The following is a 115343-nucleotide window of genomic DNA, read 5'->3' as shown; positions in this document are numbered from 1 at the left end:
GGCGGCGATAGCCGTGAAGTGACAGATCAACTTAAAGATGTCATCCAAATTGTGCCAGTTAAGGACGGCTTTGCTGCGCTGCGTAAGAATGGCACTGTGGTGTACTGGGGTAATGCGGGGAAATTGAGCCTCGACAAAGCACTACAAAACCGCATGACCAATATTACCAAGTTGTTCGCCAATCAAGAGGCCATTGCCGCTCTAGATGCCAATGGCAAAGTACACACTTGGGGTTATGGCCCGTATGGTGGTAATAGCTTACATGTGCAGGATCAGCTTATTGATGTAGTTGATATCGTTGCTGCAGGGCGAAGTTTTACGGCACTAAAAAAAGACGGTAGTACTGTGATTTGGGGAAAAATTGAAAGCTCTACCAATATGAAAAAGCTGCTACCGCAACTTAAGGATGTCGTCAGCGTCGAGTACACTCATGGTACCTTTGCTGCTTTGAAAAAGGATGGCACTGTCGTGACTTGGGGGCATAGTAGTGATGTTTATCCTATTCGCGGTGCGTTACAGGATGTGGCCAGTATTACGACAAATCGCTGTGCCTTTGCCATCTTAAGTCCTACGGGCGAGGCGCACTTTTGGGGTAATTCAACGAACTGCGGTATCGATTGGCTCAAACAAACGGGTATTAAAGGTGTGAGCAGTATTGTTAGCGTAGATACAGGTTTTTTGTTATTGCGTGACAATGCTGCACCGCAAATTATTGTCGATGATACTGACTACGCTTATCTGTATGGTTTTCATTATGCCCAAGACATTCTCAATCAATATTGGCAGGAAGGGAGCCGTATTATCAGCGGGCAAGCATCATTCGTGTTTATTCGCCCAGATGGTAAGGTCGTGCCAGTAGGCTATCGAGCTAATCTCGAAAATGTCCAGAAGTTAATAGCAAGCATTCCGCGATTAACTTGGTTAGGTGCAACAGATGATGGTTATGTCGGGCTCAGTGAAAAAGGAGAGTGGGTATCATGGTCGATGAATACCGATACGTTTGCTACATCTTCTGTAAAGGTTGCCGATTCACTCGTGATTAAGCCCCTCGATTTTTCGGCTCCAACACAATGTGAAACGCAGGAGCAGCGTCAGGACATTTTGAGTAAAGAAAGACCAAAGCCTGAAGTTAAAATGTGGTCGTTTAGCGAATAGGTGCTTGTTTGAGTTTAATGGACTTTCATCCGTATAGACGTCTATAATGCTCGCGCTTGATGTAGAGTAGATAGGTATAAAGAAATGAATGACGTTTCTTTAGCCCTATATATCAAATTTTTAGTCAACCTTCTGAGGTGCTTGCGTGCTCAAGCCGCGAGATAATCGGGAAGCCAGTGAGATTCTGGCACTGCCCCCGCAACGGTAAAAGGTGAGAGAAGACCGCGTTTGATAAGTGAGTTCAAGACAGAACCCGATAATCAGAATGTGAAAGGTCAGTCTCGCGTTAATCCAACTTTTAATGGATTAACATAGCCTAAGTCCGGAGACCGGCCCTAAAGGTGTTTTTGAGATTTCGGTGGGCAGATCTCAAAATGCGATAATCACCGTCAGTATTTACGCTTAATCAACGGTATCGTGGCGTCAATGCCCCGTTTTCCTTGTAGGAGTTAAAGGTAAAATGGGAACAAATCCAACTAAAATCGCGCTGCTGATCGGCAGCCTTTGCAGTTTTTCAATTATCGCGCCCGCTCTGGCGGCCGACGATACCCATACCGCTAGAGTCGATGAGCATCTTGTCGTGATTGGCCGTACAGACAATACCCCGCTAAACATTGCTGCCAATGTGAATGTGATTGATGCCGCTGCAATTGAAATGAGCGGTGCAACGAGTTTGACTGATGTACTACGCGGTCGAAGCGGTATTCAAATTTCGGATAATAATATTGGGACTAGCTTTGCGATGCGCGGTTTTAGCGCCAGCACTGCTGTTAACAATACACTGATTTTACTCGATGGCCGTCGTCTGAATAATATCGATATCGCTGCGCCAAGCCTCAATGCGATTCCGCTTAACCTTGTTGAACGTATTGAGATTTTATCGGGCAGTGCGGGTGTGCTTTATGGCGACCAAGCTGTCGGTGGGGTGATTAACATTGTGACTAAGTCACCCGAAAACACTAGCGGCAGTGTGCAATTATCGGGTGGCAGCTTTGATACCTATGAAGGTCGCGGTGATATATCTGGCGCCATCAATAAAGACTGGCGTTACTTTTTTACAGGTAGCTACAACCAAGGTGATAACTATCGCAAGCATAATGCCAATGAAACTGGCTCGATTTTAGGCCGTATTCAATATAAAACTAATACAGATGCTTTTTTTGTTGAAACCAGCTATTACGATGATGACCGTGAAAATCCCGGTTCACTTACCAAAGATCAATTTAAACAAAACCCTCGTCAATCTTCCAATAAAAGCGAATATGTCCATGAGATGACCACAGCGGCGCGCAGTGGTTATGAGCATCAGCTTAACCCAAATTGGGCCTTAGCGGCGGATCTGGATTATAGCGATACCTTAGTGACCTCGCTGAACTGGGGGGCAGGTAGTCATAATACCCGTTCTCTCTTAATGTTTAGTCCTAAGGCCTTAGCAAATTATACCACTCGCCAAGGTGAGCTAAATCTAGTGACAGGTTTAGATCTTAGCCGTGGTAAGGCCGACTATAACACTATGGCGCGTAGCAATGTGCAAGAAATGCAAAGTGCTTATGTACAGGCCACAGTGCCATTAAGCCACAGCTTAAGCTATGTGGTAGGTGGACGTTATGCGCGGGTAACCGACGAGTTAGTCGATGGCAATGTCTATCCAAATGGTATTGATTTAGATGAAGATGCGACCGCATTCGAGTTCGGTCTAAACTATCGCCCAAGCGCCGAGCACAGATTCTATCTACGCGGCGATGAAAACTTCCGTTTCGCTAAGGTCGATGAGCAAGCCTACACCCCGAAAGATGTCTATGGCCTAAAGCCGCAGACGGGCCGCTCCTATGAGGCGGGTTGGGATTGGACTGTTGCTAGCCAAAGCCTGCGCGTAAGCTTATACCGCCTCGATTTAGAAGATGAAATTGTCTTCGACCCCAGTGCGGAAAAACCTGTTGGTGGTAGTTTCCAAGGCGCGAACGTCAATGCCGATGCCTCACGCCGTTATGGTGCGAGCGCAGACTGGGATTGGCAGATCACTCAAGCACTGCAATTAGGGCTTGAATATAACTATATCGATGCCGAATTTACCGATGGGGTGAATGATGGTAAAGCACTGTCTTGGGTGGCAAAACATACTGGACGTGGTTATATCAGTATGGATTTCGCCGAGCATTTCCAAGTGTTTGCCGAGGCGATTTATACGGGTAATCGTTTTATTGAAGGCGATAATGCTAATGAAGGCGATAAGCTGGCAAGTTATGTGCTCGGTAATTTAGCCTTAAATTATAATCGTGATGCTTGGTTAGCGAGTCTACGCGTCGATAATTTGTTCGATAAAGAATATGTTAGCTCAGGTTATTATGGTGGTGGTTTGTGGGATAGTTATTATTCTGGCCGAGGTCGTGATATCCGTCTAACCTTAGGTTATCGCTTCTAATCACTTATAAAATATATTTAGCCACCTTTAAATCATTTTTAAGGTGGCTTTTTTACGCTTAAATGATGCACTATTACTTAAGTGCAGATTGATTGTCTATATCATCAAATAAATAGTTGAAAACAAGATTTGATTCTAATGTTTCGATTGTTTCTACCGTAGATTTTTTCATTGTTTTATAGGATGCAACGATCCCATGTTTACCCAAGGTGACTTCAGAGTTTACCTTTTTGCCAGTGCCTACTTTAGCACCATCAACATACCAATCAGCATCGACATTGCTAGTCAGTGTGACGACTGTAGACTTCAGGCCAAGTTTGTCATTGAGCATAGACTCGATTTTATTGTTATATGACGGTTTAAAAGTCATATTAACTTTATAGTGTAATTCACCATTCATATTCATACTTGCATCAATTACTTTATATGATAGAAGAACACTTTTATCGCTAAGGAAAGGATCTGAATTGATAGTATTTTTAACAGTATATTTTTCAGTGTCTTTTAAACAATCATTTATAGATTGAAACTTAGAACAGGTCATTGAGCTTTCTAAGTCAATAGATTTAACATTTTCAGCACTTGATAATTCAGTTATAATACGATTTACGATTTTCTTTTTTAATGAAGAAAGCTGTTCTATTTTCTGTAAGCGTTTACTATTGATAATGTCGTACTGTTTTAATATTCCCTGATAATTTTCTTTATTTTTAATTTCATCACTGACAGATTGTTTTTCAAGTGAGTCAATTTTTTTAACTAAGGTTTCAATTTGTTTGAAATAATTGCTAGCGTTATTATCTTTTAAAATTGCATTCGGTAACTCTAATATTGCTTTATTATAATTCTCTTTTTCATTTTTAATATTTGTAAGTAGTAATTTGTAATCATACTCATTTTGTTGATGCTCAGATAATCGATTATTTACAGATATCAACAAATTATCAATGTCAAATTCTTGCTTGATCTCATTTACAGCTTGGTTTTCAGTTGTTGTTATCAATTCTATGGCGAACGAGTTACTTACAAAAAAGCATAACAAAGCAATTGTAAATTTACTGTATCTCATCTTTCTCTCCGTTAAGTTATCTGAAACAGTCAAAACGCTTGCCATTTCTGAGTTTTGAGCAAAAAAAACACATTTTATCCATAATACTTAAGTTAATTTTTCTTTTCAAATAGATTGTTTTTGTTGATTTTAGTCACATTTGATTGTTTTTTGATATGAGTTTAGCGTGTAATTGTGATCTTTTGGTGGTTTTAAACTTATTTTCTTTGATTGTTATTCAGCATTAATTTGAATATAAGTTATTTTTTAGAAAGTTAGTGGTTATTTTTCAATGCGTTATGTTTATTGCGCTGATGTTTTTAGCTTTTGTTTTTTCAGGATAGAGTTCAGTTTAGCCGTTTATTTTGGATTAGCTTTTAGGGTTGCTGTTATCGCTGTATTTGTGTGCAGATGTTGAGCAACATGGGCTGTAACTTAACTATAACCAAGTTGGTTTTGTTGTAGAAATGGTGTTGAGGTGTTTTACTTAATTGTATGACTCATGTGGAGCGGGTATAAGTTAAAGCCTTTTAAAACAGTGGATTACAAAACATTTTTTTGTGCGGTCACTTTGAGTTACCGACGACCATATTAATTTATGGTTATCTTCATTACACAATCAATGACTAAGTGCTGAAATTCTTTGAATTTTGGGTATGATATGGGTCGTAATCGAATCATCTTAATTTTTAGTAAACAGGTGAAAAGTGTCTTATGACTGATCTTGAGCAACAGGTTTTTACTCAAGTTAGGGCGATCATCGCAAATGAAGAGCAAGTGATTGGCCGGAGAGGAATTCTCATTCCCCTTAAAAAAGCGATCCTTGCCGAAGGCGATATTCGTAATGTGATCGATATTATTTCGAGTGACCCTGCATTGGCGGCACATATGTTAATGCGTAGTAATTCTGCGCAGGCGGCCGTGGTGGCAAATCACAAATCTCGCTCATTAAAAGAAGCGTTGATCCGTTTAGGGCAGGTCAATATTTATCGTTATGCTTTCACTTTCTACCTTAAAGAACGCCTCGATGAGCTACCGCAGCCCTATAAAAAGTTAGTTCAAGGTTATTGGAAATTAACAGAAAGTATTGCGATTGATGCGGTAGACAGTTTGGTGGGTATGGAAGGCGTTGAGGTTGATCCCGATGAAGTACAAACCTTAGCGCTCTTTAGTGTTTTTGGCCAAATTATTGCGCTCACCGCATTTGCTTACCTTAATGCTAGTGCTGAGCAATCTTTCCCGTTAAGTGTAATTAAGTCATTGATTGATAAACAGCAGCAAACCTTAACCATAGAAGCGTTTGAATCATTAGATTTAGATCAAGATCTGCGTCAAGAATTTATGATTGCCCATAATCTACGGCAGACTCGAAATCCCAATTCTCCAGGGTTAATTCTGCGCCGTATCTTATCTATGCGCGGACTATTAATGAATCCGTTGTAATTTTTAGATTTGATAGCATATTAGCCCAATAAAAAGCCTGTATTTGCAGGCTTTTTATTGGGCTTACTACCTGAATCAATTAGATTTATGCTGGCGGGATAAACCTTCACTCGCCACCAGTTGTAACCAATTTTGGATCAATGCTGAGTTTGCGCTGTGGCGGCGATAGGCGCCAAATAGCGGGCGTTTTAAGCCTTCTTGGCCGAGTTTTACCGTGGCGAGACTCAGTCCATGTCCTTCATTTATCGACCAACTTGGCAGTGCGGCTATGCCGTCTTTACAGGCGATGCGTTGCAATAACATCATGGTTAAATCACAGGTTTTTTGCTCGCCTGCCTCTATGCCCGCAGGCTCTAAAAAATGGCGATAAATATCTAAACGCGTCAACGGCACCGGATAACTGATAATAGGCAAGTGTGCTAATTGCTTAGGGGTGACATAGGCTTCTTTTGCTAAGGGATGATCTTTTGCAACCACTAACTTCACTTCAAAATCAAACAAATGCTGGTAGGCGAGTGAATGCCCAGGCACAGGATCTGAGGTTAATACAATATCCAGTTCACCCATTTCTAAGGCATTGAGCGAGTCGAACAGGTGACGGCTCGACAAGTCTAACTCGGCTGCTGGATGATCTTGCCTAAATTGCTCCATCACAGGCATTAACCAGCGAAAACAGCTATGGCACTCAATGCCGACGCGCAACTGATTGGTTTCGGTTTCCAGCCCATTCTTCAAATCTGTCTCGGTTTCTAACACCTTAGGCAAAATCTCTTCGGCCAGATGCAGCAGGCGTGCACCTTCTTGGGTGAATGACAGTGGCTTACTCTTACGCACAAAAATGGGTGAGTTAATTCGTTGTTCCAACTCCTTAATCTGGTGGGAGAGGGCGGATTGAGTGACAAAACGTTTTTTGGCCGCGCCCGCCAAACTGCCGCTTTCTTTCAGGGCCATTAAGGTTCGCAGGTGTCTTAGTTCGATCATGTTCACTCCAAGTGAATTTCGCTCATGTTGTGCTTGAAATCAATTCGGTTGCTGGGATAGAGACTAACACAATAAACTTCTAGACGTCCAAACGCCCATTGTTATTTATCAAGGCTGAAATGCTGAAAAGTGCCAAGAGAAAACAATCTGGTGGGTGCAAGTGCCGAATATGGCTTATCTCAAATAAAGGAAGATATGGTATGCAATTAAATAGTCTTGGGTTTCCCCGTATCGGGCGTCGTCGTGAATTGAAATTTGCCTTAGAAAAATACTGGCGTGGTGAGAGCACTCAGGCACAATTGCGTGAAGTGGCGAGTGAACTTCGCCGCAACCATTGGCAGTGGCAAGCTGCTGCTGGCATTGAGCAAGTTCCCGTAGGTGATTTTGCCTTTTATGATCAAGTGCTGACCTTAAGCGCGACTTTAAATGCCATTCCTGAGCGTCATCGTGGTGAAGGAGCAATCGATCTCGATACTTTATTCCGTGTTGCCCGCGGCAGAGCGCCAACGGGCCAAGATGCGCCAGCCTCTGAAATGACCAAGTATTTCAATACTAACTATCACTATCTGGTACCTGAGCTCAGCCAAAACCAAGTGTTTTCGATTACCTATGAGCAATTTTTCGATGAAGTCAGCGAAGCGCAGTCCTTAGGTTATAAAGCAAAACCTGTGCTACTCGGCCCTGTTAGCTACTTGTACCTAGCTAAAACAGTGGGCCAAGAGTTTGATAAGTTAAGCTTATTACCCAATTTATTAACTGCTTATGCTGACATTTTGGCGCGTTTTGCGGCTCAGGGAGTGCAATGGGTACAGCTCGATGAGCCCATTCTCGCATTGGAATTGGATGGCGAATGGCAAACGGCGATCACTGAGGCGTATCAAGCACTCAGCACTGCGAAGGTGAAGATCTTTCTTACCAGTTATTACGGTGGTATCGCTCACCATCAGGCGCTGGTATCGGCTTTGCCTGTTGCGGGGTTGCATGTCGATTTAGTCACAGCGCCGGATCAATTGGCAGTCTTTGCCAATGCGCTTGGTCAAGATCAAATTTTGTCGGCGGGTGTGGTCAATGGTCGCAACGTGTGGGCGGCAGAGGCGGATTTGATTGCCGAACGCATAGGCGCGGTTGCCCGTGATCTAGGAGATCGCTTGTGGATTGGCACCTCTTGCTCACTCCTGCACAGTCCTGTGGATTTAGAGGTGGAAGCCACGCTTGAGCCCGCGCTGCGTCAACAACTCGCGTTTGCGAAGCAAAAATTACTCGAACTGGCCAATGTGCGCCAATTACTACTGGCACCTGAATCGGTCGCGGCAAAAGAGATTGTGCAAACCTGTTTGGCACGCCGTGAGGCGAAAGCGCAGGCCGCCGACAGTCAAGTGATTGCTCGCGTTGCTGCCTTGACATCTGCCGATTATGAGCGCGTTAGTGATTTCAGCGTACGCCAAGCTGTGCAGCAGCAGAAGTATCGTTTACCTCTGTTGCCGACCACCACCATTGGCTCCTTCCCACAAACACCAGCAATCCGTGGACTACGTAGTCGCTGGCGCAAGGGTGAGCTGAGTGATGCACAATATACCGAGCAATTACAACAAGTCACCCGCGATACTATCGACCGCCAGCTTAAACTCGGTATCGATGTACTGGTTCATGGTGAGGCCGAGCGTAACGATATGGTGGAATATTTTGGTGAACAGCTTGCGGGCGTTGGCTTTACTAAAAATGGTTGGGTGCAAAGTTATGGCTCACGCTGTGTTAAGCCGCCGTTGATCTATGGTGATGTTAGTCGTCCAAAGGCGATGACGGTTGATTGGGCCGAGTTTGCCCAAAGTCTCACCGACAAGCCTGTAAAAGGCATGTTAACTGGCCCTGTGACGATTCTGCATTGGTCATTCGCCCGTGAGGATATCGGCCGCGATGTGATTGCGACTCAGCTGGCGCTGGCTATTCGTGATGAAGTGGTGGACTTACAAAATGCCGGTATTGGCATTATACAAATCGATGAGCCCGCCTTCCGTGAAGGTCTGCCATTGAAACAAAGTGAGTGGCAAGCCTATTTAGATTGGGCGGTCAATGCCTTTAAACTCAGCGCTGCTGGCGTGATTGATGAGACTCAAATCCACACCCACATGTGTTACAGCGAGTTTAACGATACGATTGCCGCGATTGCCGCCATGGATGCCGATGTGATTACTATCGAGACTTCGCGCTCACGGATGGAGTTACTCAACGCCTTCGAAGATTTTGAGTATCCAAATGAAATTGGCCCAGGTGTGTATGACATTCATTCGCCAAACACCCCAAGTGTGGAGGCCATGGTACACTTAATCGAGAAAGCGGCGCAAAAAGTGCCCGTACGTCAACTGTGGGTCAACCCAGATTGTGGTCTAAAAACCCGCACTTGGGATGAAGTCGAACCCGCCTTAAAAAACATGGTCGATGCCACACGGGAACTGCGTCGCCGACTAGGTTAATTGTTAACTTATTTATTATCAATAATATCAATACGATAGAAGGCGGATGTTTATGCATCCGCTTTAATCCTTGAGTTATCGACTTGCCATGTTTCGCCTGTTTGAGGAATATAGACCCCGATAATCTACAACCCGACGATTCGGTATCACACTAAATTGGCATTACAGCCTAAGCATCACTCAACCGTGTTTGCCTTGTAACTATCTACACAGATATTTGCAAATCTTTACCTGTTAACGACATTTCCTTCGTCTACTGTCTTTTATTAACTCTATATACTACCTACATAATTTAATCTTTCTACGTGAGCAATATGCTTGCGGCTTTTTAGTTTATTGGATGTGAATATACCGATGAAAAAATCCTCAAAGCGTAAACTGCTGATTGTGATTAGCGGCCTTATTATCATTGGTGGGGGAGCATTTTCCCTGTGGTATAAACCAGAAACACCGCCAGCCTATGTTACAGAAGCGGTATATATCGGTGATATTGAAAGTACAGTGCTTGCAAATGGTACGTTACAGGCATTAAAGCAAGTCAGTGTTGGTGCACAGGTGTCGGGGCAGATTGACAGTTTGTTTGTACAGTCAGGTGATGAGGTTAAGCAAGGCGATTTAATTGCTCAAATCGACAGCTTGGCACAACAGAATACGATCAAAGAAGCTTTAGCCTCACTGAAAATTATCAATGCTCAATATCGTGCAAAGCAAGCACAAATACAGCAAGCCAAACTTGAGTTTGTTCGTCAACAACAAATGCTAGCAGATAATGCTAGTTCTCGAGCGTCTTATGAAGCGGCAGAAGCAACTTTGACTGTTTATCAAGCTGAAATAGAACAATTAGAGGCTCAAAAACAACAGGCTGAAATTAAAGTTGATAGTGCCAAGATTGATTTAGGTTATACCAAAATTACCGCGCCTATGGATGGCACCGTTGTATATTCTGCTGTCGAAGTTGGGCAAACCGTTAACGCGAATCAAACGACACCAACCATAGTTGAAATGGCACAGCTTGATACTATGACCGTCAAGGCTGAAATATCGGAGGCTGATATTATCAACGTTAAACCTGGCCAAGCTGTTTATTTTACGATTCTTGGACAACCTAATCGTCCCTATCACGCGACCATTAGGGCAATTGAGCCAGGACCGACTTCAATGGAGAGCAGTAGTAGTTCAAGTTCAAGCTCAAGCACGACAGAAGCTATTTACTACTACGGTTTATTTGATGTGAAAAATCCAGATCGTACTTTACGTATTGGAATGACAACCCAGATTTCAATTGTGCTTGCTAAAGCAGAGAACGCATTACTCGTGCCTTCACAAATCTTACGGATTAAGCCAAGGGATAAGCAAACTGCACCGCTGCTAGATAAAGACAAAGATACGCAGTCTAGCGAACCTAAGCGTCATCGTGGGCCTCAGTATCAAGTACCTGTATTAGTGAATAATCAAGTGCAATACGTGGATGTCACCGTAGGTATTAACAACAAAATTAATGCCGAAATTACCTCAGGTTTAAATGAAGGCGACTTAGTTGTGCTGGGTATGCCTTCATCGGAAGAGAGCAGCAAACTGCGCCGCCCACCTAGTGTGAGGTTTTAATTGTGAGTGCCACATTACTTGAAATTTCAGGTTGCTATCGCACTTTTCAGGCGGGAGAACAGCAGCTTACCGTACTAAAAGATGTGAACTTAACGATTGAACGTGGCGAGATGGTTGCCATTGTCGGCGCCTCTGGTTCGGGCAAATCGACCCTAATGAATATTCTTGGCTGCTTAGATAAACCGTCGAAGGGGGCGTACTTTATCAATGGACAAGATACCTCCACCATGGATGCCGATGAGCTAGCTCAATTACGGCGTGAACATTTTGGTTTTATTTTTCAGCGTTATCATTTACTTAGCGATCTTACTGCGATAGGTAACGTGGAAGTTCCTGCGGTTTATGCAGGTAAAGAACGAAGTGCCAGAAAAGACAGAGCCGAACATTTATTAACTCGCTTAGGATTAGGTGATCGACTCGATCATAAACCTAATCAGCTCAGTGGTGGTCAGCAGCAGCGGGTCAGTGTGGCGCGTGCGTTGATGAATGGCGGTGATGTGATCCTTGCTGACGAGCCAACGGGGGCGTTGGATAGCCACAGCGGTGAAGAAATGATGCAGTTGTTGCAGGAGCTTCACAGCGATGGTCATACCATTATTATCGTGACCCACGATATGAATGTGGCCCAATATGCCGACCGGATTATTGAAATTAAAGACGGCATTATTATCAGTGACGAACGTAAAACTAAGGCACCAAAGCAAGTCGATACGGTTGTCACTAAGATAAATAGCCGTATTCGAGTGGCCTCGTGGGATAGATATGTTGAAGCGTTCAAAATGGCGCTACTTGCCATGTCGACTCACAGATTACGCACCTTTCTCACTATGCTTGGCATTATTATTGGTATTGCCTCGGTTGTTTCCGTCGTTGCATTAGGAGAAGGTTCCCAGCGAGAAATTCTTAATAGCATTAGCTCAATGGGGACTAATACGATTGATATTCGCCCAGGCTTTGGGTTTGGTGATCGCCGTTCAGGAAAAGTGAAAACCTTAATTGTTAAAGATGCCGATGCATTGAAACACTTACCTTACGTTGACAGTGTTACACCAACCGTTGATTCAAGTATGACGTTGCGTTATGGCAATAAAGCGGTTACCACGGTCGTGAATGGTGTTGGCCCAGAGTTCTTCAGGGTACGAGGTTATGAGCTGGCTATGGGGCAGTTCTGGGATGAAGATAGTGTTTCATCGCTTGCTCAAGATGCTGTGATTGACGATAAGGTTCGTAAAGAGTTATTCCCTCGTAATTCACCTATTGGTGAGGTGATTTTTATCGGGAATCTACCCGTGCGGATTATTGGTGTGACTGAACCTAAAGACAGCGTATTTGGTAAAAGTGATTCACTGAATGTGTGGCTACCTTATACAACGCTATCGGGACGTATTGTCGGGAAAAACTACCTGAATGGTATCACCGTAAGACTCAATGAATCGGTGCCGAGTAATGCCGCTGAACAGGGCATTATAACTTTGCTGAAAATGCGCCATGGAATAGAGGATTTTTTCACTATTAATACGGATGCAATTAGACAGAATATTGAAAAAACGACGGCAACGATGACCTTGCTTATCTCGGCAATTGCGGTGATATCCCTGATTGTGGGCGGGATTGGGGTGATGAATATCATGTTGGTTTCGGTAACCGAACGTACTCGTGAAATTGGTGTACGTATGGCAGTCGGGGCGCGTCAGAGTGATATTTTGCGTCAGTTCCTGATTGAAGCTGTGTTGGTCTGTTTATGTGGTGGCACTTTAGGTATCGCCTTGGCCTATTTAATTGGCGTGGTGTTTGCTCAAACGGGAGGTAGTTTCCAAATGATTTATTCCACTACCTCGATTGTCGCTGCTTTTGCCTGTTCGACGTTAATCGGTGTGCTATTTGGCTTTTTACCCGCCCGCAACGCGGCGCGATTAGATCCCGTTGACGCCTTAGCAAGAGAGTAATAACACCATGAATAATCTAATATTAAATCGTAAAATTATGTTACGTACTTGCGCCATCGCTGTAGGTGTTGCATTACTCGGCGGCTGCGGTAGTTTTATGCGCTCAGACTTTGAGCCCCCCGCGTTGACGATACCAAGTCATTGGCAGCATACACAGGTCAACGAACAGGTGAGAGTTGATCCTTGGTGGCAGCAGTTTCAGCAGCCAGATCTTAATAAGTTAGTAAGCCAAGTCCTAAGCAGTAACAATGACTTAGCCCTTGCAACCTTGACACTACGTAAGGCGCGTTTACAGGCAGGGCTTGCTCAAGATGCACTTTACCCGCAGTTATCCTCAAACCTTTCTGCATCGCGCAGTAACCCCCTAGATGGTGGCGAATCAACCAAGAGCTATCAGGCCAAGCTTTCAGTCAGTTATGAAGTCGATTTATGGGGAAAAGTCTCGGCAGAGATGGATCAAGCTCAGTGGTTGGCATTAGCGAGTGCGGAGGATAGAGAAAGTACCACTCAAAGTTTAGTGGCAACTACAGCATCGCTTTATTGGAAGATGGGCTATTTAAATCAAAGGATTGCTTTAAGCAGCCGTAGTATTGACCACAGTCGACAAACACTGGCATTAACCCAGCGTCAGTATGATTCTGGTGCGGTGACTCAAGTCAATGTGTTAGAGGCCAAGCGTAGCCTAGCGGGACAAGAGGCATCCCATAGTCAACTTATTCAACAGTTAACGGAGGCGGGAAATGCGCTTGCCATTTTACTGAATCAAGCACCAGGAGAGGCTTTCGTTGAGATTAACGCCTTACCTGATGTTGCAGTGCCGGAGATTGCCGTGGGGATGCCAGCGGATCTATTGGTGAGACGCCCTGATGTGAAGGCATCTTTATATCAATTACGTTCAGCACTCGCCAGTAAAGATGCGACTTATACCCGTTACTTTCCGAGTTTGAGTTTAACCGGCAGTGTGGGGGAGTCGACCTCAGAGTTAAAAGAATTATTGCGCAATCCAGTTGGTAGTTTAGGTGCAGGCTTAGTGTTGCCATTTTTACAGTGGAATCAAATGCAAATTAATAACGACATTGCTGAAATTGATTATCAAACTGCAGTCGTAAATTACCGTAAGACACTGTATTCCGCCTTTGAGGATGTTGATAATGCCATCTCGGCTAAGCAGCAATTTGCTTATCAAGGAGACAAATTACAGCAACAGTATAATGCTGCGGTAGCGGTCGAGGCCATTTATGAAAGCCAGTATCGCCATGGTGCGATAGGTATTCAAGATTGGATTAATGCCCAAGAAAATCGACGCGCAGCGGAGGCGTCTTTACTCGAAAACCGCTATAACCAACTGACGGCCCAAGCAACGCTCTACCAAGCCCTTGGTGGGAGCGATATCGCCCCAGAGATTGCTCAGATTTCTAACTAATTTTGTTTTTATATATAAAGCCGCAGCAACTCTTGTTGCTGCGGCTTTATATTATTGATTGGTCAGTGAGGTTATTAACGAATATGGTTTCATCTGATTTGCCAAACACTTGCTACTATATAATGTAGAGGTAAATTACAATCAGTTGGGTGCTAGTATGCAGAGCTTGATTACAACGACTGGAGCAAAAGATGACGAGCTTAGTGCCCATTCTGCTGCGGCATCCCAAGAAGCACTGCAACTACTCAATGGTATTAGGCCATTTTCTATTACCATAAATGGCATTTTTGCCATCCTGTTTGTATTTTTATCCGTATGGCCTTTAGCATTTATTTATACCTTAGGGTTAAGCTATCACCTTTGGTTAAGCTACTGTGCTCACTCTCACCCTAAACAATTACCACCAATTATTCAGTGGTCTTGGGTGGTGGTATTTAGTCAATCTCTATCGTCAGTACTCATTTTAGGTGCTGATGCTGGATTTCAATATTATCTTCTTGCGACTATACCACCATCATTTGCAAGTATTTTTAAGCCATTATTTTATAAACTAATACAAGCTTTGATCATCATAGTCTTCTTTCTTATTTGTGATATTTGGTTTATTGATTACGAGCCTTATTATCTTTATTCCGATGAAATGATTAGTTTATTTCGCCATATCAATGTGCTCGGTGCGTGTGCTTTGCTCGCCGGTGTATCCTATGCGTATTCACAAATTGTAATGTCAGCCATTACTGCGCTACGTAATGTGGCTAATACAGATGAGTTAACAGGGCTGATTAACCGCCGGAGCTTAACTGCACTTATTGATCGAGAAGCGGCAAGAACATTACGTACGCACGCATCGATGAGCTTAGTTTTATGTGATATTGATTATTTTAAACGTATTAATGATAGCTATGGTCATGCTGCTGGCGATCATGTGTTGGTTAATGTCGCTAATTTATTACAGGGAGTGTTGAGGGAATATGATGTAGTTGCACGTTGGGGAGGAGAGGAGTTTTTATTGCTGCTACCCAATACGGATATAATAGAAGCGATGAAAGTCGCTGAGCGATTACGCGAAATTGTTGCTTGTAGCCACCTCAGCTTTGAAGAGCAAACTATACCTGTGACGATGACACTCGGTGTTGCCGTTTTAGGGGATGAAAATTGGCACAGCACGTTAGCACGTGCTGATGAAGCGCTTTATCGTGGTAAAAGACAAGGTCGAAATTGTGTTGTGCAGGCATCAGCCCCGTGACCACACGGGGCGGTGCAGATATTAGCTTTGCAGTATCTTAAGTGGCAGGCTAAGCATATCGTCACCTGTTCCAGCTAAGTGCCAGATAATACCTACTAAGGCGCCGACAGTCAGTAAATACCAGATAGTTGAGAAGATTTGCCCATATCTATCGAGAGGTAGTAAATGGCTTTGATGGCGAGTTCGCCATTCAAAGATAATTTCCAAACTGCCTATTAACAGTAAAAAACCGAGTAATGCTAAACTAAAGGTGTAGCTAACATAAACGCCAAAAGCGGCTCCTACCGCACAGGCGATAAGCCCCATTACACTGTTCATTGAAAAGCTAATACTTTTTAAAATATGGCCGCCATCTAATGGCAAAATAGGCAATAAATTAAACAAATTAAGTAGAGCATTAAAGGCTGCAAGCCCCGCAAAAAACACATTGCCCGTAGCGTGGTAGGCAATCAATGAGCCTATAGACATGAATAAGCCAAAAGTGGGCCCCATGATGGATATCACGACATCTTGCCAACGTGTATTAATTTTTTCATCGGAAAGAGCGAGCCCACCCATAAAAGGGATCAGGTAAATTCCCTTGGTTTTCATCCCAAAATACTTCATCGCGCGGATATGGCCGTATTCGTGAAATACTAAACAGGCGATCAATGCCAGTGCAAACTGAAACGAAAATAGCCAAGAATAGGCAGCAACACTGGCTCCGGCTAGTGCCACTTTAATTACTTTGGCACTTTTTAATAATTTAAATCCAAGGGATGCCAGCCCAACAATGCTTAACTTTTGTTGTTTAACGATAGGGATTTCAGGATGTTGTCTTTCGATATCTTTTTCGGTACGTGTTCCTTGGGCTATGACTTCATCATCCTGTAGCAGGCGATAATCGAAGCGAAATGGCTGCCAGACTAAATCGGTTTCAAGACGAATGATGATTTTAGCTTCGAGGGAACTTTGTTCTCCGCCTTCGGTAACCAGTGGGCTGTTAAATTGGCTGAGTTCAAATTCATGTATTCTGAGTCCGCCATTATCAATAGAGGCAGATTTTTGTGAGACTAAGTTGTTGTCCCAGAATAGTTGCTGCCATCCTGCGAGGGAGCCTTCTAAACGCAGTTGTTTGCCTAAGCAGTCAATCTTAAGTAGTTCCAATTTGGGTTCCATTTGTTCGTGTATCTGAGGGTGGTTTTTACCTAAGGCAATCCGTTACTGTAATTCGTATTGCTGGACCAGAAAACATGGCGTGTGCGCCGTTAATGCGATTTCGGTTCTGACAAATTATGCCTGTGAATTTATAGCGAGGATATTAGCTTTTAAGATCCAAGCGTTTTTTAGCGCAAAAAACTAGCATATATCCCATGACGTCAAAATCCCAAAGCATGAACAGATAGCTAAGATGATTAATATCAATCTATTCATCTAGAGTGCGTACGATTTCTATTCCTTGGCTAATCGTGGTGAAGGCAAGTTTAGCTACGCAGCAGTGTCCTAAGGCTTTGGCATGGTTTTGCACCCATTTGATAAATTCTGTTAATGGTAGCAGTTGCTCCTGTTGGAGTAATGTGGGGAGTTCACCGATAGGATCTTCATAAACAGTGCGGGAATTTGCATTGATATAGTAGCGGTGGCCTTTACTATCAAGCAATTGATCTTTATCAGTAAAGTGATGCTGGTAAAGGCAGGCTAGCTCTAACCAATCCCGTTGGTGGGCAAGATAAAGCAGTTCATCATTTTGAATGAGCTTAACTACGGCGGGCCATTCAATGTCCGACATCTTGACGCTGGTCATTATTGCTCCTGTGATGAAAATCCAAGCCCTAAAGTGTGAGGCCATGGCTGAGTCGCATGACAATATTGGGATCGAATAAAACAATAGGAGTCATGCCATTGCTAGGCAGTATGCCATGCTTAGATTGGATTAATATAGACGTAAGCGCACTTACGTCTATATTGGCTATTAGCTTGGTGTGGGAGTCTTGGCTTTGGCGTTATAGTCGAAATTAATTTCTTGGTTAATATTAGCTATGCAACAAGTTCCATGTTCCCTTGTTGTACGATGATTGGCAGGTCCTATATGAAACTCCACATTAAGGAATACGTGCTTAAGAGCCTCAACACGGTATTTTTCATAATAGCCTTCGACTTCTTGTTTAAGTGTATCGAACTCAAGTTCTTCCCGAGACCGCTCATTTAAAATGCGATTTTTCTCATCGAGCATCATCTTTATCTGCTCAACCATCACGGGATCATCTTGCCATTCTGATTTGGGTGGTAGCTTATTGAGGCGAGCTTCGATATCTAAACTGGCGACCACCATCGCTTGAACACCTTCTTCAAGCAATTTCAGATTTTGTTTTAGCTCAGCTTGTTCCATTGCACAATAAAGTTCTGTTTTTGTGCCTGCGGTCGCACCTATGACAACAGCTTTAATACCTTTTTCGGCTTGGGCTACACCACCCACCAGATCGCCACGGCGTCCACTGGCATCGCTTACTGTTAAGCTGGCGGCAGTTTTAGTATTACTGTGTAATAACTGTTTGGTAATGAGGATATTACCTTTAGCAATCAGTTGAGAATACTGAACAAATTGTGCACTGATTTGCCCTTGGGCATTGATCTTCGTTGAAAATTCATTTGCTTTAATCTGTCTGCCGATAATGCCTTTGCTTACAGTAACATCACCTTCTGCATCTAAGGTGGCAGAATCCACAAATCCCATTACGGTAATATCACCAGAGCTTTTGACAAGCATACCCTCATGCACATCACCCGTAATTAAAATACTCCCCTTAAAGGTGACATGGCCTGTACTGATATCCACATCTTTGAGCTGCAGTACATCATCCACATTCATACCCGTTCGGGTTTCTACGGGTTGGCCTGCAACTGTCGCGATAAGTTTATTGGGATCTTTGGGGTGAAAATCAGTTCCTGTCCCAGCTTGCAATACATTATCTTTGCCCGGCTTTTGTTTGAGCACTTCGCCTTTAATATTGTAACCAGGAGTGCCTTCTGTCGCGGGATGTTTGACCATCAATATATCATTGGGTTTTACCATGATCATTGAGCCAAGATTACGCATATCTACGGTACCATCAGCGCGCTCTTGTGGTTGTAGTAAGCGTTCCCGAGCGAGGGCCACCTTACGTTCTAATATGGCATTTTTCCCATTAATGGGGATCTTACCTTGTGCAATCTCCCCTTGACAGCTTTCACCTGGCTTGAGCTTACTGAGTTTTTGCATTAATGCTTGGATCTTGAGTTTACTCAATCCCATACATACATTGTGTTTTTTGAGTTGAGTGAGGATTTCAGGTAAATCAACGGCTTTACCACCCCAAGCGGCTGTAAGCGTCATGCTGGCGTGCATTTTATCTGGGCTGATGTCAATCGTAACACTGCCGTTACGCCGTTCTGCTATTTCAGCAAATAGTTCAAATTTACCATCCTCTTGATGGCATAGAGCATTAATCTGAGTGATAGTTTTATTGATGGAAGGCTCTAGTGGAAACAGGGATGAGAATTCTGGTAAGGACAAGAGTTGCATGATGTCTTCACGGGTAACAGGGCCGTGGTTATTTGGGATAACACGCAATTCCGCCTTTGTTTTATCACTGCTTAACTCAAGAAGTTCAGGTGGCAACATAGAGAGCTTCCTACCAGTTTGTTTTATTATTGTTGGAAATACTGTTTCGAGTATAACAGTAGAGACTTTGTGCAAAGAAGCCTTTTTGACGCTAAAAACAGCAAATGTTGTTTTATTGTTTTTTTAGTCTATGTGCTGGTTTTTAAATAGTTTTTTATACGATATGTTTGACGTTATGCAGTGTAATCTCTGGCGGTTTATCTTAAATGAACACATTTTTCGAGGGTTATGCTTATTTTTAACTTAACAAATATTTTATATTTCAATAGTTAAAAACCTATGTTAGGTGCGATAAAACAGCATCAATGCTGCATTAGTTGTAGCAAATCGATGGGTGAGCCGTTTCACAAATCAGTGCGAATGTTTTTATGTTGAATCCACTCTGAATATACTCACAACCTAAATTTATGGCAGGAAGTGCAAATGTTTTTAAGCGACAGAAGATGCTGCAACGTGTCTCTTTCGGTCGCTTAGGTAGAGACTTATTGTTGCTGAAAGTAATACAGCTTGTATTTATTGTTTTCGGCGGGGACTGTTAACTGGCCAAATTCTGCTGCAATGATATCAGAGTAAGGTAAGTGGCGATTGGCAACAATTTGCCAAATACCGTTATGCTGTAATTGCTTTGCACTGTCTGTAACGAAATTTTTCGCTATATTAGTTGTGCTAGTTAGACCATCGTGAAACGGTGGGTTAGAAATAATACCGTTAAATTTTCCTGTGGTTTGAGCGAGTCCATCAGAGGGGTAAACTTTAGCTGTCATACCATTGGCTGCAAGCGTGAGTTCACAAGATGCTAACGCCATGGCATTAATATCAATGCATTCCAAGGATAGATGCGGTTGTGCCTTGAGTAAGGCGGCGGCAATCACACCAGCACCGCAACCAAAATCGAGCACTCGACCTGAGAGTGTGGGCAGGTGTGATAGCAATAATTCTGTGCCGAGATCTAACCGTTTTTCACTAAATACCCCCACTAAGTTACAGATACTGATCTCACCCTGTGGTGTGCTGAGTTGATACTGGCTGACCCAGTCGCTGAGTTTCATTGCCGGGGCGCGGCCCTCTAAATTGCTACCAAATAGCAGGCAGTGGCGGGCGTTATCGAGCTTCATCCCCGTCGCAAAATACTCAGGCAAGAGTTTAACTAAAGACTTAATGCCGCCTTTGTTTTCCCCAACCACTAACAGTTGGCCGTTAGGCACAAGATAGCTGGCGGCGAGGTTAAACAGATAAGGTGCGAGGGGTTTAGCCTTGGGGAAGTAAACGATAACCGTATCGTACTTTTCTGGTTTAATTGGGTCTTGATGTGGCAATTCGTGGCCGAAGTAGCAACGCAGTTTTGAATTCGCGTGCGGCGCTAAGTGTAAATAATGGTGATAATCCAAGGCGAGGGCATCGACCGAGGCCGCGACATCGAGCAGGGCTTTGGGCAGTAGATCGGCTTCATGGTTGAGCACTAACACTTTATGTTGGTTTAGGCTGTCTTGATTGCGAATGATAACTTGCGATGGATTGGTTAACACAGTGACTCACACCAATAGATTGAAGTGTGGGCATTATACCCGTTATTCGTCATTCAGCCAGTTTGCATCCAAGAGTTTCAGCAAAGGGTGATAAAAAAGGCAACGCTATTATGCAGTTGCCTTTAGTGTCAGGTGTTGAAGGGCCAAAAGCTTAACTTTTGGATTTCTTCGGTTTTGGCAATAAACTTAAGATCTTATTGGCAATATCCGTATTGTCCTGATGGCCGTTAAACAGCTCTGATGCAGGACCTGCAGCAAAGACTTGTACATCTGTACCTGTGTGGCCGTCAGTTGTCCATCCTGTATCTGTACGTTTATCGATAACATGGCGAATCGCGATGGCCATGGTTTCTAACCCCTGCATTCTGGCAACATTTAATTTGGTCACTTCTTCTTCGCTAAGCTCAAATCCTAAACCACGGGCGAGATCAGCTTGCCATTCATCTCCGCTAATGGCGGCTAAAGCTAAGGTGTCTGAACTGGCAGAAATATTTCGCAGAATTTCGGGATTCCAGTTGTAGTTACCATTGGCACCAATCGATAGACCTCCAGTATTGTGGTCGGCGGTAATGACCATTAGCGTGTCTGGATTTTGGCGAACAAATTGTTCAACTACTTCAATGGCATTAGAGAACTCATCCATTTCCCCCATCACAGTCGCTATGTCATTATTATGGCCCGCCCAGTCGATTAAACTCCCTTCAACTAAGAGTACAAACCCTTGTTCATTTTGTGAGAGTAAACTAAGGGCTTTCTGGGTTAAGGTGCTGAGTTTTTTAGCTTCTTTTTCATCAATGGCCCAAGGCAATTGCACCTCGGCAAACAGACCTAACACTTTAGGTTGGGTAATAGTGGCGAGATCATCAAAACGGGTGATGTGTTGATAGCCTTTGGCTGTAAATTGCGCTAGCAGCTCGGGTGAGAAATACTTTTGACCGCCACCTAAAAATACATCAGCATTAGTTTCTAAATAACTGAGTGCTATCGCATCGTAGTTTTTACGGCTTTCATTATGGGCCAAAAATGCCGCTGGCGTGGCATGGTTGATTTGTGATGTAACAGCTACGCCTGTGCTTAAGCCAAGGGATTTGGCTTTTTCGAGTATGGTCGGTAGTGGTTGCTTTTGAGTATCAACTGAAATCGCCCCATTATACGATTTAACGCCTGTGGCGAGCGCGGTTGCGGCGGCCGCAGAGTCGGTAACATAGCCACTGACACTGGCGGGATAGGTACTCGCCATACCCACCAGTAAACGGTCAAATACGGTTTGTTCGACTTCTTCGGTATCTGGATTATCTTTGTAGTAACGATAGGCGCTCGTATAAGCAGGCCCCATACCATCACCTATCATAATGACGATATTTTTCGGGCGAGATGGTGCTTTTGTTGGGCCTGTTTCGATGTTTGCCCAAGTCGAAGTCGATAGCAATAAGCCTATGCCGAGCAACAAGAGTGGCGCTTTGGTGAAACTCATATCACATCCCTAGAAAGTGGCTTGGCGCTAGCTAATTCATAGCGCCTTAGAACAACAAACTCTTATAAGTTAACATATTAGTTCAATCAAGCTGAGGCTTTAACGCGCGCCTCAATAGCATCCATTAACATACCTGTGATGTCGACATCAAATGCCGCTTGGATTTCACGGATACAGGTTGGGCTTGTCACGTTTATCTCAGTCAGCTTGTCACCAATGACATCTAGCCCGACAAAAATCAGTCCACGTTTTTTAAGCTCAGGACCAATGGCACGGGCAATCGCCCAATCGCTGTCGGATAAAGGCTGGGCTACACCGCTACCGCCAGCAGCTAAGTTACCACGGGTTTCGCCTTTCATTGGGATACGCGCCAAGGCGTAAGGCACTGGCTCACCATCGACCACTAAAATGCGTTTATCGCCTTGGGTTATCTCAGGGATAAAGGCTTGCGCCATCGCATATTGTTGACCATAACTGGTCAAGGTTTCGATGATGACACCAAGGTTTGGGTCATCCTGCTTCACGCGGAAAATCGAGGTGCCACCCATGCCATCTAAAGGCTTAAGAATAATATCGCCCTTCGCTTGGTGGAAAGCGCGGATACGTTTGGCATCACGGGTTACGATCGTTTCTGGAGTGAATTCGCTAAACCATGCGGTAAACAGTTTTTCGTTAGCATCACGCAAACTTTGTGGCTTGTTAACGATCAATACGCCTTGTTCTTCGGCGCGTTCAAGCATATAAGTGGCGTAGATAAACTCAGTATCGAATGGTGGGTCCTTACGCATTAGGATCACGTCGAGTTCGCTCATCGGCGTGTCTGTAGCTTCGCCGAGTTCAAACCATTTGCTCGCATCATTGAAAACAGTTAACTGGCGCATATTGGCCATAGCCACACCGTTGACCATGGCAAGATCGGCCATTTCCATATAAAACAGCTGATAACCTCTTTCCTGCGCGGCCATTAACATGGCAAAACTGGAGTCTTTCTTAATGTTGATCTCACTGATGGGGTCCATCACTATGCCGAGTTTTATCATTAATCTGTTCCTTATTTGTCGCCGTTCGCAGGCAAAAAAGTATTAATTAGGTGTTGCTTGTCGATCAGCCTAAATCACCGAATCTAAGTTGCAGTGCTGTAATGGCGGTGAGCGAGGCGGTTTCGGTGCGTAGCACTCTGGGGCCAAGCAACACATCGGTAAACTGATAGGTTTCTGTCATGGCGATTTCTTCCGCCGACAAACCGCCTTCTGGGCCAATTAATAAACGCACGCGGGTATGGGCTAAATCTAAGCCATTGATACCGTGTGCGGCACGTGGATGCAGATTGAGTTTAAGTGCCGAGGTCGGCTCACTGCACCAATCGTGTAAGTCCATCGCTGGGCGAACCACGGGCACTTGACTGCGTCCCGATTGCTCACAGGCGCTCACGACGATCTTCTGCCATTGTTGAATTTTTTTCTCTAGGCGTTCACCGTTGAGTTTCACGCCGCAGCGATCAGAAAACAGCGGCGTAATCGTATTCACGCCAAGCTCGACGGATTTTTGAATGGTGAACTCCATTCTATCGCCACGGGAAATCACTTGGCCTAAGTGCAAGTTGAGTGGCGATTCTGATAAATTTGCCTCACAGGAGAGCAATTTTACTGTGACATGCTTTTTACCTGCATCAACAATTTCAGCAAGATAATCATTGCCATCGCCATTGAATAGACTGATATTTTCACCGTTGCCCATGCGTAACACTTTGCCGATATGGGCCGCGCCATCTTCGTCTAAGTTCAGCAGTTGATTGATAGCTAATGGCTGAGGTTGATAAATTCTTGGGACTCTCATTGTCGACCTTACTCGGCTAATTGTTGACGCTGTGGTGGCGCATTACAGGCATTCTGCACAAAGGGGTTATGGTTGCCTTGAACCTGCGCTATGGCGTTATCGCGTTGGCACTCAATAGTATCAACTGGATAGGTTTTATCCCATGCCTTAAACAATTTTAATTGGCTAGAGGCAATTTTAAGACCATAGGTCTGCTGCATATACAGGTAGGTTCTGGCTATCTTACCGCGGGTATTCGCGGGTGGCTGTACCTGACGATTCTTAAAGTCGACAACTATAGCACATTGACCATATTGATTGGCTTTACCGTTCCATTCGCTAAAGCGGAAATTACTGCGATCACCATTCACTTCACCTATGGCGGGCACTAAGTTGTGCATGTCTGCCTCCATCTTATTAAATTCATTGCTGTTATCGGCGCAGTTTTTACGACCACCCTTTTGCCAGCATTGGAGTTGATGGCCAAATTCCCAGGCGGGCACTATATGCTCCCACTCGATACGGTTAGCACGAGTTTCCTGTTTACGGACTTGGTAACCACAACTGGTGAGATCGGGTTTCCACGATTTGCCTTTAATCTGAATGTCACAGCCGCAATAAAAGCTGACTGCGGGCAGCATACCTTGACGATTGCCAGCATAAAGCGTCTGCGACTTAGTTTTCGCTTGGCTGAAACTATTGGGGTGTGATGGTGATGCACTTGTGGGGACAGATAGGGTCACCGACCAAGTGATGAGGCACAGCAAAAGTCGCCGTGAATAAACGGTTAAAGAGGCTTTGTTCAACATTTATCCCAAAATAACAAATACAACGCGAGCCTCTGGCTCGTCTTTTATGGCGTGATGGTAAGGGAAAGACGGTCGCTTATGCAAATTGAGTCGTACTTAGGGGTGTTTAAGCTAAAAGTGGTTAGGCCAAGATTTAATTAGATAGCAGTTAAATGGGTCTTACAGCGTTTACAGATATAACGACTTTCACCGCGCAGAACCTTGTTATGGCGGCGAATACTGAGTCGAATCGGTCCGCAGGCACAGCGATATTCAACCTCTTTGCTTGCAACTGAGGTGGTGTTGAAATTGTGGGTAGTCTTTGGATTGACCTTAAATACCGTTAGCATCAAAGATTGCCATTCTTTACCGTGGGGTTTGGTTTTACCAAAAAGCTGAAAACACAGTAGATGACAAATTTCGTGAGGCACGACCTCTGTCAGAAAAGCTTCGCTGTTTTCCCGCAGTAATACGGGATTGAATCTTAATCTGTTCTGCTGTAAATGGGCTGTGCCTGCACTTTTGCCCCTGAGCGTAAATTGCGTTATTGGGCGAGGGAATGCACGTTTAAGCGTCATTTCGGCCGTTTGATAACAGGTTTCAATTCGCTCTAGTACTTGAATTTGTAGTGATGAGAGTGGACGTGATGAACCGGTGAAAATATGTGCCTGAGTTGGATTGGGTGCTGGTGGACTCATTATCACCTGGAACTTATCTTGGCTTTGGCCTAAGGCTGAATACGTCGATTTTGTCAGCGGGGCAAGTGCTTCACTGCTGCGACGGCGTAAGGCATTGAGTAAGTCAGCGGGTTTCAGCATAGGGTTAGCGTTGGATCTCGTCGGTTAAAGATAAAATTGAGTGCTTAAAACTTATCGGTGATTAAGCCTGCCTAAGCGTTCACATCAGAAGCGTTCGCATCATAGCGAACGCTATCTAACAATGCCAGTTTCAGTCAGTTTCAGTCAGTTTCAGTCAGTTTCAGTCAGTTTCAGTCAGTGTGGCTTTGTTATAAACTCGCCGTCGCTTGCATCACCATAGTGCGTACTTGTTCGACTATGGCTTGCTCAGTATCTGCGTCATAGCCTTTGACTCTTGGTGTGTGAATGTGGCCGACCTTGGCATGGCTATTAAACTTTTGCTGCAAGACTATGGCACGATAGGAGATTTCATTAGAAAGATAACCGCCGCCAGAGCCTTCGACTGAGGTTTCGTTTTGCAGTTCGTTTAATGATGTCGCGCTAAATTCACCGCGGGTAAGGGTTGTGACAGTATGGTTATCATTGACTTTCCATTGGCCATCTTTGACTTGCATGGCTGCGACGGGCAGTGAAAATTCCACAAATTCGGGGCCGATAAAATCTTTGCCATTGAGCTTAGGGGCAACGGGCGCGGTTTTCGTGCCGCCAGTGAGGACGTTTTGGTTATCGGGTGCCGCTGCGCTGCGATTGCGAGCAGGGAAGCGTTCGATATCAAAGTCGGTTCGGCCCATGCTAACGGTGAACACAAATTGGGTTTTAGGATCACGATAAATCGGGCTCAATAGCGATTCGATAAGACCTTGGTCAAAATCTTCAAAACGTACAGGGATCATAGCGGTTTCGATTTGCGCCGTTTTCCCATTAATTTCAAAGCGAAAACCATCCAAGGCGAGGGCAACTAGACCGGAAGGGTTACTCTGGGTGATATCTTTGTCGAGGAAGAAAGGATCGAAACCCGTGAGGAATATTTTGATTTGGACATCATCACCATATTGAATATCGCTAAAACCCCGTGAGGCTTTTTCAACTGCACTCATTAATATGTCTTGTTGCCAATCGGCCATTTTAAAGTTGGCGCTGGTGGTTTTTAGACTATTAAGCATAGCAAGGCGAGCCCAGTATAAAGGTCGGTCGTCAAAATGCCCTGACTGTACATCGCGGACAGCTTGTTGCCACAATCTGTGCCCTTGGCGCGCTGCTAAGTGGGTGGCGTCAACTTCGTTTTTCTTTGAGCTCAGTTGAGCCAGACCATCGTCAAGTGCTTGATAGCGAGTGACTACGTCGCCTATGGTTTTTTCGGCTGTGGGTAGGCGGGAAACTTCAACGTCACCAAATAACTGCACGGCACTGGCTGTAGTCATTAAGCTGGTGGTGAGGATGAGTGTTAACACTGGCTTCAACATGTTTGGCTTCCCTGTAGTGATTAGACGTTATTCATTGGAAATAATGATTATTTTTTCGTGTAGATAGGCTCTTATGCCAAAAAGTATGCACTACAAGCTGAGGGTAATAAAGTTAAGCCCAGTGATCTTTGTGATCTTATACCAATATCTTCTATCACAAATCATGTGGATCTGGCATTAATCCATCTGCAACAGTGCAATAGGGTCTAGTTTGCCTCTTTTTTGCCACAATTGGTCAGCAGTTTGCTAGGGCATGTCGTAGTGCTAAGTGATAGCCTTAATCACTTTTTTAGTTTGTTGGATTGTTTGTTTTTTCAAGGAGATTTTATGCGTTTGTTCGTCATCTCGGCGGTATTGGTGATGTCCTCCATCTCAGCTTCCCCTGTTTTTGCTGCTAGCTCGCCCCAAAAAGAGTGGCAAGAAACCCGCAGTTGGGATGCCAGTTTTACTCAGCACCAAGCTAAAGGCGTGGTGGTGTTATGGAATGAAAATAAACAACAGGGATTCACTAATAATCTTAAACGCGCCAATCAAGGTTTTTTACCTGCATCGACGTTTAAAATTCCCAACAGTTTGATTGCTCTCGATTTAGGGATGGTGAAAGATGAGCACCAAGTTTTTAAGTGGGATGGTAAAAATCGTGATATTGCCGCCTGGAATCGTGACCATAATTTGATTAGCGCCATGAAGTATTCGGTTGTGCCCATCTACCAAGAGTTTGCTCGCCAAATAGGTGATGCTCGCATGGGGAAGATGATCGCTGTTTTTGATTATGGCAATGAGGATATCTCAGGCAATTTAGACAGTTTTTGGTTAGATGGAGGCATTCGGATCTCAGCCAAAGAGCAAATCGATTTCCTACGTCGGCTTTATCATAACAAGTTGCATGTTTCCGAGAGAAGTCAGCGTATTGTTAAGCAAGCCATGCTGACTGAAGCCAATAGTGACTATATTATCCGCGCAAAAACGGGTTATGCCGTAAGGGCCGAACCGAGCATTGGTTGGTGGGTCGGTTGGGTAGAACTCGATGATAATGTATGGTTTTTTGCAATGAATATGGATATGCCATCAGCGGATGGTTTGGCACTGCGCCAAGCCATTACAAAAGAAGTACTCAGGCAGGAAAAGATTATCCCCTAATCAACTGTGTTATGGGTGACAGATGAAAACAAAAAGCCTAGTGGGATAATCTAGGCTTTTTGTTATTAATGGGTAAACCCTTAGCCCATTAACGATTGCAGGCTTTCTTGGCTGCTAAAGCGTTTTACAAAGAAGTCCAAAAACACGCTGATATTGGTTGCCAGTTGGCGTCGACTCGAATAAACCCCATAAACCTTAAAAGGTTCAATCGGCCATTCCTGTAAGATTGGCACTAGCTGTCCATTGGCGAGTTCTGTCTTACAAGCAGAATTAGATAGCATGGCAATGCCAAAATCATCCATGGCTAACTGCTTTACCATGATAGGGCTATTGACTCGCACCTTACGTTGGAAGTTCACCATAGTTTTTCGTGGGCCTTTGCCGAGGGGCCAGATAGGTGCTGAGCGTGAAGTCCCTAATAAAATGCCACTGTGCTGACTGAGTTCCTGTGGTGTTGCGGGTGTTCCCCTGAGTTTTAGATAACTCGGACTTGCGACTAAAATGGGCTGGCGTTCAAACAATAATCTTGCCACTAAGTCAGATGATTGCAGTGGACCATATTTGATAGCGATGTCATATCCTTCTCCGACTAAACCTATATCATTGTCAGTAAACTGGACATCTAATTCCACATTGGGATATAAACGCATAAATCCGCTACAGAGGTTAGCGATTAATTCTTGGCTAAATGATACCGGGATTGCAATTCGTAATGATCCTGACACATCATCGTGAGTATTCTCGATAACTGCCTTGGCCGCTTCTACCTCATTGCGAATGGAATCACAGTGTTGATAAAAGAGTGCCCCGACTTGGGTCAAACTCAGGTTACGGGTGTCGCGCTGTAATAATCGTACGCCAAGTTGTTCTTCAAGCTGCGCGATTTTGCGACTAATGGTGGATTTTGGGTGGCCGGTTTCACGTGCAGCTTGGGAGAATCCCTTTGCTCTAACTACGGCTGCAAATAGCATCATACCGTTTAAATCTGGCATGTTTTTCCCACTGTCTCATATATGGAACATAGCGTCTTATGCAGTTTAATGGCATTTGGCGGGATAACAAAGTTATATTTATTGGCTAAAAATTTTCAGAGGCTAAGCAGAGGATCTTTTGATGACCAGCAAAAATCAGCCCACACACATGACTCAAGCCCAAACGCCCGACCCGCTTTTTTTACAAGCCGAGCATTTGGCAAAGGATTTTTCTCTGTTTCCAAAACACAGCAAACAGAGTTTAACGGAAGAAATTAAAGGTCTTTTAAGTGAAGATGCCATTCAGGCAAACTTAAAAGATTTGGCATCATTAGATGTTGATGGTTACGTTGCTAAGGTGATCCTGCCGACTCAAGATAAAGGTCGCCCAGGGGCTAAGCGTATCATCGCCGATCTTAAAGGCCGATTGATCACTGAAACTCACTTAGGCTCTTTTTACAGTGCCGAAATTGAGCTTAATTTCGGTTCTCGTACTCGCCGTGTTGGTTTTATCGCTCAAGAGCGCACCACAGCGAACGGTGCTTGGATGCCTGAGCATCACTACGCTGCCTGTAAAGCAATTCGTCATTTTGCCGAATTGTCTATGCCAATTATCTATTTAATTGATACCCCAGGAGCGGATGCTGGCGAAATTGCTAACAGCCAAAACCAAGCTCATTCTATTTCTAAGGCGATTGCCGAGAGTGCTAACGTTGACGTGCCTACAGTCGGTATCGTTATCGGTGCAGGTTATTCAGGTGGCGCAATTCCATTAGCGGCGGCGAACATTCTGTTATCGCTGCGCGATGGTATTTTCAACACGATTCAGCCACAGGGTCTGCAAAGTATTGCCCGTAAGTACAATTTATCTTGGCAAGAATGCGCAAAATCTGTTGGTGTATCGCCAGAAGAGCTTTATACCTCCGGCTGTATTGATGGCATTATCGATTTTTCACCGAGCGATCGTGATGAGCGTCAGCATAACTTGCGCCGCGCTATTATCAGTAGTATCGAAACTGTTGAACGTGCCGCAATGAATTTTGTGCGTGAATCTAAGGATTTACGTGAGCATTATGACCGTAGTTTAATGCGTTTCCTTAATCCATCTAAAAACCTGATGGCATTAGAATTGAACGCAGAATTGGCGGTAGCAACCAGCCCAACCAATCACCATAACCTGTTCGGTAGTGCCTATCGTTATCTGCGTTATCTTACGTTACGCAGTCGTATTCATTCTATTTCTCAGGAACAATATGGCCGCTTGTCGCGGGTCAGTGTGCCTGAAGGCGACTTGTTAACGCGCATCCAGCAAGAGCAGGATCGGGTATTCCAAGCTTGGTTGTCTAGCCCCGATAAATTGGTTTATGACGAAGATTTAAACAAGCTTTGGGCTAACTTTGTTGCTAAGCGTGATGAAGTATCGACCGAACGTAATATGTTGACCCGTTTAATTTTGGGTGAACCAAAAGAAAACTATAAAAAAGCCCGTAAGGCGCTGTTATTTAACATCGGTTGGTCCTTATATCACCGTTGGAAGAGCAATGCGGCCAATAACTTTAAAGGGCTTATTCAGCATTTAGAAAATCTACCTAAGTCAGTCACTCAAGCTAAATGGCCTGAGTTGAACCAGTTGACTGTGCTGGATGTGGTGGTAAACGAAGAACTGCGTGAAGATTTTATATGGCAATGCCATAACATCCTGATCTTTAACTCACTTTACGACAACGTGGTGGGCAGCTTAGCGTCAATCGCTAAAGAAGCTATGATGTCTAAGAGTTTGTCACGTAACTCAGTGAACAATCTGCTGCATAAATCAATTGACCATGCACTGTCGACGCAGGACACCGCTAACGATAAAGCCAAATTTTACAAGTGGCTTAAGTACTTTATGGGGCAATCTAACCGTGCCGACTTGTTGGTACGTGTAGAGCAGTGGAAGAGTGTGGGTTTCCCACAGCTCAATGACAGTTTGTTCGTGGTGCTGACTTACTTCTTCGAGCGCCTACTACCAGAATATTTTGATAGCGAAAGTGATACTAGCAAATACACTGGTGCAATAAACCCTGTGCGTATCGGTCGCCGTAAAGACTTCTGGAACCGCTTGACCATGGGTTATCAGGATCTATTGATCCAAAAAGTACTGCGGGACGAAAAGCGTAAAGGCAATATGACATGGGAAAATGTCATCAAGCAATTCTTTACCCGTTTTGATGAGATTAACGGCAACAAAATGTCGGCTAACTTATTGAACTTCCCAGGTTTCCGTTTATCGATTGAAGATGCTTTAGATAAAGGAATACGTCCTTGTGGTCTAATCACTGGTATTGCGGATTTTAAAGAGAAAGGCCAAAAAGTCCGTGTGGGCGTGGCTGTCTCTAACACCGCATTCCAAGCGGGTGCCTTCGATATGGCGAGCGCCGAGAAATTCTCTGCGCTGCTGATTGAGTGTGCTAAGCGTAAGTTACCTGTTGTGTGCTTTATTAGCTCTGGCGGTATGCAGACGAAAGAAGGCGCGGCAGCACTTTTCTCTATGGCGGTAGTCAACGACCGTATTACCCGTTTTATTCGTGATAACGAATTGCCAGTATTGATGTTTGGTTTTGGTGATTGTACTGGTGGTGCACAGGCGAGTTTTGTGACTCACCCATTGGTACAAACTTATTACCTATCTGGCACGAATATGCCGTTTGCAGGGCAAATGGTGGTTCCTGCTTACCTGCCATCGACGGCAACGCTGTCTAACTATCTGTCTAAAGTTCCTGGTGCAATGGCGGGCTTAGTCCATAACCCATTTAGTGACACGTTAGACAGCCAGTTAGCAAGTATCGATCCTTTGATGCCGATGCCAACTGCAAACATTAACGATGTGATTATTAATGCACTCTCGACACTGGTGGTTGAAACACCCGTTGAAGAAGATGTTATCGTACAAAGCGATCCTCGTAAGTTAATGAAGCCAATCAATAAAGTATTGGTTCATGCCCGTGGTTGTACGGCGGTTAAACTGATCCGTAAAGCGCACGATAATAATATCAATGTGGTCTTAGTCGCCTCAGATCCTGATATGACATCAGTGCCAGCAGACATGCTTAAAGACACCGACAAGTTAGTTTGCCTCGGTGGTAACACCTCGGATGAAAGTTACTTGAATGCCTACTCAGTGCTGAAAGTTGCTGAGTATGAGCAAGTCGATGCACTGCACCCTGGTATCGGTTTCTTATCTGAAAGTCCGCAGTTTGCTGCATTGTGTGTGAATAACGGCGTTAACTTTGTTGGCCCTAGCGTGCATTCAATGACCACTATGGGTAATAAGTCGAACGCGATTAAAACGTCTCAAGCGCAAAATGTACCAGTCGTGCCAGGTTCTCACGGTATTCTGACCAATGCTGAGCAAGCGGTTAACGTGGCGAGTGAAATTGGTTATCCAGTACTGCTGAAAGCCGTACAAGGCGGTGGTGGTAAAGGTATTCAGGTTGTTAAACGCCCTGAGGATATGATTGGCCTATTCCAAAAGACAGCGACCGAAGCGGCTGCAGCTTTTGGTAATGGCGACTTATACTTAGAAAAATATGTGACCTCACTGCGTCATATCGAAGTGCAGTTATTGCGTGACAAGTTCGGCAACGCCAAAGTGTTAGGTCTGCGTGATTGTTCGGTACAACGTAACAACCAAAAAGTCGTCGAAGAATCTGGCTCAACCATGTTGCCGGATGAGCTTAAAAAACAGGTGTTGGATTACACCCGTGCTTTAGGTGATGCGACTGATTATATGGGTGCTGGTACTGTTGAGTTCATCTATAACTTAGATGCAAACGAAGTGTACTTCATGGAAATGAACACCCGTCTACAGGTAGAGCATCCAGTAACGGAAGCCACTTCTGGTATCGATATTGTGAGTGCACAGTTTGATATCGCAGCGGGCCGTTCAATCGAGCATTTAGAGCCGAAGGAAATTGGCTATGCGATGGAAGTACGTGTGACTGCTGAAAAAGCGGCGCTCGATAGCCATGGCATACTGCAGCTTATTCCAAACCCAGGCAAGATCACTGAGTGTGTATTCCCAGAGCATCCTGATGTGGAAATCATCTCAATTGCTGCGCCAGGCAAAGAAGTCTCGCCATACTATGATAGCTTGATTGCGCAAATCATTATGCGCGGTGAAAACCGTGAAGATGTGATTGCCAAGCTGCATGCTTATCTGGATAGCGTAGTGCTGAAAGGTATCGCAACTAACATTCCGTTACTTAAGCTAATCTTAAATGACGGTACCTTCAAAGAAGGCGTATACGACACTAACTATCTACCACGCTTTATGGCTGAACTTGATATTCCTGCGCTTATCGCAGAAATGGAAGCGGCAGCTGAAACAGTGGGTGTTGATACTGAGTCTTTACGTGTGGGCGAAAGTAACGAATTGAAAGTATTAGCCCAAGGCGCGGGTATCTTCTATACCTCTCCTGCACCGGGTGAGCCTGATTTCGTGAAAGAAGGTGATATTGTTACCGTTGAGCAAACCTTAGCGTTAACTGAAGCGATGAAGATGTTCTCGCAGGTCAACTTGGCCGGCTTTAACCGTCAAGGCGCCATACTTTATCCTGAGGATCAGAAGTATCGCATCGAACGCATTCTGAACAGCAATGGTCAACAAGTGTCTCAAGGTGATTTACTCTTTGTGGTATCGCCCGTCGACGCTTAAACGCTAAATAAAATCTGATACTCCGAATACCCGCCTTTGGCGGGTATTTTTTATCTCATTTAACCAGTATTACCATAAAGACTTGATGGTCACTCGGTATTAGTGTTGGGTTTTATACTGACCAAATCTTGGGGGGATGCCCTATTTTGCTTCAAAGGATGTGCTGTCGATAAAATGCCTACCTCATTGTTTTAGGTAATGCGTCATATGATGAGCATTCTTGCTAAGTCTTAAGCCGTTCGAGGTCATATTTTTAGGCGATTTAGCTTATATACAAGGCATAAAAAACCGGAAAAACATCAATATCATTTGCAAAGCTATATTTTTAGGTATTTTTATTGATTGTCTAAAATTTAGGCTAAATTGTTTTACTTGGTTGTTTTTGTTTGTATTTGTGCAAATTTTTTTAAAATTTACCACGACTTTATCGTGAAAAATTGCAAGAGTCATTTGCGCAGAACTGGGTTCCAATTTACAATATGCGCCTAAAATAATCTGATGTGCGGTGTGTCGGTGGTTTGTCGCATACTCCGTCTACTTCTTAAACTAATCATTAAAGTTGAATCATGACCGAATTATCCAAATACAGAAACATTGGTATCTTCGCTCACGTTGACGCGGGTAAAACCACGACCACCGAGCGTATTCTTAAGCTAACTGGTAGAATTCACAAAGCTGGTGAAACACACGATGGTGAATCTACAACAGACTTCATGGTTCAGGAAGCTGAGCGCGGTATTACCATTCAATCAGCAGCAGTAAGCTGTTTCTGGAAAGAACACCGTTTCAACGTTATTGATACCCCAGGGCACGTTGACTTCACCGTTGAAGTTTACCGTTCTCTGAAAGTACTCGACGGCGGTATCGGTGTATTCTGTGGTAGCGGCGGTGTTGAGCCTCAATCAGAAACTAACTGGCGCTATGCTAACGAATCTGAAGTTGCTCGTATCATCTTCGTAAACAAGTTAGACCGTATGGGTGCTGACTTCCTGCGTGTTGTTAAGCAGACTAGAGATGTTTTAGCGGCTAACCCACTGGTTATGGTTCTGCCTATCGGTATCGAAGACGAGTTTAAAGGTGTTGTTGACCTATTAACCCGTAAAGCCTACATATGGGATGATTCAGGTTTACCAGAAAACTTCAGTGTGACAGACGTTCCAGCTGACATGGTTGATCAAGTTGAAGAATACCGTGAAATGCTGATCGAATCTGCTGTTGAGCAAGATGACGATCTGATGGAAGCCTACATGGAAGGCGAAGAACCATCGATTGAAGACCTGAAACGTTGTATCCGTAAGGGTACTCGTACAATGGCTTTATTCCCAACATACTGTGGTTCTGCGTTCAAGAACAAGGGTATGCAACTGGTTCTAGACGCTGTTGTTGATTACTTACCAGCGCCAAACGAAGTTGATCCACAGCCTTTAACTGACGAAGAAGGTAACGAAACTGGCGAACACGCTATCGTTTCTGCCGATGAGCCATTGAAAGCGTTAGCGTTCAAAATCATGGACGACCGTTTCGGTGCTCTGACCTTCGTACGTGTTTATTCTGGCCGTTTGAAGAAAGGCGATACCATTCTTAACAGTGCGACTGGTAAGACTGAACGTATCGGCCGTATGTGCGAAATGCACGCAAACGACCGTATCGAAATTGAATCGGCTGAAGCTGGTGACATTATCGCTATCGTGGGCATGAAGAACGTGCAAACGGGTCACACTCTGTGTGATGTTAAGCACCCATGTACATTAGAAGCCATGGTGTTCCCTGAGCCAGTAATCTCTATCGCAGTAGCGCCAAAAGATAAAGGTGGTAGCGAGAAGATGGCTATCGCTATCGGTAAGATGATCGCTGAAGATCCATCTTTCCGCGTAGAAACAGACGAAGATTCAGGTGAAACCATCCTTAAAGGTATGGGTGAACTGCACTTAGATATCAAAGTTGACATCCTGAAGCGTACTTACGGCGTTGAGTTGATCGTAGGTGAGCCACAAGTGGCCTACCGCGAAACCATTACTCAAATGGTTGAAGACCAATACACCCACAAGAAACAATCTGGTGGTTCTGGTCAATTCGGTAAGATTGAATACATTATCCGTCCTGGTGAGCCAAATTCTGGTTTCGTATTCAAATCTTCAGTTGTGGGTGGTAGCGTTCCTAAGGAATTCTGGCCTGCAGTTGAGAAAGGTTTCGCGAGCATGATGAACACGGGTACTATCGCTGGCTTCCCAGTGTTAGACGTAGAGTTCGAATTAACTGATGGTGCTTACCACGCAGTTGACTCATCAGCTATCGCGTTCGAAATCGCTGCTAAAGCGGCATTCCGTCAGTCTATCGCTAAAGCTAAGCCACAACTTCTTGAGCCAATCATGAAAGTTGACGTGTTCAGCCCAGAAGACAACGTGGGTGATGTGATCGGTGACTTAAACCGTCGTCGTGGCATGATCAAAGACCAAATCGCAGGTGTGACTGGTGTTCGTATCAAGGCTGATGTACCGTTATCAGAAATGTTCGGTTATATCGGTACTCTACGTACAATGACTTCTGGTCGTGGTCAGTTCTCTATGGAGTTCTCACACTACACACCATGTCCAAACAGCGTAGCTGAAAAAGTAGTTGAGCAAGTTAAAGAGCGTAAAGCTGCTGAAGCTAAGAAGTAATTCTTAACTCAACACGAATAGAGACCGCTGCTAAGCCTAGGCTAGCAGCGGTTTTTTTATGGGCGTACATTCTGGTAGACGGTAGACGGTAGACGGTAGACGGTAGACGGTAGACGGTAGACGGTAGACGGTTTCTAGGATTCGGTCTTTTGTTTACTCAATTCCAGCAGCGCATTGGCAGCGGGTGTTAAGGGTAAACTCTGGCGCCAAATTAGTGCGAGATCCCATGTCATAGCGGGCTGCATTGGTTTGAAGATTAATTTGCTGCTAGTGAGTTTATGACAGATAGGCTCAGGTAAAATGGCAACGCCCATATCGGCCTCCACCATAGCCGCTAGAAAATCCCACTGACCGCTACGAAAGGCAATATTCAATTGCACACCAGCCTTACGACTGAGGCGGTTTATCAGCTTAGCGAGGGAGAAATCCTCGTTATAAAGGATAAAAGGATAGGGTTCGAAATCTTGCCAATTGATTTGGGATTTATCGGCTAGAGGATGTCCCTCTGGCAAACAAGCGAGTAATGGATACTTGGTTAAGGGTTGATTGACTAGCTCTGTTTCATGGGTTGTTGGTAGCGCAGTAAAGGCGATATCTAAACTGTTATTCAGCAGTGCTTGCTCGCAGCCAAATCCACCGTATTCATACATCTGCAGTTCAATACCCGGATAACGCTTACGATAACTCGTCAGCAGACCGATAATCAGACTGCTCATCATAGGACATACACCTAATCGCAATCGCCCTGATTTGAGTCCACTTAAGTTACTTATGTCTTCTTGTAGCCTATGCCATTGGCCTAGGATCTCTCTCGCACTATGTTCAAAAAGCTGTCCAGCTTGGGTTAGCTCTACCTTTTGATTGTTACGGATCAGCAGGGTTTCTCCTAGACTTTCCTCTAACCTTTGGATGATCTTGCTAAGCGTTGGTTGGGTGATAAAACATTTTTGTGCTGCACGGGTAAAGTTTTCGGTTTCCACTAAGGTCAGAAAACACTGTAAGGTCTTGATTGGAATATTCATGCTTAAATGGAATCCATATTATGGCATTAATTCATTTTACTGATGATAGCCTAAGTATTACTTTGACCTTGTTAACAAAACAGGGGAATACCGATGAAATCAACTTCAAGTCTATGGGTAGGTGCTTTGTGGCAGGCGGCTATGCCTGTGGCAAAGGATGTACAAAAAGTGAAAGTGACACAAGCAGCACAAACGGCTTCAGTGGGTAATTTGCATAAAGCAAAACAACAAGTAAACCCAGCCTAGGCTGGGTTTTACTTTTTATCATCATTACGCTCTTTCCTGCCCCCATTTACCTTTCCTGACACTCATATTTTTTCTGCGCTGTATTCCAAGCATTTAGCGGCTCTCACCAAGGTGTAGCTATCACAACTCAGTTCACCAAGGCTTTGAAAGTAAAAAGCCACTGAATATCAGTGGCTTTTACGGGCAGGGGAGTATCGTCTATTGGTTTGAGAACTTATTCTCGACTAAGGGTGCTTTATTTTCTGCCTGAGCGACATGGCACTGGGTACAGAAATAATTTTGTCCGTTTAAGGTGCCTTTATCATCAATAACGTGTGATTTAGCAACCGGTGTTGCTTTCATTCGCTCAGCTTTTTCCCAACTATGGCAGCTTAAGCAACCATTTTTATCTAAGGTAATTTTGTAATCATCTTTGTGAGGGATAAGCGGAGGTTGGTCGCTAAAGCTACGTTCGAGTGCTGCGCCACGAGTAGGAAAAACGGGCATAGCATCGGCGGGGCGAATATCGGTAATTGCTGAAGTACCAGCGAGTGAATTGATGGTAACAGGTGCTGAATTAGTGTCTGCTTTCTGGCCTGTGCAGCCGCCGATAGCGACAACAATGGCAGCTAAGGTGAGTATTTTTTTCATTGGTCATTCTCCGCCTTGGTGGCAATGTGTTGACGAATATTGGGTAATGTAGATTCTGTGGATGATTGAGTATTAGAGTGAGCGTTAGCAAAAGTGAAACGATGCTGATAGCTAAATACACGCTTGGCGCAGACATCGATACAGCGGCCGCATTGGGTGCAATCTTGGCTTAAGATCACCGGGTTTTGTCCTTTAAGTGCAGGTTTTAACACATGTCTTTCAGGACAAACGACAAAACAATCCATGCAGTTGTTGCAATCTTTGGCTTGCAGTGCGGCGATCTTAATTGGACTGAGTTTGCCCAAGAGACCAAACAGGGCTCCCGCAGGGCAAAGATGGCCGCACCAAGCGCGCTCGACGATAAATAGATCGAGCAGGAAGATAGCCACAAGGAGCCACAAGCTACCGACAGTGCCAAATAATATTGCTCGATACAGTACTGGGACTGGGTTAATCCATTCCCAAACCGTTAAGCTTGTTATCAAGGGCAACAAGAGTACCAGTGCGAGTAGGTAATAACGTAAATTACGAGGTAGTTCACTAGTGCGAGGTAGATTAAGCCGACGTCTTAGCCAACTCGCGGTATCTGTAACCAAGTTAACTGGACAGACCCAACTGCAAAATACCCTTCCTCCTGCTACGCCATAAAATAAGGCGATAATCCCAGCACCAATAAGCAGGCTAAATTCAGGGATATGTCCCGTCATTAGTACCTGCAAAGCCACTAAGGGATCGGCCAGAGGGACAGTATCAAGCAATAGACTTGCCGATAGGTTACCCTTGAGAATCCAAATACCTGCGACAGGCCCTAGTGCGAATAAACCGAAAAGACTTAGTTGCACTAAGCGGCGTAGCAGCAGATATTTATGGGCTCGCCACCAACCTAGTTCCGCAACTGCAGCCGCAGCAAAAGGTGTTTCCAAGATATTTGTGCTCTTAGATTGAGGCGCTGGTGTCTTCATCTTCATAGCACTAACCCCTTGTTTAACATCTCTAGGGTGGTTTCTTCTGTATTGATGTAAGTATCGTGCTCTGCGGTTTTTCCTAGGGCTAATGCCGTAGGTAGCACCTTGATTGCTGCAATATCGAGTACACAGGCATGTTCACATTTGCCACAGCCAGTGCAGGTATCGCTGTTGACTGTGGGTAAAAACATGGCGTGGTGATCGCTTTGGTTGTTGCGCTGGCGCTCTAAGGTGATGGCATTGTCGATTAACGGACAAACCCGGTAGCAGACATCACAGCGTAATCCCTTAAAGTTAAGACAGTTTTTCTCATCTATCAGTACCGCAATGCCCATTTTTGCATCGTTAATGTGTTCAAGCTGAGGATCAAGCGCACCCGATGGGCAGGCTTTTATGCAGGGAATATCCTCACACATCTCGCAGGGAATGCGCCGTGCGGTAAAGAATGGCGTGCCAGTGGCGGCGCCATCGAACCAGCGTGCCAGCGATAGTGTGTCGTAGGGGCAAGCCTCAACACATAAACCGCAGCGCACACAGGCCGAGAGAAAATCGCCTTCTTCAAGGGCACCTGGCGGCCTGCAAGCTTGAGGGGCGAGCTGGCCTTGGCTTTTTGCCGTAGCCGTTAAGCCTAATCCCACGAGTCCCATCACACAGCCAGCCTTCGCCGTCGTTGCCAAAAATTGGCGACGGTTGACTTGTTTGGCTGTGAATGCACTCTTAACTTGCTGACTCACCTTAGACTCCTTAATTGCTATCAAATGAGCTAATCGCTATCAAAAATGAGGGCTTAAGCCTTCATCACTTTGACTGGGCACTTCTTAAAGTCAGTTTCTTTTGACAGTGGATCGGTTGCATCCAGAATCAACTTGTTCACTAACTGACGCGCATCGAAGAAGGGCATAAACACTACGCCGCGTGGCGGTTTGTTACGGCCTTTGGTTTCAACACGGGTTTTGACCTCACCACGGGGAGAGGCGACAACTACTTCATCACCACGTTGTAGACCACGAGCCTTAGCGTCTTCTGGATGCATAAAGATTTGTGCATCGGGATAAGCGCGATAGAGTTCAGGCACCCGTGCTGTCATCGAACCTGTATGCCAGTGTTCGAGCACGCGGCCAGTTGACATCCACAGATCGTATTCTGAGTTCGGCTCTTCCGCTGCAGGCTCATAGGGCAGGGCGAAAATCACCGCTTTACCATCTGGCTTACCATAGAATTTAAAGCCTTCACCTGCTTTGACGTAAGGATCGCTACCCTCAACGAAACGGCGCAGGGTTTCTTTACCATTGACCACTGGCCAGCGCAGACCACGGGTTTCGTGGTAGCGGTCAAAGTCGGCTAAATCATGGGCATGGCCACGGCCAAAGGCGGCATATTCTTCGAAAATGCCTTTTTGTACATAAAAACCAAAGTGCTGACTTTCATCGTTTAATTCAGCCTTGCAATCGGTTGTTGGAAACTTGTTGATCACGCCGTTGGCAAATAGCACTTCAAACAGGGTCTTATCTGCGTATTCTGGCTGTTTGGCGATAAGCTCTGCAGGCCACACCTCTGACACATTAAAGCGTTTCGCAAATTCCATTAATTGCCACAGATCGGATTTTGCCCCTTCTGGCGCTTTGACTTGTTGATGCCACATATGGGTGCGGCGCTCGGCATTACCGTAGGCCCCTTCTTTCTCTACCCACATTGCCGTTGGCAGGATTAAATCCGCCGCCATGGCCGTTACCGTAGGATAAGGATCGGATACCACGATAAAGTTTTCAGGGTTACGGAAGCCCGGATACATTTCTTCATTGATATTGGGGCCTGCTTGCATGTTATTGGTACACATTGTCCAATAACAATTGAGCTTACCGTCTTTGAGCATACGGCTTTGAAGTACCGCGTGGTAACCCGGTTTTGGTGGAATCGTGCCTTCGGGCACTTGCCACATTTTTTCAGTAATAGCACGGTGCTTATCGTTATCCACAACCATGTCAGCGGGTAGACGATGGGCAAAGGTGCCGACTTCACGGGCGGTGCCACAGGCAGAGGGTTGACCTGTTAATGAGAATGGGCTGTTACCGGGAGTCGCGATTTTGCCCGTCAGTAAGTGGAGGTTGTAGAGCATATTGTTTGCCCATACGCCACGTACGTGTTGGTTAATCCCCATGGTCCAAAGACTCATAACCTTCACCTTGGGATCGGCATAGGCTTTGGCTAAGGTTTCGAGTTTTTCAGGCTCCACACCACTCATCTTAGCCGCGTATTCCAGCGTATAAGTGCTGACGAACTTAGCGTACTCGTCAAAGCTAATTGGGGTTGATTTACCATTGCCAGGGTTTTTGGCTTTCTTCTCTAATGGATGATCTGGACGCAGACCATAGCCAATATCATCAACACCTAAGGCAAATTGAGTATGTTTAGTGACAAAGTCAGTGTTTACAGCTTTGTTTTGAATGATGTAGTTGGCGATATAGTTGAGGATCACTAGATCTGATTGCGGATGGAAAACCATAGGGTTATCGGCTAAGTCGAAGCTGCGATTCTCAAAGGTAGAGAGTACATGTACGCGGCAACTCGGACTGCTTAAACGGCGATCAGATAAACGTGCCCATAAAATAGGGTGCATTTCGGCCATATTCGCGCCCCAAAGCACAAAGTGGTCAGCGGCTTCTAAATCGTCATAGCAACCCATAGGTTCATCGATACCAAAGGTACGCATAAAGCCAACCACAGCCGAGGCCATGCAGTGGCGCGCGTTAGGGTCGATATTATTGGTTAAAAAACCCGCTTTATGCAGTTTGGAAGCGGCGTAACCTTCCCAAATCGTCCATTGGCCTGAACCGAACATACCGACAGAAGTCGGGCCTTTAGTGGCAATGCTGTGTTTCCACTTAGCGGCCATAGTATCAAGGGCGACATCCCAGCTAACAGGGGTAAACTCACCTTCTTTATGGTATTTGCCGTCTTTCATCCGTAGCAGTGGCGTGGTTAATCTGTCCTTGCCGTACATGATTTTCGACAGGAAGTAACCTTTAATGCAGTTTAAGCCACGGTTAACAGGGCTTTCTGGATCACCCTTAGTGGCAACGACTTTACCCGCTTTAGTGCCGACTAATACGCTACATCCTACGCCGCAAAAACGGCAGGGCGCTTTATCCCATTTGATATTATCTGACTCGGCGGCTTCAACCATTTTCACGGGAAGCGTCACGCCAACGGCCGTCGCAGCGGCAAGGGCTGCGTTGGCCTTGAGAAACTCGCGGCGACTTATGCTCATAATATTTCCTCACTCATTTGTTCTAAGGGTTCTACTTGGTGGTAAATCAAACTGGCGGATAACACGCCGGACAGGGCATTAATAGCTTCAACATTGTCGAGAATGGCTTTTTGACTACTCCCTTCAAGGGTGACAACCAATTTACCTTCAGGTGTGATGGCATGAATATCACAGCCCAATAAGGCACTAATATCTGCTTCAACCTGCTGCAAGGCATTGGGGGCTGCATGTACCACAAGGCTAGTAATATGGTATTCCTGACTCATCGCGGGTGACCTTTAGGTGGTTTTGACTCAGTTGCGAAGATTTTAAAGGACAACTAAGTGCTGATTTCTGCGAGTCTAGACCTGATAAAAAATGTGGGTATACCTCACAAGAGGTATTGAAAGCGATAGTCGATCGGGATCAAAGTTTTTCGAGTGATCTAACTCCCAGTTTGATATTTAAGCGGTTAGTTCTGTTGTCACTGGTGGCGATGTCACTACGTCGTAAGTGTTATGCCCAGTATTGGGGAGGGGAATACTGGGCATTACGAAGTTGGCTCTCTATGGTATGGATGGCACATTCACATTGCTTAGTATATAAGGCATTAATACCCCGTTAGTTCCATATAACCCACACCAGTATGGCTGCCGGTGAGTTGCACAGGGCCTTCCCAGTAAGGGGTTGAAAGAGGCATGGCGCTATTAGGGTTTAGTGGTCTAATCGTTAGGTCAATATTCTCACTTGGGATTTTAACTTGCCAACTAACAGGGTAGTCACCATTGACGGTTGATTGCCATTCGAGTGGCGTCATTTGAATGCCATTGGGGTGATCAGTAGAGTTAATATTGCGGCCTGTACCATCTTGAAACATGCGTCTTGCACTATAAAATGCTGAAATAGATTTATTCCCTTTTGATTCATGCGGTAACTCATCCCGTAATTGAAATAACATCAGTGCAGAACCATCGTTTAGTCGTAGGGCAAACCAGTCCCAACCCTGTTGGTTTTTAGTGAGAAATTGCGAGCTCCATTCCCTGTCGAGCCAACCTTTACCTGTTACGTGCTCCACTTTGCCGTGACGGATAATTTCACCTGAAATATCAATAAAGGGCTGACTGTAATAATAGGAGGCAACTTTACCGTCACGGCTTTTTATGCTGTAACCGTTATCGCCTTGATATTGCAGAGGTGCTTGGCTATCAAGTTTAAGTTGGTAACTAAAATCTTCATTTTCGACGCTTAATATTGCCGGAAATAACGTCGTATTCTCACTCTTCCATGTCCAGTTATCTAAGCGGATCTGATAGGGGATTGCTTGAACATCGGCAAGCTCTTTGTGGTGGCGTGACCATTTTTCGTGAGCCATGTGAGTATGGTTTGAGGTTAAGGCGCTATGGGCGAAATATAATTGCCGACTTGCCCACGTTGATTCATTTTCCCTATGGGCATTTGCAGCGTTAAGGGCAATTCTAAATTGTGTCCACTGGGCGCCGAGTTGCTCACCCTGCTCCGTGGTTAGGTTTGCGGTCAGATACCACCATTCTTGCCTAAAATCATTATGGGCTAAGTGATCTCGCGGAAACTCGAAACGGTAACCTTGGATGACGGGCGCAAAGGATATCTCGCTATTTGAAGACGCCTTACCTGATGTACTGCTTAGCACATTCCCCATAGATTTTGAGGGATTGTTCTGTGTGGCAGGGGATTTATCGCAGCCAGTTGTCAGCATTAGCCCTATCAGAACATAAAATATGGTTTTGGCTATTGTTGGGTTTACTCGCGTTATCAGCTGCCTTGTTTTTGGCTTTTTCATCATAAAGTTTCCTGCTGTAAACTCGCCACTAAGGGTTTACGGGTTTGCCAATATAAGGGTAGAAGTACGGCCAGAGTGCAGGTAATGAGCGCAATAAGGATAGCATGACCGTAGGCGAGCCAATCCCAAATCATATGGATTGTCCAACCAAAGGCTTGCAGCGTGATTTTATGGATAAGCAGATACCCTAAAAGCGCGCCCGTTGGCATTGCGAGTAAACAGGTAATAAGTACCACAATCAACATTTGGACAAAAACCATTATACGTAATGCTCTTCGGCTTACGCCCAATGCATATAGTCGGGCCAGTGGCGCCTGCCTTGCCTGCGTTAACATTAAGCAGGCACTAAAAAGCCCAATAGCCGCCACAATTAACGTCAAACTGTTGAGCACTAAGGTAATCGAAAAAGTGTGTTTAAACATCGCAATGGCTTGGGTTTTGATTTTGGTCTGGCTGTAGATTTGTGCTCTTGATAATTCAAGCTCTTGTGCTAATTGGGCTTCGAGTTTATCAAGGTCTGTATCGCTTATCTTGGCTTGGTTTTTGCCATAAAAACTTGCCGCGAGGCTAATAGGTTGTATCGGTAATTGTGCTTTTTGCCACAGGTTTTGACTGATAATGACTTCATTTCGAGTATTGCCGTGATCATAGTAAATTCCGCCAATAATCAGCTTGTTATTATCCGATAGGCCCGTTTTATCGAGCACGTCAAGCTCGGCAGTATCCCCAAGTTGTAAACCATATTTTATCGCGAGAGGTTCACTAATCAGTAAATAGGGTTTTTCAAAGTAGGATTGCCAAAGTGTGGGTAAACTTTCTTTAAGTGCACTGGTATAACGCACTGAATAATCATCGCGACTTAATAGATTGACTGGAATCGCCTGCTCACTTGAGGTTTTATTCGCGCTATTAAGCGTAAGTTGAGCGTCTATTTGCCATTGCTGGTAAAGCCCGCTTACCCTTGGATCATTAGCCAGTTGGGCTTGTATTGCTTCAATGCGATGACTCGGTGGACGGATATAAAGATCGGCATGTAATCTGGTTTCCAGCCAAGCGCGTAGGGTTTGCTCAAAACTACCGACTAAGGTATTCATCGATACGTTGGCGCTGAGGGCAAGTAAAATTGCCATCATAGCGAGGGAGAGCGGGGCAATTAACTCGCGAGTTTCTGCGAGCAGGTATTGCCAGAGACCTTGGCGTGCAAAGGGCTGTAATATGCTGACTCCCCAATGTAGTAATAGCGGTAACAGCAAAGGGATCGCTATGGTGACTATGCCGAGTAGTACTAAACTCACATCATAACTTTGGCTAAAGGGAAATAGCAGGGCTGCAAGGCTTAATAAAATGCAAGCACAAATAAACTGTTTACTGTGGGTTTTTCGATGGGCTTGGGTGAGTTGATAGCGATTAGCCCCTTGAGCCAGTGATTGTCTCGTTAAGTCTAAATATAAAGGCAAGCAAGCGGCTAACGCGGCCACAAAAGTGAGTGCTATCGCCTCAAATAACCATGTCCATTGCCAAATACCTGGCAGTAAATGGGCGCCATACATTTGCTCTAATGTCATTGCCACCATAGGTTGTAACCAATGGCTAAGCTGTAATCCGATGATAAACCCAAGGCATGCCCCTACAACCACGAGTAATACGAGTTCAACCATCAACGCCGCCATCACGACACTGCGTTCCATTCCTTGCTGCAGAAGCTGAACCAGTAACTTTTGGCGTTTCATCAGGCTATAGCGTACGCCGTTGTACGCGATAAAGAGTCCGACTACGAATGCCAGCATGCTCATGGCATTGAGGTTTAAATGAAAACTGCGAGTGAGAGCGATAAGCGCTTGGCCCTGATCCTGCTGATTAAAGCTGGCTTTTTGTGGTGTAATCTCCAATTTATCGAGTTGGGATTTTAGTGCAGGGAGTTTGTCTCGTTCACTAAACAGGGCGATATAGCTGAGTTTCCCGTTAAGATTAAGCAAATGTTGGGCAAGGGATATATCCGCTAAAATGGCGCTGCCTAGGCCAAATTTATCATCGATAGCGATAACCTCTAGGGTCGTTTGCGCTAGGTAAAGCTGACCATTGGGGGCAATCTGTCCAGCTAAACTTTGGCTCATCACCACCACAGGATCGCCGCTTAACAGTGCGGCAAGGGGGAGATCTTGCATGGGAGTGTGAGTATCGTTTTCTTTATTGGCTTGGGATTTCTGTAAGGTGAGTGCTGCCGCTAAATCACTGCCTTCAATTTGCCAAAACTGACCATCTTTACCTGCGACTCGACCATTAACCACGGCAAGACTTTGGCTGAACCCTGCTTGTCTTAGGGCGAAATATACGGATTCGTCTAAGGTATCTTGTCCTATTGGCGCAGTCAGTAATACATCCGCTCGTTGGCTTAGGAGTTCGGTGGCTTCACTATAACTGCGAATCGCGTTGTCATTGGTCGCTTTGACGCCAATAAGCAGCATTACGGCAAGTGCAATCCCTAGCAATGTGGCGCCAGCTTGGAGTGGTGCGTGGCGATAATGGGCCAAGAATAGCTGTAAACCTAGCCTTATTCGCCTTAGTTTGCCACTAATGAGCGCTTGGTTTTTGATGGTTTTTTTAGCCATGATTTGTGTTTCCAAGGCGCGTGTCATCCTGAAATTGCCACGGCACCATGGGATAAATGCCAGCGTTTTTGCATAAAGGCCGCACATTCCTCGCTATGGGTGACCATCAAAATGCTGGTGTGGCTTTCCCTTGCGAGTTCACAAAGTAGTGACATCACTTGCTTACCCGCCACGTCATCTAAGTTACCCGTGGGTTCATCGGCAAGCAGCAAACTGGGTTTGTGGGCTAAGGCACGGGCAATGGCGACTCTTTGTTGTTGTCCACCGGATAGCGCTTCAATCTGCCGTTGTAGCAGTGGTGTAAGATCCAGTTTATCCACTAAATAATCACACCAGGGCGACCATGATTGCTGGATAAGGTTGAGGGAAAACGCGATATTATCTTTTACATTCAGTGGTGTCAGTAAGTTAAATTGCTGAAATACGACCCCCAGTGATTGCCGTCGAAAGTGACTCCATTGACTATCTTGCCAGTTTTTAGTTGATTTATTTTCAAGGAATATTTCACCTGAATCTTGTGTTTCAAAGCCTGCAATAAGATTTAGCAAAGTGCTCTTTCCACTTCCGCTCGGCCCTGTGAGCGCAACGGTATCGCCTTTATGGATCGCTAAGTCAACCGATTGCAGTACGGCATGGCGCAGTTCTCCATCGCGAAAACTTTTACTGATCTGAATGAGTTTAGCGACTTCCGTCATTTGAACTGTTCCTTATTGTTCGTGACAAGCTAAAGGATAAACATAAAGCAATTTGTATTCACATAGATACTGATATTTCTATTAAAAAGTTCACTTTAGATTTGGCCAGTGTAACCATGTTATCTCAAACACCGAAAAACAAGTGTGCTCAAAAATTCACCAAATAGGCGTGTGGGTCAATAACTGTGAGCAAACAGGCTTGAGCTCTTAACGGGTTTGTTGCATGCTGTGCGCCCTGTTAAATCAATATGCTGATATTGAGTTAACAATCCGTTCGGATGAAGGTAGCAGGAGAGTGGGGAATTAACCCCACACCGACGAGGCAACTTTGTCTTTTTATCCCACACTCGATTTTTAAAATCAGTTGCAGGGATGAGAAGCAAAGCACTCTTTCAGGTGCCGTAAGGCGTGGACTGCTACTGGACGAGCCTCTGGAGAGACTACCGCTACACTTGATAGTGTGGAAAGGTGGCGCCGAAGGCGAAAGTGTCGCCGTGTTCTTAATGAAGATGCGACGCGAAACGCTCAGGCAAAAGGACAGAGGAGAGGATGACTGCACAGTCCCTGTCGTTTGTCGTGGGCGTTTTTTAGGTTGAGTGAGTTGAAATGGGTATGTTGTCTATGCCACAGATCGATCCACACAGGTGAAAAAGCGCACTAAGCATGCCATGTGTTTGTGTCTCAGCCATTTCTTTTCCTCCTCCCTTATTAATTTAAGTTGTTTAATAATTGAGGAATATCATGAGTTTTGAAGTCTTGCTCAGCAGCCTAAACGGTATTGTCTGGGGTCCTATTACACTTTGTTTATTAGTTGGCACAGGGATTTATCTCACTGCGCGGCTAAAGCTTATCCAAGTTTTTCGTTTGCCTATGGCGCTCGGACTATTATTTAAACCCGCCAAAGGCCATGGTGATTTATCCTCCTTCGCCGCGCTCTGTACTGCGTTATCAGCCACGATTGGTACCGGTAATATTGTTGGCGTGGCGACGGCGATCAAAATGGGAGGGCCTGGGGCCTTATTTTGGATGTGGTTGGCGGCCTTTTTTGGTATGGCGACTAAATATGCCGAGTGTATGTTGGCGGTAAAATATCGAACAACCGATGCGAGAGGTCAGATAGCAGGTGGCCCAATGTACTATATCGAGCGTGGCCTTGGTCTGCATTGGATGGCAAAGTTATTTGCACTTTTTGGCGTTGGCGTAGCGTTTTTTGGTATTGGCACTTTTGCACAGGTGAATGCCATCAGCGATGCGCTGACGATTGCCTTTGAGGTGCCGACTTGGTTAACGGCTGTGGTGTTAACTATGCTGGTTGCGGCTGTCACGTTAGGGGGCGTTAAGCGCATTTCGAATGTGGCACAAAAGCTGGTGCCTGCTATGTCGATTGGCTATATCCTTGCCTGTTTGTGGATATTGATTAGTTTTGCCGATCAGATTATGCCTGCGCTTGGTCTTGTGATTGAATCGGCATTTACCCCATTATCTGCGGTGGGCGGATTTTTAGGCGCGACGGTTGCTCAAGCCATTCAAATTGGTATTGCTCGTGGGGTGTTTTCGAATGAGTCGGGTCTTGGCAGCGCTCCCATTGCAGCAGCTGCGGCAAAAACCAATGAACCAGTAGAGCAGGGGCTTGTCAGTATGACGGGCACTTTTTTCGACACCATCATCATTTGTACTATGACGGGCTTAGTGCTGATTATTACGGGTGTATGGAGCGGTGATACCGCGGGCGCTGCAATGACGAGCGCGGCATTTGCCCTCGGGGGCTCTGCGGTTGTCGGCCAATATTTAGTGACAATTGCCCTCGTTTGTTTTGCTTTTACGACCATTTTAGGTTGGCATTATTATGGTGAACGCTGCTGGTACTATCTGGTGGGTGAGCGCGGCTTACGTGTGTATCAAGTGGTTTTTCTTATCTTAATCGCGGGAGGGGCATTTATTAAATTAGATGTGATTTGGTTATTAGCCGATACTGTCAATGGCCTAATGGCTATCCCTAATTTGATTGCCATTGTGGGTTTGCGTCATATCATTATTGCCGAGACTCAACATTACTTTGCGCGAATGCTCCCAAGCCGCAACGTAGAGACTATTTATTAGTGCTGTTAAAACAATAAATTACTTCACATTATTTTAACGCTAAGGATTGTCGCCTCATGGTTCTTCGTTTACTTTATATAAGTGCTGTTTAACGACGTGTGCTTTTAAACTCGATGACTTTGGGGCGATGCTATGGATAGAAGTAAACTTCGTACCTTCCGCAGTAGAATTTTATCTCACATCGCCTTGCCTTTGATTTTAATTATGACGGGTGTGTATGGCGTAAATTCTTGGTTTAAATATCAAGCATTAGAAAAACGCTCTATGAAAAATTAGAACAGCAGGCTAGCCATTCGGCTTCTCGCTTACAACTTATCCTCGAACATGCCCAAGCGAACACCCAAGGACTGGCAGATTTTATCGGTTTTTTATCCAATAAAGAGGGATTTAATGATATCGATAACGTCAAACAGGTATTGATGAATCGTTTGGAGCGAAACCCAGACTTTTTTGGTACTGCTGTTGCGTTTAAACCCGATGTATTTCCTAATCGAAAACTCTTTTCTCCTTATGTATACCGCGCTGGCGAGGCGTTGCATTACCTCGATATTGGTGCCGAAGGCTATGATTACACCGATGGTTCTTGGGACTGGTGGACGAATGCCATTAATCAAGCCAATGGCTATTGGTCTAAGGCATATTTTGATGAGGGTGCTGGCAATGTCCTTATGGTCACTTACTCCGCCCCTTTTGGCGTTTTAGATCATTATTTTGGTGTGGCTACTGTCGATCTCGCCCTCGATAGATTACCTAGCCAACTAGGTGTTGCGTCGAATCGCTTAGTCATATTAGACGATCAGGAACGACTCATTTTTCATGCCGATAGAGACAAAATACTTTCCACAACCTCGGCGCAGTGGCTCGATAAGAGCATGAAACACAATGGGGACTTTTGGTTACTCCAAGAGAAAAATCTCGATGGACAGGCAAGGTTTGTCGATGTGCAGGGGATTAGCTATCTTGCCAGTGTTGCAACTGTGCCTAAATTGAAATGGCGCGTCGTCGTTATGGTGCCAGAGCAGGAATTATTCACGGCATTACTCGATGATATTGCTTCCATTGTGCTGGATTTAAGTTTGTTAACTTTGCTGTTATTGCTGACCTGCTATTTAACAGCAAAACGCCTGACCCGACCGTTAGAGTTACTGGAATTAGGCATTCTCGCCTTTGGTCAAGGTAAAGCACAACAACTTGTTATTCCTAAAGGTGCGGTGAGCGAAATTGTGACCTTAAGCCAGACCTTTAATCAAATGGCCGAGCTATTAGCTGAGCGTGAACAGGCCATTCTCGACTCCCGTGGTAACCGCTTTGCTCGCTTAATTGACGGTATGAGTGATAAATCTTTTTACTGTTCACTCGAACCTTCAGGGCAGTTGGCCCAAGTGAGTGATGGTGTGACGAAAGTACTTGGCATTGCACCTGAGTTATTAAAGCGAAAATATCAACGGCTTTTCTCGGCAAATCCACTGAATGAAAAAAATTGGCAATACACAGATTTGGCCTTAAAAGGCCAAAATGTGCCTTCGCACCAAGTTGAAATGATTGATGCTCAAGGCCATTTAAGGCGCCTCGATGTCTTTATGCAGCCCTTAGTGTCAGAGACGGGCGAATTAATGTCGGTAGAAATGCTTTTTACCGATGTGACAGAGCAGTTTTCAGCGGCAGCTTGGTCAAATGCCGTGCTTGAAGCCGCACCAGAAGCCATGCTGATTGTTGATGAAAAAGGTGAAATCATCTTTAGCAATAGTCGTTGCCAACAACTGTTTGGTTATCATGCTGAGGCCATGTTAGGGCTGCAAGTTGAAGCTCTATTGCCCCAAGCACTAGGGAGTGAACATGTGCGTTATCGGCAACAGTTTTTACGTGATGGCCGCGATAGAAGCATGGCAAATGCGCGTCATGTCCGTGCTGTAAAGGCCGATGGTAACGAGTTTATTGCTGAAATTGCCTTAAGTATTCTCCCCGCCGATGTGGATGGCAGTAGACAGGTCGCTGCTTCCATTCGCGATATGACTCAGAAATTAGCCATCGAACAAAAAATCCGTGACAGTGAGCTACGTTTTCGCGGTTTGGTGGCGAATATTCCCGGTGCTGTTTACCGTACCCGTATCGGCGAGGTATGGGTGATGGAATATATCAGTGACAATATCGCCGATATTACGGGTTATGCGGCAAGTCAGTTTATCGAAAACCGCCAACGTAACTTCTCATCTTTGATTCTGGAAGAAGATCGTCCTCTGTGTCATCAGCATATTGATAAGGCATTGGCACAGCAGGAAACCTTTGAGGTGGAATATCGTATCCGCCACCGCGATGGCAGCATCCGTTGGGTGCATGAAAAGGGTAAAGCGAGCTATAACGAAGAGGGCTTCCCACTTTGGTTTGATGGCAGTATTGATGATATTACCGAGAGCAAACTCGTGTCTGTCGAGCTTGAAGCCTCACGTCAGCAGCTGACCAATATTACTGAATCGATTCCTTGTACTGTGTACCAGTTGCGTTGGCGTTCTCCCTCTGATCGCGCCTTTACCTTTCTTTCTGGTGCCGCACTGCCGATGCTAGGGTTGCAACGCGATAATTTAATGAATGATTTTAATATTATTGCAGAGCGTATTTTTGATGAGGAAAGGCCTGAGGTTGTTCGTGCCTTAGCGGGTAAGAGTGACGATAAGTTGCAGTGGATCCGCGAGTTTCGTTATCGACATCCTAACGGCAGTATACGCTGGATGGAGGCTGGTGCGAGTGGTCACGTAGAGAGTGATGATGTGATCATTTGGAATGGTTACGTTATGGATATCACTCAGCGTAAAACTATGGAGCAAGAACTCGCCTTAAGTGAAGCGCACTTTAGGGCACTTTTTGATGGTGCAACCATAGGTATTATCAATATCGATGCTAAGGGCTTGATTCTGGATTGTAATGACCAATTCTGTGAAGACATAGGACGAGCCCGAGAGGAATTACGTAATATTCCCATATTTGATGTCCTTAGCCCACAGGATAGAGAGATTGCTAAAGCACAATTTAAAGATCTTGCTGATGGTAAAGTCGATCACTATCGTGGAGAACGTAGTTTTATTCGCCCCTCCGGTGAGCCAATGTGGATGACGGTTAATGTTTCCGCACTTTTTGACTGTCATCACCAATTTGAATCTGCAGTTGTCAGCATGGTGGATATGACCGAGCTTAAACTGTTGTCAGATGAACTGCTTATCGCTAAAGAGGAGGCTGATGCAGCCAGTAAGGCAAAGGGGGACTTTTTGGCCAATATGTCCCATGAAATACGCACGCCAATGAATGCCATTATTGGTATGTCACAGCTGTGTTTACAGACCGCGCTCGATAAAAAACAGAAAAACTATGTGGAGAAAATTGAGCGAGCCTCACAATCATTACTCTCAATTATCAATGACATCCTCGATTTTTCTAAGATCGAAGCCGGTAAGCTGGATATTGACGCCGTTCCTTTTCAACTCGATACCATGCTCGAAGATCTCAGTGATATGTTCTCGGAGAAGGTGGTTCACAAACAACTTGAGTTATTGTTTGCAGTTGCGCCCAATGTGCCACGGCATTTGTTTGGCGATTCGCTACGCTTAGGGCAAGTGCTGATCAACCTGATGAACAATGCGATTAAGTTTACTGAAAGAGGGGAAGTATTACTTTCTATCAACTTGGTCGAGCAACAGAATGATGATGTGACGCTGCGCTTTAGTGTACGCGATAGCGGCATAGGCTTAACCGATGAACAGCAAGCCAAACTGTTTAAATCTTTCAGCCAAGCGGATACTTCCACGACACGTAAATACGGTGGTACAGGCCTAGGTTTAGCCATTTGTAAACAGCTAGTGGAGCTAATGGGAGGTAATATTGGCGTTGAGAGTCAATTTGGGCATGGCAGTACTTTCTATTTCACGGTGAAACTGCAAATTTCCAGTGGTCAAAAGTTGACGGTAGGTCAAGAGCTCGAAGGCATGTCGGTGTTAGTGGTCGATGATAATGCGACGGCTAGAGACATTATGCGTACGGCACTGGAGAGCATGGGATTCAATGTTGATACAGTGCGCACAGGCGAAGAGGCTGTTAGTCGATGTATACAGCATGAGTATGCCGTAGCATTAATTGATTGGAAGATGCCGAGTATGGATGGGCTAGAAGCTGCACGGCAGATCCAACAGCAGGCTAAAGCCGCACCGCGGATCTTAATGGTGTCTGCCCATGCGAACCATGAATTTTTAACACAAATAGAGCAACTTGGATTAGCGGGGTATATTAGCAAACCTATCAGTGCCTCACGCTTGCTTGATGGCATAATGAATGCCCTAGGTAGGGCTGGAATCTTACCGGTGAGGCGGCATAATGAAGCGTTAGATCCCCAACTCTTACTGCCACTTAAAGGAAAGCGTGTCCTCTTAGTTGAAGATAATGAGATGAATCTTGAAGTCGCCACAGAGTTTTTGGAGCAAGTGGGTATTATTTTATCCATTGCGACGAATGGGCAAATTGCCTTAGATAAACTGTCTCAGCAAAGTTATGACTTAGTGCTTATGGATTGCCAAATGCCAGTGATGGACGGTTATCAAGCGACAATGGCAATAAGGCAGCGGCCTGAGTTGGCACATCTCCCCGTTATCGCTATGACCGCAAATGCCATGGCTGGCGATAAAGAAATGTGCTTAAGAGCAGGGATGAATGACCACATCGCTAAACCTATCGAAGTCAATATTCTGTATCAAACCTTATTAAAATATCTTGGAGATGATAAGTCGCAATCGACCTTATTAGAAAACGCACAAGTTAATGATATTAAAAATAAACCTATCAATACTGATCCAGCAACTATGCTTAAATGGCCAGAGCATCCCGAGTTAGATATTGATAGGGGATTGCAACTTGTCCAACATTCTGCACGTTTGTATCAACGGATTTTTGATCGATTTGTAAGCAGTCAGCGTAATGTTGTGGAGATGCTTCGTAAGGCTGTTAGTGCAAATAAACAGGAGGATGCCGTACGTATTGCCCACACGCTCAAAGGGCTTGCTGGTAATTTAAGTTCGAGCAAATTAGTCGAACTTGCTCGTTTATTAGAATTGCATTTGAGTGAAAATCAGCCTTATCAGGACGAGCTTGAGCAGATTGAAAAACTGGTTGCCTCTATTTGTGAAGCTATCGAAAAAGTAAAGCCTGAATTAGAGGACATTTCTGAGATTGGGATAGAGCCACTCTCCTCTGAACAGTTAGTCATAGCGCTTAACCACTTACGTCAGAGTTTAGAAGAGGCCGATGCTAAGGCGGTGGAGCTGATTAATGCGTTAAAACCCCAAGTGAGCACCAAGTTATGGCAACAATTAAGTCCGGTACTGGCGATGATTAATCAATATCAATTTGATGAAGCGGTGGACTTGATTGACGAGGTTTTAGCAGAGTTAAATTCGCATTCCCAATGATGCACATCAAGATGGAAGGCTAGCTCAATAAGCCGAAACTTAATGTCATGGATGACGTGTCGAATATGTGCCTGTGTTTGATATCGGCTATGGAATAGCGTTGGTAAAAGAGCGGACAAAATAGTTTGTTATTTGGCATAAGTCGAGGTTGTGAATGGATAAGGCAACAATATTAGTCGTTGATGATACTCCCGAGAATATCGACATCTTAGTGGGTATTCTTGGAGAAGATTATAAAGTCAAAGTGGCTATTGATGGACCAAGGGCGTTGGCACTCGTCGCTAAATCCTTGCCGGATCTCATTTTATTGGATGTAATGATGCCGGGAATGAATGGCTATGAGGTTTGTAAGTTATTAAAACAAGAGCCACTGACATGCCATATCCCCGTTATTTTTGTTACCGCATTATCTGAAGTGGCTGATGAAACCCAAGGTTTTGAGTTGGGTGCAGTCGATTACATTACTAAGCCTGTCAGTGCGCCAGTTGTTAAGACGCGAGTTAAAACGCATCTTGCATTGTATGATCAAAAGCGACTTTTAGAACAACAAGTTAAAGAAAGAACACAAGAGCTAGAAGATACGCGTTTCGAAATTATTCGTCGCCTTGGCCGTGCCGCAGAATATAAAGATAATGAAACAGGCTTACATGTGGTACGTATGAGTCACTATGCGCGGTTACTTGCGATAAGGCTTGGTTTACCAACGACTTTTTGCGACTTGCTTTATAATGCAGCACCGATGCACGATATAGGCAAAATAGGTACACCCGATGCCGTATTAAAAAAACCGGGTAAGCTAGACCCTGAAGAATGGGAAATTATGCAACAGCACGCCGCCATAGGTGCAGAAATTATCGGTGAGCATAGCGACCCTCTATTACAAATGGCCCGTCGTATCGCCTTGACTCACCACGAAAAATGGGATGGTTCAGGCTACCCCAATGGGTTAATGGGTGAGAATATCCCAATTGAAGGCCGTATCACCGCGATTGCGGACGTGTTCGATGCGCTAACATCCCAGCGACCGTATAAACAGCCTTGGACCATAGAGGCAACAATGGAGTTACTCGAAAACCAAGCCGGTAAGCATTTTGACCCTAAGCTGGTGGAGGCATTTAAACAAATCCTGCCAGAAGTCATTGCGATTCGAGATACCTATTTAGAGCATTGAGGATTAAATCTTAGTGAAAATAAAGGCGCACATGGCGCCTTTATCGTTTATAAAATAAAGGGTTATGCTTCATCTAGTGAGTAAGGTAAGGCTTGAATTGTCAAGCTTGATTGCTCATCGTCAGCAAAACGCAGTTTAGCGTCATTTTCGGTATCGTTAGCCAGTACGGCAGTCAGCAATACTTGATTACCGCGTTGCACAAATTCAATGATTTGCCCCCCTTTGCGATAACCGTCTTTCATCGCAATTTCAAGGCTAGTTTCCAGATCCACCGTTAACGAGGTTGTGCCATGGAGAATGTAAAGTGCGCGCTTATTTCCGCCGCGGTACTTCATGCGGGCGACGGTTTCTTGTCCCATGTAGCAGCCTTTATTAAAGCTGATACCATTAACAGCTTGCAGGTTACACATTTGTGGTACGTACTGGTGGGCATGACTGGCGGCAAGGTTAGGATAACCCGCTGCAATTTCTAATGCTTGCCAAGCGGTGGCATCAAATACTGTGTGCTTAGCAACGAGGGTGTTTGCGGTTTCTGGTTGCAGAACCAAAATAAATCTATCCGCGTCTTTTAAAATCGCACCATTTTCAATGAGTGTGAGTTCTTGCTGAATATCACCAAAATGCTGTTTCACAAATTGGCAGGCTTGTTCGCCGGCAACGCCGAGTAAAGTCCATTCACCGGATGCATTGCTTAAGGTAGCTTTGCTAAATACCGCATATTTTTGTAGCTGGGGTAAATCGACTTCGATAGCACCCTTTGGCATCAACATAAAGAGTGCCTCTTGGATGGCAAAGGTTCTGAAACTGGCCAGCATTTTACCTTTAGGATCGCAATGGGCGCCCCAGCGCCATTGATCCGTGGCCAATGAGCTGATGTCTGTGGTCACTTGGCCATGGATAAAACTACGGCCTTGTTCTCCAACGACTTTGATGAGGCCCATATGAGATAAGTTGGCAAGCATAAGTGGAGGCAAGGTAGCGTCCAGATCCCAATGGGGTGTAGAAACTGAAATAGTCATAGCGAGATCCTGAAAATGAAGACGATGTGAGAGGCTAGATTGTAACGGAATTCCAGTTTGCTCAAAAGCATAAGGCGCACATATCTGTGAATGATATATGCGCCTTAATGTGTACTTTAGCCAATACGCGTATGCGGTTGGATTAATATCTTAAAACAGTACGCGGGTACGCAGTGTGCCTTCAATCGCTTTGAGCTCAACTAAGGCTTCTTCCGCTTGAGTGGTATCAACTTCCATCACGACATAACCAATTTCTGCGGTAGTTTGCAGATATTGGGCGGCGATGTTGATGCCTTTTTCCGAGAAGGCTTGGTTGATCTTGATCAGTACGCCAGGGCGGTTTTGGTGAATATGCAGTAAGCGTGAGGTGCCTTTATGCGTTGGCAGCGACACTTCAGGGAAGTTAACCGCAGACACGGTTGAGCCGTTGTCTGAATATTTCGCTAACTTACCAGCCACTTCAATACCAATGTTTTCCTGAGCCTCAGCCGTACTACCACCGACGTGCGGCGTGAGTAATACGTTGTCTAAACCACGCAGAGGAGTGATAAACTCATCGTCATTGGATTGTGGCTCGACGGGGAACACATCGATTGCGGCGCCCGCGAGGTGACGTTCTTTTAAGGCGACCGTTAAGGCATCGATATCGACTACTGTACCGCGTGAGGCGTTGATAAAGATGCTGCCTTTACGCATAGCGGCAAACTCAGGTGCGCCTATCATATCTTTGGTTTGTGGTGTTTCAGGGACGTGTAAACTTACAACATCAGATTGCGCCAGCAGTTGCTCCATTGAATGGATTTGCTGTGCGTTACCTAGCGGCAGTTTGTCTTCGATATCGAAGAACACCACGCGCATACCTAAGGTTTCCGCCAGAATGCCAAGTTGAGTACCAATATGGCCGTAACCAATTACACCTAAGGTTTTACCACGCACTTCGTAGCTGCCTGCAGCGGTTTTCATCCAACCGCCACGGTGGGCGATGGCATTACGCTCAGGGATGCCTCGCATCAGCATAATGATTTCGCCAATCACTAGCTCAGCAACACTGCGCGTGTTTGAAAATGGCGCGTTAAATACAGGAATACCAAGGGATTCGGCGGTGGCAAGATCAACTTGGTTAGTACCAATACAGAAACAACCAATCGCGATTAACTTCTCGGCACGTTTCAGCACCTCGGCAGTTAACTGAGTACGCGAGCGAAGCCCTACAAAGTGCGCATCTTTGATGGATTCAAGTAAGGCTTCATTACCTAAAGAGGCTTTGTGATATTCGATATTGGTATATCCCGCACGTTCAAATACATCGACCGCGGATTGGTGGACGCCTTCCAACAGCAGGATCTTGATCTTATCCTTGTCCAGCGAATGTTTCGCCATGATATGGGTACCCTCTAATTAATAGAAATGTTTCTTATGATATGCTGACAACCTTCACCCACCAAAGTAGCACTTTTTTTGCTCAGTGTGGAGGGCTAGATGGCTAAAGTTAATATTCTAAATTTAGAACAATATCGCATAAGAGGAAGAAACATTGAATAACAAAATCGCATGGTGCGGTATTTACCTCTCAGTTTTAATATGGTCGGCGATAAAACCCGCAGATCTATTTACTTGGTTGCTCGAAGCCTTGCCTGGATTAGTCGCAGTACCGATTTTATTTTTTACCCGTAACCGTTTTCCGCTAACACCTTTGGCGTATTTGTTAATTTTAATACATTGCTGTGTGTTGTTTGTGGGCGCTCATTACACTTACGCTGAAGTGCCGTTGTTTGACACTATTGCTGATTGGATGGGCTCGGAACGTAATAATTACGATAAAGTCGGGCATTTTGCCCAAGGTTTTATCCCAGCCATGCTCGCCCGTGAAATTATGTTGCGTAATCAAGCTGTTAAACCTGGGGCTTGGTGTGCGTTTCTTGCCACTTGTTTTGTGCTCGCTTTTTCGGCGTTTTATGAACTGATCGAATGGTGGGTTGCTGTGGCAACCGGCGAAGGGGCTGAAGCCTTTTTGGGAACTCAAGGCTATGTATGGGACACTCAATCGGATATGTTCTTTGCCCTTATTGGCGCGATAGTAGCACTGACTTTGTTGTCTCGTTTTCAAGATAAGCAAATAGCAGCACTTACACCAAGCACTTAGTATGACTGGTGAATGATGCGGTTTATTTGAGTGGCAAGATTTTCCTCCCGCTAAGCACATCTGATGAAAGTATGACGACATAGCGTTGTCATACTTTTGCACTAACCTTTATGTTTAATTTATGTTGCAACTTTGGGCGGCTCATCCTAGTTTAACAGTGCAAGTGCTGTGAGGCTGTGGATTTAACGAGTGGTTTTGACTCATAACCCGTTTTTCGATGGTGTGTTAGTCGAACTTACTATGGCTAAACAGGGAATAGTACATTTGGGTGATGTTTTTCAATCGTTAACTAGTCAGAATTAACTAGGTTAATGGAATGTTGAGAAATCTAACTAGAAGACGAGTCAAACAGACCATTTTGCAATAAGAGAATACTTTTCAGGGAGGAGAGTCATTGAGCACAATTAATGAATTGGTTTTTTTACACCAAATGGCCGCGCCATGTCATTTAGCGTTACTCGCTGAATCCATAGGTTTGAAAACGCGTATTGTAAAGCACGCCGCAGAATTGGATTTAGATAAAAGCCGTCGTAGTTTTTATCTGATTACCCAAAAAGGTTCAGCATTAGATAACAAAGGAATTCCTTTGCTGGCTTCGCGTTTAGTGTCACATTTTCCTGTGGCGCTGTATCAAGTTGAGCGAGACTCCTTAGACCAAGAATCTGCAATGTTACTCGGCATTCGAGGTATTTTATTTGCCGATCAACGTATGGATCTGATGTTAACGGGTTTACGTAAAATGGTGGCAGAGGAGCTTTGGTACGATAGAACGTTGCTAAGCAAAATGTTTCGCCGTGTCGTACAAAAGTTAGAGGGTAATAATGAGATGCCCTCCGATACAGTGGCTATGCTGCAGATGCTGACATCCCGTGAACGTACCATTATTCAATTTGTATCCAGTGGCGCAAGGAATAAAGAAATTGCCCATAGGTTATGCATCAGCGAACATACAGTAAAAGCACACATTTCCTCTATTTTCCGCAAGACCCAGTCTCGTAATCGGGTTGAGCTTTTACGTTGGGCGCAAACCTATCAAACTCACTTTGAGCTATGTAGTTAACCTGCAAAGGGTGTGGTCATTTGCCTGTTGCTTTGAGTGGTTAATGTTAATGATTGCTGGCATATCAAAATAGAAAAGCGGGAATGTTTATGTAAACATTCCCGCTTTTTTTATACCATTTTATCAAACAACACCAAAGAGTTAGCTATGGCGGTTTAGCAGTATTTATTAGTATTGCACTACAGTGGCAATGTTCATATTGCCTGATTGGTTCACGCTGATGCTGTTGTTATTGCCAGCTTGAGAGCCCAACACTAAGTTGTCATTCCCCTTTTGAGCGATCAATAGGCTGTTGTTGTCACCTTTAACTGTGAATGAGGCACTATCGTCACCACCGACCCAGTTTCTATTACCTGATTGGGCAATTTGTGCCGTGTTTTCATCGCCTTTGATAATCAAATCAATAAGGTTAAGATCGCCCTTTTGAAGTGCAGTTGCATCGGCATTATTGTTACCTGCAATAGAAATTATGCTCTCGTTTTGATTACCATTTTGCTCAACATCGACTTCGTTATCGTTACCGACTGCATCGACATAAGCAAAGTTCGCATCACCTTTTTGGTCGACTTCAATACTGTTGTCTTCACCCTCTGCGAAGGCAACGATTTCGTTGTAATTGCCTTTAGAAGATAAGTCGAAGTCGTTATCTGTACCGTATGCGCCAAAGGTGGCGAAGTTAGCATCGCCTCTTTGTTGTAAATCTACATCGTTACTATCGCCCCATACTTGGAACTCTGCACCGTTAACATCGCCTTTTTGGGTGATAGTAATATCATTATCATCACCTTGGATATCGGCCACTAAAGTATCACCGATAGTGTTGCCGCTACCATTTTGGGTAATATCAATACTGTTGTCGTCACCCGTTGTCATAGCAAGATAAGCGGTGTTGCCACGACCTTTTTGATCCATGGCAATATCGTTATCGCTGCCCGCTAGTGCATAAACAAAACCAACATGGTTATCACCCTTTTGAACCATATCAACGCTATTGTTGTCGCCTGCAATGCCTTTAGCCGCGCCAAAGTTATTGTTACCCACTTGTTCAACAGACACGTCGTTGTTGTTACCTACGTTAGCGGTTAAATCAAGTGCAATGACCCCTGCTTGGTTATTGTCACCGTATTGTTTGATGTCGCCGTCGTTATTGCTGCCTTGAACACGGAAAACTGCAAAGTTGGTATCACCTTCTTGCTCAACAGATACCGTGTTTTGAGCGCCAGTGATTTCAACTTGGCTTTCATTTAATTCGCCTAATTGACTCACTACGACGGTGTTATCGTTACCAGTAACATCGTTGCTGCTTTGGTTATAGAAACCGTCTTGGGAAACATTAACAAAGTTGCTGTTGCCCTCAACATTGGCACTGGCCACATGCCAGTCAACTTGTTGTGTTATCTGGACTTTATTGTCAGTACCTGCGGAGTTGATAGCCGCTTCATGCCATAGCCCGTCTTGGATTACGGTAGCGGTTTGATCTGTACCTGTTTGCACAACCGCAGCAGCATTAAGGGCACCCGTTTGTGAAACTAAAGTGTCTTGGCCTTGGCCTGACTGTACTACGCTAATTTCACTCACTGTACTGGCTGCAAAGGCTTGACCGCTTAAACCTGTTGCAATAGCTAAAGCAATAAGTGATTTTTTAGCTTGTGATTTCATGTGACGCTCCCTGTTTAATATTGAGTTATTGAGATTGCAGCACCGTCTGCAATCTGTTGAATCGAAAAGTTGCCGCTTCCTAGTTGGTTCAGTTGCACGAGATTGTCATTGCCAATTTGTGTCACTGTTGCCGTATTTTGACTGCCGACTTGCAGTAGTTGGACTTCATTGTTTGAACCAATCTGTGTAATTAGCGCATCGTTATCATTGCCCACTTGTGTGACATCGGCTTTGTTATCGCTACCTGATTGGAACAGTAATCCTTGGTTGGCATTACCTTGTTGAACCAGCTCGATAAGGTTATCGCGACCGGAGCGTTCTAGTAATGCTTGAAGGGTTACGGGTAACTCGTTGACATTCAGCCCTTGTGCTGAAGTCATACAACTACAGAGCAAGAGTAGCAGCACCAAAAAGCGTATAGAGGTATTTGGCACGGGTGACTCCTTGCATCAAATATCTTGGGCTGCTTAACACCGCTTACATCCCAAATTCAGACTTGAAGATACGAGTCAGATGAACATGTCGCAATTGGTCAAAAGGGTATTTATTCTAGAAAGGGTTAACGGAAGGTAAAAGAGAACTGTATTTATATCGTATTGATTAAATGAGTTTTATCTGTTTATTGACGTGTTTTTATTTATGGAGCCTAACCTAGTTGTCCTAGTAGTTAAGTTGTATTTATTGTGAAGCAGCCCTATCAATAAGGTCAAATTTTTAATAGCTCATCGATAGAATAAGTACAACATTCTATGTGAATCAGTGCTGTTTAGAGTCTTTCAAGTTTTCAGAAGAGACTTCGTTACTGATTTGACTTTTTCGGTCATTGAGTTGCTGCATTGCACTGTTATTGTTCACCATTAATGCATTGAAGCGAGAGTTAATCTCGTTCAATTCATTGATGTATTCAGGATCATTTTTTTCTTTATTTTGCCAGTAACGTTTGCGTTCTAATTTCTGTAATTCACTGGCGCGTAGGATTTCAAAATAGCTGTTTTCCTGCTTAAGTCGATATATTTCACTATCCAGCAGTTGTAGCAGTTTTTCTTTGGTAATCGTTTGATTATTCAGTAATGCTTGTAAAGGATCGACAGGCATATCCCGTTTATCTGAATCTGTTTCTGTTGTGACGCCTAACTGGTACTCGATTTTGTGCTGACGATATTCCTGCGGGCAAGCGATTTGACTAAAAACCACTTTATCGCCCTTATAACATTTATAGATAATGCTTGCCTGAGTCATGTTTGGCAGCAACAGGCCTATGAGAGTCAATATCAACTTTGCCATTCGGCTACAAATCCTTGTATATTAGTGACATAGGTTATTCATCAAACCTGTGTTGTGGTTTGTTTAATACTATGGTGTAAGTTTGGCGAGAAAACCAGTTTAGGCAGTGGATCTTTTCAGTGATTAAAATGGAGGTTTCAGGGAAGTTGCAGTCACATCAAGCCATAAAGGGTAAAAAGGAGCCTAAGCTCCTTTTTACAGATATTTATTATTAGCGATCGAATCTTAAATTATCGATAAGACGGGCTTTACCGAGATAAGCCGCCGCTAAAATCACCAGTGCTTTATCCTCTGGTTCGGCGTTTGCTAAGGTGTGTGCATGGCGAATTTCTAAGTAATCAGGAGTAAAGCCTGCTGCATATAAACTCGCTTTAGCTTGTTCTGTTACTTGCTCAAATGTTTCACCTTGCTTGATGCCTGCCGCCATTGCATCCAGTGCTTTTTTAAGCGCAGGTGCTGCCGCTTTTTCATCGCGAGTTAAATAGCCATTACGCGAACTCATGGCTAAGCCAGAGGCTTCACGTATGGTATCAACACCAATAATTTCAATGGGTAATGATAAATCTTCAACCATAGTGCGGATCACTAACAGTTGTTGATAATCCTTATTGCCAAAGAAAGCGACATCCGGCTGCACTATATTAAATAGCTTGCAGACAACGGTAGCAACGCCGCGAAAATGCCCAGGACGGGATGCGCCACAAAGCACCTCTGAAATACCCGGTACTTCGACAAAGGTTTGTTGTGCTAAACCTTTAGGGTAGATAGTGGCGGGGGTCGGAGTAAACAAGAGTTCTGCTCCCGCCGTAGTGAGTGCTTCGCTATCGGCGGCCAGAGTACGTGGGTAGGCATCGAGATCTTCGTTTTGCCCAAATTGCATTGGATTGACGAAAATGGATACCACCACATGGTCACATTTTTGTGCAGCTTCTTTGACTAAGGTGATGTGTCCTTGATGAAGATTCCCCATGGTTGGCACAAAGGCGACGGTTTCGCCCTTGGCACGCCATGCGCGCACTTGCGTGCGAATATCATCGATATGGGCGCTTGTGATCATTAAGCCTTACCTTGCTAAAACCTAAAATGAGTGAATATGTGCTCGGCACTATTAGCTGAATGTGTGCTCAGCACTGGGGAAGGTGCCAGCGGCAACTTCTTCAATGTAAGCGCGTACCGCAGAACGGATTTCACCCGTTTGTTTTAGGTAGTTTTTCGAAAAACGTGGAATATAACCACTTGAAATACCTAATACATCATGCATCACTAAAATCTGACCATCGGTCGATGCTCCAGCACCAATTCCAATGACTGGAATGGTTAGGGCTTGGGTGATCGCTGTGGCTAATGGTGCAGGGATACATTCTACGACGAGTAATTGGGCGCCCGCGGCTTCTAATGCTTTGGCCTCATCGAGAATTCGCTGGGCATTTTCGGCATCCCGCCCCTGAACTTTAAAACCACCAAAAACGTGAACAGATTGAGGCGTTAACCCTAAGTGGGCACAAACAGGAATACCGCGTTCGGTGAGTTTAGTGACGGTTTCGAGTAACCAATGGCCGCCTTCAACTTTGACCATGTTGGCACCAGCCTGCATCAGCTCGGTGGCGTTAATCATAGCTTGTTCTGGCGTGGCGTAACTCATAAAAGGCATATCGGCAATCAGTAACGCTCGCTCTATCCCGCGGCGTACGCAGCGAGTATGGTAAGCGATCTCTGCTGTCGTGACTGGGAGAGTATCGTCATGGCCTTGCAGGACCATTCCCAAAGAATCACCGACGAGTAGCACATCTACACCTTCGCTATCGAACGCGCCAGCAAAACTGGCATCATAGGCTGTCAGTGCAGTGAATTTTCTACCTTCCTGTTTGTATTTCAACAGGGTTGAGCTAGTAATTTTAGACATATGGATGATCTTCAAACCAAATAGAAGTGGTGTTATAAGCTAACTGGAGACGGACTTCAATGATCAATGCCCCAGTTGTCGTAACTCGGCCAACATATTTTTGTCGATAAGACTACTTAGGACTGTGTTACAGGGCAGGATAAGATCTGGAGCAATCGCAGCCAGTGGAACAAGCACAAAGCTGCGTTCTTTCATACCGTAGTGAGGTACTTTTAACCTAGGCTCATCAATAAACTCATTGCCATATAGCAGCAGATCAAGATCTAAGGTTCTTGGTCCCCAGCGTTCTTTACGTACTCGCCCTTGGGTGTTTTCGATATATTGCAATGCATCGAGTAAGGCGAGTGGAGTTAATGTTGTCTCAAAGCTTGCCACCGCATTGATATAGTCGGGTTGGACCACATCGCCCATAGGGGTTGAATGGTAGTACGGTGAGACCTGCAAACTATTGCCCTGAGCAAGGTTGGACAATGCTATCACGGCATTGTCCAATTGCGTTTTGGGATCATTAAGATTAGCCCCTAATGCAACATAAACGCGGGTCATTATTCGGCTGCTTTGGCTTTAGTCGTACTTGGCCTACGGCGGCGACGCTGAGGAGCATTGCGATTCCCCGATGACTTATTACCACTACGGGCGATAGTCAAGCGCTCGGTTTCATCGGCTTCAACGAACTGCTGCCACCAAGCAGCACTTTTGGCAACATTCCCCCCCTCGACTTCACCTCTGAGCAAGAGTAAATCGTAGGCGGCTCTAAACTTAGGGTGCTCCATCAGTTTAAAAGCACGAGTGCCTTGGCTGCGGTCAAAGCGTAGTTGTAATTGCCAAATATCTTTTGAGGGTGTGCTAAAGCGACGTGGAATGCTAATGGTTTGGCATTGCTGCTCCATCACATCGCCCATTGCTGCGAAAAAGGCATCATATAAAGTTAAGCCACTTTCAACGGCAATATCCTCAGCACGTTGACGCAGTGGATACCAAAGCATGGCCGCATAAAAGAATGAGGGAGTAACAGGTTTATCCTCATTTACCCGTAAGTCAGTGCTTTTCATAATGGCCTGCACCATTTTCATTGCAGGACCCTTTGGATCTTCTTTTAATAGGGCATCGACCTGAGGAAATAAGGGGGCGAATAACTTGTATTCTTGCATCATTTCGAAGTTAGCTAAGGCTTTGCCAGCAAAGAAAAGTTTAAGCACTTCTTCATACATGCGTGCCGCAGGAATATCTGTGAGCAGTGGCGCCAATTGTTTAATGGGTTTTGCGGTCACGTCCTCAATATTCATACTGAGCTTAGTCGCAAAACGTACGGCCCTTAGCATACGAACGGGATCTTCACGATAACGTGTTTCAGGATCGCCGATTAATCTTAAGGTACCCGCCTTGAGATCAGCCATGCCGCCACCGTAGCTGCGGATAGAATAATCGCTGATATCGTAATAGAGGGCATTGACAGTAAAGTCGCGGCGCTCGGCATCTTCATCTATTTCGCCATAGACGTTATCGCGCAGTAAGCGGCCTTCTGCGTTGGCTTTGGAAATTTTTTCATTGCTTTCGCCATGGTGACCACGAAAGGTGGCGACTTCAATCACATCCCGACCAAAGACGATATGGGCGAGACGGAAACGGCGGCCGACGACTCGGCAATTGCGGAACAGTTTTTTGATTTCTTCTGGGGTTGCGTTAGTAACAACGTCGAAATCTTTAGGCTCGAGTCCGAGGAGTAAATCACGCACACCGCCGCCGACCAAATAGGCTTTAAATCCTGATTTATTCAGTCTGTATAATACCTTAAGGGCATTTTCGCTAATTTGCTTGCGCGAGATGGAGTGGGCATCTCTGGGCACTAACTCTAGGCTTAAGGCGTTAGAAGAAGCTTCTGACGCTTGAGATTGGATCTGAGCTGGAGTTGGAGCGGTCGTTTTAGGCGCGTCTTCAAATAGCTGCTTGCAGAATTGGCTGATACGGCGAAAAATGGGACACCTCGAAATGTGATCTGTTATGTGATTAAAAAATCTGGCGGCTATCATATACCAAATGCCGCCTAATGGGTATATAGCGATGCTTGACTTAGCCCACTGGAGACACAAATTGCGGCATTGTGCACTTTCTCGTGTGGGGAGGATTTTATGCGATTTGGCATCATTAGGATTCGATCAATATTTCAGGCTGTTTTGGGATCGCTGATAATTGAAATTGTGCCACGGCTTGGTCGAGCATGTGTGCCAACGAACCTTGGGCTTCTACTGGGGCTTGCCCCAAAAATGCCAGTGCTGCATTAAGGCTCTTTTGTGGATATTGTTTATCGATAGCCTGTGCATGATTTTGTTTTGAAAGCTTAAACCCAGGACTCAAGCAAGCTAAGGGCAAATGTAGCCATTCGGGAGCGGTTAAGCCAAAGGTTTGATACAAACTGAGTTGGCGACAACTGGCTTCGATTAAGTCGCAGCCACGCACCACTTCAGTAATGCCTTGATAAGCATCGTCAAGTACAACCGCGAGTTGATAGGCGTATAAGCCATCGCTGCGCTTGATGATAAAATCCTCTGCGGCAAAATGGCTATCGACGCAGATTTCTCCCATCAAATTATCATTAAATTGGGCTACTTGAGCACGGTTTACAATACGTACCGCCCCCGATAAGTGTGGTTTAGATAAGCGATGGCAGCGCCCATCATAAACTCCCCCCATAGCCTGAATATGTTTACGACTGCATTGGCAGAAATAGGCGTCGTTGTGAGTGAGCAGATGGTCAATTTGTGCTTGGTAGGCCTCAGTGCGTTGGCTCTGGTATAACGGCGAGTTATCCCATTCAAAGCCATAGGCTTCTAAGGTGCGTAAAATCTCATCTGCTGCCCCTTTGATTTCCCGCGGCGGATCGATATCTTCGATACGAATTAACCATTTACCTTTCTGTGAGCGAGCGCGTAAATAACTGCCAAGGGCGGCGATAAGCGAACCAAAATGCAGCGCACCTGAAGGCGAAGGTGCAAAGCGGCCAACATAGGGCTTATTGGCTAAAAAAGGTGTCAATGGATTTGGCATAGCATCAAGATTCAGTTTGAAAGTCGCACCGACAAAAGTGGAGGTATTTTAGGGGTATACCAAGATAAAAGCGAATAACAGAATAAAATGAAGTGAGTTGTACTCGAACGAGTTTGATGAACTCATTTTAACAAACAAGTAGGCGGGGAAATCCCCGCCTTGTTTAGCTCAGCCGATTAACCAGCCATTTGCTTTTCTTTAATCTCTGCAAGCGTTTTACAGTCGATACATTGGTCGGCTGTTGGACGCGCTTCGAGACGGCGAATGCCGATTTCGATACCGCAGGAATCACAGAAGCCGAAATCGTCTTCTTCGATTTTTTGCAGTGTCTTTTCGATTTTCTTGATCAGCTTACGTTCTCTATCGCGAGCACGAAGTTCGAGGCTGAACTCTTCTTCTTGTGCAGCACGGTCAACAGGATCGGGAAAGTTTGCTGCCTCGTCCTGCATGTGGCTGAGAGTACGGTCGACCTCTTCACGCAACTGATTGCGCCAAGCTTCAAGAATAGTCTTGAAGTGACCCAGTTGCTTAGCGTTCATATACTCCTCACCCGGCTTTTCCTGGTAGGGACTTACACCTGCGATAGCGAGTACGCCAAGTTTTTTGGTGCCTTCAGGCATAACGCATCTCCTGTAATCATTTGCGTTTGTAGGGCGTCCTTAAGAACGGCCGCTATCTATATCAGAATCTTTACATCGAGGCAAATTTTTCAACTCGCCTTGAATGAATTTTATGATTCAATTCGCTAATTGAAATGAATTTCAATTTTACCGACCGTTAACATCATACTCGGACTGGACAGGCTTGGGCTAGGCGTATCTCTGTTGGTGACATTTCGCAGCGATATGCCAATACTTCAACACCCGATAAAGTCGCCTTTTTCAGTAGGTTAGCGTATTCAGGATCAATGTGTGCTGCAGGCGCAACGCTGAATATTTCTGAGTGCTGTACTACAAATAACAGCACTGCGCGGTGGCCAAGATTTGCCATATGCATCAATTCACGCAAATGTTTTTGGCCGCGTAAACTCACTGCATCGGGGAAAAATCCTTGTCCATCTTCGAGTAAAGTACAACTTTTGACTTCTATGTAACAGTCTGGTTTTTGAGCACCTTGGAGCAGAATATCAATACGGCTGTTTTCATCGCCGTACTTCACCTCACGGCTTAAAGTGTCGTAACCCGTCAGTTCTTTGATAATGCCGCTATGTATGGCTTCTTCGGCTAGGGCATTTGCACTACCTGAATGTATGCCAATAAAACCACCATTGGATGTGCCCATTAACTCCCACGTGTATGCATATTTACGTTTAGGGTTAGCAGAGGTTGAAAACCACACGGCTTCTCCGGGGAAGAGACAGTTGCGCATTGAACCTGTATTAGGGCAATGGATTGTCATCTCACTGCCATCGGTGAGCTTTATATCGGCAAGAAAACGTTTATAGCGTTTAACTAATATGCCTTGCTGCAAGGCGGGTTCGAACTGCATGCTACTACCTGTATTGAGAATACTCAGGCGGCAAGACTAGCAAATTTCGCAAATGTTTACAGATTTTACCTGAGTAACTTCCGCCAATCGCTTTGAGTCATCGCCTGCTAGCAGTAAACTGCCGCCATAAAGTTTGTTCTGATTGCTGATTGTTCTAAAACGAATCGAAAAATAAGGATCCCTAATGAGTGAACTAAAAGTAACTGAATTGATGAAAGTGCAATTAACCAAAGAAGCACCAGCCGCCCATTGGGGTAAGGCTGATGTGACTTATAGTGCCGACGGTGCACAAATTCATTTAGCGGGTGGCGATGAGCTGCGTCAAATTCAAATGGCGGCCCGCAAACTACGCAGTCAAGGTATTAGCAGTGTGGTATTAGCTGGACAGCTTTGGGATCTCAATAGCCAGTGGGTATTTGCCCAAGGTTTCGCAACCGCCAAAACCGGCTATCAAATCCACTGGTGTGGTGATGAGTCTGTTCAAGCAGAATTACAACGCAGGTTCGATGTGGCAACCTTTGCTCGTCAATTGATCAACGATACGCCTGAAAACCTCTCGCCAGTAAAACTTTCTCAACAAGCAGCAAGATGGTTAGCCGATATTGGTGGCGATAAGGTGAGCTATCGGATTATCGAAGGCGAAGCACTGCTCGAAGAACAGTGGATTGGTATCCATGCTGTGGGTCGCGGCAGTGAGCGTCCGCCAGCAATGTTAGAATTAGACTTCAATCCATTAGCCGCCGATGCCCCCGTGTCTGTCGCGCTTGTGGGTAAAGGGATTACCTTTGATTCTGGCGGTTACAGCATTAAAGCCTCCGAAGGCATGCTCGGCATGAAATGCGATATGGGCGGCGCCGCCACTGTAACTGCAGCACTCGGTTTAGCAATGAAATCGGGGCTGAATAAACGGGTTAAGTTATTCCTTTGCTGTGCTGAAAACTTGATCAGCGGCCGCGCTTATAAGTTAGGCGATATCCTGACTTACAAAAATGGTGTGACAGTGGAAGTGGTGAATACCGATGCTGAAGGGCGCTTAGTGTTGGCCGATGGTTTACAAGCGGCTTCTGCTACTGGAGCGCCTTTTATTATCGATGCGGCGACCCTAACAGGCGCCGCAGTGATGGCGGTAGGTTCAAACTACAACGCGATTTTCTCGCCACAGACCGATGTGCTGCAACTGGCTCAGCAAAAAGCGACAAGTGTTGCTGAGCGCGTATGGCCGCTGCCGCTAGACCCTTGGCATAAAGAAATGTGTCCATCGGCTTACGCTGATACGGCTAATAGTCGTCCGGTGAAAGGTGGCGGTGCAGGTGGTGCCTCTAATGCCGCTGGTTTCTTATGGCGTTTCGTGTCACCCGAAGCTAAATGGTTACATGTGGATCTCGCCGCCGCATTTGAAGATTCAGCTTCTGCCCTATGGGGCGCAGGCGCTACGACTCACGGCGTATTGACTATTAGCGAATTGATTAAAGGCTAAGTTAAACCATAAGAAAATACGCTAGCACAGATCCATTGAGCTTCTGTCGCGTTATTTAAAACCGCCTTCGGGCGGTTTTTTGTTGAGTCACATTTGAGATCAAGAGTTTACTTGGTGATTGAGTCGCTTCATGGCATGTTATGGGGAGATATTTTATTGGAAAATCTGATGATTACGATTCGAAAAGCAACTAAAATCGATGCACAAGCATGCTGGGATATTCGTAATGCGGCTATCAATAAAGGCTGCACCGGATTTTATGATGCGGGCGATCTGTTGATTTGGACAGCAGGCGAACTGACCGAGCAATTTAGGCGTATCGTCGAGGCGCATTTTTATGTGGCAGAGATCTCTGATAATGCGTTGCAGGTAAAGACTGTGGTCGGCACTGTTATGTTGGATGAACCCTATGCCCAGTTAGAAGCCCTGTTTGTTTCCCCTGATGCTATGGGGCTTGGGGTAGGTAAGGCACTGCTTAAGTTTATTGAGACAATGGCGTTTAATCAGGGGATTGCCCAGCTCAGGTTGGAATCGACCTTAAATGCAGTGGATTTTTATCGCCACTGTGGTTTTTGTGGTGAAGGTTTAGAAGAGGAATCAATCTACTGCTCACCTAGGGGCATCGCCTTAGAGTGTATGGTGATGTATAAGAATCTAGAACGGCCTTCGGCCTGCTAGGAACTAGAGCGTTGCTTCGCAACTACTAGGACGCTTCACTGCTAGAACCTAGAACCTAGAACCTAGAACCTAGAACCTAGAACCTAGAACCTAGAACCTAGAACCTAGAACCTAGAACCTAGAACCTAGAACCTAGAACCTAGAACCTAGAACCTAGAACCTAGAACCTAGAACCTAGAACCTAGAACCTAGAACCTAGAACCTAGAACCTAGAACCTAGAACCTAGAACCTAGAACCTATATTGTTAAAGGTTGCTGACATACTCAAGGGAATCAACAGATCAAGATGGGGGAATTAACTCCCAAGAGTATGCCAACTATCGTTCTTTCGCCTGAAATCCCGATGCGAGCAAGGTTAGCGTTAATGGCTTAAATAAAACTTAATCCATTGCAAAAAAAGACTTTATTTCCTTAACCTTTGGTCAAACTCACTTGAGAATCGGTAAGGTTTTAGTTCGTTTCAGGACTATTAAGTTGTTGGCGTTTTTCCATTAAGTCTTTAATTAAGGGCGTAAGAATAAGCTCCATCGCTAAGGACATTTTACCGCCGGGCACGACTAAGGTATTAACCCGTGACATAAACGCGCCTTGGATCATGCTCAGGTAATAAGGGAAATCGACATTATTAATACCGCGGAAGCGGATCACCACAAAGCTCTCATCCAAACTTGGAATATCTTTGGCGCTGAATGGGTTAGAGGTATCAACCGTGGGTACTCGCTGAAAATTAATGTGGGTGCGAGAGAACTGCGGTGTCATATGCTTAATATAATCGTCCATACTGCGCACAATCGAGCCCATGACTTTTTCACGACTATGACCGCGCTCTGAAGTATCTCGGATTATTTTTTGGATCCATTCTAAGTTGACAATGGGTACCATGCCGATAAGCAAATCGACATGTTGGGCGACATTGGCTTCTGGCGTGACGACACCACCGTGTAACCCTTCGTAATAAAGCATATCGGTATTTTCAGGTAGTGGCCGCCATTGGGTAAAAGTGCCGGGCATTTGATTAAAGGGGACAGCCTCATCAAAGGTGTGTAGATAACTGCGAGTTTCCCCTTGCCCTGTTGCACTGTAGTCGCTGAAGCATTGCTCTAAGCGAGCAAAGTTATTGGCTTCTGGGCCAAAATAACTAAGATTACGGTTTTCTGCTTGGGACTTACGGATCATCACTTCCATTTCGGCGCGGGTAAAATGGTGGAAACTATCCCCCTCAACGAAAGCTGCGTTTATTCCAAGTTGGCGAAAAATATGGCTAAAGGCCGTGGTTGTCGTAGTGGTTCCTGCGCCTGAAGAGCCTGTAACTGCAATAATGGGATGTTTTGCTGACATTTTTTCTACCTAGCTAGGAACCAAAAGAGCCGCTTATGGGTAAGCGATAAAACCGCGAGTTCTATTTATACGGTACAGGGGTAGGGCTGGTCAATCTTGCCGTTTTGCTATTTGATCCGCAGGTCGTATCGCGAAAGACTCGTCATCTTCGCTATATTCTAAGAGCAGCTTTCCTTGCTTAAGCGCTTGTTGGCACTGGGCTATGGCCAAGGACATTTCCTGATCATCTAGGCTCGCAAAACTGCCATCTTCTACTTGACCAAATAGGTATTCGCGGACAAGATTTGCCAGTGTTTCCTTCGGTAGCTGTAAAAGCACATCATAGGGGATGAGCATGGTTTTTTCCTTGTTCAATGTTATCAGACAAGCGTTCGTCGAATAGGGTGTTGCCACGTAAGAAAGCTAAAATACGACGTTCAAGATAGAAGCGTGGTTTCCATGGTGTACCGCCTTCGATAAAACCAACATGGCCTCCATAGGAATGTAATTCGTATTCGACATGCTCAGATATTTGGCTTGGATGTGGGATCACATCGTCAGTCATAAAGGGATCATCCTTGGCATGTATGATCAGTGTGGGTTTAGTAATGCGGTTAACAAAGGGCAGGCCGCTAGCGCGAATATAATAATCATCAACGCCATTAAAACCGTGGAGTGGTGCCGTGACTTTATCGTCGAAGTCATAAAAAGTATTAAGCTGCTCGACTTGCCATCGGCTTAATGGCAGAGTGTTTGCCAAATCAGGATCGGCGAGTTTTTGGTTTATTTTTTTTTGTAATTGCTTGATAAGGTAGCTTTGATAAACCTTAGAGAAGCCATGTTCGAGTCGTTTGGCACAAGCTGATAATTGCAAGGGGGCTGAGACAACCACGGCCCGAGTTAATAAGCTGCTATCTTGATATTCGCCTTGGTACTTAGTGAGTACATTTCCACCTAAACTGTAACCTACAGCTAATAACGGGGATTGCGGATACGTTTGTTGTAGTGTTGATAGGCTAAACTGCAGATCGTCTGTGTCACCACTGTGGTAACTGCGAGCGAGACGATTGGCTTCGCCCGAGCAACTTCTGTGATGATGCACAACGGCTGAAAGTTGCTGTTCTTTACAGCTCAGCAGTATGCGCCTCGCATAATGGGATGCCGCGCTGCCCTCTAATCCATGGATGATCACGACTATTGGTTTACCCTGCTGCGGGACATCCTGCCAATCTAAATCGATAAAGTCACCATCGGGCAATTCGAGGCGCTGCCTTATCAGTGCCGGTTTGGCGACTTTCGTCAATACGGGCAAAATCGTTTGTATATGTGGACTCTTGGCCCACCAAGGTGGCATAAAAGAATTTGGCATAAGAGTTTATCTAGGCACCGCTATTGCTGAAAATTAAAACGTATGTTTAATTTGAATTCGCGCTTAGTGTAACACAATTGTTTTTTATGCTGATATTCAGGAGATAGCGATGAAACGAAGAACCTTTTTACTGGGCGCATTTGCAGGTACTGCAGTGCTAGCCTTAGGGGTTAATCTCTATTCCCCTGAACTCAGTTTACCCGATGATAGTGAAGGTAAGGATTATCGTTTGCTATTTAGTGTACTCTTACCTGTGATGCTCGATGGGGCGCTCCCCGATGTGACGACTCACAAGTTAGTGGCTCAAAATAGAACCTTAGATGCCATAAAAGAGTCAATTAATGTGTTGCCAGCCGAGCAGCAAATTGAGTTGTTTGAATTACTCGATATGCTCGAGAATCGGCTTGGGCTACTGCTATTAACCTCTAGCATGACGCCACTATTAATGCGTTCTCCTGCTGAATTAACAGAAATGCTAGAAAGTTGGCGCCATAGCTATTTTTCCTTACTACAGACGGCTTACTTAGGACTACGGGAATTAGTGATGGCAAGTTACTACGCTTGCCCTGAGCATTGGAGTCGTCTGCATTATGCCAAGCCTGAGTTATTCAAATAACGATTCTGTTAATGTTGGCATTAAACGCAAATAATCAAAATGTTACCCGTAGCACTGGAGCGCTCAAGTTGGCAATCATCGATCCCATAGTGAATGGTTTAAATTCAGGTTGGCAGCATATAGATGCGAGCCTATTGCAGGCAAACCAGCAATTTGAAGCCGATGTGATTATTGTTGGCACGGGTGCTGGGGGCGGTGTTGCGGCTGAAATTCTTACCCAAGCAGGACTGAGTGTCATCATGGTTGAAGCGGGGCCGTTTAAATCTTCCAGTGATTTTGATATGGAAGAGCGCGTCGCTTACCCGAATTTATATCAACAAGCGGCCGCCATGAAAACCGCCGACAAAGCGATTGGCATCTTCCAAGGCCGCGCCGTTGGCGGTTCGACAACGGTAAATTGGACGACCTCGATTCGTACTCCGGCTGAGACGTTAGCCTTTTGGGAGCAAAATAAGTCCGTCGCTGGATTAACATCAGAAAGCTTAGCCCCTTGGTTTGAGCAAATGGAGCAGCGCCTAAATATCCACCAATGGAATTATGAACCTAATCGCAATAATGCAGCGTTAAAGCAAGGCTGCATTAATCTTGGTTGGGATTACACTGTGATTAAGCGTAATGTAGCGGGTTGCTGGAATACCGGCTATTGCGGTATGGGTTGCCCAGTGAATGCCAAGCAATCTATGTTAGTGACCACCATTCCCGCGGCGCTAGATAAAGGTGCACAGTTGGTAAGTCGCGCAAAAGTGGTGAACATTGAGCATCATAACGGTCATGTTTTTGCATTAAAGGCACAGGCACTTGATGTGAACTTAAGGCCAACCGCCATTGAGTTGTTATTTAAGGCCAAACATTACATCTTGAGTGCTGGCGCCATTCATACTCCAGCGCTTTTAATGCGTTCTCAAGTGCCCGATCCCCACAAGCTTTTGGGTAAACGCACCTTTTTACATCCAACTTTGCTCTCTGGTGGCGTGTTTGCCGATGCGATTAATGCTCACAGTGGTGCACCGCAATCCATTTATTCCGATGAGTTTGTTTGGAAAAATGGTGCAGAGGGAGAGCTGGGTTATAAGCTCGAAGTACCGCCTGTACATCCCATACTCATTGCCTCTAAAACCTTAGGTTATGGCATGAGCCACGCTGAGCTAATGTCACAATTTAATCAACTACAGGTGACTATCGCCCTTGTGCGTGATGGTTATCACCCCGAGAGTCAGGGGGGGCAAGTGCATTTAACATCAACAGGTTTTGCCTTAGATTATCCTCTGACCGATATTTTTTGGCGTGCGGCGAGACGCGCCTTTGCCAGTATGGCCGAGCTACAATTCTCTGCGGGCGCGTTAAAAGTGTTACCTATTAGTGATGGAATGCCCTATTTGTCTTCATGGAAAGAGGCCAAAGAAAGCATTGCCCAGATGTCGCTCGCGCCACTGCGCACTGTGGTGGCATCGGCCCATGTGATGGGAGGATGTCCTTTGGGTGAAGATAAAAAACTTGCGATGGTTGACAGTGATGGACAGTCACATTATTTAGAAAACTTGTCGGTAATGGATGGTTCTATCTTTCCGACGAGCCTAGGTGCTAATCCACAATTGTCGATTTATGGCATTACGGCACGTAATGCGAGCAAACTAGCAGAGAGACTCGCGGCAAAACTCAGTGTAGGGGACAAGGTTTAGTATGACTGAAGAATTCCTTTTAGAAGGTGGTTGCCTGTGTGGGGCGATTCGTTATCGGCTCGATGGTGAACCCTTTGATGCGGATTATTGCCACTGCCGTATGTGTCAAAAGAGTACGGGGTCAGTGTTTGGCGCTTGGATGGATTTTAAGTTTGCTCAAGTCACTTGGCTTAATGGTGTGGTGACTGAATTTGCATCATCTGAGTTTGTTAGGCGCGGTTTTTGTAAGGAGTGTGGTTGCTCGCTGACCTATCGGCATACCCAATACCCTGATTATGTCACCTTAACAATAGCGAGCTTAGATGATCCTAATCGCATCAGGCCACATTACCATATTTATACTGAGAGTCAGGTCAGTTGGTTGACTATTGAGGATAACTGTAAAAGGTATCCCCAAGGTCGAAGCGCCTAAGCTCTGTGAGGTAATGGCTTTATCTAGGCGTATAAATTTAAGGTGTGAGTAGCGCTAACTGTTTTACATCGGCTTCGCCTAACCCGAATAAACTTAGGTAGCTCACTAGGTTAGTCTTTAATCCTAGTGGATTAAGCCTTCTCAGAGCACAAGTGATGGTGCGCTGTGCCTTACGCTCCATCATCAATTCAACATCAAGCATTTGCTGATATTCATCTTTATTCAGACTTGCTTTGGCAAGGCGACGTAAACGGCGATAGGGAGAAAGAAACTTCTCATCCCATTCCTTTACGGCGGCAGTCAATGTTTGCCATTGCTCAGTGCTATATTGCCTTGGCCCTGTAACATCAAGCGTGAGATCTAAATATTGCGCCAGTAGCAGCAGGTTAACATTCACTTGGCAGCTATCCTGCAATTCGAGGCACAGTGCTTTATTGTGCCCATAACTCATATCACACCAATCCCAAATTTGGCCGTCTAGTCTGGATGGATTTTGCATACATTGTCCTTGTATATTGGGGGTGGTGATCATGTTTGTAGTCCCTACTGGCTTATCACTTCGAGTTCCATTGCATCAATTTCTTCTTGCAGTTCTAGCCATTGCATTTCACTGTCTTCTAAGGTTTGCGTCAAGCTCGTTCGCTCCGTTAATACTGCGGTTAGCTTGGCTTTGTTATCTTGGTCATATAATTCGCTATCGGCCAGTAAATGTTCTAGCTCGGCTAGGCGTTCGCTCAGCTTTTGTTGATCGGTTTCTAACTTAGTCTGCTTACGCTTGAGCGGCGATACCTTTTGGCGGATCTCGGCCTCAAGGCGTTTTTGTATCTTCTTATCAGCCGCTGGTTTGGTGTCGTCGCTATTGCTCGTTTGATTGGTACTGGCTTTCGCCGCATCGAGCAACCATTGATGGTAATCGTCTAGGTCACCGTCGAAGGCGCGCACTTCACCTTGATCGACCAGATAATAATCGCTACAGGTTAACCGCAGTAAATGCCTATCATGGGATACGATAACCATTGCGCCTTCAAAGGTTTGCAATGCCATTGTCAGGGCGTGGCGCATCTCTAAGTCTAAATGGTTGGTGGGTTCATCGAGCAGCAATAGGTTAGGGCGTTGCCAAACTAATAGCGCCAACACCAAACGGGCTTTCTCGCCGCCAGAAAAGGGGCGTACAGGTGAAAGCGCCATATCGCCGTTAAAGCCAAAACCGCCTAAGAAGTTGCGTAATTCTTGCTCTCTGGCATTGGGCGCCAGACGCATTAAATGCTGCATTGGCGTATCATCGAGGCGCAAAAATTCGATTTGATGTTGGGCAAAGTAGCCAATATTGACGCCGGGATTAGGTTCATACAAACCTGTCATTGGCGATAATTGACCCGATAACAGCTTGATTAATGTCGATTTACCCGCGCCGTTACGGCCGAGTAAACCAATGCGTGCACCCGGTACTAAGTTTAAATGCACCTTGCTAAGGATTGGCTTATCGCCATAGCCTATTGCGACTTGCTCCATCTTAATCAGCGGATTGGGTAGGGCTTCCGGAGCACGAAACTCCATATAAAAGGGGCTATCGGCTTGAGACGGCAACAACTCAGTCATGCGCTCTAGTGCCTTTAAGCGGCTCTGCGCTTGTTTGGCTTTACTTGCCTTGTAACGGAAACGGTCAACGAAGGACTGCATGTGCGCACGTTCTTTTTGTTGGCGTTCGAAGGCGACCTGTTGTTGCGACATACGTTCGGCACGAATGCGCTCAAAGGCACTGTAATTGCCCTTGTAGAAATTGAGTTTTTGATTTTCAACGTGGACGATTTCATCAACGATTTCATCGATAAAGTCCCTATCATGGCTGATTAAAATCAGCGTACCTTGATAGGACTTAATCCAACCTTCGAGCCAGTACATAGTATCTAAGTCTAAGTGGTTGGTCGGTTCGTCGAGGAGCAATAAGTCAGAGCGGCACAGTAGCGCTTGGGCTAAGTTGAGGCGCATACGCCAACCGCCCGAAAAGCTTTTCACCGGATTGCTTTGCTCGGCTTCACTAAAGCCCAAACCCGCTAACAATGAGCCTGCACGCGAATGAATCGCATAACCGCCGATAGCGTCGATTTTGCCGTGTAAGAGTGCGATGGCATTGCCGTCGTTATCTTCTTGAGCCTTGTGTAATAGGGCTTCTAATTGACGATATTCGCTGTCGCCATCGATCACATATTCCAGTGCCGAGACGTCGAGCGCAGGAGTTTCTTGGGCCACAGTGGCAATTTGCCAGCCAGAAGGCAGACTAAATTCACCTTTATCTAGGCTTAAGTGACCTAAAATTAATGCGAGCAGTGAGGATTTGCCTGTGCCGTTAGCACCGACTAAACCGACCTTATGGCCGGGATAAATCGTGAGAGAGGTCTCATCTAGCAGGGTTTTGCTGCCACGGATTAATTGCGCTTGGTTGATGCTGATCATTAACTACAACTTGGTTAGAACGTAAATTCGTCAGGGCACAGATAATAGCGTACAACCCAGTTTCAAACCACAGCCTGACCCGATAACTCGGACAATTATTCGACTTTTCAGGATGATCTTTAGCGAATTGCATCACATCGACCTAAGGCCTCATACTTTCAGGTAACACTGGCATTCAATCATCAGTGTGGCAAAATAGCGCCAATTTCTTCGGCCGAGTCCCTTGGCCCTGCTATCTGGTCCTTTATCTATTATGACAAACACTAAAATCAAAAAGCGTTTCGTAGCCGGTGCTAAGTGCCCCAAATGCAGCGCCAAAGACAGCATTTTACTCTACAAGGAAAACGGCATCGAAACCGTTGAATGTACTGAGTGTGATTACCGTGAACAGCAAGCCGATGAAAAGGTGACAGAAAAAGCCACCGGTGCTGTGATCGGCGTGTTTAAACCGGATTAGGTTTCGCTAGGCAGTCCAGAAAATTAGATTCGTAAAAGATTCTCCGATGTGCAGTGTCGATTTGCAATATTACTCTGGTGGCACGCCGCCTATTGTTTTTAAAATAAGCTTCCCTGAGGGCTCAACGGTGGCATTCATGCCACCGACGGTCACTTCCGTAATAATGCAAATCCTAACTAACCCTCTCGCTGCCCGTTCTGCTAAAAAGCTATTTGCCTCAACGGCTTAAAGATTAGCCCTTTGTTGTCTGATAACTTGAGATACAAAAAGTAATAGATACTAAAAAGTAAGACCTGACCATGAGGGATTACAAACATCGTTACAGTGAATCAGACTTGCCTCCTCAGGTTCACACATAGAATCCTGCCATTTTGCACGTTTTTTCGAATGGTGCATTTGATAGAAAAATGATAAGTTCTTTTCATACAGATAGTTAACTGTGCGCGTTTCACTGGTCTAATGAGGTTAACGCGCAGCGCATAAATACGAAGACGTTAAGCGAAAAGGAAGAATCGTGAAAATCTCTGAATTACAAAAAGAACGAGGCATAGAATTGCCAAGCGATTATCTTGAGTTTGTCGCAGGTATCGACGCTGGCGAAGATTACTGCTTTAACGAATTCCCAGATGAGTACCCAGATTTCGAGGGAAGGTGCTGGGCGTTTTTTGACGAAGAGTTACTTTGTGAAAACATTGAAATGTCAGGAGTAGGCAACGCTCCAGCACATCGACAATTGGAACTATATTTAAAATGCTACCAAGAGTTCTCGAACAGTGAGTTTGTTCATTCATCAGAGGGTAAGCTCCCTATAAACAGAGTAGCCAATGGGTTTGTTGTTGCAGAAGAAAACGGTGATCTATTGTACTTAGACCCAGAAGACAACTTCTCAGTATGGATATTCCATCATGATGGTAGTGATGTTAAAAAGGTATCAAATTCAATGAGCGAGTGGTTGGCTCGTACCACCACCGCTTAACAAGTCGGCCAAAATAGCTCGGCCAAAACGGCCAAAATGGACACCCAGCCTTAATGGCGCTTCAATAAACCTCCGACTATGCTTTGGTTAAGCATTAAACAAGGAGGTTTGTATGCCGCGCCCTCGCAGAACTCAGATAAGTCTTGAAGACACACCTTATTATCATTGCTGTAGCCGCGTTGTTCGGCGTGCCTTTTGTGTGGCGATGATGCCTATTCTGGAAAAAATTATGACCATCTCCGCGCTTGGGTAGAATCGTTACTGTTTGAACTCGAAGCGGTTTTTGCTATTGATGTGGCCGCCTTTGCACTCTTGTAAATGAACGGGAGGGTCGAATCATCTCCATGTGGTGCTGCGGGTCGATATCGACAGCGCGAATCGTTGGACTGACCACGAAGTACTTGAGCAGTGGCATAAGCAGTTTAAAGGCGATGAATTAACGCAAAAATTCGCTAAAGGTGAGTTGGTTGAGGCCATGAGGTCAACAGGTTAAGGCATGCAATTGCCATTTATCGCAGTCGATTATGTGATATCAGTTGGTTTATGCGCTGCCTCAACGAACCCATCGCAAGACAAACGAATCAAGAAGATAACTGTACAGGTCGTTTCTGGGAAGGGCGATTTACCTATTTCTTTTATAGAGAATCAAGCTCTACTCGATGAAGCCGCAATGTTAACCTGCATGGCCTACGTTGATTTGAATCCCATTAGAGCCCAACTGGCTGATACACCAGAACAATCCGACCATACCAGTATTCAACTGCGTATTCGGGCCGCATTGAAAGGTGAGCAGCCTAAAAATCTACTGCCTTTTATCGTTAATGAGCGCGACAACCAGCCCAATGGCATTGCGTTTTTATTATCGGACTACCTTGAATTGGTCGATGATACAGGCCGAATTATTCGAAGCGACAAACGTGGGGCAATCAGTGAGAATAGTGCTAAGTTACTGGCAAGATTAAATATCTCACATGACAATTGGCTCAAGCTCACTACTGAGTTTGGCAAGCTATTTCGCGGTCCGGTGGGTACGCTGCAAGAACTCACTGATTACTGCGAACATCTAGAAAAGCGACGACGGCACTTTGCCGCAAGCTGTCAGCACTTTCACAGCAACTAACTGTAATCCTGCTTAACCAAACCCATCACTACCCATTTGTTTTATTGGGTGGATTAGCATGTCTTAAATACACCATTTTTAATGAGTTAGCTCATTTTCATGCCTTAGCTTTAGCTCTTCAACTTTTGATGACTCTCATTTACTCCATTTTAGTTAGGGTCTGTTGATCTTTGCTGTGCAAATGTTGCTCAGCAATACATCGGCAGCCACATTAACATAAACGCCAGTGACACCATACTGGCGTAATTTCTTGCTAGCTTGTCATACCTTGTTGATATTGCTCGATAGTGTTTAATTCTTCCAAAAGCATTCTCCACTAAATGTCGATACCGATATAAGCACCAATCGACTCTTTCTTGAGGTGTATTCTTATAGCGGCGCCTCGGAATAACAGATTTCCCGCCTTTATTTGCGATAAGTTCACGAAAAGCATCGCTGTCATAACCTTTATCTGCAATGACGGTATCAACCTGCTTCAGGTGCTCAATTAAGCTGGGGGCGTGTGTAATATCGTGTTTTTGGCCTTCTGATAATTCGAAATAAATCGGTAATCCTCCGCTGTCGACGGCTAAGTGAATTTTGGTTGAATTACCGCCTCGACTTTTACCAATACTCTCATTACTTAGCGTCGATGCACCTGCACTGTGCTGGTGAGCCCGCACTATCGAGCCATCAATAAAGACCCATTCTATATCAGCAAGGTTGGCTAAGGCCTTGAATAAATGTGCTAGAACGCCTTTTTTAGACCATAAATGAAACCGTCTAAAGACCGTGCTCCAATGACCGAACTCTTTAGGTAAATCTCGCCAAGGGATACCTGTTCTAAGGCGGTAAAGAATACCTTCGAATGTCTGTCTATGTTCAGGTTTGTCATAAACACGGCCTGTGCTTTTCATTAAATGAAATAGCTTTTCCCAGCGTGCATCGGTTAGCATAAGTCTTGGCATGGCTTGAGGTTATGGTTACTTTTGGCGAAGCAAATTATAACGTCTTGCCATGCTGTCTAAAAATCACTCTCGAAAGATCAACAGCCCCTAGTACAAGTTGTAGACAAACCGAAAGTGCATTATGTTGTTGATCTAAAATGGATGGCCAGATTTTTAGATTTTTTAGATTTTTTAGATTTTTTAGATGGTCAGATTTTTTACCTCTGACAATTCATTCAAGCAGACGCCGCTTCGCGTCGCGGCTTAATTCTGTCGTTGTGTGCTTAACGTTGTGTGCTTAAAGGAGTTTTATTGGTGAAATGGAGTAAGTTGAAATCGCTGGTAGAAGACAAGTTTTCTCAATCCCTTAGTGGGAGAGTTGCTATTTTCAGCACAAGATATGGTAATTGTACTTGTGGTCACGCTTGGCTGACACTTGATAAGGAAGTTATCGCTAATTTCTGTACAAGAGCATTCTGGAATCGCGCTGCTGGCGATTACCATTTTAAGGATGGACGGTGGGTTACAGACTCACCAGGTCCTGAGCATATATCTGCACACCAGAAAAAGTTTTACGGCGAAATGGAGTACGGTGAACTATCAAGGCAAGATGTTTATGAGGCTTGCTGGAGTTTCGTGCACGATCTTACCATTGATGAGTCTATATCTTCTGAAGATCCTTTAATTCAGTCACTTGCTATGCTTGATAAACGCTTGGGGAAACGCAGATTAAAATCTATAGATCAAGCTAAGTTGCACTCTTTAGCAAAAAAGCTACTAACTGTGCGTCTAGAATCCGAAGGTGTTCGAGTGGTAAGCACATAACAACCACTCTTGCTCGAACAAACATGCAGGCTTCCTTCACTTTGCTATTATTTTAGTGTGCTCCCATTTGGGGTGTTAACCCATAGAAATTTTTATCCGAAATTTATGTGTTAGAGCTTAGAACCTAGCTCACTTTTGTCCAAAAACAAGTCGCATATCTACTTTAAAACAAACAGGCTACACCGATGTTAAACAGGTGATCCATGGTGATTGGCGAGACGACCGTCCGCCCCATGGACGGGGCGGTCGAGCATCCACGGATGGACTCGCTGCGTGTCGGTGAGCGAATGCCATGGCTCATCATAAGCCAGCACTTAAAGAATTAAATGACCAAGTTTGATCCTCAGCAGTGCTATCCAGAAATTCTTAAAGTACTTCTGTCCAAAAGTGTGTTACGTATGTCTTTTAAATCTATAGGTTACGCTAATGCCAAAAAGGTGAGTCATGGTGATTAGCGAGACGACCGTCCGCCCCAAGAACGGACTGTCTGTGAGTCGACGAGCAAATGCCATGGCAAACCTGTGTGAGTGGATATCAACTGCCTACCCTTCTATTTTTTCGAATGTTTAGGCCGTGATTTCGCGTTATTCTTTTGTAAACTTCCTTGTTATTCTGTCTCCATCAGCAAAGCGTTTGCGTCTTGTGTTAGCTGTATGATCTTGGCATTTCACGTATCGCTTTGCTCAACCGATAGGAGAGCAGCAATGAAAGTATTAAGTCAGTTTTCCGCCAAAGCCGCGATGGATGGCGATGGGGTCAATATTCGCCGTGTCGCCGATTTTGTGACGACTAAATTTGATCCTTTCTTGATGATCGACGAAATAAAATCCGATGATGAACAAGACTTTATCGGTGGCTTCCCCGCACATCCCCATCGCGGGATGGAGACCTTCACTTATATTCGTAAAGGCGGTTTTGAGCATCGCGATCAAATGGGTAATGTGAAGGCGATTCGTGCCGGCGATGTGCAGTGGATGAGCACCGGGTTCGGAGTAGTACACTCTGAAATGCCGCTGGCCGATGCGGTTGATGGTCTGCATGGGTTTCAAATTTGGGTCAACATGCCCGCCAAAGACAAGTTGCGCCCAGCGACGTATCAAGACACTGCGGGTAGCGCGAGTGTTGAAGCGACCAATGATACTGGCGCAACCTTGAAAGCCTTAGCGGGTGACTGGGGCTTTAAAGATCAACCGATTATTAGTGCGGCTATTCAAGGATTAGCGGGTGAGGCTGCCATTGCTGATTTAAGTCTAGCGCCAAACGCTGAGGCCACGCTTGATTTGTCTCAACACGAGTTTGTCGCCTTGTACCTTTACCAAGGTGGCTTATATAAAAGCGATTCGAGTAAGGGTGAGGATTCACACTGGTCATCTGCTTCAAATCAACATCATCAGGGCGAGTTTTTAGTGCTCGATAGCCAAAGTGTGCTTAAGCTTAAAGCCAATGAGCGCGGGGCTGGGATGTTACTGTTTGCGGGTAAACCTATCCGTGAAAAAATCGTCCAGATGGGTCCCTTTGTGATGAACACCCAAGCGGAAATTCAGCAGGCGATCCGCGATTATCAAGAAGGGCGTTTCGGCCAGATCGCGTAATTTGTTAAATCTGCCGTGCTGAGCTAATTCTAAATCCAAGCCTAAATTTAAGTTTAAGCCCTGTATTCCTACAGGGCTTTTTGTTGCTGTTCACGCAAGCTATGTCTATTGCTTAAGGACTTGAGGCAAAAGCCGCGCTTTGTTGCTACAATAGCCGTGCTTTTGGGTTGAGCGAGCCTAGCGCTTAAATCTAAACTCAAGCTAGCCTAAAACTAACCTGAATCTTGATAGACCAGTTTAATCGATAAGTAACGCAATTTCAGTAACCTAGTAGCCGCTTCGTTACCCACCACAGGATATTCACCTTGAGCAACTCTGATACTAAGCCTAATCCATCAATGGCTTTTTCGACTCTTAAGCTAAAACCCGAACTGCTTGAGAACCTTTCTTCTATGGGCTACAACGAGATGACGCCAATTCAGGCGCAAAGTTTGCCACCCATTTTAGCGGGGCAGGATGTGATAGGTCAGGGTAAAACTGGCTCGGGTAAAACGGCCGCCTTCGGCTTAGGATTACTGAACAAGTTAGACGTTAAACGCTTTCGCATTCAAACCTTAGTGTTATGTCCAACCCGCGAGTTGGCCGACCAAGTGGCGCAGGAAATCCGCACCCTTGCCCGTGGTATTCATAACGTTAAAGTACTGACACTTTGCGGCGGTGTGCCTATGGGGCCACAGGTTGGCTCGCTGGAACACGGTGCACACATTATCGTGGGAACGCCGGGTCGTATTGTCGATCACTTAGATCGCAATCGCTTAGATTTAAGCAATCTCAACATGTTAGTGCTCGATGAAGCTGATCGCATGTTAGAAATGGGTTTCCAACCCGCCCTCGATGCGATTATCGAACAAGCCCCGCGTGAGCGTCAGACGCTGCTATTCAGCGCGACGTTCCCTGAGCAAATTCAATCGATTGCTAAGCAAATCATGTATGACCCAAGCATGGTTAAAGTCGAAGGTCATCACGACAGCTTGAGCATAGCCCAACATTTCTATCATTTAGATGATGACAAGGCGCGCATGCAAGCGCTGCAATTATTGTTGTTAGAACATAAGCCTGAAAGCGCGGTGGTGTTTTGTAACACGAAACGCGAAACCCAAAAAGTGGCCGATGAGCTTGAAGGTTTAGGCTTTAGCGTATTGGCTTTGCACGGTGATTTAGAGCAACGAGACAGGGACGAAACCCTGCTGCAATTTGCTAATAAGAGTGCCTGTGTATTAGTGGCGACCGACGTTGCCGCCCGTGGTTTAGATATCGATGCGCTGGATGCCGTGTTTAACTATCATGTCGCCTATGACACCGAAGTGCACATTCACCGTATCGGTCGTACTGGCCGTGCGGGCAGTAAAGGCGCCGCTTATACCTTCTACAATGACCAAGACGGTTATAAGATTGCCTTGTTAGAAGAATATTTAGAGCGCGAAATCACCAGCGAATCACTACCATCTGAAAGTCTGCTCGGTAGCACGCCTGCAGCGCCAACCATGATCACTCTGCAGATCGATGGCGGTAAGAAGGAAAAACTGCGTCCAGGGGATATCTTAGGCGCACTGACGGGCGAAAACGGTATCGAAGGCTCACAGGTGGGTAAAATCCAAGTGACCGATTACCGCGCCTATGTGGCCGTTAATCGTAAGGTTGCCAAGAAAGCACTGAACAAACTGACTGGCGGGCGCATTAAAGGTAAATCTTACCGCGCTTGGCCAATGAAGTAAGCTTGGTTTTGCTGTGAGGTTTTGTTAATCCGCTATTGTTGATTAATCACTAAATGAAATTGAGCTTTGGGGCTCAATTTCATTTTTTATATCAAGTTGCACCTTCAGATATTCGCTATTCTCAGTTTGCACATCTATTTGGCTTTTTTTTCTAAATTAATCTTTTATGTCCTACCAAAGCCTGATTTAGCTGCTAAATTTTTATCAGTCATTCCAATCTTAAACAAAATTTAGTTGATGTAGTCCCTGTTGTGGTTCACTAAGGAGAGTGTCACAAATGCGTAAAAATTTGCCCATTACAGGAAATGAAAGAACATTTCCGAAGGAACAGCAGCTTATTTCATCTACTGATATTAAGGGCACTATCTTGCATTGTAATGATGCATTTATCTCCATTAGTGGTTTTAGCCGTGAAGAGTTAGTTGGCAAACCCCATAACATAGTTCGACATCCTGATATGCCTGAAGCGGCATTTAAGACGATGTGGAGCTATTTACAGCAGGGCAAACCTTGGATGGGGCTTGTAAAAAACCGCTGTAAGAATGGGGATTATTATTGGGTTAATGCCTATGTGACTCCAGTGACGGAACATGGACGTGTAGTGGGGTATGAATCGGTTCGCTCAGTCCCAAGTCGAGAGCAGGTAGCCCATGCAGAGCGTTTATACACGGCAATCAATGCAGGAAAAAATCCTCAAAGCAGTCTTTCAACCCTGATGGCTAATCTTCGTTGGGTAAGCCTACCTGCGATCGCTATGATTATTTCATTACTGTTATGGTGGCGATTAGGCCCAACAGAAGCGTCTATTGCTTTTCTTATCACAGCGTTACTTAGCTATGGTTTGGGAGTATATCGTTTAAACAGCACACTTACTCACCTTGTGGAATTACTGCCAACCCCTTTTACCGACCCACTTGCAGTTGCTTCCTATGCAAAACATCGTGGAATATTGGGGCAGTTGGAGGTTGCGGTATTAGCGGAATCAGCCCATTTAAATACTGTGTTAACTCGGATCGAAGATGCCTCGACTAAAGTGGCCTCACAATCGGATCAAGTGATGCATTTATCTGTAGAATCAACGGACTGTATCCGTAAGCAGCAAGTGCAAACAGAACAAGTTGCGACCGCCATGAATCAGATGACGACAACGATTGCTGAAATATCGTCACATGTGCAGGATACCGCAACCAAAGCCAGCGATGTTGATGCGTTAGCCTGTTCTGGTTCTGCGGTGGCAGGACAAACACGTAGTGCAATGCAGCAGCTACAAAAAACCGTCAATGATATTAGCCAGTCGGTGGCGGATCTTGCCGATCAGACAGATAAAATTGTGGGCGCGGCACAATTAATTGAACAGATCGCCGAACAAACCAACTTACTTGCCCTTAATGCTGCAATTGAGGCTGCAAGAGCCGGTGATCAAGGCCGAGGCTTTGCTGTGGTCGCCGATGAAGTGAGGCTGCTCGCGTCGCGAACTACCGCATCAACTAAAGAAATTTACGATATTATTCAACTGCTTTCGACCAAAGCTAAAGCCTCAGTATTGATTGCTCAAAATGGATGTAAAGATACTGAACAGGGGGTTGCTCAAGTCGGATTAGCTGAAAAGGCATTAGAAGGCATTAGTGTTGCAGTGACGAGTATCGCCACTATGGCGGTGCAAATGGCTGCTGCGGTGGAAGAACAAGCCCATGTTGCTGAAGATATTAATCAACAAATTGTGATTATTTCTGAGCTTGCCAGTACTTCATTAGAGCAAGGCACAGAGGTCAGTGAAAGTGGCAAAAATCTACAAATGACATCAGAACAATTGCACGAGCTGGTAGAGCGCTTCCGTAAGGTATGACATAAATAAGCAAGGATTGTAAAAATGCAAACGCCCAAATTTATGTGGATTTGGGCGTTTGATTGAGCTTGATACTAAGTCGTTTTTCTTGTTAAAGACGGACTAATCTTGGGTGTTTCTTGGACGACTTGCACCGTTATTGGGGCGACGGGTGTTTTTCTTTGGACCATTGGCGTAAGGATTGTCACTTGATGGACTACGATTTTCGCCAGAGCCTGAACGGCCTTCACTTGGGCGATTGGTGCCAGTGCTATTCGCACGACCGTCGTTTGAACGTGGTGTACGAGGTTTAGCATCGCCGCGAGGAGCGCTACTGACTTCACCGCTGTGTCTGGGATTCTTGTCGTTTGGCTTGTGACCACGAGCGACATCACCGCTGCGTTGACCATCTTTATGCTCGTTACTTTTGGGCGATGGTGTATGTTGTTGGCGCTGCGCACCTTCTTTTTTGTCCTCAGCTTTATAGCCATCACGTCCTGAACCCGCTCTCGGAGCTGCCTGACCTGCACTTCGGTGATTGCGACGACTTGGAATGGTTTTTACTGTGTTATTTTTACTGCTCGAATTTAAGCGTGACTCTGGCAGTGGATGTACTGGATTAAAGCCTTCAACGACCTCACGGTCGAGGATACGGTTGATAAGGCGTTCAATATCATTAAGTAATTTGATTTCTTCACTGCTGACCAATGATACCGCTTGGCCCGAAGCGCCCGCACGACCAGTGCGACCAATACGATGGACATAATCTTCAGGCACGTTGGGTAAGTCGAAGTTAACGACCTGTGGCAGCTGGTCAATATCTAAGCCGCGGGCCGCAATATCGGTTGCGACTAATACACGCACTTGACCATTTTTAAAATCGGCCAAAGCTTTAGTACGTGCAGTTTGACTTTTATTACCGTGAATTGCCGCAGCTTTAATACCTGCTTCTTCCAGATTTTTAGCTAAACGGTTGGCACCGTGTTTAGTGCGTGAAAACACTAATACCTGTTGCCAGTCGTGTTGCTTAATAAGTTGGGTGAGTAGTGCCGACTTTTGGCCTTTATCAACAGGGCAAACCCACTGTTTGACTGTGGTCGCTGCAGCATTGCGCGGTGTCACCGAAATTTCGACTGGATTGTTCACTAAGCCTTTGGCTAACTCGCGAATTTCATCGGAGAAGGTGGCTGAGAACATCAGGTTTTGGCGTTGCTTAGGTAATATGGCGAGAATTTTTCGGATATCTCGGATAAAGCCCATATCGAGCATGCGATCGGCTTCATCTAATACGAGTATTTCAAGTTGATTAAATTTCACCGCTTTTTGATTGTACAGATCCATTAATCGACCGGGTGTCGCGACTAATACATCGACACCGTGGCGTAATTTTGCGATTTGCGGATTGATCGGGACGCCACCAAAGACGACCGCAGAGCGTAAGGGTAAGTATTTGCCGTAGGTTTCGACACTTTCAGCAACTTGTGCCGCAAGTTCACGTGTGGGTGTTAATACTAAGGTGCGAACTTGTCCCGCTTGGGCTTTTTGACCTTTACTGAGTAACTCTAACAAAGGAAGGGTGAAGCCTGCTGTTTTACCTGTTCCAGTTTGGGCTGCCGCCATCACATCTTGGCCTTGGAGCACAGCGGGAATAGCTTGCGCTTGGATTGGCGAAGGTGTGTCGTAACCTTGTTCGGCGACGGCTTTAAGTATCGGGGCCGATAAGCCCAGGGAGGTAAAACTCATAGATAGGTCTCTTGTGGCAACACTTTGCTGCATTTGTGGTCAATGGCCAGGGTTCGCTGGCGGGCGTGCAGCTTACAGGATCAGGCCCTTAAGTGCCATCGAATAAAGCCAAGTCCCCCTGTAATATGGCTTAGATATATAAAAGATAGCTGTTAAAGCGTGTGGTCACTTGCCACGCTTTATTCCCATTTATTGATATTTAGCGAATTTATACCAGTTAGGGTGTTGTTCAGTATTTAGTGAAAGATCACGCTTATGTTAATTTGATTGCTTTTAAGTGGTTTGTCTTGGAGTAGAATTAACAAATGCTCACAATAGGTTGCAGCGATTTTATACCTAGGTTGAAATAAGTGGATATTTCCTAAGGTGAGATAGGGCTTGAGGTTGTGTTTCTTGATTGCCAAGCCATTTTACTTTTAGGATGGGATTTTCTTGAGTTGATTATACGCCTCATTACAGGTGGACTATGACAGCGATACAGCATATTGAACGCCTTGCACGAGGGCGAAGTGAGCAGGCCGTTGCCGTCATTAAAAACGTGCAACAGATGTCCAATATTCCTACGCATGAAATGCAGTTAGCACTTAAGCAATTAGTAAGCTGTGGCCGTGTCGCGTTACATTTTCATCCCGATAGAATTGATAGTCGCGGCATGACGGTAGCTGAAGGCTTGCTCCGAGATGGTCAATACCGTAGCCAGTTCGAGACTCATATTTCTAATGGTCAGTTATCCCCTGAATTAGGTGGCCCACGGGATCATTGGGAAAACCAACTCTTTGGCAATGTGTATAAAGGAACAAAATCCCGACCTAAATATGGCGCCTTAGATTTGAGCATGTGGCAGGATGGCCCAGCTCCTCGCTTTGGCAGTTGTTATTTCTTGACTCATACAGAAGTGATGTCTCGGGCTACCTTTTCCTACCTTGACTCATATCGCAATCCAAAGGAGAAGGGAACTTTAGGTTGTTTTGAGGATATTTTAGCAGCGCTGTTAACGGAAAGCTTTGAGCGTCACTATGCCTTAGGCAAAACTGACTTCAAGCCGCTGAATGTGATCCATTATTTGGGGCATCAACTCAATGCTTCTTTGATGTCACGGTTTGAGCGGCCACTATCAAGTAACCTCGATCATTATATTGAAGCGCAGATCCACGGTGATGTATCACTCGATGAGGATATCGCCATGCTGGTGGCTGATCCGAGTTTTAAGGGGACGGATATTGGCGACACTTTGAGTAAAATGTGTGATAGGTATGATATTGAACTGCAATATCACCAAGGTTTTAGCTTACATACGGAACAAATCCCAAGTGATTTTCGTGGACCTACTATGCCATCACTTGCTCGGTGTATTGCGATAGAAGACAGGGTTAATGCCTATGCTATTGGTGTTGCTGCGAGGGATTTATATCATTTCCCCCAACATTGGCGTGAACGCGGAAATCGCGCTCTGGTCGCCCATGAACTCAAATTGCTTTGGCATGTGTTAGTAAAATACGGTGCTTAATTTGTAAATTGTTAAATTATCTCGTTTTTGTGAATCGGTTAACAAAAGCCTCCTACAGGGTTTCATCTATTGCGGATGCCTGCGATACTGCGTTCCTATCGCAACTTTTTCTGTCTTGCAAGTGTCTTAAACTGAGTTGTTAGCCTAGCGAATGTCCAATGCAAATCGCTTAATCGTTGTCTTGTTGGAGCACCATGGATAAGTCCTTAGAAAAATCCCTTATTGTCTGGCTTAAGTCGCAAAAAAAAGCCTGTGGCTTGTTTCTTAAATTATCAGTATGGCTTGGGATGCTAAGTGCAATTGCTATGGTGGCTCAGGCGTTTATTATTGCCACTATTCTCGATGGCGTGATTATCGGTAATAAGCTTCTCCCCCTTGCGGATACAGCATCGTCCGTTGCCATTAATGCCAGCAGTTACATCCCCTATTTTATAGCCTTGATTGGCTTAATCTTGCTGCGATCATTGCTTGCCTATGGTCGTGAGCGGGCAAGTTTTGAGGCGGGCAAGCGTTTACGCAGCCATATACGTACGCAAGTTTTAGATAAACTCACTAAACTTGGCCCTGCATTCATTAAAGGTAAACCTGCGGGGAGTTGGGCCAGTATAGTCTTAGAGCAAGTTGAAGATTTACAAGACTTTTATGCCAGATATTTACCACAAATTACCTTAGCAGGATTTATCCCTATTCTGATCCTTGCAGCCGTTTTCCCTATTAACTGGGCCGCAGGTTTAATCCTATTGTTAACCGCTCCTTTAATTCCATTATTTATGATTTTGGTCGGTATGGGCGCCGCCGATGCTAATCGCAAGAACTTCAATGCATTGGCCAGACTAAGTGGACATTTTATGGATAGATTAAAAGGTTTAAGCACCTTGAAACTATTCCACCGTGGTGATGCAGAACTTAAGGTGATCGCTAAAGCGTCAGAGGAGTTTCGCAGTCGCACTATGTCGGTACTGCGCATGGCTTTTTTAAGCTCGGCGGTATTAGAGTTTTTTGCAGCGGTATCGATTGCGGTATTAGCGGTTTACTTTGGTTTTAGTTATTTGGGTCACTTAGATTTTGGCTATTACGGTGCGCACGCCAATATCACTACCGATACGAGTTCTGAGCTAGGTGGTATTCCGTTTAGCTTGTTTACGGGTTTGTTTATTCTGATCTTAGCCCCTGAGTTTTATCAACCGCTGCGGGATATGGGCACCCATTATCATGCTAAGGCGCAGGCCATTGGTGCTGCCGAAGCCTTAATCACCTTACTTGAACATCCAGAATCTGAGACCACAGGCAAGATGAGTCTAAAGGGTATCGATACTGTTAAAGGGGGCAATCTTGAAGTCTTTAGTATTGATGGTACGCGATTATTAGGCCCTGTGAGTTTTGAGCTAAAAGCTAATGACCGCTTAGCATTAGTGGGACCAAGCGGAGCGGGTAAAACCAGTTTACTCAATGCCTTACTGGGATTTTTACCCTACAAAGGGCATTTACTGATCAATGGATATGAGTTATCTGCAATCGATCTTGCCAGTCTGCGACAGCATTTAGCTTGGCTTGGGCAGGAGCCGCAGTTATTTCACGGTACAGTGCGTGACAACGTCGCATTGGCTGATACTTCAATGACGGATGAGCAGATTTGGGATTTGTTAACTAAGGCCAATATCGCTGAATATGTTAAGGCACAAACCTTAGGTTTAGATTCGCCTATCGGTGAGCAATCTTCGGGTTTATCCGTTGGTCAAGCTCAGCGGCTCGCCCTCGCCAGAGCCTTAGGGCAAAAAGCAAGTCTATTTGTACTTGATGAACCTACCGCAAGTTTGGATAGCCAGAGTGAGCAGCTAGTGAGTTCAACCCTTAATCAGGCGATGCTAGGTAAGATGTGTATTATGGTGACCCACAGGTTAGATCAACTAGATCAAATGGATACTATTCTTGTGCTCGATAAGGGCTTAATCGTACAACAGGGTAATTTTGCATCCTTATCTACAAGTGATGGGTTATTTCGAACTATGTTGCGTGAGAATGTAGAGTCTATTGCGGATATCGAGCTTGTGCCTTTAGATGCGATCACCCAAGAAGGAGCTTCATTCGATGGTGTTCTAGATACGGCCAAAGGAGCTGGCCAATGAAAGTGCTGACCCCTTTTATTCGTCTGTTCTCGCGTCAATGGTTGATGATGTCCGTAGGTTTGCTGCTAACGCTGATCACCTTAATGGCTGGCATAGGGTTACTGTCACTGTCAGGTTGGTTTCTTTCGGCCACCGCAGTAGCAGGTTTAACCATAGTCACCTCCCAAGCATTCAACTTTTTTACCCCTGCTGGTGGAGTGCGTTTCCTCTCCATTGCTCGCACAGCGAGTCGCTATGGTGAGCGTTTAGCGACCCATGAGGCAACCTTTAAGTTACTAACTGAGCTTCGGGTTTGGGCGTGGCGCAAACTTTTGCCCCTAAGCGCTAAGAATTTACAAGGGCTTCGCCGTGGTGACATGCTTAACCGCTTAGTTGCCGATATCGATACCCTCGATCATTTATATCTACGGCTCCTCACGCCCATGGCGGCGTCATTGATGATGACGGGGCTTTTGTATCTATTCTTAGCTTGGTTCGACGCTAAACTTGCGCTGAGTTTATGTTTATTCTTGGTTGTCGTTTGGTTGGTAATGCCCTTGCTGTTTTACCGACTGGGACATCAACCGAGCAGAACTATGCTTGAGACTAAGCGTCATTATCGGGTGCAGTTACTGGATATGTTACAAGGCCAAGCCGAACTCAGCCTATTTGGTGCGAACGACAGATATCGGCAGAGGCTCAATCAAGCAGAGGAAAGTCTGTTTAAAAGCCAGAGCGCGATGGCCAATATTACGGCACTCAGCCAAGCCATGTTGATCCTCTCCACGGGTTCGGCCCTTATTATGATGCTGTATTTAGCTGCCAATGGGGTGGGTGATGCCGTGCCGCCGGGGCCCATGTTCGCACTGATGGTGTTTGCGACCATGGCGTGTATTGAAATGATGATGCCAATTGCTGGCGCATTTCAGCATCTTTCGGGCTGTGTACTTGCCGCAACGCGGATTAATGAAATCACCGAACAAGAGGCTGATATTCAATTTGTTGCCGATAATGGCCTTCGGGCACATTCAGGCGCATTACAGATTGAAGATATTCACTTTGGTTATAGGGAAGGCCAAAGCGTGCTACAAGGTTTGTCCCTTGAGATAAAAGCCGGACAAAAAGTGGCGCTATTGGGGGCTACGGGGTGTGGTAAATCGAGTCTATTAGCGTTGATTACCCGTGAATGGCAAGCGCAGCAAGGGGATATTAAGCTTGATGGTCATCTACTGTCAGACTATAGCGAGCGTGGTCTTAGGGATGCGATAACCGTCGTCAGTCAGCGGATCTATCTGTTTGCGGGTACGCTGAGGGAAAACCTCGTGCTCGCCTTACCTGTTATTGATGGTGAAAAACGCACCGCCCACGACGCGCGCTTGATTGAGGTATTGCAACGTGTAGGGCTAGGTGCGTTGCTCACGGGTGATAAGCCGCTGGATATGTGGATTGGTGAAGGTGGGCGCCAACTGTCAGGGGGCGAGCAGCGCCGTATTGGTGTCGCAAGGGCGCTGTTGCGTGATGCACCACTGTTATTGTTAGATGAGCCGACAGAAGGACTGGATAAACGCACTGAACGGGAAGTTTTAAGTTTACTATTTGAATTTGCTAAGGATAAAACCTTATTAATGATTAGCCATCGTTTGACTGCGATGGCGAAGATGGATCAAATTCATCTGCTGGATGGGGGCAAGATTATTGCCTCAGGTAGCCACCAAAGTTTGATGCAAAACTGCCCTGCCTATCAGACCCTTTACAAGCGTCTTGGTTAGTCATCTTTAGTCGGCCGTTATTTGCGTTAAACACAGAGGCAAATTTTATGAATAGTGTGATACCTGAAAGTCTTGCACCACAAATCGATGCCCATTTTAATGGCAAGTTTGAGGTAGAACTTAAGTATCGATTGACCGATCGCGAAATGTTTTGGGCGCGGTTACATGCCAAATCTCCCGAGGTGATGCTTGAGGATAACCTTGAGCATGATTGTTACTTTGACTCGCCTTCAGCGTCTTTAAAATCTGAACATAAGAGCTTATGCATCCGTGAGATGCAGCCTTCTGGCATTATGCTGTGGATAGTGAAAGGCCCAGAAAAGGACCGCTGCGAAGCCGTGAATATTACTGATGCGACTAAAGCCAAGAGTATGTTGCATACCTTAGGCTTTGAGTGTGTGCTCGAAATGAAAAAGCGCCGCAGTATTTATTTTCTCGGTGAGTTTCACCTGACAGTCGATCATCTTGAAGGTCTGGGGGATTTTGCTGAGTTGGCAATAATGACTAATGATGAATCCTTATTAGCCATGTATGAAGTTAAGTTATTGCAACTTGCTGAAGATTTAGGACTGAGTGAAACACAGCGAGAGTTTTTATCTTACCGTGAACTAAAGCAAGCACTGAACCTAAGGACATTTTGAGTTAAGTTAAGGATGCTTGCGAGGATAAAATCAAATCCTTTTGGATTTATACTCCGTGTTGCTGTGTATCGCGTAGCAGTGGCTATTCAAATTAAGGAAAGCGTGAAAGCTAACCTAAGCGTTGAGAAAAAGCCAAATAACGTTTTACTTCTGCTTCAGGAAATTTCAATTCACCATTTTCTTGAACACTGGAAAGCAAATTTTCCCGTGCATAGCGTTTAATGGTCGTTGGGGTTTTATCCAGCATTTTGCAAACTTCATCTAAGGTTAATAATTGCTCACTCATGGCGTACTCTCATATGTTGGTTGAAATATAACTACAAGAGTATAGGACAAGAATAAAACCACAGTGCTTAACTGCTCGCACTGTGGTGTTCATGGAGTCAGCTTTGTTGGCGTTTGGCCTCGCGAGTTTCATACTCCGCACCTAAATGCCCCTTTGCTGCGGTAATTGCCATCACTGCGCGAGACTTAAATTCGCGGCGATATAAAGTAATAACCACAAATAAGCTAGCTGAAATAAAGAGGGTAGGGTGAACAAACCAGCAAAGCACCGCCATGGAGAAGTAATAGGCCCGTAGACCATAGTTATAGGAATGGGCGGCCTGATCTTGCACTGTGGCCATCTGCCTTGCATAGCCCCTAAGATTTTCGTTTGAACCATCAGCATCTAATGGGCCCGCACCAATCATGACGTTTACAAAGCCATATTGGCGCATTGACCAAGTGAATTGGAAAAAGGCCATCACAAAGATCCCAACAAGTAGAGCTAGCTTAACTTGCACCAGTGCATGATTGGGTGGCGCGGCAAAAGGGATGGTCGCAATAACACTTTCAAGACGCTCTACTTGCGCAAATAAGGTCAGTACACCCGCGAGTACAAACAGCGTCGTTGACGCAAAAAATGCAATATTGCGCTCAAGGTTCGCCAGTAGCGCAGCATCACCTACGCGTACACCACGGGTCATCACTTCAAGCATCCAATAAATCCTGTGCTTGTGTAATCCACGGGCGATGCAGTTAGTATCCCTTGCTTTACGCCGCGCAAAAGCGGTATAGCCAGCCCAAGAAACGATAAACCATATCAATGCAGAAATATCCAATAACGAGAATGTCATAGCTACCTTAGAGTTAGGTTAGAAGTGTAGTAATGCGTATGTGTGGATTTCAATTAGCAGATTATGCGGGGAGAGAAATACTGGGCGCAACTTAGAAAAACACTTTAATGATAATTTTTATGAATAGTGATTGTTTGTTCACAATCGGAAAAATGAACTTTGTTATTGGTTATCGTAAATGGCTTAGATGAGCTATTGCCTGTAAGGGTTTACATTATCTTCGCTGAATTAATATTTTGGTTACATGAGTATCAACTTTAGATTGACATTCAAAAGGTAATTTCTTCTAATTCTTAAGTTAATTTTCACATACCAAATCAAATTCTTAAATTTTAACGTTAGGGATGACTATGACGTCTAATTTCAAGCCCATAGCAGTAGCAGTCGTTACCGCATTATCATTAAGTAGTTGTGCAATTACGCAATCTGTAGAGGAGAATAAAGAGACGGTTATAGGCTGTGCCATCGGTACTGGTTTAGGGGTACTCATCGGTAATTATTTGGGTGGAAAAAAGGGGATGGCTTATGGCGGTGCTGCTGGTGCTGCGATTGGTTGTACTGTGGGCTACGATTTTCAAAAGAAGCGTGAAGCACTGGAAGCATTAGCGAAAACTGAAAATCTCGATATTCAATTCACTTCAATCAGCACATCCACCAATGCAGATAACCAACAAAATAGCTTATTGATCAGTGCTAATAATCAAGCTATGTCAAAGGAAGATCAGGAAAAATATGCGGATTATCAAGTCGTAGGTATGGCTGCGACAATTTCTAGCACCGATGAAATGATGTTTGGCTCAGGCTCAGCGGAAGCGACAGCACAGGCAAAAAAGAAATTTCAAAAATTAGCCGCTATCTATAAAGATTCTAAACAGAATATCCTTATTACAGGTCACACCGATGCCAGTGGCAGTGAATCGTTGAATCAGACGTTAAGCGAAGCGCGTGCGCGTTATGTTGCCACGCTCTTTAATCAGGCTGGCGTTCCGACAGAAAGATTATTTTTCCAAGGTGCAGGTGAATCACAACCTGTTGCGGCCAACACCGATGAAGCTGGTAAGGCTAAAAATCGTCGGGTGGAAATTGTTGAAATTGAGGGTAAGCCAGATCAGCTTCTGGCTTATTCTAACAAACAAAAAACTAATCTCAGTTATTTATCTCGTCGCTCCCAGGATAAGGTTGCCACGGTCAAGCCGAGTGAAACCACCGCAAAATCTGTTGATGTTGCAAGTAAAGATGCACAAATCACCATGACGCAATCTGAGATGGTGCAATTAATTGAGCCTGTAAAGCAGCAAAAGGCTTTAGTGGATTTTGGAGGCCAAAAAATGACGGATCCATCGACTAACTTTGCTCAATTGGTCGGAACGAAAAAAGAAAGTGGATTTGCCTTATTTAGTAATGCCTATGCATCTGAAATATCGAGCCTTAACTGTGCCGTCGAAGGGCCAAGAGTGGCTGGAGACGTGAAAAGTTTAGCGACGGGTGAGAGTTATAATCGCCAAGATTACAATACTGCTGATTATTTACCAGGGATGAATGGTACGGTTTGGGTCAATAAAGTGAATGGTCACTACATTGGTTTGTCCCCAGTTGCTGTGATTAAAGATAGCGGCACGGCCGTTGCGGCGCCTAAAGTGAATATTTGGAAAAACTATAAGGGGGCAAGTCAAGAAGCGCCTAGTTATGAGCTATCAAGCCATGTTGAAACCTATTATGGCGATAGGGGGTTGTTATATCGGATTTTTACCACAGATAAAGATTCTCCAGTACGTTGCATGGATGTGGTGATGCCGATTGACAGATCGACCACAGCGATAGCGGGTAAGTTGTATTACGAAAAAAATAAGACCGTTTATGAAGCAGGTTTTGAACCTAAATTGTTATAAGCAATACGCTTAGGAGTGGGAAATGGATTTTATATCTATGCTGTTTAACGAGTACCGTGCACTTGTTGTGTTACTGCTCTCTATGATGGCGTTAATCGTGACGATTACGATTTGGTGGGATCAAGTGAGTTTTTGGTGGCTTAATACCTGGTATGCCTTTCCGTTAATAGGTAAGGAAAGTCGCTTGGCAAAAGATTATGAAACCCAAGTTAAAAATTACGATAAAGAGTGGCTCAATAGTGAGGTCGCATTATGTGCCGATTTCGCTGCCCACTATGAAAAAGTCAATAAAGACGAGGAGCTCTTTAGTAAGAGTCAGGATTACTTAGGTAAAGTGACTGAAAATGGGCGCAATAATTTACATATTTTTGGTTGGATACTCATTGCCGCTTTAGTGTTTGTTGAAGCGATGGGGTTCAGTTATGTACTTTCTGGTTTTACGATCCCCGGTGCTTCTGAAAAACTGCAACAGCAAGGTGCTGTCGGTATCGCTTTTATCATCTCAGTTTTATTGGTAGGTTTAACGCATTTTACTGGACATGAGTTACACGCTAACTCATTAATTAAAAAAGCCAAAGTATGGTGGAAAAATGCTAAAAACCGCGATAAGTCAACCCCAGAACTCGCACCCAATACTCGGATTAATTTAGATAAAACCTTCGAGGATGACGACGAGCCTCAATACAAGCAGCTGATTAACCGAATTTCAACTAATGCAGAGGTAAAGCCGCGTTATTTAATCACGACCATTACCGCGGTGGCGATTATCGTGATTGCAGTACTTGCAACCTATGTCCGTGGTCAAGTATTAGAAAAAATGCACATTGATGAGGTAAACCTCAAACAGTCAAGTGGACTTTATCAAGAGCAAGATCCATATGCGGAAGCCGCTCCTGCTATGTTAGTGCAAGAGGCTAAAAACGCGGATGATAAAGCGGGTAATGATTTATGGGAGCGTGAACAAAAAGGAGGATGGGGAACATTTATCTTCTTAGCTTTCCTATTTGTTTTACTACAGATTTTTGGCATTTTAATTGGCTTTAAAACTGGGTTTGCGGGTAAGCATTCTAAAGATGCACGTAAGGAAATCGGTAACTTTAAGAGTGAACGTGAATTTAAGACTCACTATTCTCGTTTAAAGCAGCAAGTTGCGCGAGTAGCCCAAAAACGCCTCACTAACTTACAGCAAAGAATGAATCAAAAGGCCGAAGTCAATTGCCAAGATCCTAAGGTGTTAGAGATGCTTGAAGGTTGTGGAAGTCGTTCATTCCTTACCTATATGGAAGATTTAGGCAATGCTGAAAATCGATATAATCAATCGGTACGTTTACGTGAGCATCAAACTATTACTAACCACCAAACGATGAAAAGTGCCACCGTTGTGACATCAAATACAGTGACGGATATTGAAACCCCTGAGGCGATGGAGGCCAGATTAAAAGCTGAAATGATTGCTGATGCGAAAGCTAAAAAAGCCGCGGAAGCCGAAACTCCAGAACAGGCAGAGCAACGCATTCGTCAGGAGTTACTGGCAGAGATGGCACAGCAGAAAAAGGTTGTCGAAACAGAAGAGCAAATGCGGGAGCGTTTACGCAAAGAGTTGCTTGGAGAATTAAGCTAATGGCTCGAATGACAAAACTCGCTCGGTTTATGCGGGGTGGTTTATTTAGCGCACTTGTCTTAGCGGTGTGTGTGCCAGCAGTGGCAGCCGAAAGAAATGACATTAAGAGCTGCTACGACTTCGCAAAAATCGAACCGTCGACGGCTAAGGTTGTTTCTGGCCGCCATTTATTTGTTGCCGTTGATGGTACGTTTTCACCGGACATTAATATTAAGAAGTTAGTCCATGAAAAAGTGCACCTCTTTTTGCAACCTGGGGATAAAATCACCATTATCAGCTTTAGTGCTTATGTGAAGGATTTTTATACTGATGTGTTATTCAGTGGAAGATTAGACACAGATATTGCAGATAGAGATGATGTTTCCAAAAAGAGTTTAATGACCTTCGATAACTGCATGGCGAAACAGACTCAATTTGTGAAAACTAAAGTCGACGCCCATATCAAAAATGCTTTTAAACCTCATGATGCGGATGTACCTAAAACAGAGATAATTACCAATTTATCTCAGGTGATTGCCCCACAAGTAGCGGTCAATCATGCAGAACGACGTGTGCTGTTACTGGTTTCTGATATGGTTGAAAATTCCGATGTCACCAGTTTTTACAGTAAAAACACCTTGAAAGTGATTGCGCCCGAGCAAGAGATGCAGAAAGTCCAAAAAGCCAATATGTTAAGTGATTTTAAGCAAGCGGACATCTACGTATTGGGCGCGGGTTGGGTGCCAGCGACATCGAAAGGATTTAGAGGTGGTCAAGTCATGCTCCCGCTGAAACAGTTTTGGCAGCAGTACTTTGAGGCATCCAATGCTCAGTTAAAGGAATTTGGACAACCAGTATTAATGAGTGATATGTAATAAAAAAGCCAGATTCGGTCTGGCTTTTAGTATGTGTAATTGTAGAGCTATATTGTTATTTCAAAAAATGGCTTATTTAATCTATTAAGATGAGGCTATGACTTCATAGCCTCATAGTTGATTTTATTTTAAGGATATTTAATGGACATTATCTTGATCTTATTTGTGCTGTTTTGTGCATTTGCTATTTGGTCAATTTTTACCTACAACTCGTTGCAATCTAAAAAGCAATCTCTGGTTGAACAAGCCTCCAATATTCAGGTTTCTTTGCAAAAGCGAAGAGATTTGGCATCAAGAGTGATCGATATTGCACAAGGTTTCGGCGATCATGAAAAGTTAACACATCTTAAAATATCAGCAGATCAACAGGCCAGTACCCAGTCTTTGGCTGCGTTGTCACAAAGCTTCCCTGAGTTGAAAGCAAATGAAACCTATTCCAAGCTTATGAAGCAGTTGGAAGATTTAGAAGATAACATTGCGGCGAAACGTGAGACTTATAATAAGCATGTGAATATTTACAATAGTTACCGCTCTAGCTTTCCCACCATGTTAGTGGCAAATAAGCTGAGTTTTGATTCCGCACCTTATTACAATGCTGATAACGAGGATACCTTGAGCTCTCTAGCGATTTTCAATCGTGATGATTCGGAAGCAGTGAAAAATTTGATCAACACCTCGTCACAAACCTTGAAGTCCTCTGCAAAATACCTCAAAGCCTCTGCGACCACGCATATAGAGAATGCTAAACAATCGGAAACGTTTAAGTCAGTTGTTGATCAAGGTGATATAGCCATTACTAAGGTAGTTGAAGCTGCTAAAACAAAGATAGAAAAAAAGGAATCAGCCGCAGCAGAGAAAGAAGCCTAATAAAAAAGCCAGACACGGTCTGGCTTTTGTTCAACTCTCACTGGTGAAAGATATTATTCTTCACTATCACCCAGTGACAGCAATGTCGCATTACCACCGATGGCGGTGATGTTATTGGTGCGGGTCTTTTCAGTCACAAAACGGGTTAGGTAGTGTGGGCCACCGGCTTTCGGGCCTGTGCCTGACAGGCCTTGACCACCGAAAGGCTGTACGCCAACCACAGCGCCGATTTGGTTACGGTTGATATACACGTTACCCACGTTAACCTTGTCAGCTACTTCGAGGGCATGGCCTTCGTTACGGCTGTGGATGCCTAAGGTTAAGCCAAAGCCCGTGCTGTTGATTTCATCGATCACTTTGCCAAGATCTGCCGCTTTATAACGGATCACATGCAGGATTGGGCCAAAGTGTTCTTTCTCAAGCACTTTAATTGAATCGATTTCAACCGCGGTTGGCGACACGAAGTGACCGTTCTCAGTGCCCGCAGGCAGTGGCATTTGCTTGATAAGCTTACCGACTTGTTTGATATGGTCGATGTGGGCATCTAAGTTAGCTTTGGCTGTGGCGTCAATCACTGGGCCTACGTCGGTTTTCACTGAACTTGGGTTGCCAATCACTAATTCATCCATAGCACCTTGCAGCACGTCGATCACGCGATCAGCGATATCTTCTTGGAGGAAGAGTACGCGCAGCGCCGAGCAGCGTTGGCCCGCACTGGTGAATGACGATGAAACCACATCGTTCACTACTTGCTCAGGTTGAGAGGTTGAGTCCACCACCATGGCATTTTGACCGCCAGTTTCGGCGATTAATGGAATAATCGCGCCTTCGCGGTTGGCAAGTGTGCGGTTAATCAGTTTTGCTGTGCCAGTTGAACCAGTAAAGCATACACCACCGATACGTTCATCGGCCGTAATTGCGCTACCCACAGTCGCACCAGTACCCGGTAGGAATTGCAGCACCTCGACAGGAATACCTGCTTGGTGTGCGAGTTGCACCGCACGGTAACCAATAATCGAGGTTTGCTCCGCAGGTTTTGCGATGACTGTGTTACCCGCCGCTAATGCCGCAGACACTTGGCCTAAGAAGATAGCCAATGGGAAGTTCCATGGGCTGATACAGACGAACACACCGCGGCCTTGGAGGAACAGTTCGTTCAGTTCACCCGTTGGGCCAGGAAGCAGTTCAGGTTTTGCCATCATTTTCTTGGCTTGCACTGCGTAGTAACGACAGAAATCAACGGCTTCACGCACTTCGTCGATACCGTCTTGAATGCTCTTTCCCGCTTCACGGGTACAAAGCGCGATCAATTCTTCACGGTTTTCTTCTAATAAATCCGCTAACTTTTGCAGTGCAGATGCACGGGTTTCTACTGGCGTACGTGCCCAAGAGGTAAATGCCGCTTCGGCGGATGCCAGTGCTTGTTCGATAGCAGCTTTATCTGCAAAGGCCACTTGACCCACGGTTTGAGTGGTATCGTATGGGCTAACAACCGTTTTATGTTCACCAGTTAAGGTTTTACCGTTAACCAGAGGGCCCGCTTGCCATTGGGTATTTTTAAATTTGTCTAAGGCTGCGAAGAATGGCTCAGATTCGGAAATGATGTTCATATTGAGTCCCTTGGAATTTTTGCGATCACTACCGAAAATGTCAGTAGGTAAAACGATTCTGTTGTTAGCCAGGGTTTTATAGCCCGTCAGTGTTGTTAGCGGATGTACCACTAATGACTCGATGGGGATTTTAGGATCGACTAGTTTGTGGACGAACGAAGTATTCGCGCCGTTTTCCAGCAGGCGACGGACTAAGTAGGGCAGCAGATCTTTATGGGCACCGATAGGCGCATAGATACGTACCGCTTTCGCGCCAGCTTCCGATAAAATAGTGTCGTACAGTTCTTGTCCCATGCCGTGTAAGCGTTGGAACTCATGGTTACGATCGCCCGCCATATCGGAAATCGCCGCCACGGTTTGCGCATTGTGGCTAGCAAATTGTGGGTAGATAGCACCACGAGTCGCATCCGATAACAGGTAACGTGCACAGGCTAAGTAAGATACGTCGGTACCGGCTTTACGAGTGTAGAGAGGATAAGCGGCTTCGCCAGCTTGCTGCGCCCATTTAAGTTCGCTATCCCAATAGGCACCTTTTACCAGACGCACTGGGATTTCATCGCCTTGCTCTTTCGCCAAGCGAGTTAACCATACCAGCACAGGCAGGGCGCGCTTAGAGTAAGCTTGAACAACGATACCCAGTAATCCCCAGCCCTTAGTGGCTTCAGAATTAAACAGTTTTTGGAACAGTTTCAGTGATAACTCGAGGCGATCGACTTCTTCAGCATCGATAGATATACCGATATTTAAGCCACGTGCCAGCTTAATCAGGCGAATCACTGTATCGTACAGCTCAGTTAAAACACGATCTTCATTGGCCACTTCGTAACGTGGGTGCAGTGCCGATAGTTTGATGGAGATAGTTGGGCGCGGTGATTCATTTTCGTTATAGCTTTGAGCACCGAGTTCGGTTATCGCATTAGCGTAATCGGTATAGTATTTATCGGCATCTTTGCGAGTTAACGCCGCTTCGCCCAGCATATCGTAGGAATGGGTATAACCTAACTTACGTTTGTCTTCGCTGTTTTTCAGGGCTTCTTTCATCGTGCGGCCAAGGACAAACTGTTTACCCATGATCTTCATCGCTGCCATCATGGCCTGACGGATCACGGGTTCACCCAAGCGATTAACTAAACGGCTGAGTAGGCTGCTTGGGGTGCCATCGAGTTTTTTATCTAAACTAACAATTTTCCCCGTGAGCATTAGGCCCCAAGTCGATGCGTTAACCAGCACTGAGTCACTTTTACTCATATGCTCATCCCACTTAGCGCCTGAAAGCTTATCTTCAATCAGCGCATCTGCGGTGGCGGCATCGGGAATACGCAATAGCGCTTCGGCTAAGCACATCAGGATAATGCCTTCCTGTGTTTCTAGGCTGTATTGCTGCAGGAAGGCATCAATGCCAACCATTAAGCCTTTTTTCTCAAATTGACGAACCTTGTTGACCAGTTCATGGGCTCGACGAGTGACACGCTCTATGGCTTCATCACTGGAGGGCACTAGTTTGATTAGCTCTGACAAGTATTGTTCTTCATCGACAATGTAGTTGTCGCTGATAGCTTTGAACAGTTCGTCGAGATTGGCAGAATCGTAGCGGCCTGCCAGCACTTCACTCGCTTTGAACATAGTTATCGCTTCCATCTTGGCCGTTATTGGGGCGCTATTGTTGAAACAAATAGGGAGGCGCGAAACGCATTTGATATTTTGTATACAATATGAAGGTTTGCGCGCGCAGATTATACAAGCAAAATGTGACGGACAACACTATCGAGTGGAAGAATGTGAAGAATGTTTAACTGAGGCGTAAATGAATTGATGTAACGCTTAATTGACAAAAAGCCAGTGGTTTAAAACACTGGCTTTTTGCTCGATATTGATAGGTCCAGAATTACATCCAACGTTTTTTATTACGACGTTGTGGTCTGGGGAGATAGACTAAAATCATACCCGCAATTAACCCCGCACCTGCAATCAATCCACCCTGACGCCACAATTCGAAGCGCTCATCTTGGGCGCTTCGATCAACAGCGACTTTTAAATTATCCCGTTCTTTAATTGTTTGTTCCAAGGTATTTTCCAGCTCACTCAGCTTGGCTTTTAATTCGATAACCTCACCAGCATGGTTATCTTTTGAATTAAACACCTCTGCTAATTCCGCCTTTGCTTTAGCTAATTCATCTTTTAAGACTGGTACTTGCTCACGGAAACTTTGAGTCGAGCTAATTAAATTGGTAAGTACCCAACCTTCTCGGCCTTTGTGATCAATTATTTTTGAATAATCACCTTGGGTTTCATTTAAAAAGGTAACAGGTTGACCCGCTTCAATGGAACCTAAAATACGATAATCTGTACTTGGACCATTTAAAAGATAAAGAAACACGTTATCCGAGATGTAGCGGGATTGGCCTTCGGCCAGCAGGTTGGGAGATAGCAACATCATTCCCACCAGAGTCAGGAGTCTTAACACTTTTGTATTCTCATCAACGAAATAGTGAACACATGCTATGGATTTGATGCCTGCAATGCAAGAGGGAAGTCATAGACTTCCCTCAACTTTGCGGCATCCATGCTAGCTATTCCTGTTTGTTTTATGCTTTTCTACAATTTGAAAGTTGTAGACGCTTTACATCTTCTTAATTAAAGATACCTTTAATAATAAAGAAGAAGACAATTGATAGACCCGCACCAGCAGGTAAAGTTACAACCCAAGATACAACAATATTGCGTACTACACCGAGATTAATCGCCGCAATACCACGTGCCATGCCTACGCCTAAAACTGCGCCCACTAAGGTTTGCGTAGTTGAAATAGGTAAACCAGTACCGGATGCAATAACGACTGTTGAGGCGGCTGCTAACTCAGCAGCAAAACCACGGCTTGGTGTTAAGTGAGTAATGTTTTTACCGATAGTTTGCATTACACGCTTACCGAAGATCGCTAAGCCCATCACAATACCCACAGCACCAAGGGGTAAAATCCACCAGACTAAAGCAGATTTAGCAGCAATCTCACCGCCACTATTCACAACAGAAACGACAGCCGCTAATGGGCCAATGGCATTTGCGACATCGTTCGAACCATGGGCAAAAGCCATACAACAAGCGGTAACGACCATAAGAATAGCAAACACTTTCTCAACGTTAGCGTACATTGTTTGACGGCTGGTTTTATCACTCATTTTTAAACGAGAAATTGCTACCTTACCGAAAAGACCCACAGCTATCGCTACTGCGCCGGCTAACAAATAGGCATCAGCACCTTTTAGGTTGATACCTACATGGCTTAATCCCTTCAAAATAGTCACTAATGCCATGATAAAGCCTGCAAATGCCATATAGAAAGGCACATAGCGTTTTGCATTGCTCAGAGGATCATCAGTGTTAAAAATGAGTTTTTGGGTGCTTTGGAACAGGATAAATGCGATAAAACCAGAAATTGCAGGGGTAACGACCCATGAGCCAACAATTCCGCCTACTTTATCCCAAGAGACCGAATCACTCCCGACACCTACCGCAGCAAAGCCGATAATGGCGCCAACGATAGAGTGAGTTGTTGATACTGGCCAGCCTAGGGCTGAAGCCACGACTAGCCAAATACCTGCAGCAAGCAGCGAACCTATCATACCGTAAACCAGTAATTCAGGCGTGTCCGTGAAGTAATTGGGATCGATAATTCCGTTACGTATCGTACTGGTGACTTCGCCACCGGCTAAATAAGCACCCGCGAATTCGAAAATCATCGCGATAATAATCGCTTGTTTTATCGTGATTGCATTTGAACCGACGGAGGTTCCCATCGCATTAGCAACGTCATTCGCGCCAATACCCCACGCCATGAGAAAACCAAATGCAGCCGCAACGGCAATAAGCCACGGGCCATTGGTGACTAAAACGTTAGCCACCTCAATACCTGCATCAACCATATTGATACCTTGATAACCTTATTTGTTAAACGCGAGCCAGCATAAGCTCAAGACGCGAACCGACGCGTTCGGCGAGATCTGCAAGACCACCGACCCATTCAATCGTTTTGTAGAGGAACATCACATCGACAGGATTCAATTCAGATTCCAAGGTAAATAACTGACGGCGTAACTGAATTTGTAGATCATCAGTGTCTTCTTCGATGATATCGAGTTCGTTGATCATTTTTGCCACTAAATCCACTTCACGACCGCGGAAACCTGTTTCTAATAGATCTTCGAGTTCGTTAATGACTTCTTTTGCTAAACCTACTGCATCGATACAACGTTGTAGATAAGCAATAAAAGGGACTTGCATGACCTGAGGGATTAACAGTTGACGGCCGATTACACGACCAGAGATATCTTTTGCTTTATTAGCGATTTTGTCTTGTTGAGTTAAAAGTTCCAATAAATCAGTGCGTTCTACCGGCATAAACAAACCGCTTGGCAGAGTGAGGCGAATTTCACGTTTCAGCGAGTCACCTTGCTTTTCTGCTAAACTAATTTGCTTGCGTAGTTGAACTGCACTATCCCAGTTACCTGTGATAGTGGCTTCGAAAAAGGGGACCAGTAACGATGCGCAATCGTAGACTTTGTCCATGTGCTCTTGAAGAGGCTTAATTGGCGATTTTGCAAACACGCCCAAAATAGAGTTTACTGGCATTGCCGTTTACCTATTTAGATTGTTCCATGATTGGAAAAAGCGGGCGCATGTTAACCTATGCGTCCGCGTATTGAAACTGTGTTTTTTGAAGAAAAAACCACAGCTTTATTCTAACGGGTTATATACCAACTGCAAAACCAAATCCTACGGGTTTTTTATGACACATTTGTGACATTATGAACCAAAAATGACGCATTGATGAATATTTGATGACAAAATGAGCGGTTACGCAATGAGTGCTGAGATAGAATTAAAACTGTTTTTCCTGCCTAAATATCAAGATTTCCTGATAAATAAATTAGATAGCCTCGATAACGCTATCCCTCAGGGCCAACGCCGTTTGGTCAATGGCTACTTCGATACTCCTGATTTACAGTTGCGAAAATGGCACATGGGATTAAGAGTACGAGGCTACGATGCGCATAAAGAACAAACCATCAAAACTGCAGGGCAAGTGGTGGGCGGGATCCATTCCCGCCCAGAGTATAATGTCACTATTGAGGGGGATAGCCCTGATTTAAGTCTATTCCCTGCTGAAATTTGGCCTGTAGATGCGGATTTGCTCACAACTCAGGCCCAACTTTCCTGTGTATTTCACACCGATTTTTATCGCCGAGCTTGGCATATTCAGGTTGGTGGTAGCTTAGTTGAAGTGGCGTTGGACACCGGAGAAATTACTGCGAATGGTAAGCAGGAAGCTTTGTGTGAATTAGAGTTTGAGCTACTCAGTGGTGAAACACAGGCTTTACTTACTCTTGCTTCTGAAGTCGCCAATGTTGTTCCTGTTCGTTTGGGCAAAGCGAGTAAAGCGCAGCGGGGATATCATCTTGCGGGCAAATCTACGCCATTGGCTTTAAGTGCGTTAGCATTTTTGCCTCTGCCAACCCCGGAGGAGGTGAATCTTCATCAATCCCATCAGCAAGCATTAATGACTACTTGTCAGGTTTTACTTGAGACAGCACTCGAGCGTTGGCAACTCCTAGAAGGCATGATTGCAGAAGAGCAAGATAACGAAGCCTGTGTGGCGCTTTGGTGGCGGATGAGAGCTTGTATTCGCTTGCTACGAATGACCTTAAATCAGTTTGGGTTACTTGATGTCAGATTGTCACATCTGTTTACCCATATAGAAAAGCAATTAGCTTTTATTGAAGAAGCGCAATCCCTGACGGCATTGCTCGGCAGTCAAAAATGTTTAATGACAAAGCTGACGGACAATATGGCACTGACACGGCAACTACAGATACGATTAGCCGCGCTTAAGTTGGCTGAACAGTTGCCCTTGTTATGGCAGCAAGTTGAATATGGTCAATTGCAGTTAGCTATTGTTGATATTTTACTTGGTATCAGTGCTGGGCGTATTCCATTAATGGGTAGGTTAGATTTGCGGCAGCACGCTGACTGTGTTCAGCAAGCCTCCTGGCAGGCGATACTCGATATTATGTCGCCTGATAAGTCGATGGATTGTGATGACTATTTGCGGGTATCTCCTGTTTTGGATGAAGGGCTACTTGTTGGGCAGGTATATGGCAGTTTGTACGAGGCTGAATCTCGCGACGCTTTTCGGGCCCCTTGGCAGGATCTTGTACTTGGAGTTAAAACATTAGCTAACTATCGCGTCTTAAATTTGACCGCACAGCAGCTAGGTATTGATTTAAGTGAGTGGCTTGAAGATAAACAGCAAAGCTTATTATTTGCGATGGAATCATCAAGACGTAATGCTATGCAGCAAAAAACATATTGGTAGCAGAGCGCAGTTTAGGTGGGTAAAAGGGCTTAAAATTGAGCCCTTTTTATTGAGATGTTTTCAAACAGAAAATTATCATTTTTTATTTTCTAAGGCTTGTCTTAACTCTGTAATTTGCTGCAACATTTTAGTCTGATTTTCTTCAATTTGCTTTTGGTTATCTTCCATCCTAAGGAGTGCGAGTTCAAGCTCAGACTTAATTTCGGCCTTATGGGCATCCTGACGTTCTTGCTGCTCTGTTTCATCGGGTGCGACAAATACCGATGCCATATAACCTGAAATAACCCCGAAGAAACTGACGCCGCTAACAATAACCAGACCACCAACAATATGCCCGACTGTACTTACCGGATAATAATCTCCGTAACCTACGGTAGAAATAGTCACTAGAGCCCACCAAATCGCCTGTTCAGCCGTTTGAATATTGGCACCTTCAGTGCCACTTTCAACAATTAAAATAATGATGGAAGCGAAGGTAAGTATTGTTACCATGGCAACTAATAGACTGGCTAAGGTGGCTTGTTTTCGTTGTTTTATCAGCGGTAATAGCAGTGAGCTACTCATGCGGATCAAACGGATCACTCGTAGGATCTGGAAAACACGCGCGATACGTAGTGCTTCTATTGCTGGAATGCTTGCAATAAAGTCAATCCAGTGATGGCGTAGATAAAACGTCTTATTGCGAGCACGGAATAAACCCACAAAAAAGTTGGTCATAAAAATCAGACAGACACTGGTATCAATAAAAAAGAGTAAACGATAGGTTTCAGTGTCGAGTCGGACAAAGGTCATGACGAGGACGATGATCACCGACAGTAGGGATAACAACATCATCGCCAGCTCAATAGGTGATGGGCCATTAAGCGAACGGAGCGACCATGGTGTTTTATCTGTCATGGTAAACATGATCCCTTTAAAGTGCGATAAATCTCTAAAGTAAAAGACTTTATGCTACGAGTAAATTGTGTTTGTGATAAATGGCGTCTTTATCACTTAGCAGACTGTGCCTGTCATCAAATCATTGTCAAGGTAGGATGTGCTAGGTCTTATCCACAAAATGCACTAGATCATCGAGTACACGACGTTTTATCTCAAGTTGCGCCTCAGCACTTAGCCCATATTTTTTGGCGAGTTGAACATAGTCATCGGCATTGAGTGATACGGTGAGGCGTGGTCGGGTCGGGCGTTTGGATACACTTAAACCTAAAATGGTACGGATTTGGTCAGAAGGACTCACACCTGCATCGAGTGCCGCTTTACGGATGGAGTATTGAAATTTTTCATCAAGATCAAAAGCGACTTGAGTTGCTTTTGCCGCCTGTTGATTTTTTAGCCATTGTTCGGGAAGTGGATTTTTTGTTTTACTCATTGCGTATTACCTATTGCTATCAACTGGTTGCATCACGCTTTCACGCTGGCGTTAATTATACAAGGAGTGTATTGAGATTAGCGATAAAGTGCGTGCCACGCACTTTATCTTATTCTAGCCGCTACTTACTAGGCCAGTATTCCCTAATATCAGTAAGAGGGCGGTATAGGGTCAATACCACATCGGTATCGCCACCTTCATAAACTTCAATTTCGATTGCACGGCTCTCATCATCATTGAGTAGCAAGTAATATTCAAAAGGTTCGCCCGTATTGCCATTAGCATCTTGGGGTGGTTTTAGGCCTCGGTAATCTTCGCGGTGGAAATAACCAAAGGCGGCAAAAGTCACTTGATGGTATTGCTTTCCAAGCCATTGCTCAAGTTGAGTATTAAGTTCAGATGATAATACCCGAGTGGCTAATTCGGCGTGTCCAGGCTCATCGAATATGGTGCTAAATTGTTCTAAATCAAAGATCTGTTCAACTTGGTTACGGGTGATCTTAATGGACAACGCGAGGTAGGTTTCATCGTCTTCTTCAATACTTAAATAAATGGTATCGCTACCATGCCCCTTAAGCACCCATTCGGCTTGTTGGCTACGCTCGAACTCATAGGTGTTAACAGCTTCGACTTTAAGCTGTTGACCTCGTAATTGTGTTGGTAGGGCAAAACTATCATCCATTGAGATCATATCGCCCACATTAAGCTGGGATGGATGATTGAGCTCACGTTGTGGTGGCGTTTTTGTACCAAAAATACTGTTAAAAAATCCCATATTCACTCCTGCTGACTTTGCCTGTGTGCTGCGTGATAAGCGAATAGCTGCGGATAATCACTGACGAAGGTGAGCTTATTTAATGGTTGAAACAAAAAATGCCGAGTTCAATAGGGGGTGATGATCCCATCGATACTCGGCATTCGGTCACTCTTTACTTAGCTTTTGCGAGCCTTGATCCTGTCAAGTACTGCATTTGCATTGGATTTTTGCTCACCGATGCCAGCTTCAGCTAACTTAGCTTGCAGTGATTTATCGCTGCTTTCTTCAGCTAAAGTTTCTGCGGCTTTTAGCCTGTCATCAAACTGTTGTTGACGTGCTTTGATACGCTCTAATGAATCTTTTGCATTCAGCAGTTTAGAGTTGCTTGAAGCAAAAGAGTCGGTAATCGTTGCCGTGGCTTTTTGAACGCTTTCAGTGGTTTTAACCATGCTCAACTGACGTTGATAATCAGACAGTTGGCGTTCGGTTTTTTTCACTAAGTCTTTCAAGCGTGCAGCATGGGCACTAAAGCTATCGTTTGCACTTTGTTGCTCGGATAACTCTTGATCCAACTGTGCAATCTTCTCTGCAATTTCAATCGCAAGAGGTTCATTACCTTTATCCAGCGCTTGAGTTGCATAGCCTTCGTGTTCAGCAATAGAACGCTTCAAACGATCGATTTCACGACTGGCCTGCATTTCTTTTGCCATCACATCGGTCAGTTCGCGTTTAGCGTTGGTTAAGTGTTTTTCGGCGTCACGGATTTCCTGCTCGAAAATACGGGTTGAGTTTGCGTCAACGATGCTTTGGCCAACTTCGGTGGCACCACCGCGAAACGCTGTTAAAATTTTATTCAGAATGCCCATTTTGTGGCTCCTTATTTTAGATAGTCGACCAATTCATCAATAACTTCTAAACAGTTATCAGATAAAACTGCTAATTCTTGCTCTATTTCAAGCATGCTAGATTGTAGTGATAGCGCGCCGTAAACTACGTATTTGTCATCGATTTTTGCAAAAGCTGACAAAGGCATTGGAATGTTGAGCTCTAGCATAGTTTCAAACATTTCACTGCGACGTTCTTGGTTTACTTCATTCTCGCCCCACAGGTAACTGATGCAGAGAATTTGGTTATCCGTTACCGATACGAATACCGGGATTTCTTCACGGCCGACCACATTCACTTGCAACACTTCTACTTCGCCATCAATCGGATAACAATCAAATTGAAAGCCTGTTTGGCTGTTATTGCCAAGACTGTTGAGGTGATTGGCAAGGGTATGGATATTCATATTTGTCCTTATTGACATATTATGTCTGTGTTCAAAGATAGCACCAAGACATAATATGTCAAGCACTATCTTTCTCCGTTAAAAAAGATCAATTCCTTGGTTTTCAGACCAAGCCTGTAAATGGTAGTGGTACAACTGTAATGAGCCTAATTCATTGGGTTTTATATTGACAGCATCCAGATAAAAGTTAGCTGGAAACTCAAATGCGCCCTTCACAAGTCCTAATGTGAG

Annotated in this window: 89 protein-coding genes, 2 pseudogenes and 2 riboswitches (2 of these 93 cut by a window edge); of the genes and pseudogenes, 38 read left to right on the top strand and 53 right to left on the bottom strand. The window is 44.9% G+C overall.

From position 1 onward, the window contains the following. Together MZ182_RS16955 and MZ182_RS16950 are read left to right on the top strand one after the other, a co-directional pair. A protein-coding gene (locus MZ182_RS16955; protein ID WP_248066642.1) for a hypothetical protein crosses the window boundary here: on the top strand, positions 1–1155 show its 3' portion. The gene continues 288 nt to the left of window position 1, outside the view; the window shows 1155 of its 1443 coding nt (coding positions 289–1443); its start codon lies off the left edge, out of view; it ends in the stop codon at positions 1153–1155. Between the two features lie 118 nt (positions 1156–1273). After that, positions 1274–1508, top strand: a riboswitch (cobalamin riboswitch). A gap of 107 nt (positions 1509–1615) precedes the next feature. After that, entirely contained in the window at positions 1616–3577 is a 1962-nt protein-coding gene (locus MZ182_RS16950; RefSeq protein ID WP_248066645.1) for a TonB-dependent receptor, read from the top strand. 73 nt (positions 3578–3650) lie between these two features. On the opposite strand, the gene MZ182_RS16945 is transcribed toward MZ182_RS16950, so the two are convergent. Continuing rightward, on the bottom strand, positions 3651–4646 hold the full coding sequence (locus tag MZ182_RS16945) for a hypothetical protein (protein WP_248066648.1): 996 nt from the start codon (positions 4644–4646) through the stop codon (positions 3651–3653). A 693-nt stretch (positions 4647–5339) separates the two neighbouring features. Here MZ182_RS16945 and MZ182_RS16940 point away from each other — a divergent pair. Further along, positions 5340–6068, top strand: coding sequence for an HDOD domain-containing protein (locus tag MZ182_RS16940; RefSeq protein WP_011788148.1), 729 nt, complete (start codon positions 5340–5342; stop codon positions 6066–6068). 75 nt (positions 6069–6143) lie between these two features. Here the strand turns inward: MZ182_RS16940 and MZ182_RS16935 are convergent, their stop codons facing one another. Further along, positions 6144–7049 carry a LysR family transcriptional regulator gene (locus MZ182_RS16935; RefSeq protein WP_011788149.1) on the bottom strand — a complete coding sequence of 302 codons (906 nt, stop codon included), beginning with the start codon at positions 7047–7049 and terminating at the stop codon, positions 6144–6146. Between the two features lie 200 nt (positions 7050–7249). Between MZ182_RS16935 and metE the strand changes: the two genes are divergently transcribed. The 5 genes from metE (at position 7250) to MZ182_RS16910 (ending at position 15740) form a co-directional block, all read left to right on the top strand. Continuing rightward, positions 7250–9520, top strand: a complete 2271-nt coding sequence (gene metE, locus MZ182_RS16930) for a 5-methyltetrahydropteroyltriglutamate--homocysteine S-methyltransferase (RefSeq protein WP_248066650.1) — start codon at positions 7250–7252, stop codon at positions 9518–9520. A gap of 354 nt (positions 9521–9874) precedes the next feature. Continuing rightward, complete coding sequence (locus MZ182_RS16925) at positions 9875–11125, top strand: efflux RND transporter periplasmic adaptor subunit (protein WP_041412158.1); 1251 nt, start codon at positions 9875–9877, stop codon at positions 11123–11125. Between the two features lie 2 nt (positions 11126–11127). After that, positions 11128–13071, top strand: a complete 1944-nt coding sequence (locus MZ182_RS16920; protein WP_248066652.1) for a MacB family efflux pump subunit — start codon at positions 11128–11130, stop codon at positions 13069–13071. Between the two features lie 7 nt (positions 13072–13078). Further along, a complete protein-coding gene (locus MZ182_RS16915; RefSeq protein ID WP_248066654.1) occupies positions 13079–14494 on the top strand; it encodes an efflux transporter outer membrane subunit in 1416 nt (471 codons plus the stop codon). A gap of 157 nt (positions 14495–14651) precedes the next feature. Next, positions 14652–15740 carry a GGDEF domain-containing protein gene (locus MZ182_RS16910; RefSeq protein ID WP_011788154.1) on the top strand — a complete coding sequence of 363 codons (1089 nt, stop codon included), beginning with the start codon at positions 14652–14654 and terminating at the stop codon, positions 15738–15740. A gap of 21 nt (positions 15741–15761) precedes the next feature. On the opposite strand, the gene MZ182_RS16905 is transcribed toward MZ182_RS16910, so the two are convergent. The 10 genes from MZ182_RS16905 to MZ182_RS16860 all read right to left on the bottom strand — a co-directional run bounded on the left by MZ182_RS16905 (position 15762) and on the right by MZ182_RS16860 (position 27144). Further along, positions 15762–16898 (bottom strand): site-2 protease family protein, encoded by a 1137-nt coding sequence (locus tag MZ182_RS16905; protein ID WP_248066656.1) that lies wholly within the window; start codon positions 16896–16898, stop codon positions 15762–15764. 247 nt (positions 16899–17145) lie between these two features. After that, positions 17146–17523, bottom strand: a complete 378-nt coding sequence (locus MZ182_RS16900) for a DUF4144 family protein (RefSeq protein ID WP_011788156.1) — start codon at positions 17521–17523, stop codon at positions 17146–17148. A 168-nt stretch (positions 17524–17691) separates the two neighbouring features. Beyond that, positions 17692–19380, bottom strand: a complete 1689-nt coding sequence (locus tag MZ182_RS16895; RefSeq protein WP_011788157.1) for a DUF342 domain-containing protein — start codon at positions 19378–19380, stop codon at positions 17692–17694. Between the two features lie 482 nt (positions 19381–19862). Continuing rightward, on the bottom strand, positions 19863–20906 hold the full coding sequence (locus MZ182_RS16890; protein WP_014611291.1) for a methyltransferase: 1044 nt from the start codon (positions 20904–20906) through the stop codon (positions 19863–19865). A 151-nt stretch (positions 20907–21057) separates the two neighbouring features. Further along, positions 21058–22380, bottom strand: coding sequence for an alkaline phosphatase (locus MZ182_RS16885; RefSeq protein WP_011788159.1), 1323 nt, complete (start codon positions 22378–22380; stop codon positions 21058–21060). A gap of 86 nt (positions 22381–22466) precedes the next feature. Then, positions 22467–23420: a glutathione synthase gene (gshB, locus tag MZ182_RS16880; protein WP_248066658.1), complete on the bottom strand. Its 954-nt coding sequence runs from the start codon at positions 23418–23420 to the stop codon at positions 22467–22469. Positions 23421–23484: 64 nt separating this feature from the next. After that, the gene (rsmE, locus tag MZ182_RS16875) at positions 23485–24216 is read right to left on the bottom strand and encodes a 16S rRNA (uracil(1498)-N(3))-methyltransferase (RefSeq protein WP_011788161.1); all 732 of its coding nucleotides are present in this window, start codon (positions 24214–24216) and stop codon (positions 23485–23487) included. 8 nt (positions 24217–24224) lie between these two features. After that, positions 24225–25004, bottom strand: coding sequence for an endonuclease (gene endA, locus MZ182_RS16870; protein WP_248066659.1), 780 nt, complete (start codon positions 25002–25004; stop codon positions 24225–24227). A gap of 137 nt (positions 25005–25141) precedes the next feature. Next, positions 25142–25801, bottom strand: a complete 660-nt coding sequence (locus tag MZ182_RS16865) for a SprT family zinc-dependent metalloprotease (RefSeq protein ID WP_248066661.1) — start codon at positions 25799–25801, stop codon at positions 25142–25144. 188 nt (positions 25802–25989) lie between these two features. After that, positions 25990–27144 (bottom strand): hypothetical protein, encoded by a 1155-nt coding sequence (locus MZ182_RS16860; RefSeq protein WP_014611280.1) that lies wholly within the window; start codon positions 27142–27144, stop codon positions 25990–25992. Between the two features lie 327 nt (positions 27145–27471). Here MZ182_RS16860 and blaOXA point away from each other — a divergent pair, with 327 nt between their 5' ends. After that, positions 27472–28284 (top strand): class D beta-lactamase, encoded by an 813-nt coding sequence (blaOXA, locus tag MZ182_RS16855; protein WP_248066663.1) that lies wholly within the window; start codon positions 27472–27474, stop codon positions 28282–28284. 80 nt (positions 28285–28364) lie between these two features. Here blaOXA and MZ182_RS16850 read toward each other — a convergent pair whose 3' ends face one another. Beyond that, on the bottom strand, positions 28365–29276 hold the full coding sequence (locus MZ182_RS16850) for a LysR family transcriptional regulator (RefSeq protein WP_011788166.1): 912 nt from the start codon (positions 29274–29276) through the stop codon (positions 28365–28367). Between the two features lie 121 nt (positions 29277–29397). Here MZ182_RS16850 and MZ182_RS16845 point away from each other — a divergent pair, with 121 nt between their 5' ends. Continuing rightward, on the top strand, positions 29398–33951 hold the full coding sequence (locus tag MZ182_RS16845; RefSeq protein WP_248066667.1) for a biotin carboxylase N-terminal domain-containing protein: 4554 nt from the start codon (positions 29398–29400) through the stop codon (positions 33949–33951). A 566-nt stretch (positions 33952–34517) separates the two neighbouring features. Beyond that, positions 34518–36611: an elongation factor G gene (gene fusA / locus MZ182_RS16840; protein ID WP_011788168.1), complete on the top strand. Its 2094-nt coding sequence runs from the start codon at positions 34518–34520 to the stop codon at positions 36609–36611. A gap of 134 nt (positions 36612–36745) precedes the next feature. On the opposite strand, the gene MZ182_RS16835 is transcribed toward fusA, so the two are convergent. After that, complete coding sequence (locus MZ182_RS16835) at positions 36746–37633, bottom strand: LysR family transcriptional regulator (protein WP_248066669.1); 888 nt, start codon at positions 37631–37633, stop codon at positions 36746–36748. Between the two features lie 93 nt (positions 37634–37726). Between MZ182_RS16835 and MZ182_RS16830 the strand changes: the two genes are divergently transcribed. Continuing rightward, the gene (locus MZ182_RS16830; protein ID WP_014611276.1) at positions 37727–37879 is read left to right on the top strand and encodes a hypothetical protein; all 153 of its coding nucleotides are present in this window, start codon (positions 37727–37729) and stop codon (positions 37877–37879) included. Between the two features lie 198 nt (positions 37880–38077). Here MZ182_RS16830 and napB read toward each other — a convergent pair whose 3' ends face one another. The 8 genes from napB to MZ182_RS16790 all read right to left on the bottom strand — a co-directional run bounded on the left by napB (position 38078) and on the right by MZ182_RS16790 (position 47844). Continuing rightward, positions 38078–38509, bottom strand: coding sequence for a nitrate reductase cytochrome c-type subunit NapB (napB, locus tag MZ182_RS16825; protein WP_014611275.1), 432 nt, complete (start codon positions 38507–38509; stop codon positions 38078–38080). Beyond that, positions 38506–39477, bottom strand: a complete 972-nt coding sequence (napH, locus tag MZ182_RS16820) for a quinol dehydrogenase ferredoxin subunit NapH (RefSeq protein ID WP_248066671.1) — start codon at positions 39475–39477, stop codon at positions 38506–38508. The genes napB and napH overlap by 4 nt, the downstream gene beginning before the upstream one ends. Then, positions 39474–40208 carry a ferredoxin-type protein NapG gene (gene napG, locus MZ182_RS16815; RefSeq protein WP_011788173.1) on the bottom strand — a complete coding sequence of 245 codons (735 nt, stop codon included), beginning with the start codon at positions 40206–40208 and terminating at the stop codon, positions 39474–39476. The genes napH and napG overlap by 4 nt, the downstream gene beginning before the upstream one ends. Positions 40209–40261: 53 nt before the next feature. Beyond that, a complete protein-coding gene (napA, locus tag MZ182_RS16810; protein WP_011788174.1) occupies positions 40262–42742 on the bottom strand; it encodes a nitrate reductase catalytic subunit NapA in 2481 nt (826 codons plus the stop codon). Beyond that, the gene (locus MZ182_RS16805) at positions 42739–43008 is read right to left on the bottom strand and encodes a chaperone NapD (protein WP_011788175.1); all 270 of its coding nucleotides are present in this window, start codon (positions 43006–43008) and stop codon (positions 42739–42741) included. Before MZ182_RS16805 ends, napA begins: the two co-directional genes overlap by 4 nt. A gap of 323 nt (positions 43009–43331) precedes the next feature. Continuing rightward, on the bottom strand, positions 43332–44543 hold the full coding sequence (locus MZ182_RS16800; protein ID WP_014611272.1) for a lipocalin-like domain-containing protein: 1212 nt from the start codon (positions 44541–44543) through the stop codon (positions 43332–43334). Next, positions 44540–47176, bottom strand: a complete 2637-nt coding sequence (locus tag MZ182_RS16795; RefSeq protein WP_248066672.1) for an ABC transporter permease — start codon at positions 47174–47176, stop codon at positions 44540–44542. Before MZ182_RS16795 ends, MZ182_RS16800 begins: the two co-directional genes overlap by 4 nt. Next, a complete protein-coding gene (locus MZ182_RS16790) occupies positions 47173–47844 on the bottom strand; it encodes an ABC transporter ATP-binding protein (RefSeq protein ID WP_011788178.1) in 672 nt (223 codons plus the stop codon). The genes MZ182_RS16795 and MZ182_RS16790 overlap by 4 nt, the downstream gene beginning before the upstream one ends. A gap of 421 nt (positions 47845–48265) precedes the next feature. After that, positions 48266–48395, top strand: a riboswitch (glycine riboswitch). A 190-nt stretch (positions 48396–48585) separates the two neighbouring features. On the opposite strand from MZ182_RS16790, the gene MZ182_RS16785 reads away from it, so the two are divergent. The 3 genes and pseudogenes from MZ182_RS16785 (at position 48586) to MZ182_RS16775 (ending at position 56562) form a co-directional block, all read left to right on the top strand. Continuing rightward, complete coding sequence (locus MZ182_RS16785; protein ID WP_248066673.1) at positions 48586–49944, top strand: alanine/glycine:cation symporter family protein; 1359 nt, start codon at positions 48586–48588, stop codon at positions 49942–49944. A gap of 132 nt (positions 49945–50076) precedes the next feature. Continuing rightward, positions 50077–55391: pseudogene (locus MZ182_RS16780) on the top strand (PAS domain S-box protein). A gap of 154 nt (positions 55392–55545) precedes the next feature. Beyond that, the gene (locus MZ182_RS16775; RefSeq protein WP_248066674.1) at positions 55546–56562 is read left to right on the top strand and encodes a two-component system response regulator; all 1017 of its coding nucleotides are present in this window, start codon (positions 55546–55548) and stop codon (positions 56560–56562) included. Positions 56563–56624: 62 nt separating this feature from the next. On the opposite strand, the gene ygfZ is transcribed toward MZ182_RS16775, so the two are convergent. Beyond that, a complete protein-coding gene (gene ygfZ, locus MZ182_RS16770) occupies positions 56625–57581 on the bottom strand; it encodes a tRNA-modifying protein YgfZ (RefSeq protein ID WP_248066675.1) in 957 nt (318 codons plus the stop codon). Positions 57582–57731: 150 nt separating this feature from the next. After that, positions 57732–58961, bottom strand: coding sequence for a phosphoglycerate dehydrogenase (serA, locus tag MZ182_RS16765; protein ID WP_248066676.1), 1230 nt, complete (start codon positions 58959–58961; stop codon positions 57732–57734). Positions 58962–59115: 154 nt separating this feature from the next. Here serA and MZ182_RS16760 point away from each other — a divergent pair, with 154 nt between their 5' ends. Further along, positions 59116–59724: a DUF2238 domain-containing protein gene (locus tag MZ182_RS16760; RefSeq protein WP_011919924.1), complete on the top strand. Its 609-nt coding sequence runs from the start codon at positions 59116–59118 to the stop codon at positions 59722–59724. 394 nt (positions 59725–60118) lie between these two features. Beyond that, positions 60119–60784, top strand: coding sequence for a helix-turn-helix transcriptional regulator (locus MZ182_RS16755; protein WP_014611267.1), 666 nt, complete (start codon positions 60119–60121; stop codon positions 60782–60784). 168 nt (positions 60785–60952) lie between these two features. On the opposite strand, the gene MZ182_RS16750 is transcribed toward MZ182_RS16755, so the two are convergent. The 10 genes from MZ182_RS16750 to sfsA all read right to left on the bottom strand — a co-directional run bounded on the left by MZ182_RS16750 (position 60953) and on the right by sfsA (position 70163). Then, positions 60953–62443: a curlin gene (locus tag MZ182_RS16750; RefSeq protein WP_011788186.1), complete on the bottom strand. Its 1491-nt coding sequence runs from the start codon at positions 62441–62443 to the stop codon at positions 60953–60955. A gap of 14 nt (positions 62444–62457) precedes the next feature. Further along, the gene (locus MZ182_RS16745; RefSeq protein WP_025007565.1) at positions 62458–62877 is read right to left on the bottom strand and encodes a curlin; all 420 of its coding nucleotides are present in this window, start codon (positions 62875–62877) and stop codon (positions 62458–62460) included. 322 nt (positions 62878–63199) lie between these two features. Continuing rightward, complete coding sequence (locus tag MZ182_RS16740) at positions 63200–63727, bottom strand: DUF4124 domain-containing protein (RefSeq protein ID WP_248066677.1); 528 nt, start codon at positions 63725–63727, stop codon at positions 63200–63202. Positions 63728–63938: 211 nt separating this feature from the next. Next, positions 63939–64784, bottom strand: coding sequence for a pantoate--beta-alanine ligase (gene panC, locus MZ182_RS16735; RefSeq protein WP_011788189.1), 846 nt, complete (start codon positions 64782–64784; stop codon positions 63939–63941). A 51-nt stretch (positions 64785–64835) separates the two neighbouring features. Further along, positions 64836–65630, bottom strand: a complete 795-nt coding sequence (gene panB / locus MZ182_RS16730) for a 3-methyl-2-oxobutanoate hydroxymethyltransferase (protein WP_011788190.1) — start codon at positions 65628–65630, stop codon at positions 64836–64838. A 63-nt stretch (positions 65631–65693) separates the two neighbouring features. Then, positions 65694–66176: a 2-amino-4-hydroxy-6-hydroxymethyldihydropteridine diphosphokinase gene (folK, locus tag MZ182_RS16725; protein ID WP_248066678.1), complete on the bottom strand. Its 483-nt coding sequence runs from the start codon at positions 66174–66176 to the stop codon at positions 65694–65696. Next, on the bottom strand, positions 66176–67660 hold the full coding sequence (locus MZ182_RS16720) for a polynucleotide adenylyltransferase PcnB (RefSeq protein ID WP_014611263.1): 1485 nt from the start codon (positions 67658–67660) through the stop codon (positions 66176–66178). The genes folK and MZ182_RS16720 overlap by 1 nt, the downstream gene beginning before the upstream one ends. Positions 67661–67775: 115 nt before the next feature. Further along, complete coding sequence (gene gluQRS / locus MZ182_RS16715; RefSeq protein ID WP_248066680.1) at positions 67776–68675, bottom strand: tRNA glutamyl-Q(34) synthetase GluQRS; 900 nt, start codon at positions 68673–68675, stop codon at positions 67776–67778. Positions 68676–68851: 176 nt separating this feature from the next. After that, a complete protein-coding gene (dksA, locus tag MZ182_RS16710) occupies positions 68852–69295 on the bottom strand; it encodes an RNA polymerase-binding protein DksA (protein WP_007644947.1) in 444 nt (147 codons plus the stop codon). Between the two features lie 163 nt (positions 69296–69458). Beyond that, positions 69459–70163 carry a DNA/RNA nuclease SfsA gene (sfsA, locus tag MZ182_RS16705; protein ID WP_248066683.1) on the bottom strand — a complete coding sequence of 235 codons (705 nt, stop codon included), beginning with the start codon at positions 70161–70163 and terminating at the stop codon, positions 69459–69461. A 184-nt stretch (positions 70164–70347) separates the two neighbouring features. Here sfsA and pepB point away from each other — a divergent pair, with 184 nt between their 5' ends. Next, positions 70348–71640, top strand: a complete 1293-nt coding sequence (pepB, locus tag MZ182_RS16700; protein WP_248066686.1) for an aminopeptidase PepB — start codon at positions 70348–70350, stop codon at positions 71638–71640. A gap of 168 nt (positions 71641–71808) precedes the next feature. Next, entirely contained in the window at positions 71809–72318 is a 510-nt protein-coding gene (locus tag MZ182_RS16695; RefSeq protein WP_248066690.1) for a GNAT family N-acetyltransferase, read from the top strand. A 450-nt stretch (positions 72319–72768) separates the two neighbouring features. On the opposite strand, the gene MZ182_RS16690 is transcribed toward MZ182_RS16695, so the two are convergent. The 3 genes from MZ182_RS16690 to MZ182_RS16680 form a co-directional block, all read right to left on the bottom strand. Then, positions 72769–73656 carry a phosphoribulokinase gene (locus MZ182_RS16690; RefSeq protein ID WP_011788197.1) on the bottom strand — a complete coding sequence of 296 codons (888 nt, stop codon included), beginning with the start codon at positions 73654–73656 and terminating at the stop codon, positions 72769–72771. A 90-nt stretch (positions 73657–73746) separates the two neighbouring features. After that, positions 73747–73992, bottom strand: a complete 246-nt coding sequence (locus tag MZ182_RS16685) for a YheU family protein (RefSeq protein ID WP_248069117.1) — start codon at positions 73990–73992, stop codon at positions 73747–73749. Next, positions 73976–75004: a hydrolase gene (locus tag MZ182_RS16680; protein WP_248069120.1), complete on the bottom strand. Its 1029-nt coding sequence runs from the start codon at positions 75002–75004 to the stop codon at positions 73976–73978. Before MZ182_RS16680 ends, MZ182_RS16685 begins: the two co-directional genes overlap by 17 nt. Positions 75005–75113: 109 nt before the next feature. Here MZ182_RS16680 and MZ182_RS16675 point away from each other — a divergent pair, with 109 nt between their 5' ends. The 3 genes from MZ182_RS16675 to MZ182_RS16665 all read left to right on the top strand — a co-directional run bounded on the left by MZ182_RS16675 (position 75114) and on the right by MZ182_RS16665 (position 77711). Then, positions 75114–75620, top strand: a complete 507-nt coding sequence (locus MZ182_RS16675; protein WP_011788200.1) for a hypothetical protein — start codon at positions 75114–75116, stop codon at positions 75618–75620. 68 nt (positions 75621–75688) lie between these two features. After that, the gene (locus MZ182_RS16670) at positions 75689–77299 is read left to right on the top strand and encodes a GMC family oxidoreductase (protein WP_248069183.1); all 1611 of its coding nucleotides are present in this window, start codon (positions 75689–75691) and stop codon (positions 77297–77299) included. Position 77300: 1 nt separating this feature from the next. Then, positions 77301–77711, top strand: coding sequence for a GFA family protein (locus MZ182_RS16665; protein WP_011788202.1), 411 nt, complete (start codon positions 77301–77303; stop codon positions 77709–77711). A gap of 37 nt (positions 77712–77748) precedes the next feature. Here the strand turns inward: MZ182_RS16665 and MZ182_RS16660 are convergent, their stop codons facing one another. Next, a complete protein-coding gene (locus tag MZ182_RS16660) occupies positions 77749–78210 on the bottom strand; it encodes a DUF2390 domain-containing protein (RefSeq protein ID WP_014611257.1) in 462 nt (153 codons plus the stop codon). A gap of 44 nt (positions 78211–78254) precedes the next feature. Continuing rightward, positions 78255–80165 carry an ABC transporter ATP-binding protein gene (locus MZ182_RS16655; RefSeq protein WP_248069123.1) on the bottom strand — a complete coding sequence of 637 codons (1911 nt, stop codon included), beginning with the start codon at positions 80163–80165 and terminating at the stop codon, positions 78255–78257. A 253-nt stretch (positions 80166–80418) separates the two neighbouring features. On the opposite strand from MZ182_RS16655, the gene MZ182_RS16650 reads away from it, so the two are divergent. The 3 genes and pseudogenes from MZ182_RS16650 (at position 80419) to MZ182_RS16640 (ending at position 82718) form a co-directional block, all read left to right on the top strand. Then, entirely contained in the window at positions 80419–80622 is a 204-nt protein-coding gene (locus MZ182_RS16650) for a YheV family putative zinc ribbon protein (RefSeq protein ID WP_248069126.1), read from the top strand. 514 nt (positions 80623–81136) lie between these two features. Then, entirely contained in the window at positions 81137–81598 is a 462-nt protein-coding gene (locus MZ182_RS16645; protein WP_011788206.1) for an SMI1/KNR4 family protein, read from the top strand. A 112-nt stretch (positions 81599–81710) separates the two neighbouring features. Beyond that, positions 81711–82718 (top strand): annotated as a pseudogene (locus MZ182_RS16640) (transposase). Positions 82719–82906: 188 nt separating this feature from the next. Here MZ182_RS16640 and MZ182_RS16635 read toward each other — a convergent pair. After that, positions 82907–83665 (bottom strand): IS5-like element ISSod6 family transposase, encoded by a 759-nt coding sequence (locus tag MZ182_RS16635; RefSeq protein ID WP_248069129.1) that lies wholly within the window; start codon positions 83663–83665, stop codon positions 82907–82909. Between the two features lie 294 nt (positions 83666–83959). Here MZ182_RS16635 and MZ182_RS16630 point away from each other — a divergent pair, with 294 nt between their 5' ends. The 4 genes from MZ182_RS16630 (at position 83960) to MZ182_RS16615 (ending at position 89622) form a co-directional block, all read left to right on the top strand. Further along, complete coding sequence (locus MZ182_RS16630) at positions 83960–84469, top strand: hypothetical protein (protein WP_248069132.1); 510 nt, start codon at positions 83960–83962, stop codon at positions 84467–84469. A 704-nt stretch (positions 84470–85173) separates the two neighbouring features. Beyond that, entirely contained in the window at positions 85174–86061 is an 888-nt protein-coding gene (locus MZ182_RS16625; RefSeq protein WP_248069135.1) for a pirin family protein, read from the top strand. A gap of 338 nt (positions 86062–86399) precedes the next feature. After that, complete coding sequence (dbpA, locus tag MZ182_RS16620) at positions 86400–87776, top strand: ATP-dependent RNA helicase DbpA (RefSeq protein ID WP_248069185.1); 1377 nt, start codon at positions 86400–86402, stop codon at positions 87774–87776. Between the two features lie 277 nt (positions 87777–88053). Next, positions 88054–89622, top strand: a complete 1569-nt coding sequence (locus MZ182_RS16615; RefSeq protein WP_011788212.1) for a methyl-accepting chemotaxis protein — start codon at positions 88054–88056, stop codon at positions 89620–89622. A gap of 102 nt (positions 89623–89724) precedes the next feature. Here MZ182_RS16615 and MZ182_RS16610 read toward each other — a convergent pair whose 3' ends face one another. Further along, on the bottom strand, positions 89725–91344 hold the full coding sequence (locus MZ182_RS16610) for a DEAD/DEAH box helicase (RefSeq protein WP_248069138.1): 1620 nt from the start codon (positions 91342–91344) through the stop codon (positions 89725–89727). A gap of 466 nt (positions 91345–91810) precedes the next feature. Between MZ182_RS16610 and MZ182_RS16605 the strand changes: the two genes are divergently transcribed. The 4 genes from MZ182_RS16605 to cyaB all read left to right on the top strand — a co-directional run bounded on the left by MZ182_RS16605 (position 91811) and on the right by cyaB (position 97366). After that, positions 91811–92851, top strand: a complete 1041-nt coding sequence (locus MZ182_RS16605; RefSeq protein WP_011919913.1) for a DUF3626 domain-containing protein — start codon at positions 91811–91813, stop codon at positions 92849–92851. 194 nt (positions 92852–93045) lie between these two features. Next, complete coding sequence (gene cydD / locus MZ182_RS16600) at positions 93046–94977, top strand: heme ABC transporter permease/ATP-binding protein CydD (protein ID WP_248069141.1); 1932 nt, start codon at positions 93046–93048, stop codon at positions 94975–94977. After that, positions 94974–96725, top strand: coding sequence for a heme ABC transporter ATP-binding protein/permease CydC (gene cydC / locus MZ182_RS16595; protein WP_248069144.1), 1752 nt, complete (start codon positions 94974–94976; stop codon positions 96723–96725). Before cydD ends, cydC begins: the two co-directional genes overlap by 4 nt. A 47-nt stretch (positions 96726–96772) precedes the next feature. Then, positions 96773–97366, top strand: a complete 594-nt coding sequence (gene cyaB / locus MZ182_RS16590; protein WP_248069147.1) for a class IV adenylate cyclase — start codon at positions 96773–96775, stop codon at positions 97364–97366. A gap of 109 nt (positions 97367–97475) precedes the next feature. On the opposite strand, the gene MZ182_RS16585 is transcribed toward cyaB, so the two are convergent. Together MZ182_RS16585 and MZ182_RS16580 are read right to left on the bottom strand one after the other, a co-directional pair. Beyond that, entirely contained in the window at positions 97476–97652 is a 177-nt protein-coding gene (locus tag MZ182_RS16585) for a helix-turn-helix domain-containing protein (protein WP_011788218.1), read from the bottom strand. A gap of 97 nt (positions 97653–97749) precedes the next feature. Continuing rightward, complete coding sequence (locus tag MZ182_RS16580; protein WP_014611248.1) at positions 97750–98484, bottom strand: DUF599 domain-containing protein; 735 nt, start codon at positions 98482–98484, stop codon at positions 97750–97752. Positions 98485–98834: 350 nt separating this feature from the next. Here MZ182_RS16580 and MZ182_RS16575 point away from each other — a divergent pair, with 350 nt between their 5' ends. The 4 genes from MZ182_RS16575 to MZ182_RS16560 all read left to right on the top strand — a co-directional run bounded on the left by MZ182_RS16575 (position 98835) and on the right by MZ182_RS16560 (position 103715). Beyond that, the gene (locus MZ182_RS16575) at positions 98835–100373 is read left to right on the top strand and encodes an OmpA family protein (protein WP_248069152.1); all 1539 of its coding nucleotides are present in this window, start codon (positions 98835–98837) and stop codon (positions 100371–100373) included. A 22-nt stretch (positions 100374–100395) separates the two neighbouring features. Continuing rightward, positions 100396–101994: a hypothetical protein gene (locus MZ182_RS16570; RefSeq protein WP_248069154.1), complete on the top strand. Its 1599-nt coding sequence runs from the start codon at positions 100396–100398 to the stop codon at positions 101992–101994. Then, the gene (locus MZ182_RS16565; RefSeq protein WP_099457545.1) at positions 101994–102848 is read left to right on the top strand and encodes a hypothetical protein; all 855 of its coding nucleotides are present in this window, start codon (positions 101994–101996) and stop codon (positions 102846–102848) included. The genes MZ182_RS16570 and MZ182_RS16565 overlap by 1 nt, the downstream gene beginning before the upstream one ends. A gap of 141 nt (positions 102849–102989) precedes the next feature. Next, positions 102990–103715, top strand: a complete 726-nt coding sequence (locus MZ182_RS16560; RefSeq protein WP_025007581.1) for a LemA family protein — start codon at positions 102990–102992, stop codon at positions 103713–103715. 53 nt (positions 103716–103768) lie between these two features. Here the strand turns inward: MZ182_RS16560 and putA are convergent, their stop codons facing one another. The 4 genes from putA to MZ182_RS16540 all read right to left on the bottom strand — a co-directional run bounded on the left by putA (position 103769) and on the right by MZ182_RS16540 (position 109951). Next, positions 103769–106963: a bifunctional proline dehydrogenase/L-glutamate gamma-semialdehyde dehydrogenase PutA gene (gene putA, locus MZ182_RS16555; protein WP_248069156.1), complete on the bottom strand. Its 3195-nt coding sequence runs from the start codon at positions 106961–106963 to the stop codon at positions 103769–103771. Between the two features lie 247 nt (positions 106964–107210). After that, complete coding sequence (locus MZ182_RS16550; protein ID WP_011919912.1) at positions 107211–107759, bottom strand: TIGR04211 family SH3 domain-containing protein; 549 nt, start codon at positions 107757–107759, stop codon at positions 107211–107213. Between the two features lie 196 nt (positions 107760–107955). After that, the gene (locus MZ182_RS16545; RefSeq protein ID WP_011788224.1) at positions 107956–109245 is read right to left on the bottom strand and encodes an inorganic phosphate transporter; all 1290 of its coding nucleotides are present in this window, start codon (positions 109243–109245) and stop codon (positions 107956–107958) included. A 25-nt stretch (positions 109246–109270) separates the two neighbouring features. Next, complete coding sequence (locus tag MZ182_RS16540; protein WP_011788225.1) at positions 109271–109951, bottom strand: TIGR00153 family protein; 681 nt, start codon at positions 109949–109951, stop codon at positions 109271–109273. A 232-nt stretch (positions 109952–110183) separates the two neighbouring features. On the opposite strand from MZ182_RS16540, the gene MZ182_RS16535 reads away from it, so the two are divergent. Next, positions 110184–111695: an inorganic triphosphatase gene (locus tag MZ182_RS16535; RefSeq protein ID WP_025007583.1), complete on the top strand. Its 1512-nt coding sequence runs from the start codon at positions 110184–110186 to the stop codon at positions 111693–111695. Between the two features lie 75 nt (positions 111696–111770). Here the strand turns inward: MZ182_RS16535 and MZ182_RS16530 are convergent, their stop codons facing one another. The 6 genes from MZ182_RS16530 to MZ182_RS16505 form a co-directional block, all read right to left on the bottom strand. Further along, entirely contained in the window at positions 111771–112592 is an 822-nt protein-coding gene (locus tag MZ182_RS16530; RefSeq protein WP_248069167.1) for a potassium channel family protein, read from the bottom strand. A gap of 142 nt (positions 112593–112734) precedes the next feature. After that, positions 112735–113064: a hypothetical protein gene (locus MZ182_RS16525; RefSeq protein ID WP_011788228.1), complete on the bottom strand. Its 330-nt coding sequence runs from the start codon at positions 113062–113064 to the stop codon at positions 112735–112737. 121 nt (positions 113065–113185) lie between these two features. After that, complete coding sequence (locus MZ182_RS16520) at positions 113186–113839, bottom strand: DUF4178 domain-containing protein (protein ID WP_248069170.1); 654 nt, start codon at positions 113837–113839, stop codon at positions 113186–113188. Between the two features lie 158 nt (positions 113840–113997). After that, positions 113998–114687, bottom strand: coding sequence for a PspA/IM30 family protein (locus tag MZ182_RS16515; protein ID WP_011788230.1), 690 nt, complete (start codon positions 114685–114687; stop codon positions 113998–114000). An 11-nt stretch (positions 114688–114698) separates the two neighbouring features. After that, complete coding sequence (locus tag MZ182_RS16510; RefSeq protein ID WP_011788231.1) at positions 114699–115112, bottom strand: YjfI family protein; 414 nt, start codon at positions 115110–115112, stop codon at positions 114699–114701. A 78-nt stretch (positions 115113–115190) separates the two neighbouring features. Then, positions 115191–115343 carry the end of a polyamine aminopropyltransferase gene (locus tag MZ182_RS16505; protein WP_248069173.1) on the bottom strand. 1572 nt of this gene lie beyond the right edge of the window, so the window shows 153 of its 1725 coding nt (coding positions 1573–1725); its start codon lies beyond the right edge, outside the window — the gene reads right to left on this strand; it ends in the stop codon at positions 115191–115193.

Origin of the sequence: Shewanella sp. JNE2 (assembly GCF_023159115.1) — a bacterium.
Taxonomy (GTDB): Bacteria; Pseudomonadota; Gammaproteobacteria; order Enterobacterales; family Shewanellaceae; genus Shewanella; species Shewanella putrefaciens.
The sequence above is the reverse complement of the archived record's forward strand: the minus strand, read 5'-3'. Positions and strand labels throughout refer to the sequence as shown.

Bases quoted from the DNA above. Each gene is read 5' to 3' on its own strand.
- MZ182_RS16650 (WP_248069126.1), top strand. From the start codon at position 80,419: ATGACAAACACTAAAATCAAAAAGCGTTTCGTAGCCGGTGCTAAGTGC.
- napA (WP_011788174.1), bottom strand. From the start codon at position 42,742: ATGAGCATAAGTCGCCGCGAGTTTCTCAAGGCCAACGCAGCCCTTGCC.
- metE (WP_248066650.1), top strand. From the start codon at position 7,250: ATGCAATTAAATAGTCTTGGGTTTCCCCGTATCGGGCGTCGTCGTGAA.
- MZ182_RS16850 (WP_011788166.1), bottom strand. From the start codon at position 29,276: ATGCCAGATTTAAACGGTATGATGCTATTTGCAGCCGTAGTTAGAGCA.
- blaOXA (WP_248066663.1), top strand. From the start codon at position 27,472: ATGCGTTTGTTCGTCATCTCGGCGGTATTGGTGATGTCCTCCATCTCA.
- MZ182_RS16685 (WP_248069117.1), bottom strand. From the start codon at position 73,992: ATGCTCATCCCCTATGATGTGCTTTTACAGCTACCGAAGGAAACACTG.
- MZ182_RS16675 (WP_011788200.1), top strand. From the start codon at position 75,114: ATGAAACGAAGAACCTTTTTACTGGGCGCATTTGCAGGTACTGCAGTG.
- MZ182_RS16905 (WP_248066656.1), bottom strand. From the start codon at position 16,898: ATGGAACCCAAATTGGAACTACTTAAGATTGACTGCTTAGGCAAACAA.
- rsmE (WP_011788161.1), bottom strand. From the start codon at position 24,216: ATGAGAGTCCCAAGAATTTATCAACCTCAGCCATTAGCTATCAATCAA.
- MZ182_RS16530 (WP_248069167.1), bottom strand. From the start codon at position 112,592: ATGACAGATAAAACACCATGGTCGCTCCGTTCGCTTAATGGCCCATCA.
- serA (WP_248066676.1), bottom strand. From the start codon at position 58,961: ATGGCGAAACATTCGCTGGACAAGGATAAGATCAAGATCCTGCTGTTG.
- MZ182_RS16900 (WP_011788156.1), bottom strand. From the start codon at position 17,523: ATGACCAGCGTCAAGATGTCGGACATTGAATGGCCCGCCGTAGTTAAG.
- MZ182_RS16615 (WP_011788212.1), top strand. From the start codon at position 88,054: ATGCGTAAAAATTTGCCCATTACAGGAAATGAAAGAACATTTCCGAAG.
- MZ182_RS16510 (WP_011788231.1), bottom strand. From the start codon at position 115,112: ATGAATATCCATACCCTTGCCAATCACCTCAACAGTCTTGGCAATAAC.
- MZ182_RS16720 (WP_014611263.1), bottom strand. From the start codon at position 67,660: ATGATAGCCGCCAGATTTTTTAATCACATAACAGATCACATTTCGAGG.
- folK (WP_248066678.1), bottom strand. From the start codon at position 66,176: ATGACCCGCGTTTATGTTGCATTAGGGGCTAATCTTAATGATCCCAAA.
- MZ182_RS16585 (WP_011788218.1), bottom strand. From the start codon at position 97,652: ATGAGTGAGCAATTATTAACCTTAGATGAAGTTTGCAAAATGCTGGAT.
- MZ182_RS16945 (WP_248066648.1), bottom strand. From the start codon at position 4,646: ATGAGATACAGTAAATTTACAATTGCTTTGTTATGCTTTTTTGTAAGT.
- MZ182_RS16750 (WP_011788186.1), bottom strand. From the start codon at position 62,443: ATGAAATCACAAGCTAAAAAATCACTTATTGCTTTAGCTATTGCAACA.
- MZ182_RS16680 (WP_248069120.1), bottom strand. From the start codon at position 75,004: ATGCCAAATTCTTTTATGCCACCTTGGTGGGCCAAGAGTCCACATATA.
- MZ182_RS16565 (WP_099457545.1), top strand. From the start codon at position 101,994: ATGGCTCGAATGACAAAACTCGCTCGGTTTATGCGGGGTGGTTTATTT.
- cydC (WP_248069144.1), top strand. From the start codon at position 94,974: ATGAAAGTGCTGACCCCTTTTATTCGTCTGTTCTCGCGTCAATGGTTG.
- MZ182_RS16520 (WP_248069170.1), bottom strand. From the start codon at position 113,839: ATGGGATTTTTTAACAGTATTTTTGGTACAAAAACGCCACCACAACGT.
- dbpA (WP_248069185.1), top strand. From the start codon at position 86,400: ATGGCTTTTTCGACTCTTAAGCTAAAACCCGAACTGCTTGAGAACCTT.
- MZ182_RS16605 (WP_011919913.1), top strand. From the start codon at position 91,811: ATGACAGCGATACAGCATATTGAACGCCTTGCACGAGGGCGAAGTGAG.
- MZ182_RS16665 (WP_011788202.1), top strand. From the start codon at position 77,301: ATGACTGAAGAATTCCTTTTAGAAGGTGGTTGCCTGTGTGGGGCGATT.
- MZ182_RS16550 (WP_011919912.1), bottom strand. From the start codon at position 107,759: ATGTTGCTATCTCCCAACCTGCTGGCCGAAGGCCAATCCCGCTACATC.
- cydD (WP_248069141.1), top strand. From the start codon at position 93,046: ATGGATAAGTCCTTAGAAAAATCCCTTATTGTCTGGCTTAAGTCGCAA.
- MZ182_RS16775 (WP_248066674.1), top strand. From the start codon at position 55,546: ATGGATAAGGCAACAATATTAGTCGTTGATGATACTCCCGAGAATATC.
- napB (WP_014611275.1), bottom strand. From the start codon at position 38,509: ATGAAAAAAATACTCACCTTAGCTGCCATTGTTGTCGCTATCGGCGGC.
- MZ182_RS16795 (WP_248066672.1), bottom strand. From the start codon at position 47,176: ATGACACGCGCCTTGGAAACACAAATCATGGCTAAAAAAACCATCAAA.
- cyaB (WP_248069147.1), top strand. From the start codon at position 96,773: ATGAATAGTGTGATACCTGAAAGTCTTGCACCACAAATCGATGCCCAT.
- sfsA (WP_248066683.1), bottom strand. From the start codon at position 70,163: ATGCAGTTCGAACCCGCCTTGCAGCAAGGCATATTAGTTAAACGCTAT.
- MZ182_RS16740 (WP_248066677.1), bottom strand. From the start codon at position 63,727: ATGGCAAAGTTGATATTGACTCTCATAGGCCTGTTGCTGCCAAACATG.
- MZ182_RS16525 (WP_011788228.1), bottom strand. From the start codon at position 113,064: ATGAGTAAAACAAAAAATCCACTTCCCGAACAATGGCTAAAAAATCAA.
- MZ182_RS16805 (WP_011788175.1), bottom strand. From the start codon at position 43,008: ATGAGTCAGGAATACCATATTACTAGCCTTGTGGTACATGCAGCCCCC.
- MZ182_RS16690 (WP_011788197.1), bottom strand. From the start codon at position 73,656: ATGTCAGCAAAACATCCCATTATTGCAGTTACAGGCTCTTCAGGCGCA.
- MZ182_RS16895 (WP_011788157.1), bottom strand. From the start codon at position 19,380: ATGTTGCCACCTGAACTTCTTGAGTTAAGCAGTGATAAAACAAAGGCG.
- MZ182_RS16560 (WP_025007581.1), top strand. From the start codon at position 102,990: ATGGACATTATCTTGATCTTATTTGTGCTGTTTTGTGCATTTGCTATT.
- gshB (WP_248066658.1), bottom strand. From the start codon at position 23,420: ATGATAAAACTCGGCATAGTGATGGACCCCATCAGTGAGATCAACATT.
- endA (WP_248066659.1), bottom strand. From the start codon at position 25,004: ATGTTGAACAAAGCCTCTTTAACCGTTTATTCACGGCGACTTTTGCTG.
- MZ182_RS16830 (WP_014611276.1), top strand. From the start codon at position 37,727: ATGAAATCAACTTCAAGTCTATGGGTAGGTGCTTTGTGGCAGGCGGCT.
- MZ182_RS16625 (WP_248069135.1), top strand. From the start codon at position 85,174: ATGAAAGTATTAAGTCAGTTTTCCGCCAAAGCCGCGATGGATGGCGAT.
- MZ182_RS16580 (WP_014611248.1), bottom strand. From the start codon at position 98,484: ATGACATTCTCGTTATTGGATATTTCTGCATTGATATGGTTTATCGTT.
- MZ182_RS16610 (WP_248069138.1), bottom strand. From the start codon at position 91,344: ATGAGTTTTACCTCCCTGGGCTTATCGGCCCCGATACTTAAAGCCGTC.
- putA (WP_248069156.1), bottom strand. From the start codon at position 106,963: ATGGAAGCGATAACTATGTTCAAAGCGAGTGAAGTGCTGGCAGGCCGC.
- dksA (WP_007644947.1), bottom strand. From the start codon at position 69,295: ATGCCTGAAGGCACCAAAAAACTTGGCGTACTCGCTATCGCAGGTGTA.
- MZ182_RS16925 (WP_041412158.1), top strand. From the start codon at position 9,875: ATGAAAAAATCCTCAAAGCGTAAACTGCTGATTGTGATTAGCGGCCTT.
- MZ182_RS16515 (WP_011788230.1), bottom strand. From the start codon at position 114,687: ATGGGCATTCTGAATAAAATTTTAACAGCGTTTCGCGGTGGTGCCACC.
- MZ182_RS16910 (WP_011788154.1), top strand. From the start codon at position 14,652: ATGCAGAGCTTGATTACAACGACTGGAGCAAAAGATGACGAGCTTAGT.
- gluQRS (WP_248066680.1), bottom strand. From the start codon at position 68,675: ATGCCAAATCCATTGACACCTTTTTTAGCCAATAAGCCCTATGTTGGC.
- MZ182_RS16885 (WP_011788159.1), bottom strand. From the start codon at position 22,380: ATGAGTTTCACCAAAGCGCCACTCTTGTTGCTCGGCATAGGCTTATTG.
- MZ182_RS16860 (WP_014611280.1), bottom strand. From the start codon at position 27,144: ATGTTGAAGCCAGTGTTAACACTCATCCTCACCACCAGCTTAATGACT.
- MZ182_RS16635 (WP_248069129.1), bottom strand. From the start codon at position 83,665: ATGCCAAGACTTATGCTAACCGATGCACGCTGGGAAAAGCTATTTCAT.
- MZ182_RS16660 (WP_014611257.1), bottom strand. From the start codon at position 78,210: ATGCAAAATCCATCCAGACTAGACGGCCAAATTTGGGATTGGTGTGAT.
- napH (WP_248066671.1), bottom strand. From the start codon at position 39,477: ATGAAGATGAAGACACCAGCGCCTCAATCTAAGAGCACAAATATCTTG.
- MZ182_RS16915 (WP_248066654.1), top strand. From the start codon at position 13,079: ATGAATAATCTAATATTAAATCGTAAAATTATGTTACGTACTTGCGCC.
- MZ182_RS16575 (WP_248069152.1), top strand. From the start codon at position 98,835: ATGACGTCTAATTTCAAGCCCATAGCAGTAGCAGTCGTTACCGCATTA.
- pepB (WP_248066686.1), top strand. From the start codon at position 70,348: ATGAGTGAACTAAAAGTAACTGAATTGATGAAAGTGCAATTAACCAAA.
- MZ182_RS16545 (WP_011788224.1), bottom strand. From the start codon at position 109,245: ATGGTTGATGCAGGTATTGAGGTGGCTAACGTTTTAGTCACCAATGGC.
- MZ182_RS16540 (WP_011788225.1), bottom strand. From the start codon at position 109,951: ATGCCAGTAAACTCTATTTTGGGCGTGTTTGCAAAATCGCCAATTAAG.
- MZ182_RS16845 (WP_248066667.1), top strand. From the start codon at position 29,398: ATGACCAGCAAAAATCAGCCCACACACATGACTCAAGCCCAAACGCCC.
- MZ182_RS16800 (WP_014611272.1), bottom strand. From the start codon at position 44,543: ATGATGAAAAAGCCAAAAACAAGGCAGCTGATAACGCGAGTAAACCCA.
- MZ182_RS16935 (WP_011788149.1), bottom strand. From the start codon at position 7,049: ATGATCGAACTAAGACACCTGCGAACCTTAATGGCCCTGAAAGAAAGC.
- MZ182_RS16570 (WP_248069154.1), top strand. From the start codon at position 100,396: ATGGATTTTATATCTATGCTGTTTAACGAGTACCGTGCACTTGTTGTG.
- MZ182_RS16835 (WP_248066669.1), bottom strand. From the start codon at position 37,633: ATGAATATTCCAATCAAGACCTTACAGTGTTTTCTGACCTTAGTGGAA.
- panB (WP_011788190.1), bottom strand. From the start codon at position 65,630: ATGTCTAAAATTACTAGCTCAACCCTGTTGAAATACAAACAGGAAGGT.
- panC (WP_011788189.1), bottom strand. From the start codon at position 64,784: ATGATCACAAGCGCCCATATCGATGATATTCGCACGCAAGTGCGCGCA.
- ygfZ (WP_248066675.1), bottom strand. From the start codon at position 57,581: ATGACTATTTCAGTTTCTACACCCCATTGGGATCTGGACGCTACCTTG.
- MZ182_RS16865 (WP_248066661.1), bottom strand. From the start codon at position 25,801: ATGCTGAAACCCGCTGACTTACTCAATGCCTTACGCCGTCGCAGCAGT.
- MZ182_RS16655 (WP_248069123.1), bottom strand. From the start codon at position 80,165: ATGATCAGCATCAACCAAGCGCAATTAATCCGTGGCAGCAAAACCCTG.
- MZ182_RS16790 (WP_011788178.1), bottom strand. From the start codon at position 47,844: ATGACGGAAGTCGCTAAACTCATTCAGATCAGTAAAAGTTTTCGCGAT.
- MZ182_RS16950 (WP_248066645.1), top strand. From the start codon at position 1,616: ATGGGAACAAATCCAACTAAAATCGCGCTGCTGATCGGCAGCCTTTGC.
- fusA (WP_011788168.1), top strand. From the start codon at position 34,518: ATGACCGAATTATCCAAATACAGAAACATTGGTATCTTCGCTCACGTT.
- MZ182_RS16535 (WP_025007583.1), top strand. From the start codon at position 110,184: ATGAGTGCTGAGATAGAATTAAAACTGTTTTTCCTGCCTAAATATCAA.
- MZ182_RS16940 (WP_011788148.1), top strand. From the start codon at position 5,340: ATGACTGATCTTGAGCAACAGGTTTTTACTCAAGTTAGGGCGATCATC.
- MZ182_RS16785 (WP_248066673.1), top strand. From the start codon at position 48,586: ATGAGTTTTGAAGTCTTGCTCAGCAGCCTAAACGGTATTGTCTGGGGT.
- MZ182_RS16695 (WP_248066690.1), top strand. From the start codon at position 71,809: ATGATTACGATTCGAAAAGCAACTAAAATCGATGCACAAGCATGCTGG.